The sequence below is a fragment of the Actinomycetospora atypica genome, from assembly GCF_042653685.1.
GTDB lineage: Bacteria > Actinomycetota > Actinomycetes > Mycobacteriales > Pseudonocardiaceae > Actinomycetospora > Actinomycetospora atypica.
Map to the genome: position 1 here is coordinate 1 of NZ_JBHSIV010000011.1, position 113259 is coordinate 113259.

The window sequence follows — 113259 nt, forward strand, 5'->3', positions numbered from 1 at the left end:
GGCGACGGCGGGACCGGGGGGCGGCCGGCCGGTGGCGGGCCGGCCGGGGGCGGGGAGGCCGGTGGCGGGCCGGCCGGGGGCGGGGAGGCCGGGGGAGGTCCGGCCGGGCGACCTCGCTCCGGGGCGGGACGCGGGGCGCCACCGTCGGGACGGGTGGCCCGACGGCGCGGCATGCGGAACTGCCCGGGGCGGTCGGGCTTCTCGGGATCGGCCATCACGCATTCCCTCCGCCGCGCAGCGCGGTCCGGAGCGAGAATCCGGGATTCGCGTCGCGGTGCCGCAGGAATCCGAGGAGAACGCACGCGACGAGCGCGACGAGCATCCACCAGAACAATTGTGCGAGGGGCGCGAAGACGCCGAGCGCGAACATCGTGGTGCTCGAGGCGTCGCCGGCGAGGATCGTGGCGACCACCAGGGCGAGGAACGCGAGGACCGGGGGCTGCAGGGCCGGCACGACGAGGCCGTCGGGCCGCGCCGCGCACACCGCGAGCACGCACACGACGAGGTAGCCGACCGGGAACAGCAGTCCGAGCAGGCCCGCGCGGTGCTGCAGGAACCACGCGAGCAGCACGACGACGACCAGCGCGACGGCCGAGAGCAGGGGCCACGGGTACCCCGGGCCCACCGCGAAGCGTCCCGACTGACGGGGCCGCGCGGGCTCCGCCGGGGGCCGCTCCGCCACGGCGCCACCGGACCGGCGGGCACCGCGGGAGAAGGACCCGCTCGACCACCGGGCGGGACCGGGCCGTCGTCCCGCGTCGTCGCCCGGGCGCGGGTCCCACCGATCGGCCACGGAGTCACCGTAGCCGAGGTCCGGCCGGTCCCCACGGGGGCGTCGTCGGAACTATTTCCCGGCCCATTCCCGCGGGCGCGTTCGCAATTTCCGACCGGCTCACACGAATCGCACGTCGAGGCGGGCGTCCCGGTCGTGCGACGGGGCGAAGGGGCGGCGCCGCACCACGGACGGGTGCGACCGCACGCCGACGGCCCGCCCCGACCTTAGTCTCGACAGCGTCACCAACTGGTCCGTGTGGCCTATCTGCGACACACCACCCGAAGGACCCGCGTGCCCGTCGAGAACACCCCTGCCCGCCTCGTCGGCGCGGTCCTGCTCGTGCTCGCCGCCCTCGTCGGAACGGCCGCCCCGGCCCTCGCCGACCCCGCCCCGCCGCCCCCCGCGCCCGGCTGGACCTACCGGGTCGATCGAGGTCACCCCGCGCGAGGGGCAGGACGCGAAGGAGCGGCTCGACGCCCGCAGCGACCGGGTGCCGGCGACCGTGACGGCCTGGTACGTCGACCCGGCGACGCGGCAGACGGTCGTGGCGGTCGTCGGGCCGGTCACCCCCGAGGCCACCGAGTTCGCGGCCGACGAGAACCCGGCCGCCGTCCGGCTCCGGCCGATGTCGGCCCCGGTCCGCCCGCTGCAGGTGGTCGCCCCGCCCCAGGCGCCGACGACCCTCGTCGGGGGCACCGCGATCACCGCCGAGTCCGTGCGCTGCTCGGTGGGCTGGTCGGTGCGCAGCGCCACCACGCTCTCCGTGCTCACGGCCGGCCACTGCACCGAGGACGCGATGACCTGGGACGGGCCCGACCGTCGACCCCTCGGCACCGTCACCCGCAGCCGCTATCCCACCGAGGACTACGGCCTGATCCAGGTCGGCGACCCCTCGGCGTGGCGACCGAGCGGCCAGGTGGCGGGCGGGCCGACGGTCACCGGGTCGACCCCGTCGGGGATCGGGGCGCCGGTCTGCCGGTCGGGCTCGACCTCGGGCTACCACTGCGGCGAGATCCAGGGGCTCGACGCCACCGTCAACTACGGCAGCGGCGTCGTCGTCTCGGGCCTCGTCCGGACCAGTGCGTGCGCGGAGCCCGGCGACTCCGGCGGCCCGTTCGTCGACCCCGGCACCGCGCAGGCGCAGGGCACGCTCTCGGGCGGCTCCGGCGACTGCACGAGCGGCGGGGAGAGCTACTTCGAACCCCTGGCGCCGCTCCTGGAGCGCTTCGGCCTGACGTTGGTCACCGGCAGCTGAGCACCATCCCGGCTTGGCGATTAGGCCGAACGGGTTAACGTCTGCGTCCGCCACTGCGATACCCCCGGGACACGACAGCTCACCGTCCGTGCTGACCGGAGGATTCTCGTGCCCCTGACCGACCCCGCCCGTCGTGCCGGCGCCGTGCTGGCGCTCGCCCTGGCCGCCGTCCTCGTCCTCGCCGTGCCGGCCCTCGCGCAGCCCTCCCCGACCCCGCCGCCCCTGCCGCCCGGTCCGGGCTCGACGAACCGGCCCACGCCGGTCGAGCCGGGCGCGGGCCAGGCGGCGAAGCGGCGCCTGGACGAGCGCCGCGGTCGTGTGCCCGCGAACGTCGCCGCCTGGTACGTCGACCCGGCCACCAACCAGACCGTCGTCGCCGTCGTCGGCCCCGCCACGAGGGACGCGACCGACTTCGCGGCCGACGAGAACCCCGCCGCGGTGCGGGTGCAGCCGATGTCGGCGCCGATCCGGCCGTTGGGCGACGGGGCGCAGCGGAGCTCGGCCCTCCGGCAGGCCGCGGCCGCACCCCTGGTCGGGGGCAGCGCGATCACCACGGTGACCAGCACGACGACCTCCGGCGGCACCACCACGCGCACCGGGCTCCGCTGCTCCGACGGCTGGTCGGTGCGTCGCGGCACGACGACCTACCTGCTCACCGCCGGCCACTGCACGCAGGGCACCACGAGCTGGTCCGGACCGAACGGGCAGACCATCGGCACCGTCGCCCGCACCGCCTGGCCGACCGCCGACTACGGGATCGTCCAGGTCACCGACACCGCGGCCTGGCGCGGCAGCGGTCAGGTCCGGGGTGGGCCGACGGTCACCGGCGCCACCGAGGCGCCGGTCGGCACGCAGGTCTGCCGGTCCGGCTCGACGTCGGGCTACCACTGCGGAGTGGTCCGGGCGAAGAACGTCACGGTCAACTACGGCAGCGGCGTCGTCGTGCAGGGGCTGACGCAGACCACCGCCTGCGCCGACTCCGGCGACTCCGGCGGGTCGGTCCTCGCCCCGGGGACCCGGCAGGCCCAGGGCCTGCTGTCGGGCGGTTCCGGCAGCTGCGCCGGCGGGGGCACCAGCTACTTCCAGCCGCTGCGCCCGATCCTCAACCAGTTCGGTCTGACGCTGGTCACCGGGAGCTGACGAGGACGTCGACGAGGCCGGCCCGGGCGTCGTGGGCGGTGGTCCAGCGCCGGTGGTCCCACGTCTCGCCGGCGAGCGAGTCGCCCGCGAAGAGGACCTGGGAGAAGGCGACCCCGCGGAAGCGGGCGACGGCGATGAGCGCGGCCGCCTCCATCTCCACGGTCACGCAGCCCTCCTCGCGGCGGCGGTCGGTGCGCGAGCGGGTCTCCCGGTAGACGGCGTCGGTGGTCCACGTCCGCCCGACCGTGTGCGCCACGTCGGCCGCGTGCAGGTCCGCGACCAGCGCCGACACCCCGTCGGGATCGGCGTCGACCACCCGGCCGGGCGGCAGGTAGTGGAACGACGTGCCCTCGTCGCGCAGGGCGGAGTCGACGACGACCGCGTGGCCGAGCACGAGGTCGCCCACCAGCACGCCCGCGCCACCGACCGCGGTGAAGCGGCGCCCGCCCAGCACGATCAGCTCCTCCAGGCTCGCGGCCGCCATCGGGGCACCGACCCCGGGGTGCGCGACGCCGACCGTGCGCCCGTCGGGCCGGGTGACCCCGAGGACGGGGGAGCGGCCGTTCTCCGAGTGCAGCGCGGCCACCTCGGGGTGCTCCCGGGCGAGCGCGGCGAGCACCTCCGGGAAGAAGCACAGGACGATGTCGGCGGGCACCTCGCCGCTGGTGCGCATGGCACCGGGCGCGATGATCCCGGGCTGGTCGAGGTCGTCCTCGGCGAGGGGGAGATCGGTCACCCGGCCACCCTGGCGTAGGCGGCGCGCAGGGAGCGGGCGGCCTCGCGGTCGGCGGCGGTGGCCTCGATCACCGACTCCCGCGGCACCCGCCACGCCGGCTCCTCGCCGTGCAGCGCCCACGCCGCCTGCCGGGCCGCCCCGAGCGCGACGTACTCGGCGGGCGCGAGCACCTCGACGTCGAGCCCGAACACCGCCGGGGCGATCGCGGCGACCGCCCGCGACCGGCTGCCGCCGCCGATCAGCAGGATCCGTTCGCCGGCCACCCCCACGTCGGCCAGCGCCCCGACCCCGGCCGCGAGGCCGCAGAGCATCCCCTCGACGGCGGCCCGGGCGAGGTTCTCCCGCGTGCCGTTGGCGCCGGTCAGCCCGGCGATCGTGCCGGTGGCGTCGGGCCGGTCGGGGGTCCGCTCGCCCTCGAGGTAGGGCACGAGCACCAGGCCGCCCGCCCCGGGTGCGGCGGCGAGGGCGAGGTCGTCGAACCCGTCGGGGTCGACGCCGAGCAGGGTCGCGCCCACCCCGAGCACGCGCGCGGCGTTGAGGGTGCAGACCAGCGGCAGGTAGCGCCCGCGGGCGTCGGCGAACCCGGCGACGAGCCCGCTCGGGTCGGCGGTCGGGTCGTCGGCGGAGGCGAACACCGTGCCCGAGGTCCCGATCGAGACGATCAGCTCCCCGGGCGCGCTCCCGATGGCCAGGGCGGCACCCATGTTGTCCCCGGTGCCGGGCGCGACGACGAGGCCCTTCGCCGGTCCGTGCTCGTGCCCCCGGCCGACGTCCTCACCCGGCGAGGCGACCCGCGGGACGTCGAGCTCCCGCCCGAAGGCGAGCTCGAGCAGGTCGGGGCGGTAGCGCTCCTGCGCCGGGGACCAGTAGCCGGTGCCGGACGCGTCGCCCCGGTCGGTGACCGCCTCGACCCCGGCCCGGGCGCCGCCGCGCAGCCGCCAGGTGAGCCAGTCGTGCGGGAGCATCACCGACCGCGCCCGCTCCGCGTTCGCCGGCTCCTCGCGGGCGGTCCAGCGCAGCTTCGAGGCGGTGATGCTGGCGACGGGCACGGTGCCGACCGCGTCGGCCCAGGCGTCCGCGCCCCCCAGCTCGGACACGAGGTCGTGCGCCGCGTCGGCCGAGCGCGTGTCGTTCCAGAGCAGGGCGTCGCGGATCGGCTCGCCGCGGCCGTCGCAGAGCACCATCCCGTGCTGCTGCCCGGCCACCGCGATCGCCGCGACGTCGTCGGTCCCGACCTCGCCGAGCGCGGCGGAGAGCGCGGTCCACCAGTGCCGCGGGTCGACCTCGGTGCCCTCGGGATGGGCCTGCCGGGCCTCCCGCACCACCGACCCGTCGGCGGGATCGACGACGACGACCTTGGTGGCCTGGGTGGACGAGTCGACTCCGGCGACGTAGGCGGGCATCCGCCCATGTCAGCATCCCGCGGGCTACGGCACCACCGGCGGCTCGCCGGGCACGCAGCCGCAGCTCTCCCGGACGACGAAGCTCGGCGCCAGCTGCTGGACCTCCACCGACGCGTCGGGCTGGGCGCGCCGGCGCAGCAGCAGCCGGACGGCCTCGGAGGCGATCCGGGTGAAGGGCTGCGCCATCACCGTCAGCCGGGGCGCGAACAGGTCGGCCCACGCGAAGTCGTCGAAGGCCACCACCGCCACGTCCTCGGGCACGCGGGCGCCGGCGTCGCGCAGGGCCGCGATCACGCCGATCGTCATGCTGTTGTTCCCGACGACGACCGCCGTGGGCGGTTCGGGCAGCGCCAGCAGGTCCGCCATCGCGGCCCGGGCGGGCTCGGTGGCCGACTCCCCGGAGACCTGCAGCGCCGGGTCCGGCACCACGCCGGTCTCGTCGAGCGCCTGCAGGAACCCCGCGCAGCGCTCCGAGGTCGTCGTCAGGCCGCTCAGCCCCGCCACGAGCGCGATCCGGGTGTGCCCGTGCCCGACGAGGTGGCGGGTGAGCGTCGCGGTCGCCTCCCGGTTCTCGCTGCCGACCTGGTCGAGCGAGCTCGCGATCCCGTCGCTGATGAGGCGGTCGAGCAGCACGGTGGGGACCTCGTGGCGGGCCAGGTACTCGAGCGCCGCCTCGGGCGCGGGCGACGGCGCGAGTACCACCCCGTCGACGCGGTGGTGGTGCAGGCGGGCCACGACGGTGCGCTCGTAGTCGGGGTCCTCGTGCGGGTCGACCAGCAGCAGTGTGTAGCCGGCGGCCGCGGCGGCCGACTCGGCGGAGGAGAGCAGCTCGCCGAAGTACGGGTTCGAGATCGCCGACAGGACGAGCCCGAGGGTGGTCGTGCGGCTGGTGGCCAGCGACCGGGCGACCGTGTTCGGCGTGTACGCGGTCTCCTCGACCGCGGCGAGGACGGCGGCCCGGGTGTCGGCGCTGACCGACCGGGTGTTGTTGAGGACGTGGGAGACGGTGGCCGTGGAGACCCCGGCCCGCCGCGCGACGTCGGCCATCGTGACCACCCGTCGGACCTCCGCTCACGACCCCGCCTGCTGACCGCGCTGATGATGCCCGCTCGGACGCGATCGGGGGAGGACGTGCCCGCCGCGCGAACAGGACGACCGGAATGGTCAAGCGTTTGCGTCGGCACGCGGGGGAGTCCTACGGTCGCTCGACGTGATACCGGCGTGGCCCACATCACGTGTGGATCGGAGCGGAGGCGGCGTGAGACGACGAGGTCTGCCGGCATTGCTGGGCGTGGCGCTTCTCGGGCTCGTGGCGGGCTGCTCGGGCGCGGGCGCGCTGGGGGCCGAGGAGGGCGTCGAGACGGTGACCGTCGCGATCGTCTCGAACCCGCAGATGGAGGACGCGATCTCGCTGTCCCCGCAGTTCGAGCAGGAGCACCCGGGTATCCGCCTGCGCTTCGTCTCGCTCTCGGAGAACGAGGCCCGCGCGAAGATCACCGCGAGTGTCGCCACCGGCGGCGGCGAGTTCGACGCCGTGATGATCTCGAACTACGAGACCCCGCAGTGGGCCCAGAACGGCTGGCTGACCGACCTGACGCCCCTCATGGACCGCACCCCGGGCTACGACCCCGGCGACTTCCTGCCCACGGTGCGCGACGCGCTGTCGTTCCAGGGGCGGATGTACTCGGTGCCGTTCTACGCCGAGTCGTCGTTCCTTATGTACCGCAAGGACCTCTTCGCGCAGGCCGGCCTGACGATGCCGGCGCAGCCGACCTGGCAGCAGGTCGCCGACGCCGCCGCCCGGCTCGACGACCGCTCGCGCGGCGGGAACACCGCCGGCATCTGCCTGCGCGGCAAGCCCGGCTGGGGCGAGATGATGGCGCCGTTCAACACGGTGGTGAACACCTTCGGCGGCCGCTGGTACGACCCGCAGTGGAACGCCCAGCTGACCAGCCCGCAGTTCGAGCAGGCGGCGCAGTTCTACGTCGACCTGGCGCGGGCCCACGGCATCGCCGGCGGCTCGCAGGCCGGCTTCTCCGAGTGCGGCACCGCGTTCAGCCAGGGCAACGTGGCCATGTGGTACGACTCGACCTCCGCGGCGGGGACCGTGATCGACCCCGAGGAGTCCCGGGTCGTCGACCAGGTCGGGTTCGCCGCCGCGCCTGTGGTCGCCACCCCGAGCTCCGGGTGGCTCTACTCCTGGTCGCTCGCCATCCCCAAGACCTCCCCGCGCGTCGACGCCGCGTGGGAGTTCATGAGCTGGATGACGGACAAGGCGTACGTCCAGCGGGTCGGCACCCAGCTCGGCTGGGAGTCCGCGCCCCCTGGCGCCCGGAACTCCACCTACGACTCGCCCCAGTACCAGCAGGCCGCCGGCGCCTTCGCCGACACGGTCCGCGACGCGATCCAGCGGGCCAACCCGAAGCAGCCGACCGTGCAGCCGGTGCCCTACGAGGGCGTGCAGTTCCTCCGGATCCCCGAGTTCCAGGACCTCGGCACGCGGGTGAGCCAACAGATGAGCGCCGCCATCGCCGGGCAGATCACGCCGGCCGAGGCGCTGGAGCAGTCGCAGGAGTACGCGACGACGGTGGGGGAGAGCTACCAGCCATGAATTCACGACGCATTCAGGGGAGCACGCCGGTAGGAGAGCTGGGGCAGTCATGACCAGCACTCTCGAGAGGCCGCCCGCCGAGGCCGGGCCGCCCCCCGCCCCGCGGACGCCCGGTCCCCGGTCGACGAGGAGCGAGGGCTGGGTGCGCCGCGCGCCCCTGCTCCCGGCGCTCGTCTTCACGATCATCATCACGCAGATCCCGTTCCTGCTGACGATCTTCTACTCGTTGCAGTCGTGGAACCTGGTGCGGCCGGGGTCGCAGCAGTTCGTGTGGTTCGAGAACTACGTCAGCGTCTTCGCCGACTCGCAGTTCCGCGGGGTCGCGCTCAACACCGTGGTCATGACGGTCGGGTCGGTGCTCGTCGCCGTCGTGCTCGGGATGGTGCTGGCGCTCCTGCTCAACCGCCACTTCGTCGGGCGGGGCGTGGTGCGCACCCTGCTGGTGACGCCCTTCCTCATCACGCCCGTCGCGGCGGCCCTGCTGTGGAAGACGACGCTGCTCGACCCGACCTACGGCCTCGTGAACTTCCTGCTCTCTCCGTTCGGGGTGGGCGACGTCGCGTGGACCTCGAGCTACCCGCTCGTGTCGGTGATGGTCGCGCTCATCTGGCAGTGGACGCCGTTCATGATGCTGCTGCTGCTCGCCGGCCTGCAGTCGATGCCGTCGGACCAGATCGAGGCCGCCCGCATGGACGGCGCGGGCGCGTGGGCGATCTTCCGGGAGCTGACGCTGCCGCACCTGCGGCGCTTCATCGAGCTGGGCACCGTCCTGGGCGCGATCTACCTGGTGAACACCTTCGACGCCGTCTACATGATCACGCAGGGCGGGCCCGGCACGGCGTCGGCGAACCTGCCGTACTACATCTACCAGCGGGCGTTCCTCGGCTTCGACATCGGCCAGTCGGCGGCCATGGGCGTCGTCGTCGTGGTCATGACGATCATCGTCGCCACCTTCGCGCTGCGCCTGGTCTTCACGAGCTTCGGCGCGGCGGAGGAGAACTGATGGCCACGAGCACCGAGGCCCGGCCGACCACCTCGTCGTCGGGACCCGAGCCCCAGGAGCCCCGGAGCGCGTCGCGCACCGGTCCGGTCCTGCTGACCGTCGTCACGTGGATCGTCGCCATCGGGTTCTTCTTCCCGGTGCTGTGGATGGTGCTGACGGCGTTCAAGACCGAGCAGGACGCCCAGACCGACCCGCCGACCCTGGCGTTCACGCCGACGCTCGAGCAGTTCCGGACCGTCTTCGACGCGGGCATCGGGCCGTACTTCGCGAACTCGCTCGGGGCGACGGTCATCTCGACCGTCCTCGTCCTGCTGCTCGCCACGCCCGCGGCGTTCGCGCTCTCGCTGCGCCCCGTGGAGAAGACGCAGGACGTCCTGTTCTTCTTCATCTCGACGAAGATGCTCCCGGTCGTCGCCGCGATCGTCCCGATCTACGTCGTCGTGAACGACCTGCGGCTGCTCGACAACATCTGGACGCTCGTCGTGCTCTACACCGCGATGAACCTCCCGATCGCGATCTGGATGATGCGCTCGTTCTTCCTGGAGGTGCCGTCCGAGCTGCTGGAGGCCGCGTCGATCGACGGGGCCAGCCTGGGGCGGACCCTGCGCGAGGTGGTGCTGCCGATCGTCTCGCCCGGCATCTTCGCCACCGCGCTGATCTGCACGATCTTCTCGTGGAACGAGTTCTTCTTCGCGGTCAACCTGACGTCGGCGAACGCGGGCACGATGCCCACGTTCCTGGTGCAGTTCGTGACCTCGCAGGGCCTCTACTTCGCCCAGCTCTCCGCGGCGGCCACCCTCGCGGCCCTGCCGGTGATCCTCGCGGGGTGGGTGGCCCAGAACAAGCTGGTGCAGGGTCTGTCGTTCGGCGCCGTCAAGTGAGGGGATTCTGATGGCCGAAGTGGTGTTCGAGCAGGCCTCGCGGATCTACACGCCCGGGGCGAAGCCCGCCGTCGACCGGCTCGACATGACCGTCGCCGACGGCGAGCTGGTGGTGCTCGTCGGGCCGTCGGGCTCGGGGAAGTCGACCGCGCTGCGGATGCTCGCCGGCCTCGAGCCGATCGACGCGGGCAGCGTGAAGATCGACGGGCGCAACGTCGTGGACGTCCCGTCGAAGGACCGGGACATCGCGATGGTGTTCCAGAGCTACGCGCTCTACCCGTCGAAGACGGTGCGCGACAACATGGCCTTCCCGCTCAAGATGCGCGGCATGGACAAGGCCGAGCAGGCCAAGCGCGTGAACGACGCCGCCGAGCTCCTCGGGCTCACCGAGTACCTCGACCGCAAGCCCAAGGCCCTCTCCGGCGGCCAGCGCCAGCGTGTCGCGATGGGCCGGGCGATCGTCCGCGAGCCCCAGGTCTTCCTCATGGACGAGCCGCTGTCGAACCTCGACGCCAAGATGCGCGTCCAGACCCGCTCACAGATCGCGGGGCTGCAGAACCGGCTCGCCGTCTCCACCGTCTACGTCACCCACGACCAGGTCGAGGCCATGACGATGGGCGACCGCGTCGCGGTGCTCCGCGACGGCCGGCTCCAGCAGTACGCCACGCCCAGCGACCTCTACGACCACCCCGACAACGCCTTCGTCGCCGGGTTCATCGGCTCGCCGGCGATGAACCTCATGGACCTGCGCCGCACCGGCGACGGGGTGTCCCTGGGCGGGTCGGAGATCCCGCTGGCGCGCACGATCCGCGACGCGGCCGGGTCGTCGGACACCCTGACCGTCGGCGTGCGCCCGGAGGACCTGTCCCTGGAGTCGGACGGCGGCGGGATCAAGGCGGTCGTCGACGTGGTGGAGGAGCTGGGCAGCGAGTCCTACCTCTACGCGCACATGGCCGAGCACCCCGACACCACGCTCGTCGTCCGCGGACCCGGCCGGACGAAGGTCCGCTACGGCGAGACGATCGCGGTCCGGGTCGACCCGGACGCCCTGCACGTGTTCGACGCGACCTCGGGGGAGCGGGTCGGCGGCTGACCCTCCCGACCGACGCGTTGCGCGACGCACACGGTCAGCCGGGTCGAGGTACGCCGGCGGCAGCGTTGCGTCACGCACACGGTCAGCGAGGTCGGCCCGGCAGCGCTACGGCAGTGCGCGGCGCACACGGTCAGCGAGGTCGAGGCCTGGCAGCGCTACGGCGTTGCGCGACGCACACGGTCAGAAGCGTCGAGGTACGCCAGCGGCAGCGTTGCGCGGCGCAACGGCGACGGCGGTTCGTCGTCGTGCCGAGCCGGCCGTGTGCGGGACGCAACGGTGACGACGGTTCGTCGTCGTGCCGAGCCGGCCGTGTGCGGGACGGAACGGGTGCGGCGTCGGGACCGACTACCCGTCGAGGACGGCGCGGAGTGACGCGCGGGCGCCCTCGGTGTGCAGGCGGTCGAGGTGGCGGCGGTAGGCGTCGGTGAAGCGGGAGTCGTCGACGAGGTCGCCGAAGAGCGAGCGGTCCTCGAGGAAGGCCAGGGGCTCGTCGGGGTAGCGGCGGGCGGCGGCGGTGCGCTCCTCGGCGCGGCCGGTGTCGACGACGTCGATCGGCTCGCCGGACTCGTCGACCCCCTCCGCGTAGCGGGCCCACGCGGCGACGATCAGCGCCGAGCGCTCGATCTGGCCGCCCTGGTCGAGGTTCTTCCGGATCACGGGCACCAGCCACGGCGGGATCCGGTCGGAGGACTCCGCGGCGAGGCGGGCGAGGGTGTCGCGGATCTCGGGGTTGGCGAAGCGGGAGACCAGCGTCGACTTGTACTCGTCGAGGTCGACCCCGGGGACCGGGAGCAGGGTCGGCGTGGCCTCGTCGTCCATGTAGCCGCGGACGAAGCGCACGAACTCGTCGTCGGCGCACACCTCGTGGGCGTACCGGAACCCGGCGAGGTAGCCGAGGTAGGCGATCGCCTGGTGGGAGGCGTTGAGCAGGCGGAGCTTCATCAGCTCGTAGGGCTCGACGTCGGCGACCACCTGCACGCCGGCCTCCTCGAAGGCGGGGCGGCCGGACACGAAGCGGTCCTCGAGCACCCACTGGGTGAACGGCTCGCAGACCACGGGCCAGCCGTCCTGCACCCCGAACTGCGACGCGAGCTCCTCGCGGTCGTCGTCGGTGGTGCGCGGCGTGATCCGGTCGACCATGGAGTTCGGGAACGGGACCTCGGCCTCGATCCAGGCGGCGAGGTCGTCGGCGGCCTGCTCGTCGCGCAGGCGGGCGAAGGCGGTGATCATGCGGTGGGCGACGTCGCCGTTGCCGGCGATGTTGTCGCAGCTCATCACGGTGAACGGCGCGGTCCCCGCGTGGCGGCGCCGGCGCAGCGCCTCGACGAGGTAGCCGAAGGCCGACTGGGGCAGGGTGTCGGCGTCGCGGGCGATGTCGTGCGCGACGCTCGCCTCCGAGCCGTCGAACTCGCCCGTGGCGGTGTTGACGTGGTAGCCGCCCTCGGTGACGGTGAGGCTGACGATCCGGGTGGCCGGGTCGGTCATGCGGTCGAGGACGGCCTCCGGGTCGTCGGGTGCCACGAGGTAGTCGACCATGGAGCCGATGACGCGGGGCTCGCGCGAGCCGTCGGCGTGCTTGAGCACGAGCGTGTAGAGGTCGTCCTGGCGGTGCATGACCTCGCCCATGGCCCGGTCGGCCTCCAGCACGCCGACCCCGCACAGCGCCCACTCGTGGTCGCGACCCTCGGTGAAGAGGCGGTCGAGGTACATCGCCTGGTGGGCGCGGTGGAAGCCGCCGACCCCGATGTGGACGATGCCGACGGCGAGGGCGTCGCGGTCGTAGGTCGGGACCGGGACCGACAGCTCCGGGAGGCTCGCGCGGCTCAGGGCGACTGCGTCGGCGCTCATCGCCCCAGCCTAGGAGCGCAAGCGGTTGCCGTCACCGTCCCCCGGCCACGTCGAGGATGCTCCCGGTGGCGTACGAGGCCTCGGCGGAGGACAGCCAGACGATCGCCGCGGCGATCTCGTCGGCCGTGCCCGCGCGGCCGACGGGCACGGCGGGGCCGATCCGGGCGACGCGGTCGGGCTGGCCGCCGGAGGCGTGCAGGTCGGTGTCGATGATCCCGGGCCGGACGACGTTCACCCGGATCCCCTCGCCCGCGACCTCCTTGGCCAGCCCCACCCCGAGGGTGTCGACGGCCGCCTTGGACGCGGCGTAGTCCACGTACTCCCCGGGCGAGCCGAGCCGGGCCGCGGCCGAGGACACCAGGACGATCGAGCCGCCGCCGTGCCCGTACGCGGTCGACATCCGCCGCACCGCCTCGCGGCAGGTGACGATCGTGCCGGTGACGTTGGTGGCGAGCATCCGCTCGACGCGCTCCACGGTCAGCTCGTCCACGCGCGTCTTCTCCCCGACGATGCCGGCGTTCGCGACGACGGCCCCGAGCGGGCCGAGGGTGGTGGTCGCCTCCACCGCGGCGACCACGTCGGCCTCGACGGCGACGTCGGCCTGCACGGCGGCCGCCCGCCCGCCGGCGCGCTCGATGGCGGCCACTACGGACGAGGCCGCGGCCTGGTCGGAGCGGTAGGTCAGGCAGACCGCCCAGCCCGCGGCGGCGGCGCGCAGCGCGGTGGCCGCGCCGATCCCCCGGGAGCCCCCGGTGACGAGCATGCTGGGCGTGGCGGCGAAGGGCACGCCGGAGATCGTGCCCGCTCCGGGCCGGGGTCGCCCGACCGGCCTCACCCCGCGCGCAGCGCCGTGGGCCGCACCCCGCGCTCGCGCAGGAACGCCGCCGAGAGCGCGAACGGGCTCGCGTAGCCCACCCGGTCGGCGATCGCGGCCAGGGTGAGGTCGGATCCGCGCAGCAGGTCGGCGGCCAGGGTGAGGCGCAGGTCGGTCAGCCAGGACATCGGCGGCTCCCCGACGAGCGTGGTGAACCGCCGCGCGAACGCCGCCCGCGAGAGCCCCGCGTGCCGGGCGAGGGCGTCGACCGTCCAGCCGCGGGCGGGCTCGGCCTCCACCGCCCGCAGCGCCGGCCCCACGGCGGGATCGCGCCGGGCGAGCGCCGCCGACGGTGCCGCCGGCCCGGCGAACCAGGCCCGCAGCACGGTCGCGAGCAGCAGGTCGAGGGCGCGGTCGAGCACGACCTCCTGGCCGGGGCCTTCGTGGTCGAGCTCGGCGTCGAGCAGCGCGGTGAGCGCCCCGAGGGCGAGCCCGGGCAGGTCGTCGGGACGCAGCACCGCGACGGGCGGCAGCGACCGCACGAGCCGCGCGCCCATCTCCCCGCCGACGGGATAGGTCCCGACGAGCATCGAGGTCGCCGCGTCGGGCGCGTGCCCCCAGGTGCGCACCCCGAGCTCGGTCGGCGGCCGCACCGCACCGGGCGGCGAGGAGCAGGCCTCGTCGGGACCGATGACGGCCTGGACCGCGACCCCCGGATCGGAGCACACCGTGTACGGCGCGGGGCCGCGCAGGACGACGACGTCGCCGGCCCGCGCCGCGACGACCTCCCCGTCGGCCTCGAGCGCCGTCTCCCCGCGGACCATCACGACGACCGTGAGCGGGGCCCCGTCCTCGATCCGCACCGCGAACGGCGGCTCGAGCACGCAGCGCAGCAGGAACGCCCCCCGCGCGCGCGGCCCGTCGAGAAGGCCCGCGATGTGGTCCACGGTGAGACGATCGCGCATGCGGACGCGGCGCGCAATCATGGAACGTCCGGTCCGACCGGGCTGGAATGGTCGCCATGAGCACCCTGATCGTCGTCACCGGCGCCTCCGGCAAGACCGGCCGCCGCGTCACCGCCCGCCTCGCCGCCGCGGAGGTCCCCGTGCGCGGGGTCGGCCGCACGAGCACCCCGCCGCTGGACTGGGCCGACCCCACCACGTGGCCGGCCGTCCTCGCCCCCGACGCCGACGGGCACCCGCCCGCCGCGGCCTACCTCGCCTACGCCCCCGACGCCGGCTTCCCCGGGGCCGACGCGGTCCTCGGCGCCTTCGCCCGCGCCGCCGCCGACGCCGGGATGGGCCGGCTCGTGCTGCTGACGGGCCGCGGGGAGGCGGGGGCGCTGCGCTCGGAGGAGGCGGTCGTCGCCGCCGGGCTCCCCACCGTGATCGTCCGCTCGGCCTTCTTCGCCCAGGGGTTCACCGAGGACCTGCTCGCCGAGGGCGTCGGCGCGGGCGTGCTGCGCCTCCCGGCGGGGGAGGTCCCCGAGCCGTTCGTCGACCTCGAGGACCTCGCGGACGTCGCCGTGGCGGGCCTCGTCGGGACCCTGGAACCGGGCGTCCACGAGCTGACCGGTCCGGACGCGCTGCGGTTCGACGAGGTCGCCGCGGTGCTGAGCCGCGAGACCGGCCGGGAGATCGTCTACGAGCCCGTGTCGGCGGACGAGTTCCGCGCCGACCTGCGGGGGATGGGCCTGCCCGACGACGACGCCGCCGGGCTCGCGGGCCTGTTCGCCGAGCTGTTCGACGGCCGCAACGTCCACCCCACCGACGGGGTGCGCCGGGCGCTGGGCCGCGAGCCGCGCGGGTTCGCCGACGTCATGGCCGGTGCCCTGTGAGCGGGGTGCCGGCCGTGACCGGGGTGCTGGGCGTGACCGCGGCGCTGGCCGGTGCGGTGCTCGGCGGGGTCTACCTCGCCTTCGACCTCGCGGTGCTCCCCGCGCTGCGCCGCGCCCCCGTCGGGGGACCCGACGACCCGGCCGCGACGATGCGGGCGATCAACGTCGTGATCGTCCGGCCCGCGTTCCTCGCGCTGCTGTTCGGGGCGCCCGCCCTCGCGGTGGCCGCGGCGGTCGTCGTCCCGACCCCCGCGACGGTGACCGCAGCGGTGCTGCAGACCGCCGGCCTCGTCGTGACGATGGCGGTGAACGTCCCGCTCAACACCGCGCTGGAACAGGGCGGGCCGTGGGAGCGCTTCGTCGGGCCGTGGACGCGGGCGCACCGCGTGCGGACGGCGGCGGCCCTGCTCGGCGCCGTCCTCGCGGTCGTGTGAGAGTCGGGCCCCAGCCGCGCGAGAGGAGCGACGATGTCCTTCGTCCCCGAGATCACCCTGCCCGAGGGCACGGAGGAGCTCCGCGCCGAGGTCCGCGCGTTCCTCGACGACGAGCGCTCCCGCGGCACCGTCCTCGGCCGGCCCGACTCGTGGTTCGCCGGGTGGGACCGGGACTTCAGCCGCCGGCTCGCCGAGCACGGCTGGGTCGGCATGACGCTGCCCGTCGCGTTCGGCGGGGGCGGGCGGTCGCCGCTGGAGCGCTACGTGGTGATCGAGGAACTGCTCGCGGCCGGCGCCCCCGTCGGCGCCCACTGGGTGTCCGACCGCCAGGCCGGCCCGTCGATCCTCGCCAACGGCACCGACGCCCAGCGCGAGCGCTACCTCCCCGCGATCACCCGGGGCGAGTGCTTCTTCTCGATCGGGATGAGCGAGGAGGGCGCGGGCTCCGACCTCGCCGCCGTGGCCACCCGCGCCGAGCGCGACGACGACGGCACCTGGCGGCTCACCGGCACGAAGATGTGGACCGGCGGCGCCCACGTCAACGACGCCGCGATCGTCCTGGCCCGCAGCGACCCCGACTCCTCGCGCCACGCCGGGCTCTCCCAGTACGTCGTCGACCTGCGAGCCCCCGAGGTCGAGGTGGAGCCGATCCACCTGCTCACCGGCGAGCACCGCTTCAACGCCACGCACCTGCACGGCGTGCCCGGCGAGCCGCTCGGGGCCGAGGGCGCGGGCTGGGCGCAGGTCACCGGCGAGCTGGGCCAGGAGCGCAGCGGCCCGGAGCGGTTCCTCTCGACGTTCCCGCTGCTCGCGGCGGTGCTCGACGCCCGGAAGGGGTTCGACGACGGCGAGCTCGTCCGGGTCGGCGGGCTCGTCGCGCGGCTCGCGGCGCTGCGCCGGCTCTCCCTCGGGGTGGCGAGCGCGCTGGCGCGGGGCGAGTCGCCCGACGTCGCAGCGGCGCTGGTGAAGGACCTCGGCACCCGCTTCGAGGGCGACGTGGTCCACGCGGCCCGCACCCTGTCCCCGGTGCCCGCCGACGCCGGCGCGCCGGAGGGCGCGGTCGCCGAGCTGCTCGCCCTCGGCATCACGCACCTGCCCGCCTACACGCTGCGCGGCGGCACCAACGAGATCCTCCGCGGCATCATCACCAAGGGCCTTCCGGACGAGGAGGTACGGGGCCTGGGACCGGTCCCCGCGGCCGACGCCCCGGTGGCCGAGCTCGTGGCGTACGCCCGGGCCGTGGGCGTCGACCCCGACTCCGGCCCGCCCGTGGAGGAGCTCGCGGCCCGGTCGGTGCTCGCCGGGGCGGGACTGGCGGTGCCCGACGGGCCGCTGACCCTCGTCGTCGCCGATGCCCTCGAGGTGCGCGATTCGGGGGAGGGGCGGGTCCGGCTCGACGGCACGCTTCCGCGCGTCCCGCGCGGTCGGGAGGCGACGGTCGTCGTCGTCACCGACGGGCCCGACGGGGCTCCCACCGATGGGGCCGTCGCCGCCGTGCTCGGGCCGGGGACGGGCCTCGTCGGGACGGGGGAGAACCTCGCGGGGGAGCAGCGCGACACCCTGACCCTCGACGGGGCCGAGGTGGCGGCCGTGCCCGTGGCCGGGGTCCGTGAGCGGCTCGCCCTGCTCCGCGCGGCGGCGATCGGCGGGGCGGCGCTGCGGGCGAGCGAGCTCGCGATCGCCCACGTGCGGACCCGCGAGCAGTTCGGGCGCCCGCTCGTGTCCTTCCAGGCGGTCAAGCAGGACGTGGCGCGCCTCGTCGAGGAGGTCGCGCTGGTGGAGGCGGCCGTGGCGGTGGGGGTCGAGCGCGGCGGGGAGCTCGGGGCGGCGGTGGCGAAGGCGCAGGCGTCGGAGTCGGTCGCCGAGATCACGCGTATCGCCCACCAGCTCCACGGCGCCGTCGGGTTCACCGAGCGCAGCCCGCTGCGCCTGTCGACGACGCGACTGTGGTCGTGGCGCGACGAGGACGGCGACGAGCGGACCTGGGCGGGCCGGCTCGGCGCGGCCGCGACCGGCACCGACGACCTGTGGGCTCTCCTGACCGGTTGACAGGTCGGATCGGCCGGCGCTGTGGTGAACAGTGCGCAGACGTTGCACGATCGCCGCCGCCGGACGGTGGAGGCGGGTCGCGCACGGGGTACTCGGCCCGGCGTGGCCAAGACCGACTCCTCCAAGCGCGGCAAACAGTCCGTGACCGCCTCGACCCTCGTCCTCGCCGCGCTCCGTGAGCGCGTCGCCGCCCTCCACGCCGCCGTCGAGCTCGACACCGACGAGCCGACCCCCTCCCTCGACGACACCGACCTCGCCACCGACACCGCCGACACCGACGGGGACGAGGCGGCGGACGACGGCGGCAGCTCCGTGACGGTCCCGGCCGCGCCCGACGAGGTGCCCGACGACGACGAGGACGAGTCCGTCGCCGCCGCGGGGATGGACGTCGAGGGTCTCGCGGAGGTGCTCGCCGACCTCGACGCCGTGGTCTCCGGGTTCGCGCCGCTGATCGAGGGCCCCGACGTCGCCGCCCTGCGCCCCGAGCTCGCCTGGGCCCGCGCGATCGTCGACGAGGCCCACGGCCTCGAGGGCACCGTCGACGTGCTCTCCGAGCTGCTCGACGACCTCGACCCCTCGCTGCGCCTCGGGCCGGTGGAGCAGCGGCTGCAGCTGGTGGTGAACGCGCGCAGCGCCGAGCGCCGCGCCGAGGTGGAGTCGATGCTGGCCCAGCCCGAGTGGGCGAGCCTGCTCGAGCACGCCGACCGCCTCGTGCTCTCCGCCCCGATCGCCGGGACGAAGACGAAGAACACCGAGAAGGTGCTCGCCCGCGCGCTGGCCGGGGCCGACTCGGCCGCCCGCGAGGCCGCCGACGCCGCGGTCGCCGAGGCCCACGGCGCCGACCGCTCCGGGACCCCGCAGCTCGCGCCCGTCATCACGGCCGCGACGACCGTGGCGGTCACCGCCCGCGTCACGCGGCCCGTGCTCGGCAAGCAGGCCCGCAAGCTCGCCGACGCGGCCGAGGCCATGGCGGCCGCGCTCGACGAGCGCCGCCGCAGCGAGTCGGCCGCGCACTGGCTGGTCGACCTCGCCGACATCGCCCACCGCGCGGGCGAGCCGAGCTTCACCTACGGCGTCCTGCACACCGAGGCCCGGGCCCGCCGGGAGAAGGCCGACGAGGCGCTCGCCGCGGCGGTCACCGCCTACACGAAGCCGAAGCTGCACAAGCTCTGACGTCGGCGCGGGCGTCCCCGTGTCCCGGGGACGCCCGTCCGTCAGCGCAACGGCGGGGCGTGCCGCGCGCCCGACTGCTCCCCGTGCTCGAAGAGCTCCGAGGCCGGCCCGACGACCGCCGGGTCGGCCGGGTGCGCGACCTCCGGGTCCTTCTCCGGATAGTCGAACCGCGCGAGAACGTGGCGCATCGCCTCGAGCCGGGCCCGCTTCTTGTCGTTGCTCTTCACCACCGTCCACGGGGCGTCCGCGGTGTCGGTGTAGAAGAACATCGCCTCCTTGGCCGCCGTGTAGTCGTCCCAGCGGTGGATCGAGGCGAGGTCGTTGGGGGAGAGCTTCCAGCGCCGGACGGGGTCGACCTGGCGGATCAGGAACCGGGTGCGCTGCTCGGACTGCGACACCGAGAACCAGAACTTCACGAGCTGGATCCCGCTGCGGACGAGCATGCGCTCCAGCTCGGGCGCCTCGCGCAGGAACTCCATGTACTCGCGGGCCTCGGCGTAGCCCATGACCCGCTCGACGCCGGCCCGGTTGTACCAGCTGCGGTCGAACAGGACGATCTCCCCGCCGGCGGGCAGGTGGACGAGGTATCGCTGGAAGTACCACTGGCTGCGCTCGCGGTCGGTGGGCTTCTCCAGCGCCACCGTCCGGGCACCGCGGGGGTTCAGGTGCTCGGTGAACCGCTTGATCGTCCCGCCCTTGCCGGCGGCGTCGCGGCCCTCGAAGAGCAGGACCACCTTCTGGTCGGTGTCCTTCACCCAGGCCTGCAGCTTGAGCAGCTCGATCTGCAGCAGGCGCTTCTGGTGCTCGTACTCGGCGCGGGAGAGGCGTTCGTCGTAGGGGTAGCCCTCGCGCCAGGTGTCGACGGGACGCCCGTCGGGGCCGAGCAGCGCCGGGTCGTCGTCCTCGGCGCCGTCGGTGTCGACGGAGAGCTGGTCGAGGGGGATGTCGCCGAGCGCGGCGACGGGGTCGTCTGGGGTCACGGGCCGCATGATCACCCGCCGAGTTGGCCGCGAGGTGAACACCGTCGCCGTCACCCGGCGCCCACCCGGGGTTCACCGTCCCGACGACGAGGCCGGTCACGCTGGCGGCCATGGCTCAGCTGCTCGTCGGGGACGCCCTGCTCGCCCGCGCCGAGGCCGCCCTCGCGGTCGCCCTGCCCGACGCCCTCGGGCTCGAGTTCGTCGACCCCGCCGACCCCCTCGCCGGGGTCGCCTTCGAGGTGGCGGGCATCGCGGTGACCCCCGCGGCCACCCTGCACGGCTCCGCCCTCGCGGCCGCCCTGGAGCTCGTCGGCTACCTGGCCGTGCTGCCGACCCTCACCGTCGGCGAGCACGCCGTGACCCACCAGCTCTCGGTGCAGTACCTCCGGGCGGTCACGGTGGGCCAGCGGGTCCGCGTGCGCGGCGAGCTCGCCCGCCGGACCCGCGCCCTGGCCTTCGTCGGGGTGGACGCGGTCCTCGAGTCGGACGGGACCTCCGTGGCGCAGGGCCAGCTCACGAAGTCGGTCGTCGCCTTCTGAGCTGCGGGGTTCCCGCCCCGACGAGGTCTTGCGGGACGCACACGGCCGGCGGGTCGAACGTCGGTAGCGCGCGGCGTTGCGGGACGCACACGGTCGGGCGAGGTCGAATTGGCGCCGCCAACGGCGTTGCGGGACGCACACGGCCAGGCGGGTTCGGTCCAGGCTGCTCGCGGGCGTTGCGGGACGCACACGGCCGGCGGGTCGACGGTCGGGGGGGGGGGGGGGGGGGGGGCGCGCGGCGTTGCGGGACGCATACGGCCGTCGGGCTTGGTCCAGGCCGCTCGCGGTGTTGCGGGACGCATCGGTCGCGGACGGCGACATGATCACGACTTCGGTCGCGAGTCGCGGCGCCCCTTGGGCGTGTCGCTCCCCAAGTCGCGATCATGCTCGAGCGGGATCGCCGCGCCGCGCCATGCAACCCGACGAGTCCGGGGTGCGCGCCGGGCTGGACGTGTGCGGCGCGCAACGCCCTCGGCCCGGCGATCGAGTCGCGCCCGCCGTGTGCGCGGCGCAACCCGACGACTCCGGGGATGGAGTCGGGCTGGCCGTGTGCGGCGCGCAACGCCCTTGGCCCGGCGATCGAGTCGCACCAGCCGTGTGCGCGGCGCAACCCGACGGGCCCGGGGAGCGAGCCGGGCTGGCCGTGTGCGCGGCGCAACGCGATGAGCTCGGCGATCGAGTCGCGCCAGCCGTGTGTGCGGCGCAACCCGACGGGCCCGGGGAGCGAGCCGGGCTGGCCGTGTGCGGCGCGCAACGCGTTCGGTTCGGGGATCGAGTCGCGCCAGCTGTGTGCGGCACGCAACGCAACGAGGCCGGGGTGCGGGCGGTGCCTGACTGTGTGCGGCCCGCAACGCCGTGGCTCAGCGCGCGGAGAACCGCCGGGCCCGGGCCACGGGGATCGCGCCCGACCAGCCGAACTGCTCGGTGTGCACCCGCTCCGCGGGGACCCCGAGCTGCTCGATCGCCGCGAGCGAGCCGGCGAGGAGCGAGGGAGAGCCGCAGACGAACCAGTCGTAGCGGCGTCGGCCGCGGGCGGGAAGGGCCTCGTCGAGCAGGGCAGCGTCGACGCGGCGGCCCTCGGTGCGGGTGACGTGCAGGTCGAGCCGCCGGGCCAGGGAGGCGAGCTCGGGCTCGAACAGGGGCTCGTCGGGTCGCTGGGCGACGACCAGGTGGTGCGGGCGGGCGTCGCCGGCGTCGGCGAGGGTCCGCAGCATCGACATCATCGGGGTGATCCCGACCCCGCCCGCGACGAGCACCAGGCCGGGCGCCTCGGGGGCCGCCGAGAAGGACCCGTGCGGGCCGTCGAGCCACAGCCGCGTCCCGGGCGGAAGGCTCGCGAGCGTCGTCGAGAAGTCGCCGCTGCCCCGGACCGTCAGCTCGAGGCGGCCGGTGACGCGGGCCGAGGAGGCGATGGTGAACGGGTGCTCCTCGGTGCCGAGCACGGAGCGGCGCAGCCGCAGCCAGACGAACTGGCCGGCGTGGAAGCGCAGCCCGCGGTGCAGGTGGACCGGAGCGAGCACCAGCGTCGCCGTCGACGGGCCCTCCTCGCGGATGCCGTAGACCACGTAGGCGCCGTCGCGGGAGAACAGTGGGCGCCACACCCAGCGCAGGAACAGGACGGCGAGGAACGCGAGGGTCAGCCCGGAGAGCACGACCCGCAGGACGGGGTCGGCGAGCAGGTCGCCCATCCAGATCACGTGGAGGCCCGCGAGGACGATCGCGGTGGCCGCGAGCAGGACGTGCACCCGCGCCCAGACCTCGTAGCGGCGCCCGGAGCGCCGGCCCCAGGCGGCGACGAGCCCGACCGCCACCAGCGCGGCCGTCGCCAGGTACCCCCACTGAATCGAGAGCGACGCCGCGAACGGGTTGATCAGCTGCGGCGACCGGACCAGGACGAGCACCAGGTGGGCCAGGGCGGCGCCGATCGCGACGACGCCCAGCCAGCGGTGCGAGGCGATGATGCGGTCGATCCCGAAGGCGCGGGTGAGGGTCCGGAGCCGGGCCGGGGCGACGATCGTCAGGGCCATCGCGATCAGGGCGACGAGGCCGACCGCGACGAGGGCCGTCGGCAGGGGCCGCGACTCGCTCCGCAGCGCCGTCAGCGCGACGGGGCCGACGAGCACCACCGCCGCCAGCACCGTCCAGATCGTCCGTCGTGTGGATGCTCGCACGGAGCGCGACGGTAGGGAGGCCGTCCGTGACGACCCGCGAACCTGAGAGCGTCGACGATCAACGGTGCGCCCGGCGCGGCGAGAGGCGGGTGCCGCTCAGAGAGTCGTCCGCAGCCGGTAGGTGCGGGTGATCTGCTGCGGGCTGTCGTTGTCGTCGCTGACGAGCAGCAGCTCGTACGCGCCGTCGGGGCCGCGGCCGGTGATCGTCATGCCCTCGACGTTGTCGAGCAGCGGGTTGCGCTGCGGCTGCTTCGCGGTGGCCCCGAGCGAGGGGCAGTCGCCGAGGTCGGCGAGCAGGGTGACGGCGGCGGGAGCGGTCTGCGGGTCGATCAGCACGAGGTGCACGGTGTTGCCGACGGCCTCGTCGTACCCGCGCTCGAGGGCGAGCAGCCGGCCGTCGCCGACGGCGGTGAGCTCGGCGACGCCGAGGCCGGCGGGCAGGGGCACGGGCACCTGCGGGCCGTCGGGGATCGTCACCAGCCGGGTGTCGGTCTCGCCGGTGAGCGGCTTCTCCAGCGACGCCACGAGCCGGCCGTCGGGCTGACGGGCGAGGCCCTCGAACGAGGCGTTGTCCTGGGTGCGCCCGACGAGGTCGGCCGGGATGCCGAGGGCGCCGAGCAGCCGGCCATCGGGGGAGTAGCGCAGCACCTGGGGGCCGGTCTCGTCGCCGATCACGAGGGTGCCGTCGGGGTCGAGGACCAGCGACTCGGAGTCGAGCGGGCGGCCCGCCGGGTCGGCGAGGGGGACCACGGCGAGGACGCGGGTCGCGGTGGCGTCGAGGGTGACCAGGGCGGAGCGGTCGGACAGGGCGTAGACGGTGCCGTCGGGTCGGGAGGCGAGGGCGGAGAGGTTCCCGACCTGTCCCTCGAGCGCGTCGGAGTACGACTCGATCGCCGTGCTCGGCGAGCACGGACCGGGCCCCGCGGCGGTCGGGGCGGACGCGGTCGTCGTCGCGCATCCCGCGAGGGCCGCGGTGACGAGGAGCGGGGCGAGGCGGCGCAGCACCCGGGCAGCGTGCCGGTCGCGCATGGCCGTCGGGTGAACGCCGCCCGATCCTCAGCGCCCCGGACCGATGACGGCGTCACGGTGCAGGTGGCGGTCGGCGACGAGCGTGAGGACCCGGCGCGCGGAGTGCGGCGACTCGACGACGCCGGGCGGCACCGCCCCGCGCGTCTGCCGGTACGCGCGGCCCGCGAGGTCCTCCAGGAGCTCGGTGACCGGGCCCTCGGCGTGCAGGCGCAAGCCGGTCGACCGGGACAGGTGCAGCGTCCCGGTCGACCCGTACGTGCGCTCCGCGAACTCCGGGAACACCCCGGCCAGGAACAGCGCGCCGTCCCCGATCCGCCGCCACACCCCGGGCCGCTCGGCCTCGGGCACGTCGGTCAGGCGGTCACCGAGGCGCGCGAGGTCGAGGTCGTCCCAGCGGCGCCGGTGCCACCCGCGCTCGTCGCGCCGCCACACCACGCCGGAGGAGAGCCGGGCGTAGGAGGCGAGCAGCTCGGCGAGGAAGAGCCGGTGGGCGGGCTCGATGGCGAAGGCGGCGATCACCGGGCCGTCGAGGATCGGGATGCGCGAGCGCGGGGCCGTGCGGTCGAGCACCGAGGCGTGGCCCACGAGCGCCCCGGAGGCCCGGTGGACGGCCGCGGCGAACAGCAGGAACGGCGAGACGTGCCGGAACCGACCGCCGAACGTTCCCCCGTCGCTCCGCTCGCCCTGGATGTCGTGCTGGGCCGACAACACCGAGTCGGCCACCGCCGGCCGGTCGAGCAGGTCGAGGACGAGCTCGGGCTGCCGGCGCAGGGCGGGGACCTGGTCGGGCCGGTCGCCGGTGAGGGCGAGCAGGTCGCGGTCGGTGAGGTGCTCGTCGTACCGGCGGGCCACCGCCTCGCGCGAGGAGTCCATCCCCTCATGCTGCCCCCGCGGCGGTCAGCTTGCCCGGGTTCACCTGCAGGCAGAGCCGCACGACCTCGCCGGTGTCCGCGTCGAACTCGGGCTGCATGACGACGACGAGCGCGCCGTCGACCACGACGAGCACGGCCACCGTCCCGTTGACCTCGGCGATCTCGAGGGTCGCCGCCGTCGCCTGCCGGGCCATCCCCGCGACGAACCGGGCCACGCGCTCCCGGCCCTCCACCGGCCGCCGGGCCGCGCTCGCCACCCCGCCGCCGTCGGAGACCGCCTCCACGTCGTGGGCGAGCAGCTGCTCGAGGGCCGCGACGTCGTTGCCGGCCGCGGCGTCGAGGAACCGGGCGAGCAGGCGGGTCGCGGCGTCCACGTCCACCTCGAAGCGCGCCCGTCCGGCCCCGACGCGCTCGCGCGCCCGGTGGAGGTGCTGGCGGACCGTGGCCTCGGACAGGTCGAGCAGCGTCGCGACCTCGGCGTGCCGGTGCCCGAACGCCTCGTGCAGCACGAACACGGCCCGCTCGGTGGGGGTGAGCGACTCCAGCAGCCGCAGCACCCCCAGCGAGAGGCTCTCCCTCTGCTCGACCGTCTCGCACGGCCCGAGGTCGGGGCCGCCGGAGCCGGTCACCACGGGCTCGGGCAGCCACGGCCCCACGTACTCGGTCCGCCGTACCCGCAGCGACGTCAGCCGGGTCCGGCAGAGGTTCACGACGACGCGCGTGAGCCAGGCCGGCGGGTCGAGCACGTCCGCCGATGACCCGGACCAGCGCACCCAGGCGTCCTGCACCACGTCCTGGGCCTCGTGCAGCTCGCCGAGCATCCGGTACGCGAGCCCCGTGAGTCGGCCGCGCTCGGCCTCGAAGACCTCGACCGTCGCGGTCATGCGCCGGTGGGGATCCGCGGGTGGCGCTGCACGCGCAGGGCGTTCACGACGATCGCCTCCTTCACCGCCGCCGCGAGGCGACCGGTCACGACGAGCTCGCGCGGCGAGTCGTCGGGCTGGACGAACTGCACCAGCCCGTCCCGACGACCCAGGCTGATGCACCGGATCGCGAAGCGGAAGCGCAGCGGGCGCGGGGCCGTGCCGGCGAGCAGCGCCGCGACGGTCCGGGCCGCCTGCTGGGCCGCCGGCAGGGCGGTGGCGCACGCCATCCGCAGGACCTGCCCGTCGGGCCGGGTCGCCGCGGCGGCGTCCCCGACCGCGAGGATCTCCGGGTGCGAGCGCGACCGCAGCGCGGCGTCCACGAGCACCCGCCCGTGTTCGTCGACGGCGAGCCCGGCCTCCCGCGCCAGGGACGGCACCGTGAACCCGGTGGTCCCGACGACGATGTCGGCGGCCACCGTCCGCCCGTCGGCCAGGGTCAGGCCGTCGTCGTGGGCGGCGACGGCCCGCGCGTGCTCGACGACCTCGATCCCGAGCCGGTCGCAGACCTCCCGTACGTGGCGGGCGCCTCGCGCGGACAGGTCGGCGCCGAGCGCGCCGTCCGTGACCAGCGTCGTCGGCCGCCCGGTCTCGCCGAGCTCGGTCGCGAGCTCCAGGCCCGTCAGGCCGCCGCCGACCACCGCGACCCGCCCGACGTCGTCCGCCGCGAGACGCTCGCGTAACCGCGCCGCGCCCTCGGCGCTCGAGACCTCGAACACGGGGCCGGGGAGCGCGTCGGGGTCGGGGCGGCTGCCGAGCGCGAGCACCAGCAGGTCGTAGTCGAGCGGGTCGCCGTCGCGCAGGCGCACCCGGCGGGCGGCCGGGTCGAGCCCCACCGCGCGGTCGTCGACGAACGCGACGCCCGTGCCGGCGAGGAGGTCGACGTAGCGGGGCGCGGCCGGCTCCTGGCCGACCGCGGCCTCGTGCAGGCGGATCCGCTGGGTGAAGCGGTCGCCGTCGTTGACCAGGGTGATCCGGGCGTCGGTGCGGACCGCCAGCGCCTGCGCCGCGAGGTGGCCCCCGTAGCCGCCGCCGAGCACCACCACGTGGGCCCGGTCCCGGCCGCCGTGCGGCGCCCTCACCGTGTTCGTCTCCGTCGTCGTCATCGCCGACCTCCCTGGTCGCTGCCGTGTCGTCGAGGAGGAGACCGACGGCGGGACCGGCCCGTGACAGGCGCGGACGTGCTCTGTGTCACAGGGTGCCGGTCGCCCTGGTCGTTCGGCCGGGTGGGGCAGCGCCACCGTTTCCAGATCAACCAGTGGCGGGAACCTGAGGTCCGTGTGAACCGGGGCGCGGTCGCCCGGGTTCGGGACGGAGGGCCGGGATGGACCACGTGCGCTGGCTGGAGACGTTGTCGTCGCAGGACGTCGACGCCGTCGGGGGGAAGAACTCCTCGCTCGGGGAGATGATCCAGAACCTGGACCGGGCCGGGGTCCGCGTCCCCGGCGGGTTCGCGACGACCGCCGACGCCTACCGGGCGTTCCTGTCGGCCAACGGGCTCGACGACCGCATCCGCGAGCTCCTCGACGGTCTCGCCGCGGACGACTCGAAGCTCGCCGAGGTCGGGGCCGCCATCCGCGACGAGTTCGCCCGCGCCGAGTTCCCCGAGGACACCGCCACGGCGATCCGCGAGGCCTACGCCGAGCTCGGGAAGCGCTACGAGACCGACGACGTCGACGTCGCCGTCCGGTCGAGCGCCACCGCCGAGGACCTGCCCGACGCGAGCTTCGCGGGCCAGCAGGACACCTACCTCAACATCACCGGCGTCGACGACCTGCTCCGCGCCTGCAAGGACTGCTACGCCTCGGTGTTCACCGACCGGGCGATCAGCTACCGCACCGAGCAGGGCTACGACCACCTCGACCTCGCGCTGTCCGTGGGCGTGCAGAAGATGGTGCGCTCCGACCGGGGCAGCGCCGGCGTCATGTTCACCATCGACTCCGACACCGGCTTCCCCGACACGATCGTCATCAACGCCGCGTGGGGCCTCGGCGAGAACGTCGTCGGCGGCGAGGTGACGCCCGACCAGTACACGGTCTTCAAGCCGTTCCTCGACGACGGCGACGTCGTCCCGATCATCGCGAAGACCGTCGGGGCGAAGGAGCTGAAGCTCCAGTACGCCGAGGACCCGGAGTCGGCCGGGGACACCACCGTGAACGTCGAGGTGCCCGCGGAGGAGCGCGCCCGCTTCGTCCTCGACGACGAGAGGATCCTCGAGCTCGCCCGCTGGGGCGTGACGATCGAGAAGCACTACGAGCGCCCGATGGACGTCGAGTGGGCGTGCGACGGTCGCACCGGCGAGCTGTTCATCGTCCAGGCCCGCCCGGAGACGGTGCAGTCGAACGCGGGCGCCGGCACGCTGCAGACCTACCGGCTCACCGAGACCGGCGACCTCGTCGTGCAGGGTCTCGCGATCGGCCAGGCCGTCGCCGCGGGCGCGGTGCAGCGGATCGCGTCGGCCGACGACATCGAGACGTTCGTCGAGGGCAGGGTCCTCGTCACGGAGATGACCGACCCCGACTGGGTCCCGATCATGCGCAAGGCCGCCGCCATCGTCACCGACCGCGGGGGGCGCACCTCCCACGCCGCCATCGTCTCGCGGGAGCTGGGCGTGCCGGCGATCGTCGGGACGGGGAACGCGACCGAGGTCCTCGCCGACGACCGCGAGGTGACGATCTCCTGCGTCGAGGGCGACGAGGGCTACGTCTACGACGGCATCCTCGACTACACCGTCGAGGACCTCGACCTCTCGGACGTCCCCGAGACCCGGACCCGCGTGATGATGAACATCGGGAGCCCGGCGGCGGCCATGCAGTGGTGGCGCCTGCCCGCCCACGGCATCGGGCTCGCGCGCGTCGAGTACCTGGTCAACAACGTGATCCAGGCCCACCCGCTCGCGCTGCTGCACCCCGAGAAGGTCTCCGACGACGCCCGGGCCCAGATCGAGGAGCTCACCGCCGGCTACGACTCGGGCGCCGAGTACTTCGTCGAGCAGATGGCCCGGGGGATCGGCGTGATCGCGGCGTCGCAGTACCCGGAGCCGGTGGTCGTCCGGCTCTCGGACTTCAAGACGAACGAGTACGCGGGGCTGATCGGCGGGTCGGTGTTCGAGCCCGACGAGGAGAACCCGATGCTCGGGTGGCGCGGGGCGTCGCGCTACTACAGCGAGGACTACAAGGAGGCGTTCGAGCTGGAGTGCCGGGCGCTCTCGCGGGTGCGCGTCGACATGGGCTTCACCAACGTCATCGTCATGATCCCGTTCTGCCGCACCCCCGAGGAGGCCGACCGCGTCCTGGAGACGATGGCGGAGTTCGGGCTCGAGCGGGGCCGCGACGGGCTGCAGGTGTACGTGATGGCGGAGATCCCGTCGAACGTCCTGCAGGCCGACGAGTTCTGCGAGCGCTTCGACGGCTTCTCGATCGGCTCGAACGACCTCACCCAGCTCACCCTGGGCATCGGCCGCGACGACGACCGCCTCTCCCACCTGTTCGACGAGCGCAGCCCCGCGGTCAAGAAGATGATCTCGATGCTCATCGAGACCGCGCACGCGCACGACCGCTACGTCGGCATCTGCGGGCAGGGGCCGAGCGACCACCCGGAGCTGGCGGAGTTCCTCGTCGAGCAGGGCATCGACTCGATGTCGCTGAACCCCGACAGCGTCCTCACCGTCATCGAGAAGGTGGCGGAGGCCGAGAAGCGGACCTGATCCTCCCGAGTGGGCGCTGACGGTTCCCGGGGGAGCCCTCAGCGCCCACCCGGCGGCGGATCTGCACGTCGCCGACGGATCTTGGTCGAGCGGGCCGCGCGGTGTGGGATTCCCGCATGGACATCTGGATCGCCGAGGTCGGCCCCGAGAACGCCGAGCTGCTGGCCACGCGCTCGCGCACCGCGGTGCTCGCCCGGGAGTACCGCCCCGAGGACCTCGGGGACGGCCGGATCCGCTACTCGAAGCGCGCCCTGGGGGCCTCCCGGGAGCTCTCCGAGGAGGAGGAGGGCGCGATCACCGACGACGCCGAGGGCCTGCGGGTGTGGGTGGGGGACGACGCCTACGACCTCGAGGAGGTCTGACCCGCCGCCACCGGGCCGTCGTCGGGAACGCCGTCGACGAAGGCCTCGCGCTCGGCGGCCGGACGCTCCCGCATCGCGAGGACCGCGGCGAGCGTGATCAGCGCGAGGACGGCGATGTAGGCCGACACCGACAGCGAGGTCCCGGTGACCTGCACGAGGTAGGCCGAGAGCAGCGGGGCGAAGGCGCCGCCGAGCACGGCCCCGAGGGCGTAGGCCAGCGAGGCCCCGCTGTAGCGCACGGGCGCGGGGAACATCTCGGCGTAGGTGGCGGACTGCTGGCCGTAGGTCAGTCCCAGCGGGATGCCGAAGACGACGACCGCGAGGACCATCAGCGCGACGTTGGCGGTGTCGAGCAGCAGGAACAGCGGGAAGGCCCAGACGAGCAGGGCGAGGGTCCCGACGAGGTAGACGCGCTTGCGCCCGACGCGGTCGGACCACCGGGCGGCGAAGAGGGTCGCGAACCCCCACGACACGGCGCCCGCGATGCCGATCAGCAGCATCGTCGCGGTGGAGAGCCCGAGGGTGCGGGTGCCGTAGGTGGTGATGAAGGCGATCAGCAGGTAGCCGGCCATGTTGTTGGCCATGAACAGGCCGATGCCGACGACGAGCTCCCGCGGGTGCTGCCAGAGCACCACGCCCAGGGGAGCGGAGCGGCGGGCTCGGCGCTGGCGCAGCTCCTCGAACACGGGGCTCTCGGCGACCCGGTAGCGGATCAGCAGGCCGACGCCGATGAGGACGACCGAGAACAGGAACGGGATGCGCCAGCCCCAGTCGAGGAACTGCTCGCGGGTGGTCAGCCCCGACACCGTGAAGAAGACGCCGTTGGCGACGAGCAGGCCGATCGGCACCCCGAGCTGCGGGAACGAGCCGTAGAAGCCGCGCTTGCCGTGCGGGGCGTGCTCCACCGACATCAGGGCCGCCCCGCCCCACTCACCGCCCGCCGAGACGCCCTGCAGCAGCCGGAGCACGACGAGCAGGACGGGCGCCGCCGTGCCGATGCTCGCGTAGGTGGGCAGGAGCCCCACACCGACGGTCGAGATCCCCATCAGCAGCAGCGTCGCCACGAGCACCCCGCGACGACCGAAGCGGTCGCCCAGGTGCCCGGCGAGGATCCCGCCGAAGGGCCGCACGACGAAGCTCACGCCGATCGTCGCGAAGGAGGCCAGCAGCCCGGCCGTGGGGCCGAGCGGGGAGAAGAACAGCTGACCGAAGACGAGCCCCGAGGCCGAGGCGTAGATGAAGAAGTCGTACCACTCGATGGTGGTGCCGACGAGGCTCGCTCCGAGCACACGGCGGACCTGGCGACGCTGGTCGGACACCGCGACACGGTAGGCCGACGGGGCGCCGCCGCACCAGATGTCCGGATCAGCCGGCGGGGTCGGCCGCGTCGTTGCGCCGGTCGGCGACGTCGACGTGCACGGCGCCGTCGGCGATGCGACAGGCGAACACGGGGATCGTCGGGACCTCCGGGACCCCGACCGACTCGCCGGTGCGCAGGTCGAACGTGGAGCTGTGCGCCGGGCAGATGATCGTGTCCTCCTCGGTGACCATGCCCTCGGCGAGCGACTGCTGCTGGTGCGAGCAGGTGTCGTGCACCGCGACGGCCTCGTCGTCGGAGAGCAGGACGACGCAGACGGGCACGCCGCCCAGCTCGACGCGGAGCGGCTCACCCTCCTCGAGCTGGTCGACGTCGGCGACCGCCTCCCAGGTCACCCGGTCACCAGAACTTGATCCCGACGGCCTTCAGCCGCCGCCGGTGGAGCTGGACGACCTTGTCGATGGCCTGCGGGGAGATCAGGTCGCCCCAGGCGTAGGCCGCCTTCTCGCCGTTGGTGAGGATCTGCTCCATGTCCCCGTCGACGACGTCGGCGCTCTGGATCACGCGCGACCCGAAGCCGATGTGCCAGCGCTCGTCGCGCAGCACCAGCTCCATGCCCTTGTGCACCCCGGGCATCTTCACCGAGAGCTGGGCGAGGGCCTCCAGCAGCGCGTGCTGGCCGGCCGTGAGGACGACCCCCTCGAGCACCATGTGGTAGAGCCCGACGGCCTCGGTGAGGCCCTCGTGGTCGTCGGCGAGGTCGCGCGCCATGGCCGGCAGCCGGACCTCGAAGAGCTCGACGAGGTCGCCGCTGACCCGCTCGCGCAGGACGTCGAGGCGCTCGGTGATGTTCTTCCCGGGGACCCCGATGACCTCGGTGGCCACCCGGTCGAAGAAGCGGGCGTGGCGGGCCTCGTCGCGGGCCTGGGAGGCGAAGCAGCCGGCCATCGACTCGTCGGTGGTGGCGGTCTGGAAGTTCTTCAGCTCGATCGACACGGCGGTCTCACCGACGCAGAAGCCGGCGATCAGCCCGAGGATCCGCTCGCTCTCGGCCTCCGTCAGCGACGGCCACGCCGCGATGTCGGCCGTCAGGTCGATCGCCTGCTCGTCCCACTGCAACGACTCGGCGAGTTGGACGAAGTGTCCGTATCCGGTGATCATCGTGCACCCTCACATCCCCGGAACGTTCTCGTCCGGTCCCAGCTCGCGGAAATCGGCCTTCTCGGCACCACAGATCGGGCACATCCAGTCGTCGGGGATGTCCTCGAACGGCGTCCCCGGCGGGATGCCGCTGTCGGGGTCGCCCTCCGCGGGGTCGTAGATCAATCCGCAGAGTTCGCACATCCATTTCCTGGCCTCGGGCTCGGCCACCGTCTGCCCGCTCACCCGTTCCTCCTCGACTGGAATTGCCTGGCCAGGTCCGACCGAAACACCGCGAAGGGGCGCCGGAGAAATCCGGCGCCCCTCGCGGCATTCAGTCGATCAGTCGTCCATCTGGGCGACGTACATCGTCACCTCGGGCGCGACCCCGATCTCTTCGAACTGCGGGGTTTCCCAGACGTGGAGCTCCACGATTTTCACCTCCTGTTGGGACGAGAATGTCGTGCACCGGAGGGGTTCCTCGGATCGCTCCTACCGAACCCCTCCGACGGTCATTCCGGCAGCGCGAAGACGAACAGCGCGTCACCGGAGGCGGCACCGAGCAGACCCGGGAGGAAGCCCTCCACCCAGCCGCCCCAGCCGGTCGGCACGGCGATGTACTGCCGGCCGTCGATGGCGTAGGTCGTGGGGCTGCTGTGGTGCCCGCTGCCGCACTGGAACTGCCAGAGCTTCTCGCCGGTGTCCGCGTCGAGCGCGACGAACTCACCGGTCGGGGTGCCCTGGAAGACGAGGCCGCCGGCGCTGGTTAGCGTCGAGGCGCACATCGGGTAGTCGTGGTTCCAGCGCCACTTCTCCTCGCCGGTGACCGGGTCGACCGCGGCGACGAAGCCGTAGTGGTCGTCGAGGTCGACGGCCACGCCGGCACCCCAGTAGGGGATGGATTCCTTGAACTCGCGACGGCGACGGGTCGCCGTGGCCCCGACCTCCTGGACCGGGATGTAGATCAGTCCGGTCTGGGGGTTGTAGGACATGTGCGTCCATTCCTTGCCCCCGGCCGGGCCCGGCCAGAAGTGCACCGGGACGCCCTCCTCGTCGGGGTACACCTTCGGCGTGACCTTGCCGTCGGGCGAGATCTCGCCCCACGTGATCCGGTCGACGAAGGGGAAGACGCGGACGAGCTCGCCGTTCGTGCGGTCGAGGACGAAGAAGTAGCCGTTCTTGTCCGCGTGCGCGAGCAGCTTGCGCCCGTCGGGCGCGTCGAACAGCAGGTTCTCCATCGTCGAGTCGTAGTCCCACAGGTCGTGGGGCGTGAACTGGTAGTGCCAGCGGATCTCGCCGGTGTTCACGTCGATCGCGACGCAGCTGTCGGTGTAGAGGTTGTCGCCCGGGCGGACACCGCCGTCGAAGTCCGGCGCCGGGTTGCCCGTCCCCTGGAACAGGAGCTCGAGCTCCGGGTCGTAGGTCGGGGTGATCCAGCAGTTCGCGCCGCCGCGCTGCCAGGCCTCGCCGTCGTCGGGCCACGTCTCCGAGCCGGGCTCGCCCGGCTTCGGGACCGTGTAGCAGCGCCAGCGGCGCTCACCGGTCTGCGCGTCGAAGGCGTCGAGGTGACCGCGGACGCCGAACTCGCCGCCGGCGCTGCCGACGACGACCATGTCCTTGACGATCAGGGGCGCGGCCGAGCCGCTCTCCCCGGCGCGCACGTCACCGTTGGTCGTGTCCCAGACCTTCTCGCCGGTCTGGGCGTCCAGCGCGATCATGTGCGCGTTCAGCGTGTACATGTAGACCTTGCCGTGGCCCACCGCGACACCGCGGTTGACGTTGCCGCAGCACAGCGAGGTGTCGAAGGGCGAGGCGTGCTTGTAGCGCCACAGCTCCTCGCCGCTCTTCGCGTCGATCGCCCAGACCTTGCCGTCGGGGCCGGAGACGTACATGACGCCCTCGACGATCAGCGGCGACGCCTCGAACGAGTACGTCGACGCGCCGGCGTGCATGCCCGCCGAGCCGGCCTGGAAGACCCAGGCGGGGGAGAGCTTCCTGACCGTGTCCTTGTTGATCTGGTCGAGGCCGCTGAAGCGCTGGCCGTCGTAGGTGCCGTAGTAGGTGAGCCAGTTCTCGGGCTCGTTCCTGGCAGCCTTGATGCGCTCGTAGTCGACGGTGCCGGTGGGCGGCGCCTCCTGCCGCACGGCACTGAGCTGGCGGTGTGCGACGGCTTCGCCGGCGTCCACGTAGTCGGTCATGGTCTGCTCCTCTCCGGGTTTCTTCGCGCGTCAGGGACGGGGCTGGGGCGGGCGGTCGAGCTTCGCCGAGTCGGGCACCTCGCCACCCATGACGAGCACCGCCGTGAGGCCGCGACCCTCGTCGTTGCCGGTGGTGGAGCCGTAGTAGTACGCGCCGGGACCGTCGAGGTTGAGCCTGGCCGTGCCCTTGGAGTGGTTGACCATCCAGATGATCTTGGGGTCACCGTTGTTGGGCAGGAGCGCGCAGTGGGTGTTCTTGTCGTCGTTGATGAGCGTCAGCTCGATCTCCCCGCCGTGCGGGAAGATGAGGATGCCCGGGTCGAACATCAGCTGGTCCTCGGGGATGGTGACCGTGGCGCGCATGACGCCGTCGTCGCCCTCCTCGGCGTAGCCGATGGAGCCGGTGCCGAGCATCCGCCCGAGCGTGTGCCTGTTCTGTCCGTCCAGGCCCGCCGCCGTGAGTTCGGCCTGTCGATCATCTGCCGTGGCCGTCACTGGCCACACCTCCTCGTGTCGGATGACAAACCTGTCGCCGGCGGCGTCGCCGGCTGTGCCCGGACCTGCTCGCCCGGGGCGATCTCGCCGGTCTCCCGGACGTGGACGCACGCGGGGGCACGGGGCCGGCGGTGGGGACCGCCGGACGACGGCGGAGGGCCGGGCGTGGACGTCACCGGGGCGCAGCGGAACCGCCGGGTCGTGCGTCCGCGGGCGGACCGACCACGTCGGGCCGTCACGTCCTCGGACGCGTACTCGGTGACTCGCATGCGCTCCTCCCGGCCGTGCGCGGCCGGGACCTGGTCCCGACGGGTGCGCACAGCGCCGCCACTGGCCTCTCGACCGTTGGGCCGATCGTGTCGACCTCTGGGCGGCAGGACACGCAGTTCACGACGATGATCGGAACTCATCGGACGGCGAACGGTGTGTGCTGAGCCACATCCGACCATAGGTATCCGACCCCGGGTCGGCAAGGGGCAACGCCGATCGGGCGGATCTCGATCATCGTCGGCCCCTCCGGACGGCCGTGTCGCGGGTCCCGCACCGGCGCTAGGGTCGCGAGCGGGCGGGGCCGTCGACGACGCGGAGGCCGGACGCCGCGGGGGAGGCCGGTCGGACGTGCACAGGTTCGGTTCGCCGGATGCGCTCGCCCTGCTCGGGGCCGCGGGGGAGCACGCCGACAGCGTCGAGCTCAAGGCGCTGCTCGAGCCCCCCGCCGACCAGGCCGCGGAGGCCCTCACCGGCCGACGCGCCCCGACCTGGAGCGTGCGCGAGACCTACCTGATCGACACCGCGGACGCCCGGTTCCTGCGGGCGGGTGTCGAGATCCGGCTGCGGCGCCGGACCCGGGGCCGCTACGACCTCGCGGTGTCCACCCGGCGCAGCGCCACCTCGGGCCCTCCCGATAGCACGCCGCGAGGGGTCCGGGTGGAGATCGACGTCGTCCCGGGGGCCGTGTGGCGCGACGTCGAGGTCCGGAGCGCCGTCGACGCGACCGTCGCCGAGCAGGTCGTGGCCGGGACGATCCCGGCGGCGAGGCTGCTGTCGCCCACCCAGCGCGTCTGGGCGTGCCAGGCCGGGCAGGAGGTGGTCGACCACGGCTGCCTCGCGGCCCTGACGGTCCACGGCCCCTTGGCGGTGCACCGCGTCAAGGTCGCCGCCGCCGCCCTGGGGCTGCGGCGCGCCGACCTCGAGCACGTCCGCTTCCCCAGCGGGGTGGAGCTCGTGGAGCTCTCGACCCACTGCCGGCTCCGCGACGTCCGCGACACGGCCGCGGCGTTCGAGCGCCTGCTCGACGAGCCGGAGGTCGCGGTCTCCCCGCGCTACCGCACGAAGACGTCGGTGTGGCGGGACGAGATCGCGGGCTGACCCCGCACGCCCGGGTCCGCCCACCCGGGCGCGGGGTCGCCCCGGGGGGCTAGCCTCCGGGGCACAGGTCCTCCTGTCCCACGTGTCCCGGTCCGGGGCGTCCGTCGGGGCGCTCGTGCGTCGGCCGGGCAGGGGAGGCGTGACCGAGGACGATCCTGTGACCCCCGGTCCCGCTGCCGCCGCGCGTCACCGCCGGCTCGCCGACCTCGTCGTCGGCGCCCCGCCGTCGCCCGCCGAGACGGCCGGCGCGCCGGGCGGCCCGCCGGGCAGCGGAGGGTCGCGGGCGCGCCTGACCCGGCTGTGCTCCCTCGCCGTCGCCGAGCTCGGCGTCGACGGGGCCGGGGTGACCGTGCTGGCCGGGTCGCCGGCCCGGGACGGGACCCGCACGCAGCTCGGCACCGTCGGGGACCTGACCGCGCGGCTCGACGAGCTCCAGCTGACCACCGGCGAGGGGCCGTGCCTCGAGGCCCACGAGACCGGGGTGCCGGTCCTCGTGCCCGACCTCGGCGCCGAACGGGGCCGGTGGCTGGGCTTCACGGCGGAGGCGCTCGCGATCGGCGCCTGCGCCCTGTTCTCGTTCCCGCTGCAGGTCGGAGCCGCCCGCCTCGGGACCCTCGACCTCAACCGGAGGGCCCCCGGGTCGCTGTCGGCGGACCGGCTGGCCGACGGCCTGGCCCTCGCCGCGCTCGCCACCGAGCTCCTGCTCGCCCTCGTCGAGACGGCGTCGGACCCGTCGGACGGCGGACCCGATGGGCAGCCGGGCGTGGGATGGTTGCCGGACGTGCACGCCGAGGTCCACGTGGCGTCCGGGATGGTCGCGGCGTACACGGGGACGGACGTCCGGGACGCCCTCCTGCAGCTCCGGTCCTACGCCTTCCGCACGGGGGTGCCCCTCCACGAGGTCGCCCGCCGCGTGATCGACCGCGACCTCGTGCTCGACCCGCCCGACCAGACCTCCCGACCCGAGAACGGTGCCCCATGAACGGCCGAGAGCCCCAGGTCATCGACACGTTCCTGTCGTTGACCGACACCCTGGTGAGCGATTTCGACGCGCTCGACATGCTCACGGTTCTCTCGGAGCGCTGTGTGGAGCTGCTGGACGTCTCCGCGGCCGGCGTGATCCTCTCGAACGGTCGCCACGGCCTGTCGGTGGCCGCCGCCTCCTCCGAGCGCAGCCGGCTGCTCGAACTGTTCGCCGTGGCGATCGACAGCGGCCCCTGCCTCGACTGCGTGCGCGACGGGGTGGCGGTCATCAGCGGGGACCTCGACTCGGCCGAGGCGCGCCGGACCTGGCCGCACTACACCCAGGGGGCACTCGAGGCCGGGTTCCACGCCACGCACGCCCTGCCGATGCGCCTGCGCGACGACGTCATCGGGGTGCTCACGCTGCTCTCGACGTCCCCGGACCCGCTCCCGGCCGACGACGCCCGGCTCGGTCAGGCCCTGGCCGATGCCGCCACCATCGGCCTGCTCAGCGAGCGGGCGGTCCGCCGGGCGGAGAACGTGCAGGAGCAGCTGCAGAGCGCCCTGAACAGCCGGGTGATCATCGAGCAGGCCAAGGGCGTCCTCGCCGCGACCGGCGACCTCACCCCCGAGGAGGCGTTCACCCTGCTGCGCTCGTACGCGCGCGGGAACAGCCTCCGACTCACCGACCTCGCCCGCGGCGTCGTCGAGCGCACCGTCGAGCCCCGGACCGTGCTCGGCGTCCAGGCCTGAGACCGGCGCCGGCCTCGGCGTCCGCTCCCGCACCGGGCCCCCGGTCGACGACGCGACCGGAAGGGCCTCGGCGCGGGAGCGCGGACGCCGTCGGGACTACGTGCCAGCAGGGCCCCAGATCGGGGCGCCGCTCTCGGCCATCTCCATGTCGGCGGTGGCCTGGACGAGCTCCATCAGCTCCGGGTCGAGCCCGGGGCCGAACTCCTCGGGGCGCTCCACGGCGATGCCGGGGAACGGGATGCCCTCGGGGGCCTGCTCGGTCGACAGCGTGGTGCCGTCCTTCGAGGGCGAGGTGCCCTGGAAGATCTTCCCGGCCTCGGAGAGCTGGTCGAGGGAGAAGGTGTACTGCTTGGACTGCAGACCCTGGTCGAGCAGCGTCTTGACCTCCGGGAACTTCTCCGCGTTGGTCTTCGGGATCGGCAGCAGCTTGTTCCACTCCACGCCGAGGGCCTCGAGGGCCTTGGCGTAGGCGTTCTCGTGGGCCTGGTCGCGGACGATCAGGTACGCGATCGTCGAGCGGGCCGTCTTGTTGGCCGTCATCTCGTACAGGCGGCACTTCTGCAGCCGGCCGGTCGACTCGAGCATGAGGTTGTAGAGCAGGTTCAGCGGCAGGTTGCCCGAGTCGTAGACGTACTTGCCCGTCCACGGGTCACCCTGGGCGTCGACCGGCAGCGCGCCCTGGGCGCCGACCAGCCAGTGGTGGATGTTCCCGCCCGACAGCGCCAGGTTCAGCGGCGTCGCGCCACCGGCACCGGGCTCGTCGATCGGGTCGGTGTTGCTGCCCTGGTAGCGGGGCGAGCCGTCGAGCAGCTGGGGATCGTCGAGGCGATGAGCTCGACGTGGCCGATCTCCTCGGTGCCCACGCCGTAGAGCAGGTCGCGGAACGGCTTGGCCGTCGGGCCGCGGAAATTGAAGCTCTGGAACAGGTACTGCATCATCGTGCGCATCTCGCCGAACTGACCGCCCAGGCCCTCCTGCAGCGCGTTCGCGGCTGCGGGGTCCGGCTCGTCGGCGGCGATCTCGTTCAGCATGCGCTGCACGTGGAGAAACATGGGTGTCCTTAGAACGATGGCGTGGTGCCGGGCCCGAGGTCTGGACCGGTCCCACGGCGACGCCCCGGGGATGGGGGCTCGGCCGTCGCTGCAAACGCCGAGATCGTCGGGGGCCGTTCGGGCTGGTCGGCTGGTCCCGGGCCCGGCGTCCGTAGCGTCGGCGACATGACACGTGGGGGATGGGTCCGACCCTGGCTGCAGCTCGTCGAGATCTCGGTGTCCACGCCGATCGTCATCGGCTACCGCGTGACCCGGCTCGTCGCCGGAGGGTGGCCGCCGGACGCGAAGGAGCGTCGCGAGCTGCGCCGCATGGTCTCGGAGAAGGCGAGCGCCTTCGGGCGGACGGGCTGGCTCGCGGTGACGACGCCGCCGAACGACACCGCCCGCTACCTGGGCACGGTCCTCGGGCCGGTGCACCGCGGGGTCTCCGCGAACCGCCGGCGACTGTCCGGGCACTGACCCGTCCCCGCTGCGCCGCGATGCGGTAGAACGGTCGCACCTTCACCGGCGAAGGCGACCCCGTCGCACAGCGCCCGAGGAGGAACGGACCGGTGGACTCGATCGCCGACATGGGCGGGACCCGCGGATGGGGCCCGGCCCCCGCCCCCGTCCCCGAGGAGCCCCCGTTCGCCGAGCCCTGGGAGGGCCGCGCGTTCGCGCTCACGGTCCTGACCATGGGCCGCATCTCGGGGCGCAACCTCGACGCCTTCCGGTACGCGCTCTCCCGGCTCCACCCCGTCGACTACCTCGTCGACGGCTACTACGGCCGATGGCGCAGTGCGGCCGAGCTGATGCTCACCGACAGCCGGATCCTCGCCCCGGGCGCGGTCGACGCCCGGGCCCGCCGGCTGCGCGGCGAGGACGTCGTCGAGCCCGACGCCCCCGACCCCGCGAGGCCCGACTACCGGCCGAGCGCCCCGGGCTCCCTCCGCGAGGTCGACCACGGGCCCGCGTTCGCGGTGGGCGACCCGGTGCGCACGCGCGACCTGCACCCGCGCGGCCCGACGAAGCTCCCGGGCTACCTGGGCCGGCGCCCGGGCAAGGTCATGGCCGTCCGCCCGCCCCACGTGCTGCCCGACACCCACGCCGTGTTCGAGGGCGAGAACCCGCAGCACGTCTACACCGTCGCGTTCGACTCCACGACGCTGTGGGGTCCCGACGCCGAGCCGTTCACCCTGCACGCCGACCTGTTCGAGAGCTACCTGGAGACCCGGCCGTGACCGCTCCCGACCGTCCCTCCCCGGCCCTGCGGACCGAGGCCCTCGAGCAGCTCCTCGTCGAGCGCGGGCTGGCCGACCCGGCCGTGATGGACACCTTCATCCGCACCTACGAGCAGGACGTGGGCCCGCTGAACGGCGCGAAGGTCGTCGCCCGGGCCTGGACCGACCCCGCCTACCGCGAGTGGCTGCTGCGCGACGGCACCGCCGCGATCGCGGACCTGGGCTTCGGTGGGCCCCAGGGGGAGCACATGGTGGTGCTCGAGCAGACCGACGAGGTGCACCACGTCGTCGTCTGCACGCTGTGCTCCTGCTACCCGTGGCCGGTCCTGGGGCTGCCGCCGAGCTGGTACAAGGACCCGGCCTACCGCGCGGGCATGGTGCGCACGCCGCGGAAGGTCCTCCGGGAGATGGGCCTCGAGGTGCCCGAGGGCCGCCGCATCGAGGTGTGGGACTCCAGCGCCGAGGTGCGCTACCTCGTGCTGCCGCGGCGCCCCGCCGGCACCGAGGGCCTCGACGCCGACGCGCTCGCGGGCCTCGTCGGGCGCGACGCCATGGTCGGCGTGGCCGAGGTGGCGGCCCCGTGACCGCCCCCGGCCCCGTGACCGCCCTCGGCCCCGTGACCGCCCTCGACACCGACGGCCCCGCGGCGCCGCCGCGGAGCAACGGCGAGCTCGTCTTCGCGGAGCCGTGGGAGAGCCGCGCCTTCGCGATGGCGGTGACGCTCTCCGAGGCCGGGGTGTTCACCTGGGACGAGTTCCGCGAGAGCCTGGTCGCGCGCATCGCGGCCGACCACGGCTCGTCCTACTACCGCTGCTGGCTCGCCGCCCTCGAGGACCGGGTGGTGGCCGCCGGGGCGCTCGACGGGTCGGCGCTGGCCGAGCGCACCGCCCGGCTCGCCGGGCGCACCCCGGGGCACGACCACGGTCACGGGCACGGGCACTGACGACGCCGGCCCCGCCCCCGGAGCAGGGGCGGGGCCGGCTGCGCGGGTCAGGGCGTGATGACGACCTTGAGGGCGAGGTTGGCCGCGGCGTTCTTGAAGACGTCGTAGGCCTCGTCGATCTGGTCGAACGTGAAGGTGTGCGTCCCCATCTTCTCGGCGGGGATCTTCCCGCCGGCCACCATCTTGAGCAGGGTCGGGATGGAGACCGTGTCGACAAGGCCCATGGTGAGGGTGACGTTGCTGATCCACATGTCCTGCATCGGCAGCTCCACGGGGGTGCCGTGGACGCCGACGTTGGCGATGGTGCCGCCGGGACGGACCAGGGACGCCGCGGTCAGCAGCGTCTCCGGGTAGCCGACGGCCTCGATGGCCACGTCGACGCCGAGGCCGTCGGTGAGGGCGATGACGTCGGCGACCGTGCCGGGGCCGACCTCGATCGCGTCGGTGGCCCCGAACTCGATCGCCTTCTCGAGGCGGAACTTGTTGGAGTCGACCGCGATGACCTTCGAGGCGCCCCACAGCCCGGTGGTGAGCACCGCGGACAGGCCGACCGCGCCGGCGCCGACCACGGCGACGGTGTTGCCCGGGCGGACCCCGCCGGCGAGCACCCCGACCTCGTATCCGGTGGGCAGCGAGTCGGCCAGGAAGATCGCCTGCTCGTTCGTGACCCCGTCGGGCACGGTGTAGAGCGAGGTGTCGGCGTAGGGCACGCGGACGTACTCGGCCTGCGTGCCGTCGATGAGGTGGCCGAAGATCCAGCCGATCCCGCCGACGGTCTGGCAGTGCGAGGGCATGCCGCGCTGGCAGTACTCGCAGCGGCCGCACTTGGTGATCGCCGGGACCAGCACGCGGTCGCCGACGGAGAAGCCACGGACGGCGTCGCCGATCTCGGTGACCGTGCCGACGGCCTCGTGCCCGAGGATGCGCCCGTCGGTCACCGCGGCGACGTCGCCCTGCAGGATGTGCAGGTCGGTCCCGCAGATGGTGGTGGTGTCGACCTTGACCACCACGTCGGTCGGTTCCTCGACCCGGGCGTCCGGGACGTCCTCCCAGGCCTTCTGGCCGGGACCGTGGTAGACGAGTGCCTTCATGCGGAGCCTCCGTTGGCGTCACCGACCGCGGGGTCTCCTGGGTGTCGGACCGCGGTCGTGCTCGACGCTAGTGGCGCCCGTCACAGCCGGGTGTCCGATGTTGAGACGCTCGCGGCGCCCGTCGTACGCCGGGGGCGGCCGGGTGTCCCGGGTCCGGGACACCCGGCTCAGGCGATGTAGCTGATGCCGAAGGCGTCGATCTTGCGGTAGAGCGACGACCGCGCGATCCCGAGCATCGACGCCGCCCGGTAGCGGTTGCCGCGGGCCTCGTAGAGCGCCTGGATGATGGCATCGCACTGGGCGGTCTCGAGCATCGAGAGCTTCGGGGCCCGGCTGGTGAAGCACGAGGCGGGCAGGTCGGGCGGCTGGATCACCCCGACCGGCTTGCGGGCGACGACGTAGCGCAGGACGTCCTCGAGCTCGCTGACGTTGCCGGGCCACGGGTAGCCCTCCAGCACCCGGACCACCTGGTGGGACAGGCGCAGCGAGCGTCCGGCGGCCATGGATCCGAGCACCGACCGGGCGATCTCGCCGAGCTCATCGATCCGGTGGCGCAGGGCCGGGACGCGCACCGTCTCGTGGAAGCGGCGCAGCAGCAGCCCGTAGGGCCGGGTCGGGTCGACCGACTCGACGTCGAGGCACCCGACGAGCACCACGGCCCCGGGGGTGTCGGCCACCCGGCGCAGGACCTCGTCGAGCCGGCGGACCGCGACCGGCGACACGGCCTGGAGCTGGCGCAGCACGACGAGCTGCGGGGCGCCGTCCCGCGCGGCCACCACCCGGGCGAGGGGGTCGCCCCGCCCGGCGTCGCCGATCGTCGAGCAGTCGAGCACCACCGGGGCCCGGCCGCGGTGGCGCCGGGCGAACTGCTCGACGGCCAGCGTCCGCTTGCCCGTGCCCGGTTCCCCGACGAGGAGCTGGTCGCGCCCCTGGGCGAGGTTCGCCGCGACCTCCTGGCGGGCCCGCAGGTGGGGGGTCAGGAGTTCCCGGTTCGCCCGGACCCGGGCGGCCGAGGGGGCCCGGCCGTCGCCCGGCCCGCGGAGGGCCGCGGCGAAGTCGCGGCGCCCGGTCGGGGCGACGTGCGACCCCTGGCGACGGCGGGCCTCGGCGTCGTCGCCCGCGTCGGCGTGCACCGCCGGCCCGGCCGTGAGCACGCACCCCAGGTACTCGCCGTCGCGGCGGACCTCCCGGACCTCGACCTCGGCGCACGTGCCGGAGGGGAGGTCGACGTGGCGGGGCGGCCGGTCGTCGTCGAGCACCACGCTCGCCACGGCGAGGTCGCCCAGCGCCTGCTGGTCGGCCGGGGGAGTGCGCCGCGCCCCGGTGCCGACCAGCACGACGTCCCCGTCGGTGGCCACCACCCACGCGCCGCCCTCGCCCTGCGCCGCGTCGAACGCCTCGTGCAGGGCCAGCAGCCCGCGGCGTCGTCGGGCCTGCGCGTGCCCGGTGACGTCGCGGGCCAGCGTGCGCGCGAGCGGCAGGAGCATCCCGGCCGCGGAGGCGTCCGAGCAGACCACGACGACCCCGTCGAGGTGGGGCACCGGGGCGGCCGCCGCGGCGAGGGAGCGCAGCTCCGGGTGGACGTGCTCCGGGCCCGAGAGCTCGACGGCGCGCCCCTCGTGCAGCGCCACCGACATCGCCGTGGTGCCCACCAGCCGCTCGGCGTGGCAGTACCCCGGGGCCAGCCGGACGGCGTCGAGCACCTCACCGAAGCCGGGGTCGGTGTCGCGGCGGGCCCGGACGACGCCGTCCGCGCCCACCAGCAGCACCGAGCACCCGCACTCCGGGTTCGCCGTGACGAAGTCGCCGAGCACCTCGCCCGCCTCGGCGATCGCTGACGAGCCGGCGTCGTGGCCGACGAACGGCGCGGGCCGCCCGCCGGGGTGGGCGCCGAGGTGCTGCGAGCGCTCCCACGAGGCCAGGACGGCGGGCCGGACGGCTCCGTCGACCGCCGCGGCCCCCCGGGCGGAGAACCGCACGCGGGCGAGCTCGACGTCCCGCGGCCCGGTCACGGCCCGACCGTAGGACCGCCGGGGCTCCCCCCGACACCCCTCGGCGCGGATCAGATCTCGAGGTGGTCCCGCGCGCACTGCAGCGCGAAGAAGGTGTCCTCGGGCTGGCCGGCCGCGTGGTAGGCGGCGGCCGTCCGGATCGCCGCGGCCGCCCGACCGCCCGTGCCGTCGCGGCCGGTCGCGGCGGCGCCCGCGGCCCGGTCCAGCGCGGCGGCGAGGGTCTCGCTGGGCCGGCGCGGGTCGCTCTCGTAGAGCGCCTCGGTGGCCGTGAGCACCGCCGCGAGCACGGCGCGCCGGGTGGCGCGGTCGGCGACGGGACTGGACGTGGGCAACAGACCGGTCACGGGATCTCCTCGGACGACGGACGTCGACGTCGGCTGAGGAGTCAACCGGCCGCCGGGGTCCCCACTGCCGCCGGTTCTCACACCGGGCCGGTCAGCCGCCCTGCTCGGTGGGGCGGACCAGCATCTCGTTCACGGCGGTCCGGCGGGGCCGGGTGACCATGTAGACCACCGCGTCGGCGATGTCCTCCGCCTCGAGCACCCCGAGCTCGGAGGCCGACGAGGCGTCCGGGGTGTTCTCCCGCCCCGAGTTCGTCAGCTCGGTGTCGACGAGGCCGGGCTCGACGAGCCCGACGCGCACGTGCTTCGGGCCGAGCTCCTGGCGCAGGGCCTCGGAGAAGGCGTTCACGGCGTGCTTCGTGGCCGCATAGACGTTGCTGCCCGGCCCGTTGACGACCCGGCCCGCCACCGAGCTGATGGTCACCACGTCGGCGACGCCGCGCGGGCCCTGCGCCGCCTCGGTCAGGTGCGAGACGGCCGCGTGCGTCGTCGCCAGCACCCCGGTGAGGTTGACGTCGACCATCTTCCGCCACTCCGCGAGGTCGGCCTCGAGCGCCGGGTCCATCGTCCCGTAGCCGGCGTTGTTGACGAGGACGTCGAGGCGCCCCCGGTCGCGGACCACGCCCTCGACGGCCTCGCGCACCGCGTCGGCGTCGGTCACGTCGACCTCGCGCACCTCGGCCCGCTCGCCCAGCTCGGCCGCGAGGTCCTCGAGCTTGTCCCGGCGCCGCGCGAGCAGCGCGACCGTCGCGCCCTCGGCGACGAGGGCCCGCGCGGTCGCGTTCCCGATGCCGCTCGACGCCCCGGTCACCACGGCGATCGTCCCGTCCAGCCGTCCCGTCACGTGCACGCTCCCTGTCCCTGCGGGGTCCGCCGTCCTGCGAGGTCCCCTGGCGGGCCGGGGGTCGCCCCTGCGGCCCGAGGCCAACCCCTGCTTACGCGGTTGACGGGCACGTCCGGAGGGGATCCCGGGGTGACCGGCACCACGCGACGAGGAGGTCCGTATGAGCGAGCAGCCCCAGGACAGGTCGAAGGACGAGGACGAGGGAGCCCGCCAGGAGGTCAACCCCGACCTCCACGGCCAGGCGGCCGAGGTCGCCGAGAAGCGGGCGAAGGGCGACCCCGAGGCCACCGGCGCCTGACGCGTCGTCGGGACCGGTCCGCGGGAGCGCCCCGGTCCCGGCAGTCCGGCCCACCGGGTGTGGAGCCCGGGCGCGCCGGGCAGTCCCCTGCTCGCGGCGGGCCGGGCGGTCCGGGACCGCGGTCGTCCGGAAGGAGCGTCGATGCTGCTGGCCGGCATCGCCGTCGCGGTCCTCGCCGCGACGAGCAACGCCGTCGGCTCGGTCCTGCAGCGCGCGGCGTCGCGCCACCACGCGCCCGGCGCGGGGCGGCGACGGTCGCTGGTCGCGCTGCTGCGCCGCCCGGCGTGGTCGGCCGGCATCGCCGCGCACGTCGTCGGCTTCGCGCTGCAGGCGGTCGCCCTGACGATGGCGGTCATCTCGGTGGTGCAGCCGGTCCTGATCGTCGAGCTGCCCATCACCCTCGTCCTCAGCGCGCTCCTGCTGCGCACGCCGATGGGGCGCCGCGCCTGGATCGCCATCGCCGCGATGGCGGGCGGTCTCGCGCTGGCGCTGTTCTGCCTGGTCCCCGGCGGGGGCGACCCTGCCGCCACCTCCGGACTCGCCTGGACCCTCGGCACGGCCGTCGTCCTGGTGATGCTCGCGGTGCTGACCGTCCTCGGCCGCGCGGCCCGGGGACGCCGGCGCGGCCTGTGCTTCGGGCTCGCCACCGGCGTCACCTACGGCTACAACGCGGCCCTCCTGGCCGGGCTCGCCCCCGCCTACGCGGAGGGGCTGCCCGGGGTGCTCACCGCCTGGCAGACCTACGGGGTGCTGATCGGCGGGACCGTCTCGTTCGTGTTCCTCCAGCAGGCGCTGCAGGCCGGCGACCTGCTCTGGGCCCAGCCCGCCATCACGCTCGCGAACCCGCTGCTCGCCGTCGTCTGGGGCTTCTGGGTGTTCGGCGAGCGGGTGAACCTCGACGGCTGGGTCGTCGGGGGCCTCGTCGGGGTGGCCGCGATCGTCGCGGGCACCGTGGTGCTGACGCGGGTGGAGCACGCCTCCGAGGCGGCGCCGCGTGGACGTCCGTGACGCCGGGTAGCCGCTCGTCGATGAGCACCGAGGAGGCCCGAGGCGAACGGATGCCCGCCGGGGACCGCGCGCACTGGCAGCGGATCCAGCAGTGGAAGGCCGACCGGCTGCCCGCGGAGGGCACGGCGGCCGGGTGGGGCCTCGTCCCGACGATCGTCGACGCCCTCGGCCGGGTGCCCGGCGCCGACGGCGTGGGCCGGGCCGTCGTCGACGGGCTCGCGCGGCTGATCGACCTCGGCGCGGGGACGTCCGCCGCGTCCGTGCGCACCGGCCCGATCCTCGAGCGCCACCGCGCCCGCGGCCACGCCGTCACCGAACTGGCCGACGTCCGGGCCCTCCCGATGGACGACATCCGCGACGCCCACCCCCGCCTCGACGTGCAGTACGCCGTCGGCGGGGCCGTGCAGGGCGTGGCCTCGGGCGTCGTCGTCTCCGGTGGGACGGTGCTGACCGTCGTCGGCGCGGTCGGCACGGCCGGGATCGTGGCGCTGCCGGGCGTCGGGGCCGTCGCCGCGACGATCGTCCTCGACGCGGCCGTCGGGGTGCTGGTCAGCACCCGGGCCGTCGCGCACGTCGCCGCGTACCACGGCTACGACGTCCGGGAGCCGCGCGAGCGCCTCTTCGCCCTCGGCGTCCTGTCGCTCGGGCTCGCCGACGACACCCGCCGGGCCGCCGCGTACCGCGAGATCACCGCCCTCGCGGGCGGGCTCGCCCGTCGGGAGGCGTGGCGGCTCACCGCGGCCGAGGCCGAGGCGGTGGTGCGGTCGGTGTCGACGTCGCTGGCGCTGCGGCTCACCCAGGACCGTTTCGCCCAGGTGGTGCCGCTGCTGGGGACCGCGCTCGCGGTGCGGCGCAGCGCGCGGTCGCTCGCCCGGGTGGTCGACGACGCCGAGCACCTCTACGCCGAGCGCGTCCTGCGCGAGCGGTACGACCTGGACGGGACCGACCCGGGGGAGCGCGGCGAGATCGCTTCGGCCGTCGACGCGGAGCTCGCCGCGCGGTAGCTCACGTCCCGGGCATCGTCGGGCCGGGGATGATGGAGGCTCCGCCCGACGACCGCGAGGAGCGACCCCCTGAGCAGCGCACCGCCCCGCACCCCGTCCCCGGCACGGGCAGGCCGCGTCGCAGCGGTCGTCGGCGTCGCGGTGCTCGGCTCGGTGCTCGGGCTCGGGGTCTTCGTGGCGGCGCTGCGCGCGGGCCTGCGTCCCTACCGCCACCCCGGGCTCTCCCCGGTGGTGCTCGTGACGTACGCCCTGGTGGGAACGCTGGTCGGGGCCGCGGTGTGGGCCGTCGTCCGGCGCCGGGCCCGGCGGCCCCGCGTGGTCCTGCGCCGCGGCGTGGCGGTGCTCGCCGTGGTGGTCCTCGCCGCGGACCTCGTCGTCGGGGCGACCTCGGGATGGGTCGGCGCGGCGCTCGTGCTCGCCCACCACCTCGTCGTGACCGTCCTCGCGGTCGTCGTGCTCCGCCGGGTCCTGCTCGTGGGCGAGGTGGGTACGGAGGTGCGCGAGGTCCCGTGGCGCGAGCGGCTCCCGCGGGTGGCCCGGTTCGGGCTCGCCGCCGGCCTCGCGGTGCTGGCGGGGATCTGGGTGCTGGTGAACAAGCCGGTGGAGGGCCCGACCCTGCTGGTGCTCAGCCCCTCGCACGGGGTGACGTTCGCCGACCTGCTGTCGCTGGTCGCCCTCGGCGTCGCGGTCGACCTGGTGTCGGTGCGCCGGTAGACGGGACCGCGGCCTCACGTCTTCGATCCCACGAACTCGTCCATCCGCGCGACGCCCTCCCGCCGGGCCACCGAGATGAGATTCGCCCGTGGCCGCCGATGGGCCACCCCGATCTCGTCGAGAGTGCGTGCGCAGATGTCGAGGATGTCCTGCGACTCGTTGGAGAACAAGTAGCGGGGGTATTCGTAGCGCTTGCCGCCGGGCTGTTTCCTCGCCCAGTTGAGGACCCGGCAGCCGTCGGAGTGGATCAGTCCGCGGAGGACACGACCCGGGAAGCTCGTCAGCACCTCGTCCTGCCAGGGCTCCAGGACGATCGGTCGCTCGTGTTTCATGCCCGCGCCGTGCTGGGGGAAGAGGCACGTCCAGTGGGTCGAGTAGGACTTGACCTCCCGGCACCCCCTCCGTTGCACCGAGGAGACGGAGGACGTCGGCATGACCGCACTCATGGCCTGCTCGACCTCGGCGCGGATGCCCGGATAGGCGTCGCCGCAGTACATCGAGAGCGCGGCCACGTCCCGTCGACCGACGGTGATGTGCCCGTCCCCGAGATAGGAGCCGAGGAGATAGGCGTACTCCCACTGATCGAGCGGGACCTGATGACACCGGGGGCACCGTTCCCGTCTGCCCGGGGTGGTCGGAGGGCGTCCGCGGTCGACGCACCAGTGCCGGACGGTGCTGACGGGCAGGCCGAGCCGCCGGGCGATGGCGCTCGGCCCCTCGCCCTCGTCGTAGAGCTTCCGGGCGGCGTCGACGGTGATCTGGGGGTGCATGAGCGGATGGTGCCTCCGCCCACCGACAACGTCGGGGACCGTCGAGGCGCACGCAACGTCGTTGCCCGGACCCACTAGACTCGGGCGTGGAGCCCCCGTAGCCCAATTGGCAGTAGGCAATGGTCTCAAACTCCATACAGTGTGGGTTCGAATCCCACCGGGGGCACCACGGGAGTCGCCTCCCGTCGGACTCCCGCGCGGAATGTCGCCTCGCCCACACCGTGGCCTTCGTCGTCGACGTCGCCCCGAGACGTCCCGGTATCGTCCGACTGAATCGAATCCGGTCACCCGGACTCGGGAGGGTCGGCCGTCGGGGGCGACGGGGCCGGCTGCAGCGACGCGCACAGGAGGACCGCCATGAGCCAGCAGGCCGCGGACATCGTCGCGGAGGTCGACACGGTCCCCGAGGCACCGGAGACCCCCCGGGAGGCCCTGCGCATCCTGGTCGCCGAGGACGAGGCCCTGATCCGCATGGATCTCGTGGAGATGCTCCGCGAGGAGGGCTACGACGTGGTCGGCGAGGCCGCCGACGGCGCCCAGGCCGTGGAGATGGCCCGCACCCTCACCCCCGGGCTCGTCATGATGGACATCAAGATGCCGGGCACCGACGGGCTCGAGGCCGCGCGCACCATCGCGGGGGAGCGGATCGCCCCGGTCGTCATGCTCACCGCCTTCGGCCAGCGCGACCTCGTCGAGGCCGCGCGCGACGCCGGCGCGATGGCCTACCTCGTCAAGCCGTTCACCAAGACCGACGTCGTCCCGGCCATCGAGGTCGCGGCGAGCCGCTTCGCCGAGATCTCGGCGCTCGAGGACGAGGTCGCGGGGCTCACCGACCGCCTCGAGACCCGCAAGGCCGTGGAGCGCGCGAAGGGCCTGCTCATGGCCAAGAAGAAGATGAGCGAGCCCGACGCCTTCCGCTGGATCCAGCGCACCGCCATGGATCGTCGTACCACCATGCGGACCGTGGCCGAGGCGGTCGTGGAGACCTTCGGCTGACCGGGGGACCTCCGGCCGGAGACGATCACGACGACGATGCGTCACTGCGGCGGACGGGTGAGTCGATCCGCTGACCTGCGGCGACGCCACGACCCCCCGGCGGTCGTCACCCGAACGTGACCTACGGTGGCCGCCATGAGGCGCAGCGCGGCACTCGCGGCGGTCATGATCACCGGGGCCCTCACGCTCGCGGCCTGCGGGACGTCCGGCGGGTCGCCGGGCGACTGCGACACCGACCGCGGCACCCTCACCGTCGGCCTCGTCGCCCCGCTCTCCGGGGAACTGGCGAACATCGGGGCCGGCATGCGCGACTCGGCCGACCTCGCCGTCACCCAGGCCAACCGGCGCTGCGCGATCCCCGGGTACCGCATCGCGCTCGACGCGAGGGACGACGAGGCCGACCCGGCGACGGCGGCGGCCCAGGCCCGCGCGCTCGCCGGGAATCCCGACCTGATCGGCGTGGTCGGCACGTACAACTCCTCGACGGCGCAGGCGGTCCAGCCGGTGCTCGGGGCGGCCGGGATCGTGCAGATCTCGCCGGGCAACACCAACGTCTCGCTGACCCGGGGAGCCAACCCCGTGATCGCGCCGCTGCGGCAGTACCAGACCTACTTCCGCGTGGTGGCCACCGACGCCGCGCAGGGCCCGGCGGCCGCGAACGCGCTCGCCGCGACGGGGCGGACGCGCGTCGCGGTCGTCAGCGACGGCCGGACCTACGGCGAGGGCATCGCGAACGAGTTCGCCAAGCAGCTCGCGACCCGCGGGGGCCAGGTGGTGCTCCGGACGACGCTGCCGGCCGGCACGCCGCCGGCCGCGACCGCCGCCGCGGTGCGGGCGGCCCGCCCGCAGGCGGTCTTCTACGGCGGGGAGTACCCCGACGGCGGGCCGCTGTCGCGGGCGCTGGCGGGTGCGGGCGGCCCGGTGATGGGCGGCGACGGCATGGTCAACCCGGCCTACGCGGCGCTGGGCGGGCGCGAGGGCGACCTCGGCGTCTCGGTCGGCGCGCCCCCGGAGACCCTCCCGTCGGCGCGGCCCTTCGTCGACGCGTACGCGAAGGCCGGCTACCGCGACCCCTACGGCTCCTACGGGGCCTTCAGCTTCGACGCGACGAACGTGCTCCTCGAGTCCGTGTCCGGGGTGGTGACCGGCCCTGGTGGCGGAGAGTGGTCGACCGCTCAACGATCCGTCGTCGACGCCGCGGTCCAGGCCTACGACGGCGAAGGTGTGACCGGCGCCATCTCGTTCGACCGCTTCGGCGACGTCTCGTCGGACGCGGTGACGATGTATCGCCTGGTCGGCGGCCGGTGGACCCCGGACCGTACCCAACCCTGACCGTTCTCGCAGGCGCCCCCGCAAGCCCTTGCGGGGCCGCCGGCGCGCCGCTCGGTCATCCGCCGGACGCCTGCTGTTCCTCAAGAAGGTTTAAGGCTATGTTTCCCACCCGACCGGCGGAGTGTGGAACTTCGAGGTCGCTCTGTGAGTACACCCCACATCGGAGGTTCTTCAGTGGTCCGACGTCGGTTCGCCGCCGCAGGCGCCCTGGTCGCTGCCGCGGCCCTGGTGCTCTCCGGCTGCGCCAACCAGGGCGGGGGCGGAGAGGCGGCCGGCCCCACGGCCGCCGCGCCCGCCCAGCCGAACAACGCGGTGCTCCCGGCCGGCAACGGCCAGGGCCGCTGCGCGCCCGGGACCTCGATCGCCTACGTCGGCACCCTCGCCGGCCAGAACGCCGCCCTCGGGCAGGCGATCGCCAACGCGACCGAGCTCGCCGTCAACCAGCACAACGGGGCCAACCCCGGGTGCCAGGTCAGCCTCGTCAAGGCCGACTCGGGCGGCACGCCCGACACGGCCGTCGGCCCCACCCAGGCCGTCCTCAACAACCAGGCCGTCCTCGGCGTCGTCGGGCTCCCGTTCTCCGGTGAGTCCAAGGCGGTGGGCCCGGCCATGAACGCCGCGGGCCTGGTCAACATCACCCCGTCGGCCACCAACCCGGGCCTGACCACGAACGGCTGGACCAACTTCTTCCGCGGCCTCGGCAACGACGCCGTGCAGGGCCCCGCGGCCGCGAAGTGGATGAAGCAGAAGTTCAACCCGCAGTCGATCTGCGTCATCAAGGACGACTCGGACTACGGCATCGGGCTCGCCCAGGCCGTCACCCAGTCGCTCGGCCCGCAGGTCGCGGCCTGCCAGGGCGACGTCAAGACGAACCAGAAGGAGTTCTCGGCGACGGTCGGCCAGGTCCAGCAGGCCAACCCGCAGGCGATCTTCTTCGCGGGCTACTACACGGAGGCCTCGCCGCTGATCCAGCAGCTGCGGGACGCCGGCGTGCAGACCCCCTTCGTCGCGCCCGACGGCACGAAGGACGAGCAGTTCGTCGTCAACGCCGGCGGTGCGGCCAACGGCGCGTTCCTGACCTGCCCCTGCGTCCCGCAGGACGGGTTCACGGCCTTCAACCAGGCCTACCAGCAGGCCTACGGCACCCCGCCGCAGACCTACTCGGCCGAGGCGTACGACGCGGCGACGATCCTGCTCACGGGGATCGACCAGGGCGCCAACTCGCGTCCCGCGCTGCTGAACTTCGTCCGCGGCTACAACGGCCAGGGCCTGACCAAGAAGTTCCAGTGGCAGCCCAACGGCGAGCTCTCCGACACCCCGGTGTACGTCTACCGGGTGGACGGGAACAAGATCGTCACGGACTCGCCCATCACGGGCTGATCCACCACGTCGGCGGCCGCGCCCGGGGCATCTCCCGGGCGCGGCCGTCGTACGTCCGCCCCGCGGCGCCCCATCGACGAGGCGCCGTGACAGTTGTCCGGCCGGGCGTCGTGCCCGGCCGCCGGCGCCCGCAGGGAGAGCGTCATCCACACCGTCACCGCCGTCACGGACCTGTTGGCACAGGAGACCGGGCCGTGGATCAACTTCGACGTCGGGTTGTTCTTCGACCGGTTCTGGGCCAACACCATCAACGGGCTCTCCTACGGGAGCATCTACGCCCTGGTCGCCCTCGGTTACACCCTGGTCTACGGGGTGCTCCAGCTCATCAACTTCGCCCACTCCGAGATCTTCGTGATCGGGGTGTTCGGCGTGTACTTCACCTTCCTCGCCCTGGGCTTCCAGCCCGGGCAGGTCCCGAACGTGCCGGTCGCGGGCATCATCGCGAACCTGGTCCTCGCGGGAGCGGTGGGCATGATCCTCGCCGGGATCGCGGCGGTGCTGCTCGAACGGATCGCCTACCGGCCGTTGCGGAAGCGCAACGCCCCCCGCCTGGCCTTCCTCATCACCGCCATCGGCGCCTCGTTCGTCATCCAGCAGATCTTCCGCATCACCCGGGGGTCGAACCCCGAGGGCACGATCCGGCTGCTCCCGCCGACCCCGGTGTTCCGCATCTTCGGTGCGCCGGTGACGAACCTGCAGATCATCATCATCGTGGCGGCGTTGGCGCTCTTCGTGGTCGCCGACTCCTTCGTCAACCGCACCCGCCTCGGCCGCGGCGTGCGGGCCGTCGCCCAGGACCCGGCCACGGCGACGCTCATGGGCGTCAACCGCGAGCGCGTCATCATGATCACGTTCCTGCTCGGCGGGCTCCTCGCCGGCGCGGCGGCGCTGTTCTACCTCATGACGATCCCGCAGGGCGCGGTCTTCAACGGCGGCTTCCTGCTCGGGATCAAGGCGTTCGCGGCCGCGGTCCTCGGCGGCATCGGCAACCTGCGCGGGGCGCTGCTCGGCGGCCTGATCCTCGGGATCGCGGAGAACTACGGGCAGTCGCTGTTCGGTGGCGACTGGCGCGACGTCGTCGCGTTCGTCCTGCTCGTCGGCGTGCTGATGTTCCGGCCGACCGGGATCCTCGGCGAGTCGTTGGGGAAGGCGAGGGTATGACGACCACGGAGAGGCGACCGGAGGCCTCGTCGGGCCAGGGTGGGAACGGGGGGCCCGGTCTGCGCGAGCGCTGGGCCGAGGGCTCGCGCTGGTGGAACGCCCGCAGCCGGCCCCAGCAGTGGGGCCTGCTGGTCCCGGTCGTCGTGCTCATCTACTTCCTGCCGATCCTCAACCCGCCGATCATCACCACCGAGCCGGCGACGGACTTCTCGATCGCCCTGTTCAACGCGGCGGTCTTCGCGCTGATCGCGATCGGGCTGAACGTCGTCATCGGCCAGGCCGGCCTGCTCGACCTGGGCTACGTCGGCTTCTTCGCGATCGGCGCCTACACCGCGGCGCTGCTGTCCTCGCCCGACTCCGAGCTGGGCGTGCGGTTCCCGTGGCTGGTGATCGTCCCGATCGCCATGGTGGTCACGATGATCTCCGGGGTCATCCTCGGGACGCCGACGCTGCGGCTGCGGGGGGACTACCTCGCGATCGTCACGCTCGGCTTCGGGGAGATCGTCCGCCTGCTGGCCGACAACATCGACCCGCTGCGCGGCAACCGGGGCTTCCAGGACATCGCGCGGCCGAGCGGGAGCTACTCCGACGGCTCGCCGATCTTCACGTCGAACGACGCCCAGGGCTTCTACTGGCTCGCGGTCACCATCGTGATCATCATCCTGCTGTTCATGGGGAACCTGGAGCGCTCCCGGGTGGGGCGCGCCTGGATCGCGGTGCGCGAGGACGAGGACGCCGCGGAGCTGACGGGCGTCCCGACCTACAAGTTCAAGATCTGGGCGTTCGCCATCGGCGCCGCGGTCGGTGGCCTGTCGGGCACGCTGTTCGCCGCGCAGGTCGGGTTCGTCAACAACCAGCGCTTCGACGTCACCACCTCGATCCTCTACCTCGCCGCGGTGGTCCTCGGCGGGCAGGGCAACAAGGTCGGCGTCGTGGTCGGGGCGTTCCTGGTGTCCTACATCCCCGACCGGTTCCAGTTCGAGCCCGAGTACCGCTTCCTCGTGTTCGGGCTCGCGCTGATCATCCTGATGATCTTCCGGCCGCAGGGCATCCTCGGCATGCGCCAGCACCTGCTGACCTACGGGCGGCAGGCCTACCAGAAACTGTTCGGGGCCGGCACCGGCGTCGCCCCGACGTCGCTGACACCGTCGTCGAAGCCGTCGGGCGATCCACCCGAGGCCGTTCCCGACGATCATCCCGGCTCGTCCCCCCGGGGAGGTGGCGAATGAGTACCCCCGTCCCGGAGGAGGGCCTCCTCGAGGCCCTCGACCAGATGGACCCGGCCACGCGGGCCGCCCACGAGGAGGAGGTCGCGGCGAAGGTCGCGGCCGACCGCGAGATCGCCGTGTCGGCGGGGGAGACCCTGCTCGCCGTCGACGGGCTCACCGTGCGCTTCGGCGGCCTCACCGCGCTCGACGACGTGTCCTTCGACGTCAAGCGGGGTGAGATCCTCGGGCTGATCGGACCCAACGGCGCCGGCAAGACGACGTGCTTCAACATCGTCACCGGCGTCTACCGGCCCACGGTCGGCGACATCCGGCTCGAGGGGCAGTCCCTCGCGAAGATGCAGCGCTACAGGATCATCCAGGCCGGGGTGGCGCGCACGTTCCAGAACATCCGGCTCTTCGGCGCGATGACCGCGCTGGAGAACGTGGTGGTCGGGACCGACGCGCGGCACCGCACCTCGGTGCCCGGCGCCCTGCTGCGGCTCCCGCGGCATCGTCGGGAGGAGCGGGACGCCGTCGAGAAGGCCATGGCGCTGCTGGAGTTCGTCGGGATCGCCGACCGCGCCGCGGACAAGGCGACGTCGCTGCCCTACGGCGACCAGCGCCGCCTCGAGATCGCCCGGGCCCTCGCGACGGAGCCGAAGCTGCTCTGTCTCGACGAGCCCGCCGCCGGCTTCTCCGCGGTGGAGAAGGACGGGCTCTCCGAGCTCATCCTCAAGATCCGGGACGACGGCTTCACGGTCGTCCTCGTCGAGCACGACATGCGCGTGGTGCTCGGCGTGACCGACCGGCTCGTCGTGCTCGACTTCGGCCGCAAGATCGCCGACGGCGAGCCCGACGTGGTCCGGCGCGACCCGGCCGTGGTCTCGGCCTACCTCGGTACCGCGGTGGAGGACTCGTGAGCCTGCTCGAGCTCGAGGACGTCAACGTCGCCTACGGGCGGATCCAGGCGCTGCGCGGGATCACGCTGGCGGTGGAGGAGGGCCAGATCGTCTCGCTGATCGGCGCCAACGGGGCCGGGAAGACGACGACGATGAAGACCATCTCCGGGCTGCTCGGCCTGCAGTCCGGGCGGATGAGCTTCGACGGCCAGGACCTGACGAAGGTCCGCGCCGACCTGCGCGTGCGGCTGGGGATCTGCCAGGTGCCCGAGGGTCGGGGGATCTTCCCCGGCATGACGGTGCTGGAGAACCTCGACATGGGCGGCTTCGTCCGGTCGGACCGCAAGTCCAAGGAGTTCTCCTCGGACCAGGAGCGGGCGTTCACCTACTTCCCGCGCCTGGCCGAGCGGCGCAACCAGGTGGGCGGCACGCTCTCCGGCGGCGAGCAGCAGATGCTCGCGATCGGCCGCGCGCTCATGGCGCGGCCGCGGCTGCTCCTGCTCGACGAGCCCTCGATGGGGCTCGCGCCCCAGTTCATCGCCCAGATCTTCCGGGTGATCGAGGACATCAACGCCGAGGGCACGACCGTCCTGCTGGTCGAGCAGAACGCCACCCAGGCGCTCGGGCTCGCCCACCAGGCCTACGTGCTCGAGACCGGGGAGGTCACCCGCTCGGGCCCGGGCCCGGAGCTCCTCGCGGACCCGTCGATCCGGGACGCGTACCTGGGCGTGTCGTAGGGCGGCCACCTCCGGTGTCAGCACTGGCACGGTGCTGACGTCGGATGTGCGAACGGCGCCACTCACCCACGCGCGGCCGACCGCCGCGTGATGTGCGAGTGGCGCCGTTCTGACGTCAGGTGTCAGCGTTGAGCCATTGCCGGCCCACCCGGTGCGCCCGCAGCTCAGGCCTGCGGGGTCGCGTCGCGGTAGATGCAGGTGAGCTTCGCGGTGCACACCCGGCGGCCCTCGTCGTCGGAGATCACGATCTCGAACGTCCCGACCGTCTTCCCGACCGACGCCGGCGTGCACACCGCGGTCACGAGCCCGGAGAGCGCGGAGCGGTGGTGGGTGCAGGAGAGCTCGAGCCCGACGGGCCGGCGCTCGCCGACCCGGTTGAGGTAGGCCGCGGTGGAGCCGACCGTCTCGGCGAGCACCGCGCTGGCGCCGCCGTGCAGCAGGCCGAACGGCTGCCGGTTGCCGGCCACGGGCATCGTCGCCACCACGCGGTCCGGGTCCCACCGCGTGATGTCGATGCCCATCTTCACGCCGAGCTGCTCGTCGGGGTAGGCCACCTCGATGTCGGGGACGGCCTTCTGCTCGGGGGACTGCGCGGGGTCTGCGGACACACCGATCATGGTAGGGCGACCGGGTGAGCGGGCCCGGGGAGACTGTCGGACCCCCCTGGCAGACTCGGGCACGTGGCTGGGACGAAGACGGCGGAGAAGGCGAAGACCACTCCGGGGGACGCGGCGGGCGGGGCGCGGCTCCTGCTGCTCGACGGGCACTCCCTGGCCTACCGCGCGTTCTTCGCGCTGCCCGTGGAGAACTTCACGACGACGTCCGGGCAGAAGACCAACGCGGTCTACGGCTTCACGTCGATGCTGATCAACCTCCTGCGCGACGAGGCGCCGACGCACGTCTGCGTCGCGTTCGACGTCTCGCGCCAGAGCTTCCGCACCGAGACGTTCGCGGCCTACAAGGCCAACCGCAGCGCCACGCCCGACGAGTTCCGGGGCCAGGTGGAGCTGATCAAGGAGATCCTCGCGGTCCTCAACATCACGGTCGTCGCGCGCGAGGGCTACGAGGCCGACGACGTGATCGCCACGCTCACCACGCAGGCCACTGCCGAGGGCATGCAGGTCGCCATCTGCACCGGCGACCGGGACGCGTTCCAGCTGGTCACCGACCAGGTGACGGTGCTCTACCCCCGCAAGGGCGTGTCCGACCTCGCGCGCTACACCCCCGAGGCGGTGCTCGAGCGGTACACGCTGACCCCGGAGCAGTACCCCGACTTCGCGGCGCTGCGGGGCGACCCGAGCGACAACCTGCCGAACATCCCGGGCGTGGGGGAGAAGACGGCCCAGAAGTGGGTGCGGGAGTTCGGCAGCCTCGACGCGCTGGTCGAGCGGGTCGACGAGGTCCGCGGCAAGGCGGGGGACGCGCTGCGCGAGAACCTGTCGTCGGTGGTGCTCAACCGGCAGCTCACCGAGCTGGTGCGCGACGTCGAGCTCGACGTGCGGCCCGCCGACCTCGACGTGCGCTCCTGGGACCGCGACGCCGTGCACCGCCTGTTCGACGAGCTGGAGTTCCGGGTGCTGCGCGAGCGCCTGTTCTCCACGCTGAAGGCCGCCGAGCCCGAGGCCGACGAGGGCTTCGAGGTGCGCGGGGCCGCGCTCGAGCCCGGCGCGGTGGCGGCCTGGCTCGACGCGCACGCCCGCGACGGGCGACGGAGCGGACTGGGCTTCCGGGGGACGTGGAGCCACGGCACGGGCGACCTCGAGGGGGTCGCGATCGCGGCGGCCGACGGCGAGACCACCTACGTCGACGTCCGGGCCGTGACCCCGGAGGACGAGACCGCACTGGCCGACTGGCTCGCCGACCCCGAGCTGCCCAAGGCCGGCCACGAGATCAAGGGCCCGTCGCACGCCGTCCGGGCCCGCGGCTGGCGCCTCGGCGGCGTCACCAGCGACACGGCGCTCGCCGCCTACCTCGCCCGCCCCGGTGAGCGGAGCTTCGACCTGGCCGACCTCGCGCTGCGCTACCTGCACCGGGAGCTGCGGGTGGAGGAGCCGGGGACCGAGAGCGCCGGTGGCGACCAGCTGACCCTCGACGGCGGCGAGGAGGAGGCCGACGCGACGCTCGCGCAGACCGAGATGCTGCGGGCCCGCGCGGTGGCCGACCTCGCCGTGAAGCTCGACGACGACCTCGCCGAGCTCGGGGGCACGGCGCTGCTCACCGACCTCGAGCTGCCCCTGCTCGCCGTCCTGGCCGACCTCGAGGCCGCCGGGGTGGCGGTCGACGTGTCGGCGCTGCAGGACCTGGAGTCGCAGTTCGGGGCCCGGGTGCAGGCCGCGGCGCAGTCGGCGTACGACGTCATCGGCAAGGAGATCAACCTCGGGTCGCCGAAGCAGCTGCAGGTGGTGCTGTTCGACGAGCTGCAGATGCCGAAGACCAAGCGCACCAAGACCGGCTACACCACCGACGCCGACGCGCTGCAGACGCTGAACGAGTCCACGCCGCACCCGTTCCTCGAGCACCTGCTCGAGCACCGCGACGCCACCCGGCTGCGGGTCACGGTCAAGGGGCTGCTCGAGTCCCTGTCCGACGACGGCCGCATCCACACCACGTTCAACCAGACCATCGCGCGCACCGGGCGGCTGAGCTCCACCGAGCCCAACCTGCAGAACATCCCGGTGCGCACCGAGGCGGGCCGGCGCATCCGCGACACCTTCGTGGTGGGCGCCGACTCCGTCGACGGGCCCTACGCCGAGCTGATGACGGCCGACTACGCGCAGATCGAGATGCGGATCATGGCGCACCTCTCGGTCGACGCCGAGCTGATCGAGTCGTTCAAGTCGGGCGAGGACTTCCACTCGGTCACCGCGGCGAAGGTCTTCGGGGTGTCCGAGGACGCGGTGAGCACCGCCCAGCGCGCCAAGATCAAGGCGATGAACTACGGGCTGGCCTACGGGCTGTCGGCCTACGGGCTCTCCGCGCAGCTGCGCACCTCCACCGAGGAGGCCAAGGAGCTGATGGAGGACTACTTCGCCCGGTTCGGCGGCGTGCGCGACTACCTGTTCCAGGTGGTCGACCAGGCGCGCAAGGACGGCTACACCAGCTCGATCCTCGGGCGCCGCCGCTACCTGCCCGATCTCACCAGCGACAACCGCCAGCGGCGCGAGATGGCCGAGCGGATGGCCCTCAACGCCCCGATCCAGGGCAGCGCCGCCGACATCGTCAAGGTCGCGATGCTCGGGGTGCACGCGGCGCTGCGCGAGGAGGGCCTGCGGAGCCGGATGCTGCTCCAGGTCCACGACGAGCTGGTGCTCGAGCTGGCGCCGGGGGAGCGCGAGCAGGTGACCGAGCTGGTGCGCCGCGAGATGGGGGCGGCGTTCGAGCTCGACGTGCCCCTCGAGGTGTCGGTGGGTTACGGCCGCTCGTGGGACCAGGCCGCCCACTGAGAATCGGCTGCCGGGGAGCGGCCAGCGCTGGTACGCATCGGTACCGGCAGGTACGGTGGTACGCATGAGTACCGGGTTGGAGAGCACCACCGAGCACCTCGACGTCGTCATCGTCGGGGCGGGTCTGTCGGGCATCGGCACGGCCTGCCACCTGACCACCGAGCACCCGCAGCGCTCGTACGCGCTGCTCGAGGCCCGCGACGACCTCGGGGGCACCTGGAGCCTCTTCCAGTACCCGGGCATCCGGTCCGACTCCGACATGCACACGTTGGGCTTCCGCTTCCGCCCGTGGCCCGACTCGGTGGCCCTCGCCGACGGCGGGTCGATCCTGCAGTACGTCCGCGACACCGCGCAGGAGTACGGCGTCGACCGGCACATCCGCTACGGCAAGCGCGTCACCGCCTCGGAGTGGTCGAGCGCCGAGCAGCGCTGGACGCTGACGATCACCACGAGCGAGGGCGCCACCGAGACGCTGACCTGCTCGTTCCTGCTCTGGTGCTCGGGCTACTACCGCTACGACCAGGGCTACACGCCCGACCTGCCGGGCCTCGCCGACTTCGGCGGCAGCGTGGTCCACCCGCAGCACTGGGACCCCGACCTCGACTACGCGGGCAAGCGGGTGGTCGTGATCGGCTCCGGCGCCACCGCGGTCACCCTGGTCCCGGCCCTCACGCAGGGGGAGGGGCGCGCCGCGCACGTCACCCAGCTGCAGCGGACCCCGAGCTACGTCCTCTCGATCGGGCGCACCGACCCGGTCGCCGAGACGCTGAGCCGCTGGCTGCCCGCGGCGATCGCCGACCCGATCGTGCGGGCCAAGAACATCGCCCAGATCATCGCGCTCTACCAGATCTCCCAGCGCTTCCCGGCGTTCATGAAGAACGTGCTGCGCAAGCAGACCACCGCGCAGCTGCCCGAGGGCTACGAGGTCGACACCCACTTCAACCCGCCGTACGCCCCCTGGGACCAGCGGATGTGCATGGTCCCCAACGGCGACCTGTTCAAGGCGATCCGCCGGGGCGACGCCGAGATCGTCACCGACCACATCGAGACGTTCACCGAGACCGGGATCCGGTTGACGTCGGGCCGCGAGCTCGAGGCCGACATCGTGGTCACGGCCACCGGGCTGAACCTGCAGATGTTCGGCGGGGCCGAGCTCACCGTCGACGGCGAGCCGGTCAAGCTGCCCGACACGATGGCCTACAAGGGCATGATGCTCTCCGGCGTGCCGAACCTCGTGTTCATGATCGGGTACACGAACGCCTCGTGGACGCTCAAGGTCGACCTCGTCGGCGAGTACCTCTGCCGGCTGCTGCGCTGGATGGACCGCCACGGCAAGGCCGTCGCCGTCCCCGAGCGCGACCCGGCGGTCGAGGAGCGCCCGCTGCTCGACTTCGACGCCGGCTACGTCCAGCGCTCCATCCACGAGCTGCCCCGCGGCGGCGACCGCAAGCCGTGGTCCCTCGCGATGAACTACGCGATCGACGCCGTCACGTTCCGCCGCGGCAGCGTGGAGGAGGGCATGCGCTTCGAGGACGAGAGGGCCACCGTGGGGGTGTGAGTGTCATCGGTGTCCACGCCCCGGGGGCGATGGGTGTGGCGCTGGCCCGGTGCCTGCGCGCGGGCGGCCACGACGTCCTGACGACGGCTGCGGGCCGCAGCGCCGCCACCGCCCGGCGGCTCGCCGACGCCGGGCTCGACGACGCCGGGTCGCTCGACGCGGTCGTGCGCCGGTCCGAGGTGCTGATCAGCGTGGTCCCGCCCGGCCGGGCGCGGGAGGCGGCCGGCGGGATCGCGGCCGCCTGCACGCGCACCGACGCCCGGCCGCTCGTGGTCGAGGCGAACGCGGTGGCGCCCGCGGCCGTCGTCGGGATCGCCGCGGAGCTGCCCACCGACCTGGTCGACGCGGCGATCTCCGGCCCGCCGCCCACGCCCGGGGCCGAGAGGCCGACGCGCGTGTTCGTGTCGGGCGAGCGGGCCGGCGAGGTCGCGGCGCTGGTGGTGCCCGGGGTGCGGTGGGTGCCGATCGAGGGCGGGACCGGCGCGGCGAGCGCCGCGAAGATGTGCACCGCCTCGGTCCGCAAGGGCCACCAGGCGCTGCTCGCCCACGCCCTGCTCACGGCCGAGCACCACGGCGTCCTCGACACCGTGCTCGCCGACCTCGCCCTCGACCTCCCGGGCGACACGATCCGCAGCGCGGCGACGGCGGCCGCCAAGGCCTGGCGCTTCGCCGACGAGATGGACGAGATCGCCGCCACCCAGGAGGGCGCCGGGCTGGGTCCCGACCTGTTCACCGCGATCGCCGGGGTCTACCGCCGGCTCGCGACGTCGGAGTGGGGCGCGCTGCGGCCCGAGGACCTGCCCGCCCACCCGTCGTCCCCGGCCGGTCTGCGGCCCCGCGACGGGAACACCTGAGGCGCGATCGAAAAGATGCTCCGTGTGGGTATCGATCGTGCCCGGACGGACCATCGCGGAGACCGGGACACGGCCGTCCGTCGCAGTGCCCGTGGCATTCGCCCCGGTAGGCCCTGCACCGTTCCGACGCATTCTGCGGCCGTTCCGACGACTGCCGGAGGGCGAATACGGAATGCGCCGACCCGTCCCTCCCGAGGGTGACCACAGGGACGTAGCCGCCCATAAAGCCGGGTGTACGGTCACCCGCGGTCACCCCCGGCGCGTCCATTCCCGTCGGCCCGGCCGCATCGCCCGGTCCATTCCCGGGCGCGTCGGACAATGCAGAAGGACGGTGTGATCCGCGGATGGTCCGGGTGCTCGATTACCTGCCGCACGGCGACCTCGTCGACGACGAGCAGTGGGGACGGCGCCACCGGTTCCTCCTCGTGGTGCTCGCGTCGCTGTGCCCCGCCCTCGCGGTCTTCGGCGTCGCCACCGGCAACGCGTGGCCGCTCACCGTGGTCATCGCGCTGATCCCGGCGGTCACGGCGGCCGGGGCCTGGCTGACGCGGGGCCACCGGACCGCGGGGTCCCTGTTCGTCACCGCCGGCCTCTCGGCGTGCTGCGCGGGGCTCGTGGCCCTCTCCGGCGGCTACATCGAGGCGCACTTCTCGTTCTTCGTGATCATCGGCTTCCTGGCGCTGTACCAGAACTGGGTGCCGTTCGTGTTCAACATCCTGTTCACGGTGCTGAGCCACGGACTCGGGTCCCTGCTGGTGCCCGGCATCATGTTCAACCACCACATGGGACAGATGGACCCGTGGCTGTGGTCGCTCGTGCACGGCGTGGCGGTCCTCCTCGCGTGCATCGGCGTGTCGATCTTCTGTCGCATCACCGAGGACGAGCAGCGCAAACGCGCCGCACTCGCGAAGGAACTGGCCGACGCCGAGATCAAGCAGCAGGAATTCACCTCGGAACTGCTGCTGAACCTGGCCCGCCGCAACCAGAGCATGTTCCACCGCCAGCTCGACATCATCAACGACCTCGAGGAGCGGGAGCGCGACCCCGACGCGCTCGCCGAGCTCTTCCGGCTCGACCACCTCGCGACCCGGGTGCGGCGCAACGCCGAGAGCCTGCTGGTGCTCTCCGGCGAGCAGCCGGCCCGCGTGTGGTCGGCTCCGGTGGCCCTGCGCGACGTCGTCCGCGCCGGGATCGCCGAGACCGAGGACCTCGACCGCGTCGCCTTCACCGTCGACGAGCGCCCTCGCCTGATCGGCGTCGCGGTGGCCGACCTGACGCACATGGTCGCGGAGCTGACCGAGAACGCCGCCCGCTTCTCGCCGCCCTCCACCACGGTGAACATCAAGAGCCGCGCGTACCACCGCGCCCCCGGGGCGCACCTGCTGATCATCGAGGACACCGGCGTCGGGATGCCCTACGACCAGCTCGGCGCCGCCAACGTCCTGCTCTCCGGCCCGCAGGAGGTCGACGTCTCGGCGTCGCGGCGCCTGGGCTTCCACGTGGTGTCCCGGCTCGCGGCCCGCCACGGCATCGAGGTCTCGCTGACCCCGACCCCGGGCTGCGGCCTCACCGCGGTGCTCGTGCTGCCGGCCGCGCTGTTCGCGGAGCCCGCCCCGGGCCCCTCGGTCCCGTCGACGACGCCGACCGCCCCCACCGTCGTGCCCTCGCCCTCCGGGTCCTTCCGGGCGCTCCTGCCCGACCCGCCCGAGGGCGCCGTCCCGAGCCCCCGGGGCGCCGCGGAGCCCGTCGGCGCGGCGTCGGGCGCCAACGGCCGGCACTCCTGGCCGGGCGGCCGGTCCGACGAGGCGGCGACCCCGCCGGCCGGGCGCCGCTCGGGACTCATCCACCCGATCGTCGTGCCGCCCCCCGTGGCCGACCCCGCCCCCGAGCCCGCGCCGCCGGCCGAGGACGGGTCCGCGCTGCCGGTGCTCAAGCGCCGCACCCCGCAGACCCACCTCGCCCCCGAGCTCATCCGCCACCGGACCCCGAGCCCGTCCCCGGTGCCCGCCCACCACCCCGGTCCCGCCGGCCACGACGGCGCCCGCACCGGGGGCGTGCCGGCGGGCGCCCTGAGCGCGCTCTCGCAGTACCAGGCGAGCCGGAGTGCGGCGCACGACGCGCTGTCCGGCAGCGACACCCACGTCGACGGGAGATTCTCGTGACCGCCCCGGCCGGAGACGTCGACTGGCTGCTCTCCGACTTCTCCTCGGGCACCCCGGGGGTGCGCCACGTCCTCGTGGTGTCCGCCGACGGCCTGCGCCTCGCGGTCAGCCGCGGCGTCGGGCCGGAGCTGGCCGACCAGCTGTGCGCGGCGACGTCCGGGCTGGTCAGCCTGGCCCGGGGCACGGCGGCGCTGCTCGAGGCCGCGCCCGTCACCCAGACCATCGTCGAGATGGCGGGGGGCTACCTGTTCGCCACCTCGATCAGCCTGGGCTCCACGCTCGCGGTGTTCACCGACCGGTCGGCCGACATGGGCCTGGTCGGCTACGAGATGACGATGCTGGCCGCCCGCGTGGGCCACGCCCTCACCCCGAGCGCCCGGGTGCGGGTCGAGGGGTGACCGTGGACCGACGTCCCGGTCCGCCCCCGCAGGAGGGCGGGCGGGTGGTGCCCAACTACGCCCTCACCGCCGGCCGCACCCGGTCGCTGCGCATGGACATGCCGATCGAGGCGCTGGTGACCACCACCGAGCTGGGGCTCGCCACGCTCGCCGGGCTGTCGCCGGAGCACCGGACGATCCTCGAGGCGGCGGCCGAGCCGATGTCCCTGGCCGAGATCGGCAGCCGCCTCGGCGTGCCGGTCGGCGTGGCCCGGGTGCTGGTCAGCGACCTCGCCGCCGACGACTACCTCGCCGTGCACCTCCCGCTCGTCGGGGCGGACGGCCGGCCCCGACGAGAACTCCTGGAGAGGTTGCTCGATGGACTACGCGCCCGCTGAGAGCGCGCCCTCGCCGGCCGCCGCCCGCGAGGGGCTGCTCCCGCTCAAGATCCTGATCGCCGGCGGGTTCGGCGTCGGCAAGACGACGCTCGTGCGCTCCCTGTCCGAGGTCCCGCCCCTGTCGACCGAGCAGGAGATGACGAGCCTGTCCCAGGGCGTCGACGACGCGAGCGTGGTGCCCGACAAGACGACGACCACGGTCGCGATGGACTTCGGGCGGCTCACCGTCGACGAGAAGCTGGTGCTCTACCTGTTCGGGACCCCGGGCCAGTCGCGGTTCTGGTTCATGTGGGACGAGCTGGCGCGCGGCGCGGTCGGGGCGGTGGTGCTGGTCGACCTGCGCCGCGTCGACGACTGCTTCGCCGCCATCGACTACTTCGAGAACCGGGGGGTGCCGTTCGTCGTCGCCCTCAACGGCTTCCCGGGCACCGCGGGCTTCGACGACGAGACGGTGCGCGACGCCCTGGCGCTGCCCCCGGGCGCCCCGCTCGTGCGGATGGACGCCCGTGACGACGGCTCGTGCGAGGCGACGCTGGTGACCCTCGTCGAGCACGCCCTCGCCCGGAGCGCCTAGGGAGCTCAACGCAGTGCCCGGGCCGGGCGGACCTCCCACAGCGTCCAGAGCGGGGCGTAGCCGGCGCGCGGCCAGAACACCGACGACAGCGGGTTCGGCGGGTTGTAGTAGAGGTACGTGCCGCGCACGGCGAGGTCCTGCCGTCCCCGGAACCCCGCCTCGAGCTCGGGCAGGGCGGCGGCCACGAGTCGCTGCCCCACCCCGCTGCCGCGCTCGGCGGAGGTCACGGAGGCGCAGTTGACGTAGCCCCAGCCGCCCGGGGGGACGAGGCTCGCGAGCCACGAGCCGGGGGCCGACTCGGCCTGCCCGCACTCGACCATCCCCACCAGCCGGCCGCCCCGCTCGGCCACCCACGTCGGCTCGCCGCGGCCGAGCCGGTCGCGGATCGTCGCGCGCTTGAGCGCCTCGGCGTCCGGGCGCAGCAGCGACCCGCCGACCTGGCTGGAGTAGGCGAGCTCCTCGAGCGCGAGGCGGACGCAGCCCTCGAGGTCGTCGGGGCCGGCGCGGCGGACCACCAGGTCGGGGTCGGGGGGCGGCACGGGGTAGGGCCCGGGCGGGCGCACCGCGAGGACGGCGAGCGGGACGAGGCCGTGGTCGAGGAACACGCGGGTGGCGACGACGTCGCGGCTCGGCCAGGTGATCGTCGCGGCGGAGTCGGGCTCGGCGAGCACCACCGGCAGCATCCGGCCCCGCCAGGCCTCCACGAGCGCGTGCAGCGGCGCGTGCCCGGCGGCACCGATCACGGGGTGCAGCTCCGAGACCTGGGTCGCCGACCACAGCAGGGGCCCGCTCCCGGCGGGCCAGGTGTGGTGGGTGACCACGCCCGCGACCCGGTGCGGCGGCTTCCCGACGACGACGATGTCGCCCGGCGGGGGAGCGGCGGCCTCGGGCAGGCGGGGGTCGAGCGCGGCGAGGCGGCGGCGCTGCACCGCGAGCAGGTCGGTGAGGACGTCCACCGGGGACTCCGGGGCGGCGTGCCGGCCGATCACGGGAGCCGGCACCGGAAGATCGCCGTGCCCGGGAAGAGCGCGCCGCGCAGGGGCGACCACTGGCCCCACACCTCGGCCAGGTCGCCCGGCCACTCCGGCTCGACGATGCCCTCGAGGACGAGGCCCGCCGCGACGATCTCGGCGACGCGGTCGCCGAGCGTGCGGTGGTGCTCGACGTAGACGGCCACGCCGTCGGCGCCGAACTCGGCGTACCCGGAGCGGTCGAAGTAGGACTGGGTGACCGTGAGGCCGTCCTCGCCCGGGTCGTCGGGGAAGATCCAGCGCATGGGGTGGTTCACCGCGAACACCCAGCGCCCGCCCGGCCGGAGCACCCGGGCCACCTCGGCCATGAGCCCGGCGGAGTCGGCCACGAAGGGGACGGCCCCGAAGGCGGAGCAGGCGAGGTCGAAGGCATCGTCGGGAAAGGGCAGGTGCGTGGCGTCGGCCTGCACCAGCGGGACGTCGGTGCCCGTCCGGACCGACGCGAGCCGGGCCTCGGCGAGCATGCCCGCGGACAGGTCGAGGCCCACGGCGTCGGCGCCGCGGTCGACGAGCCAGCGCGCGCACGACGCCGCGCCGCACCCGACCTCGAGCACCCGGCGCCCGACCAGGCCGGCCGCGGGCCCGAGGAGCTCCGCGTCGGCCTCGCGCAGGCGCTCGGGGCACCAGACGAAGTCGGCGTCGCCGAGGAACCGACCGTGCTCGGCCTGGTAGGCCGGGGCGTCCGCGTCCCACCAGGAGCGCGACGCGGCCACGGACTCGGCGTCGCCGACCCACGCGCCCCCGACGGTCATGCGCGGCATCCTGACACGCCGGACGCGCGGGCCCGCGACCCGTTTGCCGCTCCGCCGACGGAGTGGATACGATGGAGGTCCACGTCCGTGGTCTCGCCCTGTCCGGTCGGCTCTCTGCCGACTCCTGCCGGCTGGGGAGCGATCCTCTCGGTCCCCCCGGGTGCCGATCCGATCAGCGCGTCAGGACGACGTCCGCCCACGTGGGAGACACCGCCAGGAACCCATCCGATCTCGTCCTGCCCATCCCCGGAGCCATCCACCGTATGTCCATCGACACCTTCACCGCCCCGAGCACGAGCAGCCCTCAGGTGGCTGTCAACGACATCGGGTCGGAAGCGGACTTCCTCGCCGCCATCGACGAGACCATCAAGTACTTCAACGATGGCGACATCGTCGAGGGAACCATCGTCAAGGTCGACCGGGACGAAGTCCTCCTCGACATCGGCTACAAGACCGAGGGCGTCATCCCCTCGCGCGAGTTGTCGATCAAGCACGACGTCGACCCCAACGAGGTCGTCGCCGTCGGCGACGAGGTCGAAGCCCTCGTCCTCCAGAAGGAGGACAAGGAGGGCCGGCTGATCCTGTCCAAGAAGCGCGCTCAGTACGAGCGCGCCTGGGGCACGATCGAGCAGCTCAAGGACAACGACGAGCCCGTCAAGGGCACCGTCATCGAGGTCGTCAAGGGTGGGCTCATCCTCGACATCGGCCTCCGCGGCTTCCTCCCCGCCTCCCTGGTGGAGATGCGCCGCGTCCGCGACCTCCAGCCCTACGTGGGCAAGGAGATCGAGGCCAAGATCATCGAGCTGGACAAGAACCGCAACAACGTGGTCCTGTCCCGCCGCGCGTGGCTCGAGCAGACCCAGTCCGCGGTCCGCAGCGAGTTCCTCAACCAGCTCGCCAAGGGCCAGATCCGGTCCGGTCAGGTCTCGTCGATCGTCAACTTCGGTGCGTTCGTCGACCTCGGCGGCGTCGACGGTCTCGTCCACGTCTCCGAGCTGTCCTGGAAGCACATCGACCACCCCTCCGAGGTGGTCGAGGTCGGCCAGGAGGTCAAGGTCGAGGTCCTCGACGTCGACCTCGACCGCGAGCGGGTCTCGCTGTCGCTCAAGGCGACGCAGGAGGACCCCTGGCGCCAGTTCGCCCGGACCCACCAGATCGGCCAGATCGTGCCCGGCAAGGTCACGAAGCTGGTGCCGTTCGGTGCGTTCGTGCGCGTCGACGAGGGCATCGAGGGCCTGGTCCACATCTCCGAGCTGGCCGAGCGCCACGTCGAGGTGCCGGAGCAGGTCGTCCAGGTCGGCAACGACGTCATGGTCAAGGTCATCGACATCGACCTCGACCGTCGCCGCATCTCGCTCTCGCTGAAGCAGGCGAACGAGGGCATGACGACCGAGACCGAGTTCGACCCGGCCCTGTACGGCATGGGCGCCGAGTACGACGACGCCGGCAACTACATCTACCCGGAGGGCTTCGACCCCGACACGGGCGACTGGCGCGAGGGCTTCGAGAAGCAGCGCGAGGAGTGGGAGCGCCAGTACCAGGCGGCGTACGCCCGCTACCAGCAGCACATCGCGCAGCTGCAGCGCACCGCGGAGCAGGAGGCGGAGGCCGCCGAGGCGGCCCCGGCCAACTACTCCTCGGCCTCGGGCAGCGCCCCGGAGGGTGAGGACGGCGACGAGGCCGTGCTGACCACCACCGACGACGACGACCCGGGCCAGGGCCCGCCGTCGGCCTCCGGTGGCGGTTCGCTCGCCAGCGACGCCCAGCTCGCCGCCCTGCGGGAGAAGCTCTCGGGCAACTAGTCCGCGGCAGCCACGACGATCGGGCCCTCACCCTCCGGGGTGGGGGCCCGTTCTTGTGTCGGGGTAGGCGATCACTCGTCACTCCGGTACCTTCCGTCCCATCAGTCACACGGACGAGGGAGTGGCATGGCCTGGGGACGTCGTCGCACCGCCCGTCACCGTCGCGGGACCTCGGGCCTGACGTGGTGCCGCGAGTACGTCGCCGTGGCCGCCGCGCTCACGGGACCGGCCGTCTCCCGGCGTGGCCTGTTCGAGACGCTGTTCGCCACGGCGCGGCACTCCGTGGCGGCGATGGCCTGATCCCGGGAACCGCCGTCCCGGGCTGCACGCTGATCGACGGCTGAGGCAGACTCGGCGCCGTGCTGCGCGTGGGGCTGACCGGTGGGATCGGGGCGGGCAAGTCGACCGTGGCGGCGGAGCTCTCCGCGCAGGGCGCGGTGGTCGTCGACTCCGACCGGATCGCCCGCGAGGTCGTCGAACCGGGGACCGACGGTCTGGCGGCCGTGGTCGACGCGTTCGGGTCCGACGTCCTCGACGACGACGGGCGACTCGACCGGCCGGCGCTCGGGAGGATCGTCTTCGGCGACGACGAGGCCCGCGCGACCCTCAACGGCATCCTGCACCCGCGGATCGGGGCGCGGACCGCCGAGCTGGTCGCGGACGCGCCCGACGACGCGGTGGTCGTCCACGACGTCCCCCTGCTGGTGGAGAACGGCATGGGCGCCGCGTTCGCCCTCGTCGTGGTCGTCGACGCGCCGGAGGACGTCCGGATCGAGCGCCTGGGGGAGACCCGCGGCATGTCCGCCGACGACGCCCGGTCCCGCATCCGCGCGCAGGCCACCACCGCCTCCCGGCGCGCCGCGGCCGACGTGTGGATCGACAACGTCGGCTCCGAGGACGACGTCCGCGCCGCGGTGCGGGAGCTCTGGGAGCAGCGGCTCGTGCCCTACGAGGCGGCCGTGCGCTCGGGCACGCCCACCCCCTGGCCCGACGAGGTCGTCGACCCCGATCCCACGTGGCCCGAGCAGGCCCGTCGCCTCGCGGCCCGGGTCGCCCTCGCGGGGCAGCAGCACGTCGACCGGGTGGAGCACGTGGGCCCGACGTCGGTGCCGGACCTGCCCGCGCCCGACCTCGTCGACCTCCTCGTCGTACCGACCCCCGACGCCGACACCGCCGAGCTCACCCGTCTCCTCGAGTACGCGGGGTTCCCGACGATGGCCGGCGCCGACCCGGCGCGCCCGGTGCGGCTCGTCGTGGGCGCCGAGGACTCCGACCTGCTCGCCGCGCGCGACGCGGCGAGGGCGGATCCCGACCGGGTGGCCCGCGACCCCGACGCCGTCCGCGCCGAGGTCACCCCGGCCTGAGTGTCCGCACTGCGGCCATGCTGACGCTCGACGTCACAACCGCGGCAGGTACGGGCGTCAGCGCCAGGGCCAGTCGAGCACGACCCCGCGGGTCGCGAGCCACGCGTCGAGGTCGTGGCCGTGCTCGGCGATGCCGGAGTGCGTCGTCGACGCCGTGGTCAGCGCCCGCTCCGCGGCGTCCGGGGCCAGGAGCCCCGCCGCGACGGCCTCCACGTACTCGTCGACGTCGAGCAGCTCGGTGCGCTGCCCGGTGTGCACGACCAGGTCGAGGTAGTGGTCCGTCGTCGTCCAGACCGTTCCGTGGCGGGCCACGTCGGCGATGTCGACGTAGTAGTCCTGCATCCGGTCGAAGCCCGGCCGGAAGGTGAAGTCGGTGACCCGGATCCCGAGGCCGGGCAGCAGCCAGGACCGCATGTGCTCCAGCGTCGGGTGGTCGGGCATCGGACGGCTGAGGTAGAGCCCGAACGGCTCCTCGCGGTAGAGGTCGACGGCCCGGACGAAGCCCTTCGGGTCGGTGTTCGTGCCCTCGTCGACGGTGAACGTCTCGACCTTCGGGGGGTGCAGCGCCACGGGCGGGACCCTAACGACCATCGCCGCCCCGGAGGTCGGTCGCGGGGCGGCGGCGCGCGGACTCTCAGCCCCCGACGGCGGCGGGGTCCATCCAGACGACCTCCCAGACGTGGCCGTCCGGGTCGGCGAAGCTCGCGCCGTACATGAAGCCGTGGTCCTGGTTCGGCTTCCACTCCGAGCCGCCGTGGGCGAGGGCGGTGGCCCGCATCCGGTCGACGTCCTCGCGGCTGTCCGCGGAGAGGGCGAGCAGCACCTCGGTGGACTTGCGGGCGTCGGCGATCTCGCCCTCGACGAAGTCCGCGAAGCGCGTCGGGGTCATGACCATCGCGTAGATGTTCTCCTCGACCACCACGCAGGCGGTGTTCTCGTCGGAGAACTGCTCGTTGATCGTGAAGCCCAGGGCGGTGAAGAACGAGCGCGAGACGGTGACGTCCTCGACGGGCAGGTTGATGAAGATGCTGCGCACGGGGTGCTCCTTCGGGTGGCGGGGGATCGGGACGGGTCAGCGCCGGAACGCCGGGACGAGGAGGCCGACGGCCGTGTGGACCGCGACGAGGGCGATGCGGGTGCCGGTGGTGGCCTCGACGAGGAACACCGGGACGTAGGACGCGACGAGCACGACGACCGCGAGGACCGTCCAGATCGCCGTGCCGCGGCGCGTGAGGCGCTCGAGCAGCGCGAGGACCACCCAGCCGACGAGGGCGACGACGAGGGTGAACCCGGCCGTGACGACGAGGTCGATGCGGGCGCTGCCCGTGGGGTCGGTGATGACGTAGTCCGCGCCGGCGAGGTGACCGACGGCCCACACCGCGAGGGTGACCAGCAGCGTGGCGACGATCCCGGCCGGGCGGCGCAGGCGCGACCCCGTCGGGCGGGTGACCGCGGTGGACGAGGGACGGTTCTCGGTGAGCGACATGGCGGTCTCCTCTGCGGCCGGAACTGCGTCCGACAGAAACTGTGTCCGCCGGATACTGTGTACGGTAGACACAGAACGGTGTGACGGGCAAGACACCCGTCCGGAGGGAGCCCTATGAGCACGGGAGCAGCACCCGGCGGGAGCCGGTTGCTCTGGGACGTCGAGCAGCCGGCGGCCCGGGGACCCCGGCGGGCGCTCTCGCGCGACGAGGTCGCGGCGGCCGCGGTCGCCGTCGCCGACCGCGACGGGCTCGAGGGCCTGTCCATGCAGCGGGTGGCGGCCGAGGTCGGCCTGACGAAGATGGGCCTCTACCGCTACGTCGCCTCGAAGGAGGAGCTCGAGGCGGTGATGGTCGACGCGGCCGTCGAGGAGCCGCCGGCCCCGGGGGAGCTGGCGGGGACCTGGCGCGAGCAGGCCGAGGAGTTCGCCCGGCGGGTCGACCGGGTGTGGACCCGGCATCCGTGGGTGCCGCGGGTGACGATCGGCGAGCGTCTGATGGGTCCGCGGGAGGTCGGGTGGGTCGAGGCGGCCGTGCGCGTCTTCGAGCCGCTGGCCCTCACCCCCCACGAGCGGATGGACGCGGTCTCGATGCTGTTCGGGCACCTGCGGGTGGTCCACGCGGCCGCGTCCGCCGGCACGCGCCCCTGGACCGCCGACCCCGAGGGCGGCACGACGATGCGTGACCTCGTCACCGCGCACACCGACCGCTTCCCGGCCCTCGCCGCCGTGATGGCCGCCGGCCGCCCGCCGGAGGACGCGCGGTACGTCTTCGGCCTGCGCTGTCTGCTCGACGGGCTCGAGGTCGCCGCCGGTCGCGGGTCGGGTGCCGCATGAGCCGCCCCGCGGTCCTCGACCGCTACCTCGCGGCGCTCGACGCCGGCTCGGTCGAGGACGTCCTCGGCTGCTTCACCGCCGGCGGCGAGGTCGACTCCCCGCTCTACGGCCGCCTGCCGGCCGACCGCTTCTACCCCGCCCTGTTCGCCGACTCGTCCCCGTCCCGCACCACGCTGCGGCGCGTGTACGCCGATCCCGATGAGCCCCGCGAGGTCGCCCTCGCGTTCCACTACGACTGGACCCTCGCCGACGGCACGCCGGCGCCGTTCGACGTCGTCGACCTCGTGCGGCTCACCGACGACCGGGGCCGGATCGAGCAGCTCACCATCTGCTACGACACGGCGCCCCTGCGCGAGGCGTGGCGGAGGACGACGCGCTCCGACTGACCCGGACGGACGCTGGCGACGACACACCGCCACCGCGATCATGGCACCCGTGTTCGGCTTCCTGCGTCCGTGCCGCCACCACCTGACCCCCGCGCTGCACGCCCGCTGGTCCGAGCACCTGTGCGGGCTCTGCCTCACCCTGCGCGACGAGGCCGGTCAGCTCGCCCGGGCCACGACGCACGTCGACGCGCTCGTCGTGTCCGTCCTCGCCGAGGCCCAGGGCGTCGGCGGTCGTCGTCGGGCCGGCCCCTGCCCGCTGCGCGGCATGCGCGCCGCGGCGGTGGTGACCGGTGACGGGGCCCGGCTCGCCGCCTCCACCGCCCTCCTGCTCGCGGCCGACGCCGTGGACGACCACGTCGACGACGGCGACGGTCCGTTCGCCCGACGACCGGTGGCGCTGGCCGGTGCGCGGGTGGCGGGCACGTGGGCGCGCGCGGGGTCGAGGACCGCGACCGGCGTCGGGTTCGACCCGGCGGACCTCCTCGCGGTACCCGCCCGCCAGCGGGAGGCCGAGGGGTCGCCGCTCGCGACCCTCGCGACCGCCACGGTGCCGACCGAGGCGGCCGTCGGGTCGGCCCTCGCCCACACCGCCGTCCTCGCGGGACGGCCCGGCAACGTGGTGCCGCTCGACGAGGCCGGGCGGTTGCTGGGGCGGCTCGCGCACCTGCTCGACGCCGTCGCCGACCTCGACGACGACGCCGCGGCGGGGCGCTGGAACCCCCTCGCCGCCATGGGGACGAGCCGCGGGGACGCGCTGGCGCGCTGCCGGGACGCCGTCTCGGGCATCCGGTCGGCCCTGGGCCGGGTGTCGTTCGCGCCCGACGCGGACGTCGCCCGGCAGCTCGCCCATCGGCTCCTGGTGCACGAGGCCGGGCGGGCCGTGGACCGGGCCGCAGGACCGCCCGAGCCGCCCCTGGCGCCGTGGGACCCGTCGGCGCCGGTCGACGACCCGCCGGACGAGGCCTCTCCCGACGAGGAGCCGCCCGAACCCGCGCCGCCCTCCCGTCCGCCGCGGGGCCTGCTCGGCGGGTGTGCTGCCGCGGCCGGGCTGTGCTGCACCGGGCAGCTCTGCTGCGCCGACGAGTTCGTCGGGCCGTGGTCGGGGCGGCCGCGGCAGGGCTGGTGCTCGCAGTGCACCGACGGCTGCAGCTGCGGGTGCGACTGCTGTGACTGCTGCTCGGACTGTGACGGGTGTTGCAGCTGCGACTGCTCGTAGACGGCCGGATCCGCGGAGCGGGGGAGACTGTCGGGGGGTCGGGTTAGCCTCGGTGACATGGCGTTCGCTACCGAGGTCCCCGGTGCTGCCCGTGATGCGCACGGGGAGGAGAAGGGCACTCTTCTCGACAATCCCGAGGGCCTTCCCGAGGATGCGCTGGCCGAGTCCGAGTTCCGGCCGATCGGCGAGATCGAGCGCACCGGTGTGCCCTTCGAGGTGATCAGCCCGTACCAGCCGGCGGGTGACCAGCCCGCGGCCATCGACGAGCTGGAGAAGCGCGTGCGGGCGGGGGAGCACGACATCGTGCTGCTCGGCGCCACCGGCACCGGCAAGTCGGCCACCACGGCGTGGCTCATCGAGCGGGTGCAGCGCCCCACGCTGGTGATGGCGCCGAACAAGACGCTGGCCGCCCAGCTGGCGAACGAGCTGCGCGAGCTGCTGCCGAACAACTCGGTCGAGTACTTCGTCTCGTACTACGACTACTACCAGCCCGAGGCCTACATCGCGCAGACCGACACCTACATCGAGAAGGACTCCTCGGTCAACGAGGACGTCGAGCGGCTGCGCCACTCCGCCACCTCGAACCTGCTGCTGCGCCGCGACGTCGTCGTGGTCGCGTCGGTGTCCTGTATCTACGGCCTCGGCACCCCGCAGTCCTACCTCGACCGGTCGGTGAAGCTCGAGGTCGGCGAGGAGATCGACCGCGACACGCTGCTCCGCGCGCTGGTCGACGTGCAGTACACGCGCAACGACATGGCGTTCGCCCGCGGCACGTTCCGGGTGCGCGGCGACACGGTGGAGATCATCCCCGCGTACGAGGAGCTCGCGATCCGCATCGAGTTCTTCGGCGACGAGGTCGAGTCGCTCTACTACCTCAACCCGCTTACGGGCGACGTCGTGAACCAGGTGCAGGACGTCCGCATCTTCCCGGCGACGCACTACGTCGCGGGGCCCGAGCGGATGGAGCGGGCCATCAAGGCGATCGAGGCCGAGCTCGAGCAGCGCCTCGGCGAGCTGGAGAACCAGGGCAAGCTGCTGGAGGCCCAGCGGCTGCGCATGCGCACCAGCTACGACATCGAGATGATGCGCCAGGTCGGCTTCTGCTCCGGCATCGAGAACTACTCGCGCCACATCGACGGCCGCGGCCCGGGGACGGCGCCGGCCACGCTGATCGACTACTTCCCGAACGACTTCCTGCTGGTCATCGACGAGTCCCACGTGACCGTGCCGCAGATCGGCGGCATGTACGAGGGCGACATGTCCCGCAAGCGCAACCTCGTCGAGTACGGCTTCCGGCTCCCGTCGGCCACCGACAACCGGCCGCTCACCTGGGAGGAGTTCGCCGACCGCATCGGGCAGACGGTGTACCTCTCGGCCACGCCGGGCGACTTCGAGATGCGCCAGGCCGGCGGCGAGTTCGTCGAGCAGGTCATTCGCCCCACCGGGCTGATCGACCCCGAGGTGATCGTCAAGCCGACGAAGGGCCAGATCGACGACCTCGTGGCCGAGATCCGCACGCGGGTCGAGAAGGACGAGCGGGTCCTGGTCACCACGCTGACCAAGAAGATGTCGGAGGACCTCACCGACTACCTGCTCGAGCTCGGCATCAAGGTCCGCTACCTGCACTCCGAGGTCGACACGCTGCGCCGCGTCGAGCTCCTGCGCCAGCTGCGGTCGGGGGAGTACGACGTCCTGGTCGGCATCAACCTGCTCCGCGAGGGTCTCGACCTGCCCGAGGTGTCGCTGGTCGCGATCCTCGACGCCGACAAGGAGGGCTTCCTGCGCAGCGAGCGGTCGCTCATCCAGACGATCGGCCGCGCGGCCCGCAACGTGTCCGGCCAGGTGCACATGTACGCCGACCGGATCACCGACTCGATGCAGTACGCGATCGACGAGACCGCGCGGCGCCGCGAGAAGCAGATCGCCTACAACACCGAGCGCGGGGTCGACCCGCAGCCGCTGCGCAAGAACATCGCCGACATCCTCGACCGCGTCTACCGCGAGGCCGAGGACACCGAGGTCGAGATCGGCGGGTCGGGCCGCAACGCCTCCCGCGGTCGCCGTGCCGCGGGTGAGGCCGGCGGTACCCGGGGCCACTCGGGCGTCGTGGAGCACCGCGACACCAAGGGTATGGCGCGCGCCGAGCTCGCCGACCTCATCCAGCAGCTGACCGACCAGATGATGTCCGCGGCGCGCGACCTGCAGTTCGAGCTCGCCGGGCGGCTCCGCGACGAGATCGCCGACCTCAAGAAGGAGATGCGGGGGATGGACGCGGCCGGGGTCAGCTGAGCGGAGGCCCGGGTCAGCCGAGGAGCTCGGCGGCCTTCCGCAGGTCGGCGACGAAGCCCGCGCGCATCTCGGCGCCGTCCTGCCCGCGGGCGGGGTCTGCGCGCAGGATCGCCGACGGGTGGATCGTCGGCAGCAGCGTGGTGCCCTCCCACGGCCGGGGCTCGCCGCGCTCGCCGGTGATGCGGAACGACGAGCCGAGCAGCGCCTTGCCCGCGGTCGCGCCGAGGGTGACCAGGACGTGGGGCCGGACGAGGGCGAGCTCGCCGTCGAGCCAGGGCCGGCAGGCACGGACGTGCCCGACCTTCGGGGTCTGGTGGATGCGCCGGCTGCCCTGCTGCCGGAAGGAGAAGTGCTTGACCGCGTTGGTGACGTAGGCGTCCTCGCGGGCGATCCCGGCCTCGACGAGCGCCTCGTCGAACAGCTTCCCGGCCGGACCGACGAACGGGGACAGCGCCCGGTCCTCCTGGTCGCCCGGCTGCTCGCCGACGAACATCATCCGCGCGGTCACCGGCCCCGTGCCGAACACGGTGCCGGTGGTGCCCTCGTAGAGCTCGCACGCGGTGCAGCCGGCGGCGCGCTCGCGCAGCGTCTCGAGGTCGGGGGTGTCGGACACGGCGACGGCGGGCTCGGGGGCCTCCGGAGCGGGGGCCTTCGGGGCGGTCGGCTGCAGGTCGTCGGCGTCGAAGAGCGGCTCGGTCACCGGCCGGGGGTGCCCGCCGGGTCCCCGTCGAACCGCTCAGTCGGTGCGGCGGGCCATGATCAGCGAGGAGCGCAGGGTGCCGTCGGCGCGGCGGTAGTGCCGGTCGCGCAGGCCCTCGACGACGAAACCGGCACCTGCGTAGAGCGCGATGGCCCGCCCGTTGTCGGGCCAGACCTCCAGGTCGACCTTGTGCGCCCCGGTGGCGCCCGCGTGCTCCAGGACGGTGTCGACCAGGGCCCGGCCGCCACCGCGGCCCCGTCCGGCGCGGGCGATCGCCATCGACAGCCCGAGCACCCCCGGCACCCGGGTCCGCACCGTCGCGTGGCCCACCACCCGGCCGTCGTCGACGAGCACCCAGGCCGCGGCACCGTCGGTGTCGAGGAGGTCGCGGAACCCCGCGGCGCGGGCGGCGACGTCGACCGGCGGCTGGACGCCGAGGGTCCCCTCCGGCGCCACCGCCGCGATCACCTCGGCCATCGCGGCCGTGTCCGACTCCTGCGCGCGCCGCACGTCCACGGTCGTCCAGCCTGCCCGAGGGGCGCCCGCGCTCGCTGCCGACACCGCCCCGGGCGCGGTTATGCTGCCCGTCACAGGGGTGGCGGAGGTGCACGTGGTGGACGACGGGGTCTGCGCGGTGACGCGGAGCACCGACCTGCGCCGCCACGCGCGGCTGCTCCACGAGGCGCACGACGCCCGCCTCTCGGGCAGTCGCCCCGGGGTCCGCCGGGTGGTCGCCCGCTCCTGGGACCGCGTCCTGTCCTACGGGGTGGCGCCCGACGGCCGGACCCTCGACGACCCGGCCGCCCCCGACGTCGTCGAGCGCCGCCGCGCCGAGTCGCCGATCTCGGCGGTGCTCCCGGAGCTGCGGGCGAGCCTCACGGCGGTGGCCGAGGACGCCGAGCACATCATGGTGATCACCGCGGCCGACGGCTTCGTGCTGTGGCGGGAGGGCGCCGCGCGGGTCAACCGGCTGGCCGATGGCCTCGGCTTCTCGCCCGGGGCCGACTGGACCGAGGCCTCCGTCGGGACCAACGCCATCGGCACCGCGCTCGCCGAGCACGCGTCGGTGCAGCTGTTCTCCGCCGAGCACTTCGTGCGCGCCCAGCACCCGTGGACGTGCACGGCGAGCCCGATCCACGACCCGCGCACCGGCGAGATGCTCGGGGTCGTCGACCTCTCCGGGCCCGCCCCGACGGTGCACCCCACCACGGTGGCGCTCGTCCACACCGCGGTGCGGCTGGCGGAGTCCGGCCTGTGGTCCCGGCACGAGGCGCGGCTCGACGGGCTGCGGTCGGTGGCGGCGCCCCTGCTGGCCCGCGAGTCGGGCCCGGCGCTGGTCGTGGACGAGCACGGCTGGGTCGCGGGCGCCACCGGGCTGGCGCCGCGCGACCGCGTCGGGACTCCGCGGGCGGGGGAGGCCCTGTTCGTCCACGGGCTCGGGGCGTGCCTGCCCGACCGGGTGCCCGGCGGCTGGCTGATGCGCCCCGTCGCGGCCGACGCGACCGCCACCCGCCTGCGCCTCGACCTCGACACCGACCCGGCCGGGGCCGTCGTCGAGGGCCGCGAGCAGTGGCGCCACGCGCTCTCGCGCCGCCACCTGCAGATCCTCGCCCTCCTCATGGGCGCGGGGCCGGCCGGGCTCGACGCCGCCGCGATCAGCCGGGCCCTCTACGACGACGCCGACCACCTCGTCACGGTCCGGGCCGAGCTGTCCCGGCTGCGCCGCGTGCTCGGGGGCCTCATCGCGGCCCGGCCCTACCGGATCGCCCCGGGGGTGGAGGTCGACGTGCCCGCGCCGGCCGTCGTCGCCGGCCTGCTCGGACGGCCTGCAACACCTGTGCAACCCTGGCCGTGACCCGGGTCACTCCCGTGGGATGGAGACATCCCGACCGAGGAGGACCTATGCCCCTGACCCCGTCGCTCCGCCCGCCCCGATGAAGGCCGCCCGCTTCCACGGACGCGGCGACGTCCGCGTCGAGGACATCGCCGAACCCCACCCCGGCCCGGGGCAGGTCCAGATCGCCGTCGAGTGGTGCGGCATCTGCGGCACCGACCTGCACGAGTTCCTCGACGGCCCGATCTTCACCCCCACCCCGGCCGCCCCGCACCCGCTGACCGGCGGCGCCGTCCCGGTCACCCTCGGGCACGAGTTCGCCGGGGTCGTGGCCGAGGTCGGCAGCGGTGTCACCGGGCTCTCCGAGGGGCAGCGGGTGGTCGTCGAGCCCTACGACGTGTGCGGCACGTGCAGCGCGTGCCGGGACGGCCGCTACAACGTCTGTCGCCAGCTCGGGTTCATCGGCCTCGACGGCGACCAGGGCGGGTTCGCCGAGCGCATGGTCGTCGACCAGCGGTGGGTGCACCCGATCGACGGGCTGACCACCGAGCAGGGCGCCCTCGTCGAGCCGCTCGCGGTCGGCTACCACGCGACGAAGCTGGCGGGCCTGCCCCGCGGCGGCACGGCCGCGGTGTTCGGCTCCGGCCCGATCGGGCTCGTCACCGCGGCGGCGCTGCGCGCCACCGGGGCGGGCCAGGTGATCGTCGTCGAGCCGGCCGAGGCCCGGAAGGCGAAGGCGCCGGGCGCGGGGGCCGACCACGTGCTCGACCCGACCGAGGTCGACGTGCCCGAGGCGATCCGCGAGCTCACCGACGGCCGGGGCGCCGACGTGACCTTCGAGTGCGCCGGCATCGACCAGGTGCTCGCGAGCGCCGTCGCGTCCACCCGACCCGGCGGGACGTGCGTCAACGTCGCGATCTGGGGCCACCCCGCGACCTTCGACGTCAACTCCCTCGTCTTCTCCGAGGTCACCCTCATCGGCTCGCTCGCCTACGCGAACCGGCACGAGGAGGTGATCGAGCTGATCCGCAGCGGCACCGTCGACGTCGAGCAGTTCATCACCGGGCGGATCGCCCTCGAGGACATCGTCGAGAAGGGCTTCCGCGAGCTCATCGACCACAAGGAGTCCAACGTGAAGATCCTGGTGCACCCGTGAGCGCGCCGCAGGAGAGGGTCGCCGTCGTCACCGGGGCCGGCCGGGGGATCGGGGAGGGCATCGCCCGGCGCCTCGCCGCCGACGGCCTCGCGGTGATGGTGTCCGACATCGACGCCGACACGGCCGCCCGCACGGCCGAGGCGATCACCGCCGACGGCGGGCGGGCCGCGGCGCACGCCGCCGACGTGTCCGACCGCGACGCCTGCTTCGCCCTCGTGGCCGCCACGCGCGAGCAGCTCGGCGGGATCGACGTCATGGTCGCCAACGCCGGGATCGCGCAGGTCAAGACACTGCTCGAGGTCACGCCCGACGACCTGCAGCGGATGCTCGCGGTCAACCTCGGCGGCGTCCTGTGGTGCCTGCAGGCGGCCGCGGAGGCGATGATCGAGCAGGGGCGCGGCGGGAAGATCATCTCGGCGTCGTCCATCGCCGGGCACCAGGGCTTCGACCACCTCGGGCACTACTCGGCGTCGAAGTTCGGCGTCCGGGCCCTGACCCAGGCCGGCGCGAAGGAGCTCGCGCAGCACGGGATCACGGTGAACGCCTACTGCCCGGGCATCGTCGACACGACGATGTGGGAGGAGATCGACGCCGGGCTCGGCGGCTACCTGGGCACCGGCAAGGGCGAGGCGTTCACGCAGTACTCCCAGCTGATCGCGCTCGGCCGCCCGCAGACCGCGCAGGACGTGGCCTCCTACGTCTCCTACCTGGCGAGTCCCGACGCCGACTACATGACGGGGCAGGCCGGGATCGTCGACGGCGGCATCGTCATGATCTGACCCCTCCGGGACGGAGCGAACGGCCCTCTCGCGCGCGTAGAAGCAGCGGAAGTGCCGTTCGCTCCAGCCGGGACAGGTGGGCACCAGACGAGTGCGCGCCCTCCGGTTGCGGGCCGGGGTGGCGCGAGTAACATCGCCGTCATGATCGCGCGGGCAGCGGTAGTACCCCAGCGCGTCGGGTGAGCCAGGCTCCCGGCGCGCAACACCACGGCGCGCCGCCGTGAGCCCCGAAGTACGACTCCCGAGACCTGGCTCGGATTCCAGCAGCGGATCCAGCATCAGGAGACAGTCGTGACCACCTTCGCCCCCATCCCCGCCGCCGAGCTCGAGCTGGCCGTCAACGGCCCCGGCCGTCGCCCCTCGCGGCTGCCCCGCCCGTTCACGATGGTCACCACCGGCGGGATGCCCGGCGTCATGACCCTGGCCTCGAAGCTCTGCGAGCTCGGCTACCGGGTCCCCGACTTCGCGGTCGACGTCCACGAGGGCGTCTCCTGCTCGAGCATCTCCTGCACGGTCGCGCTCACCACCGACGAGTGCGCCGCCTTCGCGGAGGTCGTCCGCGCGCTGCCGGGCGTCGAGTCGGTCGAGCCCTACTGACCGACGGGAATCCGGTCGCGGGCGCAAGCCGCCCCGCCTAGCGTCTCCCGACGTGGCACCGCTCCCCGACAGTTGACTCCGCCGCCCCCACCCGAAACCGGCCCTGCACCTCGCCGACCCGCCCACGGCGACGGGTCTGCTGCTGGCCGTCCTGCGGGCCCGGCCCCACCTCGCGCTCGCCTCGATGGTGATGGGCGCCCTGTGGCTGGTGCCCGGGGCGCTGATCCCGCTCGTGGCCGGGCGGGCCGTCGACGCCGGGGTCGCCCGCGGTGACACCGCGGCCCTCGTCGGCGACGTCGGCCTGATCGTCGCGCTCGGGCTCGCGCAGATGGTGTTCGGCGGCACGCTGGACTTCCTCTCGCACGGCATGTGGCTGCACGCCGCCTCGGCCGTCCAACGTCATCTCGGCGCCCATGTGCTGCGCCTCGGGGCGTCGCTCGCCCCGCAGGCCGACAGCGGCGAGGTCACCGCCGTGACCACCGGCGACCTCGACAAGATCGGCAACCTGTTCGAGACCCTCGGACGCCTGGCCGGGGCGGTCGTGGCGTTCGGCGTCGTCGGGGTCGGGCTGCTCGACCGCTCGCCGCTGCTCGGCGTGATCGCCCTGGTGGGCGTCCCGCTCGCGGTCGTCGGGATCGGTCCGCTGCTCGCGCCCCTGCAACGGCGGCGCGACGCCCAGCGCACCGAGCTCACCGCCGTGAACGCACTGGCCGCCGACATCGTCGCCGGCCTGCGCATCCTGCGCGGGGTCGGCGGCGAGGCGCGCTTCGCCGCCCGGTTCGCCGAGGCGACCGCCCGCGTGCGGTCGGCCGGCCTCGACGTCGCCCGCAGCACCGCCTCGCTCGCCGCGGCGGAGGTGCTCCTGCCCGGCCTCGTGCTGGTGGTCATCACCTGGCTCGGGGCACGGCTGGCGGCCGCGGGCACGATCACCCCCGGCGAGCTGGTGGCGGTGTACGGGGCGTCGGCGTTCCTCGTCGTCCCGGTGACCACCGCGACCGAGGCCGCGGACACCTTCGCCTCCGCCCGCGCCGGCGCGAAGAAGGTGGCCCGCCTGCTCGGGCTGCGCCCGCTGCTGCCCGACCCCGGCCCGGCCGCCCCGCCGCTGCCGCCCGGTGCCCTCGCGCTGCGCGACCCGGCGACGGGACTGCACGCCCCGGCGGGGGAGCTGACCGTGGTCGACGCCGCGGCCCGCGCGTCCGCCGTCGCGGCGCGGCTCGCGCGGTTCGCCGAGGGCGCCGCGGTGCAGGACCGGCCGACCGACGAGGTCGCCGTGGCCGACCTGCGGCACCGGGTGGTGCACGCCGGGCCCGAGGACCTCTGGTTCTCCGGGCGGCTGCGCGACGAGCTCGTCGAACGGGGTGGCCTGACAGCTCCCGACCCCCTGGCGGCCGCCGCCGCGACCGAGATCCTCGACGGCTTCCCCGCCGGGCTCGACGAGGTCCTCGGCGAGCGCGGGCGGGAGGTGTCGGGCGGGCAGCGCCAGCGGCTGGCCCTGGCCCGGGCGCTACTCACCGATGCCGACGTCCTCGTCCTGGAGGAGCCCACCTCGGCGGTCGACGCCCACACCGAGGCCTGGATCGCCGCGCGGGTGGCCGCGCTGCGGCGCGGGCGCACCACGGTGGTGCTCACCCAGGGCGCGCCCTGGCGCCACGTCGCCGACCGCGTCGTCGACCTGGGACACGAGCTGGAAGGGAGCGCGCGATGACCGTGCTCGGCTACGCCACCCCGCGCGAGGCGTGGCGCTGGGCGGCGGGCGTCCTGCGGGCCCGCCGCGGCCGGTTCCTGACGACGGCCGGGCTCTTCCTGGCGGCCTCGGCCGCGGGCCTCGTCGGGCCGCAGCTGCTCGGCGCGATCGTCGACGAGGTCGCCGCCGGGCCGGGCCGGATCCCCCGGATCGACCTGCTCGCCGGGCTGTTCCTCGTAGCCCTGCTCGTGGCTGCGGCCCTGCGCCGCGCCGCGCGCTGGCGGGCCGGGGTGCTCGGCGAGGAGCTGCTCGCGGCGAACCGGACGCAGCTGGTCGACCGGGCGCTCGCCCTGCCCCTCGCGAGCGTCGAGTCGGTGGGGACCGGGGCGCTGCTCTCCCGCGCGACCACCGACCTCGGCCGCGTCGACTCCGCGCTGCGCCAGGGCCTGCCCGAGGTGGTCACGGCCGCCGTGACGGTGGTCCTCACCGTCGTCGCGATGGTGGTGACCTCCCCGCTGCTCGCCCTCGCCCTGCTGGTCGCGGTGCCGACCGTCGTCCTGCCGACCCGGTGGCTCTGGCGGCGGCTGCCGCGGGCGATGGAACGGATGCTCGACGCGTGGGCGGCGGTGGCGTCGCGGGCGCACGAGTCCAGCGCGGGCGCCCGCACCCTCGACGCCCTCGGCCGGATCGAGGCCCGCCGGGGCGCCGACGACCGCGTCCTCGTCGACGGCGTGGACCGCGAGCGGGACCTGCGCGCGCTGCACGTGCGCTGGACGCCGTGGCTGGAGCTCTCCCACGTGACCCCGGTGGCCGCGACGCTGCTGCTCGGCGCGTGGGCGCACGGGGAGGGCCTCGTCTCGCTCGGCACGGTCACGACGATGGTGCTCTACACCCAGGCGCTCGCGACGCCGCTCGACACGGCGCTGTGGTGGATCGAGGACCTCATGGTCGCGGCGGTGGCCCTGCGCCGGGTGCTCGGTGTGCGGGTGCCGGAGGCTCCGGACCGGGTGACCCCGGCGATCGTCGGGAAGGACCTCGGGCTGCGCGTGGAGGGCGTGCGCTTCGCCTACCGCGCGGGGCGGGACGTGCTGCGCGGGGTGGACCTGCACGTCCCGGCCGGGCAGCGGTGGGCGCTCGTGGGCGGGTCGGGCGCCGGGAAGTCGACGCTCGCGCGCCTCGTCGCCGGGATCGCCGCTCCCGACGAGGGGTCGGTGCGGGTGAACGGGCGCGAGGTCACCTCCCTCGACGACGACACCCTGCGCTCGGAGGTCCTGCTGCTCACCCAGGAGCACCACGTGTTCGCCGGCACGGTCCGCGACAACCTCGTGCTCCCGGCGGGCACGTTCACCGACGACGACCTGCGGCGCGCGCTGGCCGTCGTCGGGCTGCTCGACTGGGCCGACCGCCTCGACCACCCGGTCGGCGCGGGCGGGCTCGTCGTACCCGCGCCCGTCGCCCAGCAGCTCGCGCTCGCCCGGGTGGTGCTGGCCGACCCGACGACGGTGGTGCTCGACGAGGCGACCTCCCTGCTCGACTCGGCGTCCGCGCGGCGGGCGGAGGGCGCCCTGGAACGGGTGCTGGCCGGACGGACCGTCGTCGCGATCGCGCACCGCCTGCACACCGCGGCGGCGGCCGACGTGGTCGTCGTGATGGCCGACGGCCGGATCGTCGAGCAGGGCCCGCCCGGCGAGCTGGCCGCGGCGGGCGGCGAGTACGCCCGGCTGGTGGCCGCGGCGGGGTGAATGCGCCGACGTCGTCCCGGGACCGGGCGAGGCCGGGTGCAGCGCAGGGAGAGAACAGGGCGTCGCGCGTGGTCGGGTCACGGTCCCGGTCGGTGGGAGAGCGGTGTGATCGACGACGCGGCGTACCTCGTCCAGCTGTGATCCCCGACCGTGTGGTGGGGCGTCGGATCGCAGCGTCGAATCCCGGCGGGTGCTCCCACATCCAGTCACACCAGCACCTTTGCGTTGCACCGTTCTGGTGAAGATGGCGGCGCCAGCTACCTCGGATGGTGACATTGAGCGACCACTCGTCGTAGGAATGAGCCCGGCGCGCTCCTGGAGCTCGAACACGACCCCGACGCTGCGCTCGAGTCGACCGGACTCGCTTGGCGGGACCAGATGGAGGGCGAGATGGTGCTGACGGCCTCGCGGCGCCGATCCGTGCCGCCGGTGCGGGGAGGACGGCTGCTCATCGCCGCGGTCGTGGTGGTGTTGCTGGGGGTGGCGGGAACGGTCCTCGCCGCGACCCAGCGGGCCCACGCCACACTCGAGCCGGTGAACACGGTCGGCGACTACGCCTTCTTCACCGACACCGGTGCGGACGTCCGGAACGTCGGGCGACCGACGCCGGCCGACGACCTCAGCGGCAACACCCCGGGCCTGTACGCCACTGCGCCGCCCGGCAGCTGCCGCGTCGACCGGATGAACGAACAGCTCGCCCGCGACGCGCCCCGTCTGGCGACCTGGGCGGAGGCTTCCGATGTCGCGACCACCGATGTGGGGTCCTACCTCTCGTCCCTCACCGCCCTGGCCCTCATGGCGGACATACAGGTCACCGAACACGGTTACCGGGAAGGCGGCGTGGTCAGCTACACCTCTGTCCTGCAGGCTGGCACCGCCGTGCTCGTCGACGACGCCGGGGTTCCCGCGGTCAAGTGCGTGAACGGCAACCCGCTCTCGGGCGCTCCATGGTGGACACCGACCCGCTACGACGGGCCCCCGTGGGCCGGCTTCGACGCCACCGCCGTCGCCGACGTCGCTCCGGCCGCGCAGTCCGTCGGGACGTTCGTGGTCGCCGACCCGATCTCCGGCGGGCGTGCTGAGGTCGCCGACGTGGGACCCGATCGAGGGAAGAGCACGGTCGTGTCGACCGCGGGAGCCCCATGGGTTCTCGACCCGATCGAGGCCCACAATCGGTTCCAGGTGACGGGAGACGCCGTCGACGGCTACGTGAAGGACAAGTGCGCGAACCCGCCGCACCAGTGTCTCGACGTGCGCTACGAGACCGGGGACGGCGAGACGTGGAGCGCTCCGTCGCCGTCGCTCCCGGCCGGTGCCGCGGCGTGCGACATCACGGTCGGCAACTGCTGGTACCTCCACTCCCTGACCTACGTCCCCGCCCCGACGAAGGTCGTCGACGGCCAGCGCGTGCCCTGCGATCCGGAGGCCGAGACCGACGTCGCCACCTGCCGACTCAAGGCCGGGACGAAGGTCATCGTCAAGCTCTCCTCGCTGTCCTACCAGCAGGCGTCCGAGCGGCAGACGGCCGCGGAGCAGGAGGTGGAGGCCAAGCGGGCCGCGAACCCGAGCAACCAGAACCAGGCTCTCCCTCCTGCGCCCCCCGGCACGAGCACCGTCCCGACCCCCACGACCACACCGAGGACCACCAGCACCACGGCGCCGACCACGACCACGACCACGTCGCCGACCACGACGTCCTCGTCGACCGCATCGAGCGGGAGCCCCTCCTCCAAGAACGCCGCGACCCAGTCGAACGGATGACCCGCTCCGAAGTCAGGGCGTCATGACGAAGCGACTGAGCGGCGCCCCCCGGCCGAGCCGGTCGGTGGCGGGTGCGCGACGGCCCGTCCCCGCGAACGAGAGCGCCGCACCCGTGGCGTTGCGCCTCGTCGCGTCGGTCATCGCGCCGACGACCGTCCTCACCGCCCTGCTGTTCTACTACGGCAGGCTCCACGCCCAGTCGCTCACCAGGCAGCTGCGGGTGCAGTTCACCGTCCTGGACTTCTCATTCCAGGACTACGTGGTGCGCAGCGCCGACGGGCTGTTCACCCCGCTGGTGGCCGTCGCCGTCGTCGGTCTGGTCTGCCTGTGGGTCGCCCGCTCGATCACCGCGCGGTGGACACCGACCCAACGTAGGACCGTCCTGCGCGTCTGGGCTCCGACAGCGTCGGTGCTCGGCCTGGCCCTGCTCGCGGCCGCCTGGATCGCCGGCTCCAGTCGCGACCTCTTCCGGGACAGGCCGGAGTTTGGCGGGCTCTGTCTGGCCCTGGGCGTGCTCTGCCTGAGCACCGCCGGGTCCGCCGCCCGTAGAGGCTTCGGCCGCCCGCGGGAACGGACGGGAGAGGCCGGCCCTGCCGTCGGTGCCATCGCGAAGTGGACCCTGGCCTTCCTGCTCGTCAGCGCGGGTCTGTTCTGGGCTGTCAACGACTACGCGGCACGCGTCGGGACGGCGCGGGGCATGGAGGTCGCCGCGCGACTCCCCACCGAACCCGACGTCGTCCTCTACAGCGACAAGAACCTGAACCTGCAGGTCCCGGGCGCTCGCTCCACGTTCTGTGCCGCGGTGCCCGACCCCGCAGGCTTCCGTTACCGGTACGAGGGACTGAAGCTGGTGCTGCAGTCCGGCGGGCAGTACCTGCTCCTCCCCGCGACGTGGAACCAGATCGACGGCGTGTCGCTCGTCGTACCGCGCGGGTCCGGGATGCGGCTCGAGTTCAGCGCCCCCGGGCGGCCCCCGCTGCCATCGTGCTGATCCACGGCGCGTCACCCGACACAGGTCCGAGAGCGTCATCGCCGACAGCCCGCACGCTGTGGTTCGCGGCAGCAACCTGTCCACGTATCGGCGACGCCCGTCCGCTGCGAACCCGCGCGCAGCACCACCATCGTGCCGCGGCGCACGAGGGGATCGAGCCGGCGGGGCGGTCGTCGCCGTCCCGGCGCCGGACCCGGCGACCGGGACGGCCGTGTCCAAGGAGGAGTCCCTGGCCGATGCCCGCGACCACGCTGCTGCTGAGCGGGTGGGAGGCCGTGGTGCGTCCGGACGACCTAGCCCGGCTGCTGGAGACCGCAGAGGCGCGCGAGAACCAACTGCGCCTGACCGCCCGCCGCCCGGCCGCCTCCGGCCCACCACGGCTCGCGGGTCGCCGCCGTCCGGGCCAGGCCGCGCGAGGACGCGCGGCGCGCGTCAGGGTTCATCCGGCGCCGAGGGCGGTGCCTCCGTCGCGGAGTACGTCGTCTGTCGGGACGACGGCGTGGGGGAGGGGGCGCCACTCCTCCCCCGGAGCGCATCGAGCAGGACGGTGAGCGCCGCGGCGTCCGACGGCCCGGTCACTGTCGGAGGACGCGGCCGATGGGTCCGGCGATGTCGGGATCGGAGAGGTAGTCCGCGATCGAGTGCGGATCGGTCGCGTTGCGTGTCCGTTGGTCGTCGACCTGCAGGGCGACGGCGGGCGCGAAGACCGGCGCGAGTGGGTGGATCAGGGCGACCACGTCCCGGACGTCGTACGCGTTGACCCAGCTGCCGGGCTGCACCGGCACCGCGGCCGGGACCTCAGGCGGGTGCCCCGGAACCTTGCCGCGCAGGTTCGCCGCGACGACCGGGAGCCCGAGTGGGCTGCCCGCGGTGACGAATAGGCGGACCTGCCATCGACTGTCCAGCCCGGCGAGTAGGTCGTAGGCGACGACGCTGCCCAGGCTGTGGCCCACCACGACGACGGGCCCGCCGTCAGGAGCCGCCCTCTCCAGGTCTGCCTCGACGATCTCGAGCACGCCGTCGCGCATCGCGGGGAGCTCCAGGTAGTACGCGACGTCGGTGAGGAACTCCTCGATCACCTCCGCGGCGATTCCGGTCTTGCGGGCCAGGAACCCGAGACCGGCCCGCAGGACAGGGACCCGGAGGAAATCTTCCCAGCCGAGCTCCTCGGCCGTAGTGACCCCTCGCTCGGCGGCGTGCGCGGCGAGGGCGGGCTCGGAGTAGACGAGCTCGCGCGCCGGGTCGAAGTCGAGTCGTCGGAGCAGCCCGTCGAGCGCGGCGGACTTGGTCGCGAGCAGCGCGCGCTCCTCCTTCTCGCGTTCGTCATCGACCGCCGTCCCGAGCTCGAGCTCCGGACGACGGCCGCCCTGGTCCTCGTACTCCCGGATGCGCTGAGCGAACGCGTTGCCGTAGAACGGGAGCACTGCGTCGCCGATCGGGGGCAGACCAGCCGCGATTAGACCGCGAGACAGCCCGCCCAGCCAGTCGCGCTTCTTGGCGTCGATGAAGGCGGCCAACCGCTGAGGATCGGCGGCGACTTCAGGCGGGCTCTGCTGTCGGCGTCCATGGACGAAGAGGAGCGTGGTCACCGGTTCACCTTTCTGCGATGGCGGCATCGACGAGCGCGCGCGTTCCTACGTCGAGGTCGCGTTCCCGGAGGTCGGCGACGATCCGGGACACGCGGATTCCGGCGTTCGCGACCCACTGGCGCAAGTAGTCAGGGGTCGAGGGGGTCACTAGTTGTCCGTTGACGTCGATTTCGTCGCCGCCCGCGTTCCTCGCCGATTCGCTGGCGTGATGCAGGGCCACCACCTGCCACCGGTCGTTGAGGACCGGCGAACCGGAGGAGCCGCGCTCGGTGTCGGTTTCGTACACCAACCGGCGCTCCTCGACCGCCAGCAACCTGTTGTTCCTGAAGGCCACTCGTCGGCTCTGTCCGCCGGGGTGCTGGACGATGTTGAGCGGTTGCCCCACGATGGCTTTGCCGACCGAGCTGATCAAGGGGATGGTGCCGAACCGGGCGCCGGGCGAGTCACTTCCGTCCCGACCTCCGATCCCCACCAAGGTGTAGTCGAGCTCGTCCACCGGGCTGGTGATGAAGCACCGGGCGGGGTCGAAGGACAGCTTCTCCGGAGCGATCCCGCCGACCGCGTCCTCGGCGTAGCGGAAGAGCACCTCCGCGCCCTCGGCGGTCTCGGGGGTGTCGAGGACGTGGTGGTTCGTCAGCAGCAGCCAGTCCGAGACCAGGAAGCCAGTGGCCGGTTCCGGCTGACGGATGAGGGCGACGGCGTCGGCGACCCGGGCGCCCGCTCCGAACCAATGGGTCGGGACCGAATCGTCTTGCAGCATCATCCGTTCGAGGTGCGCATCCACCTCGCGGTCTGACGTCGTGGTCGTCAACGGGACACCCCGTTGCCGGAGGTGAGCGATCTTTCGTGAGCGCGGTTGTCCGCGCCACGCGTTGTGCGGGTCGGCACGGACGGCGGCGATCACGTCTCGGTTCTCGTCGGTCAGGACCGCGTCCATCGGAGCCGGCCGGATCGTGTTTCCGATTCTCATGTTCCCCCCCGATCGCGCACCATCGTCCAGCTACGCTTCGCACGAGGTCATCCGCCGGTCGAGCGGTTACCTCCCGCCTCGGCGCCGCCCGTCCAGCGGCTTGCTGTCGAATCCTGCTAGGTCAGCTGTGTCGTTCGGGTGGCGTTCGGATCGGGAGATGCCCGGAGTGGGCCAGCGTCGGCGGCAGAGCTGAGAGGCCGGCGTCGAGCCGAGCCGGCAGCGGCTACGGGACGATGGGCAGTCGAGGGGCCCGGCCGACGACCTGTCGACCGGGCCCCCCGTCTCATCGGCGGCTCCTGGCGGTGGAGCGTGGAGACGTGGGGACTGCCCTCGTCAGGATGCGGACTCCTCCGTCCGGGTCGTCGTTCCGGTCAGACCCGTGTCGAAGATCGTCTCGGCGACCTCGAGCCCGAGGGGGACGCCTCCGATCCTGTCGGCTGGATCGCGAGGCAGGCCGTCGAAGCGCCAGTGCACGCCGAGGTAGACCCGGCTCAGTGCGTTCTCGCGAAGCGGGGTAACGAGGTCGGTGAATCGGCGGACGTGGCGGGTCCGGAGGTGGCCCCGCGAGTCGGTGGTCGTCCCGTTGAGCTCGTCCGAGATCAGGTCGGCCACATAACCCTCGTCCGGCGTGGCCTCGTGCTCGGCAGCGAGTACCTCATCGATGGTGATGGCCTCGCCACCATAGAAGAGGCGGATGATCTGGAACAGCGCAGCTCCGAACGTGGCGTGCCCGGACGGATAGGCCGGGAACGGGGGAGTGAAGTCGGGCTTCACGGTCTGATTGGTCGCGGGCGCGCCGAGCGGAACCCAGAAGGGGTCGCAATCGGCATCGTTGTTGGGCCCAGCGATACCCGAGGGGCCGTTGCTGCTGCAGGCCTCGCGAATGCCGATGACCGGGCGCCAGAGGTTGTAATAGTACTTCCAGTGCCACGCGTCGATTCCGGCGTCTGCCATCGCCACGTTCGCCAGGGCGAAGAGCTCGGCATTGTCCTCGGGAGTGTTGAGCTCGCCAGTCCTCGGGTTCACATGACTCGTGGCGATGTGGCGCAGGATCTGATTGTAGAAGCGGGGCGGAGTGCCCAGGAGATCGACGCCGTCGTACGCCCAGAAGATCCCGATCAGGGTCTGCTCCGGGGTGCGGGAGGTGCTGGCGAGCGCACCCAGGTGGCGTACCTCGTCGTGGTCGGCCCGGTAGTGGTCGTCGGTGAGGTAGTCGGCCTGGTGGTACCCCGGAGGCGGGTCCAGCTGGACCCTCGTCCCGAGCGCGAAGTGAGCGACCTGGCCCCACAGGGGCCCGAGGTACGGCTGCGTCGGATTGACCGGGTCGACCCGGTGACGTCCGTAGGCCGAGGAGGCCGCGTACGGCATCGGATTGTCGGCGCCATCGCTGGCTCGACGTGCGAGCATGGCGGTCGCGATCCCGACCCCGAGACGGTGACCGTCGTCGAGACCGGGTCCCGCCGGCATCGGTTGAGCGGTGGCGTGCGCGACGATGAAGTCTTCGTGCTCGGGCCAGAGTGCGGAGAGCACACTCTGTGCTGCGGCGGCCACGGCGGCGTCGCGGGCGGTGTCCGTGCCCGGGCCCGTGTAGGTCATGCCGGTGTAGGTGGGCTCGTTGCCCTTGACCGCGACGACGGCGTCTCTCATGGCGAGAGAGACCATGGCGAACGCTCGAGATGAACCCGTCGGGCCTCGGGTGGGCACGGTCTTGGCCACCTCGGGGCCGGTGTGGTCGCGGGCGTTGACCTCGAGTAGCGCTTCGTTCCAGTACAGGATCGGGTCCACGGTGGGACACCTCCGAGCTCGTTGATTGCGCCGCGCTGAATACGCTGCGTTCGTACGAACCGGAAGTCTTCGCGACGAGAACACACGGCGTGAGCCGGGAATCCACCATCATCTCGGGGGGTACCGCCCCAGGTTCCGTGGGTGGAAACCCTCCCCGGGCGGGTGGAACGTCAGTCGCCCGCAGCCCGCAACCAGGTCACGACAGCGAGAACCCGTCGGTTGTGCTGTTCCTCCCCGGGGATGTCGAGCTTCTCGAAGACCGCGGTGACCTGCTTCTCCACGGTCTTCTTGCTCACGTTCGCGGCGGCGGCGATGCCGGCGTTGGAATGGCCCTCCGCCATCAGGATGAGGACGCGACGCTCGCTGTCGCTGAGGCGCTCGAGGGCCCGGACGTGGCGCTGACGGGCGAGGAGCGTGGTGATCACGTGCGGGTCGACAGCGCATCCGCCGCCGGCGACGCGACGCAGGGCCGCCCCCAGCGCCTCGGCGTCGTCGACCTCGTCCTTGAGGAGATAGCCGATCCCACGATCACCGAGGCCCAGCACGCGCTCCGCGAAGTGCCCGTCGTTGAACGTCGACAGGACGAGGATGCCGACCGTGGGGTAGTCCTTGCGGATCTGCTCGGCGGCGCGCAGTCCCTCGTCCGTGCGAGTCGGGGGCATCCGGATGTCGAGCAGCACGACGTCGACCGGGGTGCCGCGGAGGCGGGAGAGCAGGTCGTCGGCTTGGCCAGCGGCGATGACGACGTCGAGGCCGATCTCACCCAGCATCGCCACCAACGCATTGCGGAACAATCGGGAGTCGTCGGCGAGGGCTACGCGCACGGGATCGTGACCTGCACTCGGGTGCCGCCGCCGTCCGACAGGATCCTCATGCTTCCGCCCACCGCCATCACCCGGTCCCGTAGCCCTGCGAGCCCACCGCCGGCCTTCTCCTCGGCACCGCCGGATCCGTCGTCACGGATCGACACGTGCAGCACCGTCCCGTGCCGTTCGACGTCCACGGCGGCCCGCCGGGCCCCCGAGTGCTTGACGATGTTGGCGAGCGCCTCGCAGCACACGAAGTAGGCCGTCGCATCGACGATCGGGTCGAGCCGTTCCTTGTCGACCCGGATGTCCACCTCGAGCGGCAGGCGCTCGACGACGCTGTGGACCGCGGGGCCCAGGCCGGCCTCGGTGAGGATGGCGGGATGAAGACCGCGGGCCAGACCGCGCAGCTCGTCGAGGGTCTCCTGGAGCTCGGCGCGGACCATGTCGATCATGGCGCGGTCGTCGGGGCTCGTGGCCCGGGGCCGGGCGATCGCGAGCGCGACCTTGAGGGCCAGCAGGCGTTGCTGGACACCGTCGTGCAGGTCGCGCTCCAGCCGTCGGCGGGCCTCGTCCCCGGCCCCGACGATCCTCGCCCGGGACTCCCGGACCTCCGTGAGGCTCGCCTTCGTCGTCGCCTGCAACCAGCTGTTCTCGAGCGCGAGCCGGGCCGCCGAGAAGGCGGCGTCGACGAGGTTCGGGTGTCCCGCGAGACTCGGGTGCATGTCCAGCGTCGCGAGGGGCGTCCCGTCCGGCGTCGCGACCGTCCGTGTGCAGCGGTCGGCGTACACGGGAGCGAGATCGACCGTCATGCCGCCGGGATCGACGTGACCTTCGCCGTCCGGGTGGTGGTAGATCACGCGGAGGGTCGGGTCACTGAGGCTCTCCGCCAGCACCCGACGGACGTGGTCGGGCGTGACCGGGCGGGCGAGAGCCACGACGAGCTGGGACATCGCGGCGTGGGCGAGCCGCCGCCGCACTGCGGACACCCCGAAGGCCGCGGGGATCGTCAGCAAGGCGAGCGCCTCCACGCCGAAGACGATGTCGGCCGCGGTCGGGCTCAGCGTCGCGGTCCCGCTCGTCACCTCCGCACCGACGACCACGGCCGCCGCCAGAGCCGCCGTGGCCACCGGGTGCAGGAGGCGGCGGTCGATCCCCTCCGTGCGGTAGAGGCGACGGGCCGCGATCACCGCGAACAGGAGCGCAGCCCCCGTCCCGACGACGGTCACGCCGACGTCGCAGATGACCGCGACAGTCGGCGAACGGGTCACCGTCGGCCACCATGCTCGCGGGTTGAACCCGTGCCAGGCGGGCTCCGACACGAGCGCTGAGGTCGCACGAAGCACGACCAGCAGCCCGGCGAGGCCGACGACGAGGACGCGGTTGGGGAGGCCCAGGGGCTGCGATCGGGGATAGCGCAGCAGCACGGCCATGAGGGCGGGGAAGACCAGCGGCCCGAGCACCCACTGGATCACCGCCCAGGGGCCGCTCGGGGCGAGGGCGCTCGTGTATCCCGCGGTCCAGCAGGCCGCGGCGACGACGAACGCGCGGACGTTCGAGCCTTGGTGAGGCTCGCCGGCCAGCACGAGCGCCGTGCCACCGAACCCGAGGGTGACGGCGAGGTTCACGAGGGCCAGGAGAGGGTTGATCGACCAGGCAGGAAGGAGGGCGAGCACCGCGAACGCAAATATCCCGCCGGTCACACCGAGCGTAGGCGCATCGGGACATCGCGACCCGTTCGTTGCACCGTTGTTCTCAGGATTCACGTCGGCACTCCCGGGTTGCCACGCCGAGTATCGACGAGGGGCGGGTCGTCACACAACCGAGAGGGCGTTGCCCCTCGATCCTGTCCGGGCCAGGGTGGTCCCGATGAATCCGCGGATCGCCCTGCGGTCCCCTCACAGAGCAGGACGCATTGTGCCCGGAGCCGACGATCCCGATCCCGATCTGCTGCTCGCCCTGGTTCGTGCCGATCCGGACACGCGCGGCCTCCTGCCCTGGGCGGAGGCGGCCTGGCAGCTCGCGGCCGACGAGGTCCTCACGTTCCCGCTCGAGCGCCTCGAGGACGTGGAGCCCCTCTTCGCCGAGGCGATCGCCAACGGTCTCGACGACGCTGAGGTGGAGTTCATCAGCGGCTGCATCCCGGCGTCGGTGTTCCCGATCCGCGACTTCCGCCAGTTCCTCGACCGGGCCCTGCTCGTCGTCGAGATCGTGCACCGGCTGCAGGACCCGCAGGAGCCACCCAAGAAGTGGTGACCCGCGCCGTCAGCGCGCATCGGGGTCGACGAGCTCGAGGGCGAAGGCGATCCCCTCACCCCGCAGGAGTCCCGCCCTCGGCCGGCGCCGGACACCGTTCCCGGTCCCGAACCGGTCGTCGGGGAGGAGGAGGGTGCGGAAGGCGGGCTGCACTCCCGACCCGACCCGGTCCTCCAGAGCTCGGGCTGCCGCGACGACCAGCGCGGCGATCGAGCCCGACGACCCGTCCGCTCGGGGGGCGGTCGTCGCGAGCGCGAGCAGGTCGTCCAGATCGTCGGCGCCGTCGGGGCCGACCCAGAGCGCCAGGTCGAGGAAACGGCCCACCGCGCCCTCGTCGAGGAGCAGTCCACCCTCCGGCAAGCCACCTCCCGCCGGAAGCCGCACGGTGCGTGCGCGGACGACCTCGCCGGCGGGCGCGACCAGCAGGTCGAGCCGGACCGGCCGGTCAGCGAGCCCGGGGACGTCCAGGTCGGTCAGGCGCAGGTCCAGATGCCGGACCGGTGCCTCGTGGTCGCTCGGGGCAGGCGTCACCAGACGTACCGAGTCGTCGGGGCGCTCGTCGACCGCGAAGTTCGGTTCCGTCGGGCTGTCGGGCGGGCGTGGCCGTGGGTGGAGCACGAAGTCGAACGGCACGATCCGGTAGCGGACCGGGTCGCCGCTGACCTGCGCGGGAGCGCGGCGTCCGACGACCAGGTCCTCCAGCAGCTGCCCGAGCCGGGTGGTGAGGGTGCCGGACCGGGTGACGACGCCCGTCTGGGCCAGCTGCCCGAGGCCGTCGATCTTCGCATTCGCCACGATCGTCACCATGGTCTCGCTACGGGGAGTGTCGTCGGGTAGCCCGGTCGGCCAGCGCAGGGGGAGGCCGCTGGCGCCGGGGGCCGACCGTCCCACCTCGTAGGCGCGGCTCGGGGTTACGGAGATGCCGTCGGGCTCGGACGACGTCAGGATCGCCACCCGTCCGGCGAGCCCCACGTCGACGACGGAGACGTACCGGGTGCGTGTGGCACGGTTCGCGGCGCGGACGACCAGGCGGTCGCCGACGAACAGGTGCGCGCCCTGGGTGAGTGGCTCGTCCCCACCCGGGTCACCGACCCGCAGCCAGCTGATCTCGACGTCGTCGCCGAGCTCCTCGCGCCCCGTGCCGGACGCGAGCCCGCGGACCCACGCAGCCCGTGCGAGCGTGCGTACGTCCTCCGCGACTTCCGTCGGCGTCGGGGTGGTGGTGCCGCGGTAGAGGGGAGCGTCGTCGGCGTCGAGGAGCTGGGTGCCGTCCTCGCCGAGACGGACCGTGGCCAGGGTGCCGACCGTGTCGTCGACGACACGGACGTGGGCCGTCCTCACCAGCTCGGCGATGAGCGCGGGGCGTGCCGGGGAGGTGGGCGGCTCGATCGCCACCGGCCGGGCACCGAGGGCCACCTCGCGTGGCCAGGCCGCGGTGCCGGCCGCCAGGTCGGCGACCGTCCCGCCCGTCAGGGCCAGCACCGCACGGCCGTCGACGATCCCGGTGACCGCTGCCGTGATCTCCGGTGCCCCGGCGACGCGACGCGGTGGGACGAGCAGGTAGGTGTCGCCCGCAGCCGCCCCGAACAGCGCGCCGCCGTCCATCAGCGCGACCCCGTCGACCACCCGTACCGGACGCACGCCGGTCTGGGCTCGCGTGTCGAGGGAGAACAGCAGCCGGTCGGTGGGGCCCTCGACCTCGGGGCGTTGCCGGACCACCTCGATCACGGCGCCGCGCACGAGATCGCGCACCTCGCGCCACGTCAGGTCGGTGCTGGCCCGGTCGGCCAGCACCCCGACGAGCGCCGCGGTGAGGACACCGTGCGGCCGGCCGCCGAGTGCTGCGCTCGGCCGTTCGTAGGCGAGCTCGGCGGGGGAGCATGCGACCACGCGGACCGCGTCGGGGTTGCTGTCGGTCGTCACCGAGGCGAGGGCCGGGTCTGCCCGCAGCTCCGCCCACCGTCGCAGGAGGTCGGCCCTCGGCAGGTCGACCTCGAGCGCGCGCGGGAGCGCGTCGGGGGTGCGCGACATGCGGGCGGAGTGGCAGCAGTCGAGGATCGTCGTGACGTTCTTCGTCCTGTTCGTCAGTTCGAGCTGGAGCATGCTGAGCTCCTCGGCGAGAACACAGCGGGCGCGATCACCGGAGACGTCCTCGATGTCGGTCGGCACGATGTACTGGAGCCAGGTCGGCACCTCCGGGTCGTCGCGTGGCCCGCGTCCGCGCTCGCGCGCCCCGTGTCCCGTGTAGTACACGACCGTCGCGTCGTCGGCAGCCGTGTCCGCGATGAGCTCGCGATAGGCGGCGACGATGCCGGCTGCGCTCGACGCGGACCCGGTCCGGCGGTCGGTGGTGAAGCCGAGGTCCTCGAGGACGTCGCCCATCACGGCCACGTCGCCCTCGACGCCCTGCAGCGCCCCGACCTGACTGCCGATCAGCAGCGCGCGTCGTCGTGACATGACCATCTTCTCAGGACGTGCCGATGTGGACGAACGGGGCCCACGCGAAGGGGTGGGCCGGGTCCGGGGCCGCATCCGGCGGCGGGGCCTCCGGGTCTGCGTCGCGCACCGATCGGCGGGCCCGTCGCGGGGTGGGGTCGGTCTCGGGCGTCGTCGGGCGCTCCAGGTCCCGGTACCAGGTACCCGCCTCCTCACGGGTGAGCGTGCGGAGCCGCGTACGGGCTCTCTCGAGCGCCGCGCCGACCGAGGACGTCGCCTGGAGTTCCTCGTGCAGGGCGACCATCGTCAGACAGGCCAGCTGGTCGTCGACCGGCCACAGGGAGACCACCAGCTCGTCGGCGCCGGCGGCGATGAGGGCCCGGGTCAGCCCGACGAGGTCGCCCGCGGCGGTCGCGCGCCCGCGACCGCTGTCGCAGGCGCTGAGCACGGCGAGTTCCACGCCGGAGTCGGCTCCGACGAGGTCGGGCAGCGTGAGGCTGCTGGTGCCGGCGAGGGCCAGCTCGGCGCTGTACGGGGACGCCTCGCGCAGGACGCCGTGAGTCGCGAGGTGCAGGACCCGGGCGCCTGGGAGTCGGTCGAGGACCGCGTCGCGGGTCGCCTGGTCCGCGAGGAGGGGAGCGGCCTGCCGGAGGCGCCCCACGGCGAGGGCCTCGGTGCGGGTACCGGGCAGCTGCTCCAAGCGGCGCTCCGTCGCGAACGACGGGTTGCCCACGAGCAGGACGTCGTCGCCGGTCGCCGGGACCGCCGCACCGAGCCGCGGTACCTCCGGCACGAGCGAGGCTGCCGGCAACACCGACGTCGTCCACTGGGCCCCGAGGGTGTCCCCGGCCCAGGGCACGGCGTGGAACGGGAGGACCGCGAGCGGCCCGTGGGGGACGATCACCACGCGACGGTGCTCGGCGAGCTCATCGGTCCACGGGCGCAGCAACAGATCCGCGAGCCACCCCGCGGAGGCCTCCCGGTCCGCGGCGGTCGAGTCCGGCTGCGCGAGCGCGCGATGCCATCCCCGCGCCTCGGCGGTCAGCTCCGCGGTGGCGACGTCCTGATGGACCACCCGGGCGGACTCCGAGGTCACCGCCCACGCGACGAGTTCGTCGTCGAAGGCGTGGAACTGGAGGAGCAGGGTGCCCGGGGCCAGGCGTGACCGGATCGACGCGAGAGACGGGGTCGTGGGCAGGCGGCGCCGCGTGGCGACCTCGTCGGGCGACTGCATCACGAGGATCTCCTCGGCCTCGTCGAGCGCCCGCTCCGCGTCGCGCACCGTCCGCTGGACCCGCTCAGCGGCACCGGGCTCCCCGATCTCGTCCCCGGCCTGCTCGACGGCCCGTGCGAGCAGCGCCCCGGTCTGCTGCCACCGCCGCACCGCCGGTGGGACCCTGGTGCGCACCGACCGGCCGAACAGATCGGTCAGGGAGCCGGCCCGGCAGCGGTCGGAGAGCTCGAACGCCCCGGCGAGATCGACGGCGCGGTCGGTGGGCCCGGCGGCGGGATCCGTGGCAAGTCGGGTGTGGGCGCGGATCGCGGTCGTGTAGAGCCCGGCGACGGCGAAGTCGTCGGTGGCCATCGTCCGGAAGACGTCGAGACCGAGACCGGCCAGGTGTTCCTCGAACCGCGCCACGGCCACGGCCGCGGTGACCGCGGCACCCGCGGTGTCGCCGAGCCCGAGCTGGATCTCCGCGAGCAGACCTGGCGCCTCCCAGGGGCGCTCGCCGCCGGCCGGTAGCTCGCCCTCGGGCAAGCCGACGAGGACGGCGTGCGCACGATCGAACCGCTTGAGCCGCGTCCACAGCGCGGCGCTAGCGTCCGCGGGCAGGCTCGCGTCGATCTGCTCGAGCACGGTCACGGCCTCGTCGAACCGGCGCATCTGGCCCAGCACGACGAGCGTCGGGAAGGGGCCGGTCTGCCGGGCGGCCTCGAGCGCCTCGTCGAAGAACGACACCGCCCGCTCGGGGTCACCGGCGCTGCGCAGGGTGAGGGCGCGGTAGAGGGGGCCGAAGATCGACCCCTCGGCGCGAATGCCGTCGAGCGTGTCGGACATCGCGCTGTGCACGGCCTCGGCCATCGGCCCCTGTGGGGGCGTACCGGCGAGCCAGTTCGCGTGCTCCCCGACCCGTTCCACGGCCGCACCGTCCCGCAGCCCCTGCGCGTCGCGGCTCGCCGCGGCCACGCGGGTGACGAGTCGGCCCCACGCCAACCCGTCGCGGTCGTCGCCGGACCACCGGGAGGCCTCGACCTCGGCGTCGGCGAGCACGAAGGCGGCCCGCCGGTAGTTCGCCGCGACGTACCGGTCCGCCTGGTCCTCACGCAGGGCGGCCGCCTCGGGAGTGCCACCGAGCGCCGTGGTGATCGACTCGGCGAGGCGGTGGGCGAGGCGGGCGCCCCGGACGTCGTCGTCGCGCCAGCGTGCCGCCCGTGCGACGCAGAGACGGGCGAGTCCCCGGGCGAAGCTGCGGCTTCCGTTCCCGAGCGCCCAGGCCGCGACGGCGGCCCCGATCGCGGACACGTCCGGCCGCTCGCCCGCTTGTACGAGGGCCAGGGCGCGGTGCACCGCGATCAGTGCCGAGAGCGCCCCGTCCCCGGTGCCCTCGGCGAGGGTGGTGGCATCGTCCAGTGCGGCGACGGCCCCGACGGGGTCGTCCTGCGTGACGAGCGCACCGGCGCGGCGCAGGGCGACCGCGGCCAGCCCGCGGGGAGCGCCCGCCGTCCGGTACCCGAGTTCGGCCTCGGCCCAGTGTCGCTCCGCGGTCTGCGGGTCGGGGACGGTCCCGGTTCCGGAGGGCTGCCCCGGCGCGAGTCTCTCCCCGAGGAGCTCGGGGTGCGATCCCGGTGCGGCGGCGCGGTCGCCCGCGGCCAGGTCACAGGCGGCGACCCCGCTACGGTCGCCGAGGAGTTCGTAGGTACTGCGGGCAATCTCCAGTGCGGCGTCGCCCATCGGGCCCTGTCCAGCGCGGCCGGCGACGTCGGCGAGGGCGAGCGCCGCGGCTGCGGTCGCGGTCGGCTCGTCCAGCGTGGAGAGCTGCTCCAGGACGAGCTGCGCCTGACCGATCGCGACGTCGGCCGCCTCCGGCCCGCCCGTGGCGATGTCCCGCCACAGGGGGAGCGCCGCGAGCAGGTGTCCGGCGACGGTCACCAGCACCCGGGTCCGGCTCTCGGTCGACGCGATGTCCGGGGCGACGACGACCTCGTCGTCGTGGCCGGGCTCGCGGGTGGCGGGCCCGCCGCCGGGGAACCACGCCGTCCCGAGGACGCCGGCGAGGGCCCGCAGCGCCGTGAGCACCTCGGCGAGGTCGGCATCGTCCCCCGGGGCCAGCGCGTCGAGGATTCGGGCGGCACGGCGCGGCTCCCCGGCCCCGAGCGCGGCCGCTGCGGCGGTGAGCGACCCGGCCGTGGCGGGCGCCGGACCGCCGGGACGCCATTGGTCGCGCAGCAGTGCCCGGAGCACCTCGTCGAACGACTCGAGGCCCATGAACCCCCCTGGCACACGGCTGCGGTCGCGATCATCGTCCTGCTACGGGGAGGCACGAGCAGCCGCCGGTCGAGCGAACCTGCCCGTCCTCGTCGCCCGATCGCTCACTCCACCGTCACCGATTTCGCGAGGTTCCGCGGTCGGTCGACCTCGTGGCCGAGCCGCACCGTCATCTCACGGGCGAAGAGTTGCAGGGCGATCGCCGCCTCCAACGGTCCCCATGGGGGCTCCTCCGACGGCGCGCAGGTCGGGAGGGTGGCGTCCTCCGGCGGCCCCACCACGACGGCCCGGGCCCCGCGGGCGGTCATCTCGGCGATCCCGACGGCGAGGCGGCCGCGCGGCTTGGCGGCGACCACGACGGCCGGGGTGCCCGGACCGAGCAGGGCGATCGGGCCGTGCTTGAGCTCGCCGGCGGGCACCGCCTCCACCCATCGGTAGGTGAGCTCCTCGAGCTTCAACGCCCCCTCTCGGGCGTAGGGCACCCCGGCGCCGCGGGACACGAAGACGACGCCGGGTTCGCCCGCCAACTCCTCGGCGAGATCGGCGGCCGGTCCGGCGGCCCGCGCAGCGGTCGTGGCCAACCGCATGGGGAGGCCGTCGAGCACCTCCTCGAGGTGCGCCAGCCGGGCAGCAGACAACCGGCCCGTCCCCGAGGCGACCGCCAGCGCGAGCGCGACCCCGGCCACGACCTGGGCAGTGAAGGTCTTCGTCGCCGCGACGCCGACCTCGGGCCCGCAGCCGAGCCCCAGGACGGCGTCGGCGCGGCGGGCGAGGCTGGAGCGCGGGGCGTTGGTGATCGCGAGCACCGGATCGCCCCACCGGTCGAGGGCCGCGAGGACGTCGGCCGTCTCGCCGCTCTGCGACACGGCGACGGTCAACGTGCCCGGCTCGGGGACCGCGAGGTCCGGCTCGCTGGCCGTGACCACGCGCGTCGGGATAGCACCCTCCACGGCGAGGACCCGGGCGGTGACCTCCGCGGCGTGCCCCGACGTGCCGCACGCGACCAGGCGTATCCGCGCCGGCGCGCCCAGCCCGAGGTCCTCGAGCAACTGCCCTCCCTGCAGCCGACCGAGGAGCCCATCCAGCAGCCGCCGGGCCGCGGCGGGCTGCTCGTCGATCTCCTTGGCGGTGAAGTCCGGGGCGCTCCCGCGGTCGACCGAGGCCGATCGGGCACCGAGCGACCACGACGAGGGTGCGGGCACCGGCCGGGCCTGCCCGTCGAACCAGAGGACGTCACCTGCGAGGGCCACCAGGTGGCCGTCGGGGACCTCACGGGCCTCCGTGATCTCGGGGCCCAGGCCCAGCTCGTCGCTCGCCGCCATGAGCCTGCCGCCACCCGCGCCGACCAGCAGTGGTGAGCTGCGGCGCGCGAGCACCACGCCGTCCACGCCGCCCACGAGGACCGCCAGCGCCCAGGTGCCGCGCAGACCGTCGACGGCGAGGGCCACGGCCCGGACGACGGCGTGGAGATCGGGGACCGCGGGCAGGGCGTCCTCGATGCGGTGTGCGATCAGCTCGCTGTCCACCTCGGTGGCGATCCGGTGCCCCCGTACCGCCAGCTCCGCGCGCACTCGCGAGGCGTCCTCGATCGTGCCGTTGTGGACCAGGGCGACATGCCCCGAGCAGTCCCGGTGGGGATGGGCGTTGGCCGCGACCGGTGCCCCGTGCGAGGCCCAGCGGGTGTGGCCGATACCGGACGTCGCGCCGTGCGCCTCGCCGGGCAGGGCGGCGACCAGGGCGGGGAGCCGCCCCACGGTGCGATGGACCGACGGCAGTCCGCCGTCGCCGGGATCGAGGGCGACCCCAACTGAGTCGTAGCCGCGGTACTCGAGGCGTTCGAGCCCGTCGAGCAGCGCAGGCAGAGCAGGGACGAGCCCGTGGTGGGCGACGATTCCGCACATGGTGGTCCTCCGGAAGAGATGGGTGAACGAGAGGGGGCTGCGTCAGGGAAGGGGGCGGTCGATGGCCTGCAGGAGCCCGGTGAAGGCGGACCGGTCCTGCTCGACGCCGCTGCAGTCGGGGCGCGCCCGGGGTTCGCCGGGACAGGAACCGGCGTCGCGCGACACCGACCACAGGCCGACCGCGCCGAGGCCGCGGTGGCGGGCGTGTCCGACCACCGCGGCGGCGTCGTCGGCAGTCGTGACCATGCCCTGGTCGTTGCGCCCGATCATCACGGTCACCGCGAGACGTCGACGCAGCTCGCCCGGATCGGCGTCCGGCCAGACCTCCCCGAGCTGGCGCGTCGCGGCGTCGGTCGCGCCGGTCATCGCGTCCCGCCATTTCCCACCGTCCGGGAAGTTCATGGCCATGATGTTCGTGCGCACCGCGACGCCCCGATCCGCCGCGGCTCGCAGCATCGCCATGCCGGCGGCGGTCAGCGCGTGGTCCCGGGACTGGACCGGGAGCGTCAGCGTCACCGCGGTGCCGCGCTCGCGCTGCAGGCGCTCGAGGGCGTCGGCCACGATCTCGACGTCGACCGGTGCCTCGAGGTCGACGTCGAGCTGGTTGGAGCCGACGGCGTCGAGGGCCGTCCGGTAGGCCTGTGCGAGCGCGTCGGCGTCCTCGCAGGCCGTCTCGAGGTAGGGCGCCATCGCCCCTCCGGTCGCGACGGTGACCTCGCCGCCCACGCCGCGAAGCTCCGACAGCCGGTCGACGACGGCGCGGTCGGCGACGGGGACGTGGCCGCCCCAGCTCGGGTCCGCGCACCCGCCCGGTCCGGCCAGCACGAACGCCAGGACGACGTGCCGCTGTCCGGTCTCCCGGGAGTACGCCGCCAGGTCGGGGGGCGTCGCGGTGCTCATGTCGGCGTAGGGCAGCACCCGCGCGGTCGGCAGGGGTCCCTCGGCGAGTACCGGGGGGCCCGGGGCGACGGTGCAACCGGCTAGGAGGGCGACCAGGACGAGGACGGCGGACCGGACGGCGATCACGTCGACCTCCCGGCCAGGGCCGGTACGTCCGCGGCGTCCAGAAGCTCGTGGAGTCCGCCGACGCGCCGCAACTTCTGCCACCGCAGCCGGATGCCGGCAGCCGCGGTGACCGTCGAGCGCACGAGGACGGCGTACATCAGCTGCCGGTAGACGATCTGCTGGAGCGGGAGCAGCCACAGCACCCGCAGCCGCTCCCGCTCGAGGTGGAAGGCGTACACGGCGCCCAGGAGCTGGAGCCCCAGCATGGCGCTCCAGGCCCCTGCAGTGAGGAGCGGGTCGAGGAACAGCAGCCCGTACACCAGGAACACGTCCACCAGCGGCGCGAGCAGCGGCAGCAGGATCTGGAAGAGGGCGAGCTGGACGAGCCCGAGACGGCCGAATCGTCCGGACGCGCCTCGGGAGAGCACCGCGCGGCGGTGCTTCCACATGGACTGCATCGTCCCGTAGCTCCACCGGTACCGCTGGCGCCACAGCTGCCCGAGGGTCGCCGGCGCCTCGGTCCAGGCCCGCGCACTCTCCTCGTAGACCACCCGCCACCCGGCGCGACAGACGGCCATCGTCAGATCGGTGTCCTCGGCGAGCGTGTCGTCACTGACACCGCCCACAGCGAGCAGGGCGTCGCGGCGGAAGGCGCCGACGGCGCCGGGGATCGTCGGCATGCAGCGGAACAGGTCGTAGACCCGGCGGTCGACGTTGAAGCCGATGACGTACTCGATGTGCTGCCATGAGGCGATGAGGCCCCGGCGGCCGGATCCCGTCGTCGCGACCTTCGCGTTGCCGGAGACCGCGCCGACGGCAGGGTCGGCGAACGGCTGGACCAGGCGACGGACGGTGTCGCGCTCGAACACCGTGTCCCCGTCGATCATGACGATCAGGCGGTGCCGGGCGTGCGCGATCCCGTTGTTCAGCGCGGCCGGCTTCCCGCCGTTCGGCTGGCGGACCACCCGTACCTCGGGAAGTCCGAGCCCTGCGGCGATCTCGGCGGTGTCGTCGGACGAACCGTCGTCCACGACGACGACCTCGACGGGGTGGTCGCTCGCGACGAGCGACCGGACGGTCGCGGCAATGTTCTCCTTCTCGTTGTAGGCGGGCACGACAACGGAGACAGGCTCCGTCACGGGCGCGCCCCAGGCCCACCGGTGCGCGGCCCGCTGCGCGCGGTGGCGGCCGGCCACGACCATCATGACCAGCAGGCGGAGCAGGACGAGCCCGCCCACGACCAGCAGCATCCAGGTCAGGGAGGACACGAGGACCCCGGCGATCCCGACGGCGACCATCAGGCCACGGCCCATCAGGTACGGACCGGTACTCACCGGTTGGTCGGGCGCGGGCAGGCCGACCGCCTCGGTGGGGGTGGTGAATCGGTAGCCCCGGTCCTTGAGGAGCGGGATCAGCCGGTCCAGCGCCGCGACCGTCTCGGAGCGGTCACCTCCGGCGTCGTGCATGAGCACGGTCCCGCCCCGGCCGTTGGGCGGGGTGCTGTGGGCGACGATCGCCTCGACGCCGGGGTGGCGCCAGTCCTCGCTGTCGTAGTCGGTGAGGACCGTGGTGTAGCCGACCTCGGTGGTCTCGAGCAGCGAGCCATAGTGCGGGTCGTCGATCGCCCGCGGGGATGAGGAGTAGGGCGGCCGCAACAGTGCCGTGGACTCGCCCACGGCGCCGTTGATGATGAGCTGGGTGTCGCCGAGCTCGATCGCAGCACGCAGGGGTGTCACGGTGGTGAGGTCGGGGTGGGTGAAGGTGTGCACACCGAGCGCCGAGCCCTGCTCGCGGATGGCGATCAGCAGTTCGGGGTGCCGCGCGGCCGCGCTACCGACGACGAAGAACGTGCCGGGGACGCCGTGCTTGCGCAGGACCGCGAGCACCTCGGGGGTCCAGCGCGGGTCGGGTCCGTCGTCGAAGGTGAGGGCGATGGTCCGGTCGGGCAGACGCCGGGACACGAGACCGTCGGGCCCGTCGGAGAGGATCGGGCCGCCCTGTAGCACGGACTCCGGCACGGTGGCGACGCCCTCCGGCTCGGCGGCCAACTGGTCGGCGGCAACGCTCGCGTTGGTCAGCCCGTTGAGCACCAGGACGCTGGCGAGCATCAGGGCGGTGACGGCCGCCAGCCACGCCGCGGGGCCGGGGAGACGCCGGCGGCAGGCGTCCGGCGCCTCCACCGCAGGTTCGACCGGACGTGGCACCAGGACGCGGTGGCTCACGGGAGACTCCTCACGGACGTGACGGGCACGGCGATCCCGATGGCCGGGCCCGTGATCCCGCTGGTGTGAGGCGCGGACGGCGCCGGCGACCCGGCCAGTGCGCCGCAGCCCACGAGGACGACGTAGAAGAGCGACGTGGCGGCGGCCAAGACACCCAGCCCACGCACGAAGCGGTGCCGCCGTCCGCTCCCGTCCACGAACACGGGGTCGCTCACGATGACGCGAGCGGGGAGGGCGGAACCCGGGGAGCGCATCATGGGCGCGAGCGCGACCGGGCAGACGCTGTTCGCGTCGGCGCCCGACGGTGCGACCGTCACCAGTTCCGGGCCGCCCCACCCGATGTGGCGGTAGGCCGGGCGGTGGGGCCCCGCCCGGTGGCGGGCGCGCGGCGATCGAGGCGGACGAGCGTCGCGGAGGCTCCGGACCGCAGCTGCGCCGGGGTGGAGGTTGTTTGTCACGTGCTCCAGCCTCGGGAGTGCTCTCGGTCGAAACGACCCCTTGCACCCTCGATCTCGATGCGGGTTTACCCCCACCGGCTGCAGCGCGGCTGTCGGGAAGTGCGATCTCGATCCACGGCCGGGACGGGAACCCCAATGCGTGTCCCCACGGCGTCCGCGGTTCGCGACCGCGGTACCGAGGCGTCGACACTCGAAGGCGCGGACTCCGGCAGCGACTCGGCCACGCTGCCGCCGTCAGAGAGAATTCACGACTCGGGACGAGCAGAGGCAGCCGTGTCCGGACGCTCCGGGCCGCCCGCGGCGGGGAAGGGCATGCTGGAGGTCCGAGGAGAAGGAGGCCCCGTGGCCGATCAGGACCGCCGGCAGGACCCGCCCGGCCCCGGCTCGCTGTTCGACGAGCTGGTGGGCCGGCTGGTCGACCTCGACCTCGGGCTGCTCTTCGGGCAGACCGACGACGATGACGACCGGCGCCGCGACCCGGGACCCACGCCCTCGTCGTCGGGACAGGGGAACGCGGGCGGCCCGCCCCGGGCCGGCCAGCGCCGCACCCCGACGCTCGACCGCCACGGCCACGACCTCACCGCCGACGCGCACGCGGGGCGGCTCGACCCGGTGATCGGGCGCGACCGCGAGATCGACCAGGTGCTCGAGATCCTGGCGCGGCGCTCGAAGAACAACCCGGTGCTGCTCGGGGAGCCCGGCGTCGGCAAGACCGCGATCGTCGAGGGGATCGCCTCGCGGATCGTCGCCGGACAGGTGCCGACGGCGCTGCGCGGCGTGCGGCTGGTCGCGGTCGACCTCGCCGGGATGGTGGCGGGCACGAAGTACCGCGGAGAGTTCGAGCAGCGGCTGACGGCGCTGGTCGAGGAGGCCTCGCACCCCGACGTCATCCTGTTCGTCGACGAGCTGCACTCCATCGTCGGGGCCGGGTCGGCGCAGGAGTCGCCGATGGACGCCGCCGGCATCCTCAAGCCCGGGCTCGCCCGGGGCGCGCTGCGCCTCGTCGGCGCGACCACCACCGCGGAGTACCGCCGTCACGTGGAGCCCGACGCCGCGCTGGCCCGCCGCTTCGCGACCGTCGACGTGCCCGAGCCGAGCATCGAGCAGACCGTGACGATCCTCGACGGGCTCGCCCCCGGCTACGAGACCCACCACGGCGTCACCCTGCCCCCCGCCACCCGGCGCGCCGCGGTGGAGCTGACCGCCCGCCACGTCCGCGAGCGCTTCCTGCCCGACAAGGCGATCGACGCGATCGACCGGGCCGCCGCCCGGGTGCGCACCCGGACCCCCGAGGGGACGCCGATCGTCACGGTGGACGACGTCGCCCAGGTCGTCTCCGACACCACCGGCCTGCCCGTCGCCGACCTCACCGCCGACGACCGCACCCGCCTGCTCGGCCTCGAGGACACACTGCGGGCGCGGGTGGTGGGCCAGGACGGCGCGGTCGACGCGGTCGTCGACACCGTGCTCGCGGGCCGCGCGGGCCTCTCCGACCCCGATCGCCCGCACGGCTCGCTGCTCTTCGTGGGCCCCACCGGGGTCGGCAAGACCGAGCTCGCCCGGGGGCTGGCCGACGCGCTCGGCAGCGAGCTGGTGCGCCTCGACATGGCCGAGTTCGGCGAGGCCCACACGGTGTCGCGCCTGACCGGCGCCCCTCCCGGCTACGTCGGGCACGACCGCCCGGGCGAGCTGGTCGAGGCCGTCCGGCGGCACCCGGCGAGCGTGGTGCTCTTCGACGAGATCGAGAAGGCGCACGCCGACGTCGTCGCCGTGCTCCTCGGCATCCTCGACGCGGGGCGGCTGACCGACACCCACGGGCGCACGGTGTCGTTCGCCGACACCGTCGTGATCATGACGTCGAACCTTGCCGCGGCCGAGCTGCGCGTCGCGAAGGACGACCCGGAGACCGCCCGCGAGCCCGTGATGCGGGTGCTACGGCGCTCGCTGCGCCCCGAGCTGCTGGGCCGCATCGACGACGTCGTCCTGTTCCGCCCGCTCGGCCCGGCGCACCTGCAGCAGGTCGTGGCGCTGGCCCTGGCCGCCAGCGCCGACCGGCTGCGGGCCAAGGGCATCACGCTGACCACCGGCGAGGGCGTGCTCGCGGCGCTGGCCTCACGTGCGGACCCGCAGTCGGGGGCCCGCGGGCTCCGGCAGATCGTCACGCGTGAGGTCGACCGGCCGCTGTCGCGGCGGATCGTCGCCGGGGCCGTGCGCGACGGGTCGGAGGTGCTCCTGGAGAGCACGGACGGCCAGGTGACGCTCCGCGTCCTGTGAGCAGTAATCCGTGTCCCGGCACGGATCACTGCTCACGAGCGCGCAGCGCACCTACTCCACGGTCACCGACTTCGCCAGGTTGCGGGGCTTGTCGATGTCGCGCCCGAGCGCGGCCGCACAGTGGTAGGCGAAGAGCTGCAGGGGGACGCCGAGCAGGATCGGGTCGAGCTCGGGCTCCACGCGCGGGACCCGGATGACGGCGTCGGCCAGCCCCTCGGGCAGGTCGGCGTTGGTCACCGCGATGACGGGGCCGCCGCGCGCCTTGACCTGCTCGATCGTCGAGACGTTCTTCGCGACGAGCTCGTCGTCGGGCACCACGACCACGCACGGCATCGAGGCGTCGACCAGGGCGAGCGGGCCGTGCTTGAGCTCGGAGGCCGCGTAGGCCTCGGCGTGCACGTAGGAGATCTCCTTGAGCTTCTGCGCGCCCTCCCGGGCCACCGCCGAGCCCCGGACGCGGCCGAGGAAGAACATCGAGCGGGCGTCGGCGTAGCGCTTGGCGATCTCGGCGATCTCCGCCTCGGTGGTCAGCGCCTGGTCGACGGCGTCGGGCAGGCGCCGCAGGCCCTCCACCAGGCGGGTGCCGTGCGCCGCGGACAGGTCGCGGACCCGGCCGAGCAGCAGCGCGAGCAGCGCGAACGACGTCGTCATCGAGCTGAACGCCTTCGTCGAGGCCACCGAGACCTCGGGGCCCGCGTGGATGAACATGCCCGCCCCGCACTGGCGCGCGATGGCCGAGCCGATGACGTTGACGCAGCCCACCACCCGGCCGCCCTTGCGCTGGAGCTCCTCGACGGCGGCGAGGGTGTCGATGGTCTCGCCGGACTGGCTGACCGCGACGTAGAGGGTGTCGGGGTCGACCAGCGGGTTGCGGTAGCGGAACTCGCTGGCCTGCTCGGCGTCGGCAGGCACGCGGGCGAGCTCCTCGACGAGCGCCGCACCCATCTGCCCGGCGTAGTGCGCCGACCCGCAGCCCAGGAACGTCACCCGGCGGATGCCGCGCAGCTCGCGGGGGTCGAGGCGCAGGCCGTCGAGCCGGGAGGTGGCGAAGCGGGAGTCGAGCCGGCCCGCGAGCACGCGGCGCAGCGCCGCCGGCTGCTCGTGGATCTCCTTGGACAGGAAGTCGGGGTGGCCGTCGAGGTCGTAGGCGTCGTCGTCCACGTCGACCGTGGTGGGCGGGCCGAGCCGGCTGCCCTCGTAGCCGGTGGCGGTGATCGTCGCGAGCTCGCCGTCCGCGAGGAACACGACCTGGCGGGTGTGGCGGACCAGCGCGGCCACGTCGCTCGCGACGAACATCTCGCCGTCGCCGAGCCCGAGCACGATCGGGCTGCCGTTGCGGGCGACCACGAGCTCGTCGGGCCGCTTCGCGTCGAGCACGACGAGGCCGTAGGTGCCCTCGACGACGCGCAGCGCCTCGCGGACGGCCTCCTCGAGGGTCCGGGAGTCGTCGCAGGCCCGGGCGATGAGGTGGGGGAGGACCTCGGTGTCGGTGTCGCTCGCCAGGACCACGCCGTCGGCCGAGAGCTTGGCGCGGAGCTCGTCGGCGTTCTCGACGATGCCGTTGTGCACCACCGCGATCCGCCCGGTGGCGTCGGTGTGCGGGTGGGCGTTGCGCTCGCTGGGCTCGCCGTGGGTGGCCCAGCGGGTGTGGGCGATGCCGGTCCTCCCGGACACCGGGTCGTCCCCGATGGCCGCGCGGAGGTCGTCGACGCGGCCCACGGCCTTCGTCAGGCGGAGCGCCTTGCGGTGGGCGACGGCGATGCCGGCGCTGTCGTAGCCGCGGTACTCGAGCCGGGCGAGGCCCTCGACGAGGATCCTCGTCGCCGGTCGGGTACCGACGTACCCCACGATGCCGCACATATCTGCTCCCCACTCCAAGACAACTCAGCGGTAGACGATTCAGCCGTAGACGATCCGGCGCAGCTGCCGCTCGCTGACCTCGCCGCAGCGGACGGGGCGCGCCGCGAGCTCGGACGCGATCACCGTCCAGATCTCGGCGTTGCGTCTCTCGCGGGCCTGCAGCTCCCGGTGTCGACGGCGGACGTACTCCTCGGTGGTCTCGGAGAAGTACGCGACGACGTCGGCCACCACTCGCGCGGCGACCGGACCGGACAGACCCGTCGAGGTGGCCACGTGGCGCACCAGCTCGGGGTCCATGGGTCCGAGACTGTACGCCTGGGTCGATTCAGTCCATGTTCCTGCCCGCAGACGGGCAGGCTCGTGAGCAGTTTCCGGGGTCATGGCCCCGGAAAGTGCTCACGAGGCCGCGGCCACATACGTGGCCGACGGCCGGATGATCGTCGACGACGCCGCCTGCTCGAGCACGTGCGCACACCAGCCGACGACCCGGCTGACCGCGAACGTCGGGGTGAACATCTCCCGCGGGATCCCCGCCTCCGCCATCACCACGCCGGCCCAGAACTCCACGTTGACCCGCAGCCCCCGGCCGGGCCGGTGCTCGGCGAGCAGCGCCTCGGTGCGGTCCTGCACCGCGGCGGCCAGCTCGACCCGCTCGCCGCCGAAGCCCTCCGCGACCTCGCGGAGCATCACCGCCCGCGGGTCGGCGGTCCGGTACACGGCATGTCCGAAGCCCATCACCCGGTCGCCCGCCGCCAGCTTCGCCCGCACGTAGGGCTCGATCCGCTCGGCCGAGCCGATCTCGTCGAGCGCCTCGAGCGCCCGGTCGGGCGCCCCGCCGTGCAGCGGCCCGACGAAGGTCCCGATCGCCGAGACCACCGCGGACGCCACGTCGGTCCCGGCCGACGCCGCGACGCGGGCCGTGAAGGTCGAGGCGTTGAAGCCGTGGTCGATCGTCGCCACGAGGTAGCGGTCGACCGCCGCGGCGGCCCGCGTCGAGGGCTCGACCCCGTGCAGCGACCACAGCCACGCCGCGCCGCCGTGCAGGTCGTCCCGCGGCGCCACGGGCTCGAGGCCCTGCCGGCGTCGCCAGAGGGCGGCGAGGACCGTCGGGGTCACCGCGCACACCCGCAGGGCGTCGTCCCGACGACCGCCCGGGGTGGCTCCCCAGACCGGCTGCAGTCCCTCGTCGGCGGCCAGGACGCACAGGGCGGCGCGCAGCCCGGCGAGGGCGTCGAACTCCCGGTCCGCCGCGGCCGCGGTCGGCAGCAGCGCGGCCACCGACGCCGGGAGGTCGCGACGGGCGGCGAGCTCGGCGCGGAAGGCGCGACCCGCATCGTCGGGAAGGGATCCGTCGAGGACGAGCGCGGCGGCGTCCTCGAACCCGACGGTGCGCGCCAGCTCGACCGCCGAGCGCCCGCGGTAGTGGAAGTAGCCCTCGTCGCCGCGGACGTCGCCGATGGCGGTGTCGGCGACGGAGACCCCGCGGAGGCCGGCGGGGACGGTCGTGGTCGTCATGGCGGGGACGCTCCGCCTCGTCGTCAATCCAGTCAATCTTGATACG

The 113259-nt window shown here is 73.8% G+C and carries 104 protein-coding genes and 1 tRNA gene; 56 read left to right on the forward strand and 49 right to left on the reverse strand.

The annotated features are described in order from the left end of the window. Together ACFPBZ_RS12390 and ACFPBZ_RS12395 are read right to left on the reverse strand one after the other, a co-directional pair. The coding region (locus tag ACFPBZ_RS12390; protein ID WP_378036360.1) for a hypothetical protein at window positions 1-215 on the reverse strand (215 nt) is incomplete at its 3' end. Further along, complete coding sequence (locus ACFPBZ_RS12395; RefSeq protein WP_378036361.1) at window positions 215-793, reverse strand: DUF6542 domain-containing protein; 579 nt, start codon at window positions 791-793, stop codon at window positions 215-217. The genes ACFPBZ_RS12390 and ACFPBZ_RS12395, both read right to left, overlap by 1 nt. 235 nt (window positions 794-1028) lie before the next feature. Between ACFPBZ_RS12395 and ACFPBZ_RS12400 the strand changes: the two genes are divergently transcribed. Next, window positions 1029-2030 carry a S1 family peptidase gene (locus ACFPBZ_RS12400; RefSeq protein WP_378036362.1) on the forward strand — a complete coding sequence of 334 codons (1002 nt, stop codon included), beginning with the start codon at window positions 1029-1031 and terminating at the stop codon, window positions 2028-2030. Window positions 2031-2138: 108 nt separating this feature from the next. Beyond that, on the forward strand, window positions 2139-3170 hold the full coding sequence (locus tag ACFPBZ_RS12405; protein WP_378036363.1) for a S1 family peptidase: 1032 nt from the start codon (window positions 2139-2141) through the stop codon (window positions 3168-3170). Here the strand turns inward: ACFPBZ_RS12405 and ACFPBZ_RS12410 are convergent. From ACFPBZ_RS12410 to ACFPBZ_RS12420, 3 genes are read right to left on the reverse strand one after another with little or no spacing between them, the layout of a single operon-like run. Further along, window positions 3157-3906, reverse strand: a complete 750-nt coding sequence (locus ACFPBZ_RS12410; protein ID WP_378036364.1) for a nucleoside phosphorylase — start codon at window positions 3904-3906, stop codon at window positions 3157-3159. The genes ACFPBZ_RS12405 and ACFPBZ_RS12410 overlap by 14 nt on opposite strands. Continuing rightward, a complete protein-coding gene (xylB, locus tag ACFPBZ_RS12415; protein ID WP_378036365.1) occupies window positions 3903-5309 on the reverse strand; it encodes a xylulokinase in 1407 nt (468 codons plus the stop codon). Before xylB ends, ACFPBZ_RS12410 begins: the two co-directional genes overlap by 4 nt. A gap of 24 nt (window positions 5310-5333) precedes the next feature. After that, window positions 5334-6356 carry a LacI family DNA-binding transcriptional regulator gene (locus ACFPBZ_RS12420; RefSeq protein ID WP_378036366.1) on the reverse strand — a complete coding sequence of 341 codons (1023 nt, stop codon included), beginning with the start codon at window positions 6354-6356 and terminating at the stop codon, window positions 5334-5336. A 190-nt stretch (window positions 6357-6546) separates the two neighbouring features. Between ACFPBZ_RS12420 and ACFPBZ_RS12425 the strand changes: the two genes are divergently transcribed. Genes ACFPBZ_RS12425 through ACFPBZ_RS12440 form a run of 4 tightly spaced genes read left to right on the forward strand, consistent with a single transcriptional unit; the run spans window position 6547 to window position 10897 of the window. Then, window positions 6547-7920 (forward strand): ABC transporter substrate-binding protein, encoded by a 1374-nt coding sequence (locus ACFPBZ_RS12425; protein ID WP_378036367.1) that lies wholly within the window; start codon window positions 6547-6549, stop codon window positions 7918-7920. 49 nt (window positions 7921-7969) lie between these two features. Next, a complete protein-coding gene (locus ACFPBZ_RS12430) occupies window positions 7970-8923 on the forward strand; it encodes a carbohydrate ABC transporter permease (protein ID WP_378036368.1) in 954 nt (317 codons plus the stop codon). Next, window positions 8923-9804: a carbohydrate ABC transporter permease gene (locus ACFPBZ_RS12435; RefSeq protein ID WP_378036369.1), complete on the forward strand. Its 882-nt coding sequence runs from the start codon at window positions 8923-8925 to the stop codon at window positions 9802-9804. Before ACFPBZ_RS12430 ends, ACFPBZ_RS12435 begins: the two co-directional genes overlap by 1 nt. 10 nt (window positions 9805-9814) lie before the next feature. Then, the gene (locus ACFPBZ_RS12440) at window positions 9815-10897 is read left to right on the forward strand and encodes an ABC transporter ATP-binding protein (protein ID WP_378036370.1); all 1083 of its coding nucleotides are present in this window, start codon (window positions 9815-9817) and stop codon (window positions 10895-10897) included. 345 nt (window positions 10898-11242) lie between these two features. Here ACFPBZ_RS12440 and ACFPBZ_RS12445 read toward each other — a convergent pair whose 3' ends face one another. The 3 genes from ACFPBZ_RS12445 to ACFPBZ_RS12455 all read right to left on the reverse strand — a co-directional run bounded on the left by ACFPBZ_RS12445 (window position 11243) and on the right by ACFPBZ_RS12455 (window position 14506). Beyond that, complete coding sequence (locus ACFPBZ_RS12445; protein ID WP_378036371.1) at window positions 11243-12745, reverse strand: mannitol dehydrogenase family protein; 1503 nt, start codon at window positions 12743-12745, stop codon at window positions 11243-11245. A gap of 31 nt (window positions 12746-12776) precedes the next feature. Continuing rightward, window positions 12777-13508, reverse strand: coding sequence for an SDR family oxidoreductase (locus ACFPBZ_RS12450; protein ID WP_378036515.1), 732 nt, complete (start codon window positions 13506-13508; stop codon window positions 12777-12779). A gap of 68 nt (window positions 13509-13576) precedes the next feature. Next, entirely contained in the window at window positions 13577-14506 is a 930-nt protein-coding gene (locus tag ACFPBZ_RS12455) for an AraC family transcriptional regulator (RefSeq protein WP_378036372.1), read from the reverse strand. A gap of 74 nt (window positions 14507-14580) precedes the next feature. Between ACFPBZ_RS12455 and ACFPBZ_RS12460 the strand changes: the two genes are divergently transcribed. The 4 genes from ACFPBZ_RS12460 to ACFPBZ_RS12475 all read left to right on the forward strand — a co-directional run bounded on the left by ACFPBZ_RS12460 (window position 14581) and on the right by ACFPBZ_RS12475 (window position 19052). After that, on the forward strand, window positions 14581-15396 hold the full coding sequence (locus ACFPBZ_RS12460) for a Rossmann-fold NAD(P)-binding domain-containing protein (protein WP_378036373.1): 816 nt from the start codon (window positions 14581-14583) through the stop codon (window positions 15394-15396). A gap of 14 nt (window positions 15397-15410) precedes the next feature. Continuing rightward, window positions 15411-15830 (forward strand): anthrone oxygenase family protein, encoded by a 420-nt coding sequence (locus ACFPBZ_RS12465; RefSeq protein ID WP_378036374.1) that lies wholly within the window; start codon window positions 15411-15413, stop codon window positions 15828-15830. A gap of 33 nt (window positions 15831-15863) precedes the next feature. Next, window positions 15864-17879 carry an acyl-CoA dehydrogenase family protein gene (locus ACFPBZ_RS12470; protein WP_378036375.1) on the forward strand — a complete coding sequence of 672 codons (2016 nt, stop codon included), beginning with the start codon at window positions 15864-15866 and terminating at the stop codon, window positions 17877-17879. 102 nt (window positions 17880-17981) lie between these two features. Then, complete coding sequence (locus ACFPBZ_RS12475; RefSeq protein WP_378036376.1) at window positions 17982-19052, forward strand: CHAD domain-containing protein; 1071 nt, start codon at window positions 17982-17984, stop codon at window positions 19050-19052. Window positions 19053-19093: 41 nt separating this feature from the next. Here ACFPBZ_RS12475 and ppk2 read toward each other — a convergent pair whose 3' ends face one another. After that, window positions 19094-20041, reverse strand: coding sequence for a polyphosphate kinase 2 (gene ppk2 / locus ACFPBZ_RS12480; protein ID WP_378036516.1), 948 nt, complete (start codon window positions 20039-20041; stop codon window positions 19094-19096). Window positions 20042-20142: 101 nt separating this feature from the next. Between ppk2 and ACFPBZ_RS12485 the strand changes: the two genes are divergently transcribed. Next, a complete protein-coding gene (locus ACFPBZ_RS12485; protein WP_378036377.1) occupies window positions 20143-20571 on the forward strand; it encodes a PaaI family thioesterase in 429 nt (142 codons plus the stop codon). Between the two features lie 860 nt (window positions 20572-21431). Here the strand turns inward: ACFPBZ_RS12485 and ACFPBZ_RS12490 are convergent. The 5 genes from ACFPBZ_RS12490 to ACFPBZ_RS12510 all read right to left on the reverse strand — a co-directional run bounded on the left by ACFPBZ_RS12490 (window position 21432) and on the right by ACFPBZ_RS12510 (window position 26672). Continuing rightward, window positions 21432-22742 carry a ferredoxin reductase family protein gene (locus ACFPBZ_RS12490; protein ID WP_378036378.1) on the reverse strand — a complete coding sequence of 437 codons (1311 nt, stop codon included), beginning with the start codon at window positions 22740-22742 and terminating at the stop codon, window positions 21432-21434. A 96-nt stretch (window positions 22743-22838) separates the two neighbouring features. After that, on the reverse strand, window positions 22839-23771 hold the full coding sequence (locus ACFPBZ_RS12495; protein WP_378036379.1) for an esterase-like activity of phytase family protein: 933 nt from the start codon (window positions 23769-23771) through the stop codon (window positions 22839-22841). Window positions 23772-23798: 27 nt separating this feature from the next. Then, complete coding sequence (locus ACFPBZ_RS12500) at window positions 23799-24644, reverse strand: hypothetical protein (RefSeq protein ID WP_378036380.1); 846 nt, start codon at window positions 24642-24644, stop codon at window positions 23799-23801. 4 nt (window positions 24645-24648) lie between these two features. Then, window positions 24649-25527, reverse strand: coding sequence for a sigma-70 family RNA polymerase sigma factor (locus ACFPBZ_RS12505; RefSeq protein ID WP_378036381.1), 879 nt, complete (start codon window positions 25525-25527; stop codon window positions 24649-24651). Beyond that, window positions 25524-26672 (reverse strand): NAD(P)/FAD-dependent oxidoreductase, encoded by a 1149-nt coding sequence (locus ACFPBZ_RS12510; protein ID WP_378036382.1) that lies wholly within the window; start codon window positions 26670-26672, stop codon window positions 25524-25526. The genes ACFPBZ_RS12505 and ACFPBZ_RS12510 overlap by 4 nt, the downstream gene beginning before the upstream one ends. A 218-nt stretch (window positions 26673-26890) precedes the next feature. Between ACFPBZ_RS12510 and ppsA the strand changes: the two genes are divergently transcribed. Both ppsA and ACFPBZ_RS12520 read left to right on the forward strand, forming a co-directional pair. Then, window positions 26891-29272, forward strand: a complete 2382-nt coding sequence (ppsA, locus tag ACFPBZ_RS12515; RefSeq protein WP_378036383.1) for a phosphoenolpyruvate synthase — start codon at window positions 26891-26893, stop codon at window positions 29270-29272. A 116-nt stretch (window positions 29273-29388) separates the two neighbouring features. Continuing rightward, complete coding sequence (locus ACFPBZ_RS12520) at window positions 29389-29634, forward strand: hypothetical protein (protein WP_378036384.1); 246 nt, start codon at window positions 29389-29391, stop codon at window positions 29632-29634. Here the strand turns inward: ACFPBZ_RS12520 and ACFPBZ_RS12525 are convergent. The 7 genes from ACFPBZ_RS12525 to ACFPBZ_RS12555 form a co-directional block, all read right to left on the reverse strand. Beyond that, a complete protein-coding gene (locus ACFPBZ_RS12525) occupies window positions 29613-30953 on the reverse strand; it encodes an MFS transporter (RefSeq protein ID WP_378036385.1) in 1341 nt (446 codons plus the stop codon). The genes ACFPBZ_RS12520 and ACFPBZ_RS12525 overlap by 22 nt on opposite strands. Before the next feature lie 46 nt (window positions 30954-30999). Beyond that, window positions 31000-31347, reverse strand: coding sequence for a Rieske (2Fe-2S) protein (locus ACFPBZ_RS12530; protein WP_378036386.1), 348 nt, complete (start codon window positions 31345-31347; stop codon window positions 31000-31002). A gap of 4 nt (window positions 31348-31351) precedes the next feature. Further along, entirely contained in the window at window positions 31352-32113 is a 762-nt protein-coding gene (locus ACFPBZ_RS12535; RefSeq protein ID WP_378036387.1) for a ribonucleotide-diphosphate reductase subunit beta, read from the reverse strand. A gap of 9 nt (window positions 32114-32122) precedes the next feature. After that, window positions 32123-32338, reverse strand: coding sequence for a rubredoxin (gene rd / locus ACFPBZ_RS12540; protein ID WP_378036388.1), 216 nt, complete (start codon window positions 32336-32338; stop codon window positions 32123-32125). Between the two features lie 96 nt (window positions 32339-32434). Further along, complete coding sequence (gene pqqA, locus ACFPBZ_RS12545; RefSeq protein WP_274198780.1) at window positions 32435-32524, reverse strand: pyrroloquinoline quinone precursor peptide PqqA; 90 nt, start codon at window positions 32522-32524, stop codon at window positions 32435-32437. A gap of 80 nt (window positions 32525-32604) precedes the next feature. Then, window positions 32605-34290 (reverse strand): PQQ-dependent dehydrogenase, methanol/ethanol family, encoded by a 1686-nt coding sequence (locus ACFPBZ_RS12550; RefSeq protein WP_378036389.1) that lies wholly within the window; start codon window positions 34288-34290, stop codon window positions 32605-32607. Window positions 34291-34320: 30 nt separating this feature from the next. Further along, a complete protein-coding gene (locus tag ACFPBZ_RS12555; protein WP_378036390.1) occupies window positions 34321-34785 on the reverse strand; it encodes an MSMEG_3727 family PQQ-associated protein in 465 nt (154 codons plus the stop codon). A gap of 618 nt (window positions 34786-35403) precedes the next feature. On the opposite strand from ACFPBZ_RS12555, the gene ACFPBZ_RS12560 reads away from it, so the two are divergent. From ACFPBZ_RS12560 to ACFPBZ_RS12570, 3 genes are all read left to right on the forward strand, one after another. Next, on the forward strand, window positions 35404-36153 hold the full coding sequence (locus tag ACFPBZ_RS12560; RefSeq protein WP_378036391.1) for a hypothetical protein: 750 nt from the start codon (window positions 35404-35406) through the stop codon (window positions 36151-36153). Window positions 36154-36310: 157 nt separating this feature from the next. Then, on the forward strand, window positions 36311-37135 hold the full coding sequence (locus ACFPBZ_RS12565; RefSeq protein ID WP_378036392.1) for a GAF and ANTAR domain-containing protein: 825 nt from the start codon (window positions 36311-36313) through the stop codon (window positions 37133-37135). After that, window positions 37132-37869, forward strand: coding sequence for a GAF and ANTAR domain-containing protein (locus ACFPBZ_RS12570; RefSeq protein WP_378036393.1), 738 nt, complete (start codon window positions 37132-37134; stop codon window positions 37867-37869). Before ACFPBZ_RS12565 ends, ACFPBZ_RS12570 begins: the two co-directional genes overlap by 4 nt. A 96-nt stretch (window positions 37870-37965) precedes the next feature. Here ACFPBZ_RS12570 and ACFPBZ_RS12575 read toward each other — a convergent pair whose 3' ends face one another. Together ACFPBZ_RS12575 and ACFPBZ_RS12580 are read right to left on the reverse strand one after the other, a co-directional pair. Further along, on the reverse strand, window positions 37966-38679 hold the full coding sequence (locus ACFPBZ_RS12575) for a manganese catalase family protein (RefSeq protein ID WP_378036517.1): 714 nt from the start codon (window positions 38677-38679) through the stop codon (window positions 37966-37968). Next, window positions 38598-38921 (reverse strand): manganese catalase family protein, encoded by a 324-nt coding sequence (locus ACFPBZ_RS12580; protein WP_378036518.1) that lies wholly within the window; start codon window positions 38919-38921, stop codon window positions 38598-38600. The genes ACFPBZ_RS12575 and ACFPBZ_RS12580 overlap by 82 nt, the downstream gene beginning before the upstream one ends. 165 nt (window positions 38922-39086) lie before the next feature. On the opposite strand from ACFPBZ_RS12580, the gene ACFPBZ_RS12585 reads away from it, so the two are divergent. The 4 genes from ACFPBZ_RS12585 to ACFPBZ_RS12600 all read left to right on the forward strand — a co-directional run bounded on the left by ACFPBZ_RS12585 (window position 39087) and on the right by ACFPBZ_RS12600 (window position 41084). Then, complete coding sequence (locus ACFPBZ_RS12585; RefSeq protein WP_378036528.1) at window positions 39087-39380, forward strand: hypothetical protein; 294 nt, start codon at window positions 39087-39089, stop codon at window positions 39378-39380. Window positions 39381-39472: 92 nt separating this feature from the next. Then, window positions 39473-40141 (forward strand): SH3-like domain-containing protein, encoded by a 669-nt coding sequence (locus ACFPBZ_RS12590; protein ID WP_378036394.1) that lies wholly within the window; start codon window positions 39473-39475, stop codon window positions 40139-40141. Then, window positions 40138-40725: a nitrile hydratase subunit alpha gene (gene nthA, locus ACFPBZ_RS12595; protein ID WP_378036395.1), complete on the forward strand. Its 588-nt coding sequence runs from the start codon at window positions 40138-40140 to the stop codon at window positions 40723-40725. The genes ACFPBZ_RS12590 and nthA overlap by 4 nt, the downstream gene beginning before the upstream one ends. Continuing rightward, window positions 40722-41084, forward strand: a complete 363-nt coding sequence (locus tag ACFPBZ_RS12600; RefSeq protein WP_378036396.1) for a nitrile hydratase accessory protein — start codon at window positions 40722-40724, stop codon at window positions 41082-41084. Before nthA ends, ACFPBZ_RS12600 begins: the two co-directional genes overlap by 4 nt. A gap of 47 nt (window positions 41085-41131) precedes the next feature. Here ACFPBZ_RS12600 and ACFPBZ_RS12605 read toward each other — a convergent pair whose 3' ends face one another. The 4 genes from ACFPBZ_RS12605 to ACFPBZ_RS12620 all read right to left on the reverse strand — a co-directional run bounded on the left by ACFPBZ_RS12605 (window position 41132) and on the right by ACFPBZ_RS12620 (window position 45372). Then, entirely contained in the window at window positions 41132-42175 is a 1044-nt protein-coding gene (locus ACFPBZ_RS12605) for an alcohol dehydrogenase catalytic domain-containing protein (RefSeq protein ID WP_378036397.1), read from the reverse strand. A 167-nt stretch (window positions 42176-42342) separates the two neighbouring features. Beyond that, window positions 42343-44187, reverse strand: coding sequence for an AAA-type ATPase lid domain-containing protein (locus ACFPBZ_RS12610; RefSeq protein ID WP_378036398.1), 1845 nt, complete (start codon window positions 44185-44187; stop codon window positions 42343-42345). A 50-nt stretch (window positions 44188-44237) separates the two neighbouring features. Continuing rightward, window positions 44238-44531, reverse strand: a complete 294-nt coding sequence (locus tag ACFPBZ_RS12615; RefSeq protein ID WP_378036399.1) for a hypothetical protein — start codon at window positions 44529-44531, stop codon at window positions 44238-44240. 91 nt (window positions 44532-44622) lie between these two features. Then, a complete protein-coding gene (locus tag ACFPBZ_RS12620; protein ID WP_378036400.1) occupies window positions 44623-45372 on the reverse strand; it encodes an SDR family oxidoreductase in 750 nt (249 codons plus the stop codon). Window positions 45373-45532: 160 nt separating this feature from the next. Here ACFPBZ_RS12620 and ACFPBZ_RS12625 point away from each other — a divergent pair, with 160 nt between their 5' ends. The 4 genes from ACFPBZ_RS12625 (at window position 45533) to ACFPBZ_RS12640 (ending at window position 48396) form a co-directional block, all read left to right on the forward strand. Then, window positions 45533-45670, forward strand: a complete 138-nt coding sequence (locus tag ACFPBZ_RS12625; protein ID WP_378036401.1) for a hypothetical protein — start codon at window positions 45533-45535, stop codon at window positions 45668-45670. Window positions 45671-45811: 141 nt separating this feature from the next. Then, a complete protein-coding gene (locus tag ACFPBZ_RS12630) occupies window positions 45812-46678 on the forward strand; it encodes a DMT family transporter (protein ID WP_378036402.1) in 867 nt (288 codons plus the stop codon). Window positions 46679-46698: 20 nt separating this feature from the next. After that, the gene (locus ACFPBZ_RS12635) at window positions 46699-47682 is read left to right on the forward strand and encodes an EcsC family protein (RefSeq protein WP_378036403.1); all 984 of its coding nucleotides are present in this window, start codon (window positions 46699-46701) and stop codon (window positions 47680-47682) included. A 141-nt stretch (window positions 47683-47823) separates the two neighbouring features. After that, window positions 47824-48396, forward strand: coding sequence for a hypothetical protein (locus ACFPBZ_RS12640; RefSeq protein ID WP_378036404.1), 573 nt, complete (start codon window positions 47824-47826; stop codon window positions 48394-48396). 14 nt (window positions 48397-48410) lie between these two features. Here ACFPBZ_RS12640 and ACFPBZ_RS12645 read toward each other — a convergent pair whose 3' ends face one another. Then, window positions 48411-49166, reverse strand: a complete 756-nt coding sequence (locus tag ACFPBZ_RS12645) for a hypothetical protein (protein ID WP_378036405.1) — start codon at window positions 49164-49166, stop codon at window positions 48411-48413. Between the two features lie 91 nt (window positions 49167-49257). Between ACFPBZ_RS12645 and ACFPBZ_RS12650 the strand changes: the two genes are divergently transcribed. The 8 genes from ACFPBZ_RS12650 to ACFPBZ_RS12685 all read left to right on the forward strand — a co-directional run bounded on the left by ACFPBZ_RS12650 (window position 49258) and on the right by ACFPBZ_RS12685 (window position 56879). Then, window positions 49258-49335 (forward strand) — tRNA-Leu (locus ACFPBZ_RS12650). A 188-nt stretch (window positions 49336-49523) separates the two neighbouring features. After that, window positions 49524-50162: an ANTAR domain-containing response regulator gene (locus tag ACFPBZ_RS12655; RefSeq protein ID WP_378036406.1), complete on the forward strand. Its 639-nt coding sequence runs from the start codon at window positions 49524-49526 to the stop codon at window positions 50160-50162. 135 nt (window positions 50163-50297) lie between these two features. Further along, window positions 50298-51494, forward strand: coding sequence for a branched-chain amino acid ABC transporter substrate-binding protein (locus tag ACFPBZ_RS12660; RefSeq protein ID WP_378036407.1), 1197 nt, complete (start codon window positions 50298-50300; stop codon window positions 51492-51494). Between the two features lie 174 nt (window positions 51495-51668). After that, complete coding sequence (locus ACFPBZ_RS12665) at window positions 51669-52874, forward strand: branched-chain amino acid ABC transporter substrate-binding protein (RefSeq protein WP_378036408.1); 1206 nt, start codon at window positions 51669-51671, stop codon at window positions 52872-52874. Window positions 52875-53048: 174 nt separating this feature from the next. Then, window positions 53049-54035, forward strand: coding sequence for a branched-chain amino acid ABC transporter permease (locus ACFPBZ_RS12670; RefSeq protein WP_378036409.1), 987 nt, complete (start codon window positions 53049-53051; stop codon window positions 54033-54035). Further along, entirely contained in the window at window positions 54032-55264 is a 1233-nt protein-coding gene (locus ACFPBZ_RS12675) for a branched-chain amino acid ABC transporter permease (protein WP_378036410.1), read from the forward strand. Before ACFPBZ_RS12670 ends, ACFPBZ_RS12675 begins: the two co-directional genes overlap by 4 nt. Continuing rightward, on the forward strand, window positions 55261-56163 hold the full coding sequence (locus tag ACFPBZ_RS12680) for an ABC transporter ATP-binding protein (RefSeq protein WP_378036411.1): 903 nt from the start codon (window positions 55261-55263) through the stop codon (window positions 56161-56163). The genes ACFPBZ_RS12675 and ACFPBZ_RS12680 overlap by 4 nt, the downstream gene beginning before the upstream one ends. Further along, entirely contained in the window at window positions 56160-56879 is a 720-nt protein-coding gene (locus ACFPBZ_RS12685) for an ABC transporter ATP-binding protein (RefSeq protein ID WP_465251515.1), read from the forward strand. The genes ACFPBZ_RS12680 and ACFPBZ_RS12685 overlap by 4 nt, the downstream gene beginning before the upstream one ends. A gap of 164 nt (window positions 56880-57043) precedes the next feature. Here ACFPBZ_RS12685 and ACFPBZ_RS12690 read toward each other — a convergent pair whose 3' ends face one another. Beyond that, window positions 57044-57487 (reverse strand): hotdog fold thioesterase, encoded by a 444-nt coding sequence (locus tag ACFPBZ_RS12690; RefSeq protein ID WP_378036412.1) that lies wholly within the window; start codon window positions 57485-57487, stop codon window positions 57044-57046. 72 nt (window positions 57488-57559) lie between these two features. Here ACFPBZ_RS12690 and polA point away from each other — a divergent pair, with 72 nt between their 5' ends. From polA to ACFPBZ_RS12725, 7 genes are all read left to right on the forward strand, one after another. Next, complete coding sequence (polA, locus tag ACFPBZ_RS12695; RefSeq protein WP_378036413.1) at window positions 57560-60322, forward strand: DNA polymerase I; 2763 nt, start codon at window positions 57560-57562, stop codon at window positions 60320-60322. Between the two features lie 64 nt (window positions 60323-60386). Continuing rightward, window positions 60387-61880: a flavin-containing monooxygenase gene (locus ACFPBZ_RS12700; protein WP_378036414.1), complete on the forward strand. Its 1494-nt coding sequence runs from the start codon at window positions 60387-60389 to the stop codon at window positions 61878-61880. Beyond that, window positions 61877-62734 carry an NAD(P)-dependent oxidoreductase gene (locus ACFPBZ_RS12705; RefSeq protein WP_378036415.1) on the forward strand — a complete coding sequence of 286 codons (858 nt, stop codon included), beginning with the start codon at window positions 61877-61879 and terminating at the stop codon, window positions 62732-62734. Before ACFPBZ_RS12700 ends, ACFPBZ_RS12705 begins: the two co-directional genes overlap by 4 nt. A 353-nt stretch (window positions 62735-63087) precedes the next feature. Next, on the forward strand, window positions 63088-64896 hold the full coding sequence (locus ACFPBZ_RS12710; protein ID WP_378036416.1) for an ATP-binding protein: 1809 nt from the start codon (window positions 63088-63090) through the stop codon (window positions 64894-64896). After that, window positions 64893-65294, forward strand: a complete 402-nt coding sequence (locus tag ACFPBZ_RS12715; protein WP_378036417.1) for a roadblock/LC7 domain-containing protein — start codon at window positions 64893-64895, stop codon at window positions 65292-65294. Before ACFPBZ_RS12710 ends, ACFPBZ_RS12715 begins: the two co-directional genes overlap by 4 nt. A gap of 2 nt (window positions 65295-65296) precedes the next feature. Next, window positions 65297-65671 (forward strand): DUF742 domain-containing protein, encoded by a 375-nt coding sequence (locus ACFPBZ_RS12720; protein ID WP_378036418.1) that lies wholly within the window; start codon window positions 65297-65299, stop codon window positions 65669-65671. After that, window positions 65652-66245 (forward strand): GTP-binding protein, encoded by a 594-nt coding sequence (locus ACFPBZ_RS12725; protein ID WP_465251516.1) that lies wholly within the window; start codon window positions 65652-65654, stop codon window positions 66243-66245. The genes ACFPBZ_RS12720 and ACFPBZ_RS12725 overlap by 20 nt, the downstream gene beginning before the upstream one ends. Window positions 66246-66250: 5 nt before the next feature. Here ACFPBZ_RS12725 and ACFPBZ_RS12730 read toward each other — a convergent pair whose 3' ends face one another. Continuing rightward, entirely contained in the window at window positions 66251-67246 is a 996-nt protein-coding gene (locus ACFPBZ_RS12730; RefSeq protein WP_378036419.1) for a GNAT family N-acetyltransferase, read from the reverse strand. After that, on the reverse strand, window positions 67231-68028 hold the full coding sequence (locus tag ACFPBZ_RS12735; protein ID WP_378036420.1) for a class I SAM-dependent methyltransferase: 798 nt from the start codon (window positions 68026-68028) through the stop codon (window positions 67231-67233). Before ACFPBZ_RS12735 ends, ACFPBZ_RS12730 begins: the two co-directional genes overlap by 16 nt. Window positions 68029-68291: 263 nt before the next feature. Here ACFPBZ_RS12735 and rpsA point away from each other — a divergent pair, with 263 nt between their 5' ends. The 3 genes from rpsA (at window position 68292) to coaE (ending at window position 71194) form a co-directional block, all read left to right on the forward strand. Beyond that, on the forward strand, window positions 68292-69830 hold the full coding sequence (rpsA, locus tag ACFPBZ_RS12740; RefSeq protein ID WP_378036421.1) for a 30S ribosomal protein S1: 1539 nt from the start codon (window positions 68292-68294) through the stop codon (window positions 69828-69830). A gap of 126 nt (window positions 69831-69956) precedes the next feature. Beyond that, window positions 69957-70130 carry a hypothetical protein gene (locus tag ACFPBZ_RS12745; RefSeq protein WP_378036422.1) on the forward strand — a complete coding sequence of 58 codons (174 nt, stop codon included), beginning with the start codon at window positions 69957-69959 and terminating at the stop codon, window positions 70128-70130. 59 nt (window positions 70131-70189) lie between these two features. Continuing rightward, window positions 70190-71194: a dephospho-CoA kinase gene (gene coaE, locus ACFPBZ_RS12750; RefSeq protein ID WP_378036423.1), complete on the forward strand. Its 1005-nt coding sequence runs from the start codon at window positions 70190-70192 to the stop codon at window positions 71192-71194. Window positions 71195-71251: 57 nt separating this feature from the next. Here the strand turns inward: coaE and ACFPBZ_RS12755 are convergent, their stop codons facing one another. The 3 genes from ACFPBZ_RS12755 to ACFPBZ_RS12765 all read right to left on the reverse strand — a co-directional run bounded on the left by ACFPBZ_RS12755 (window position 71252) and on the right by ACFPBZ_RS12765 (window position 72680). Beyond that, window positions 71252-71764, reverse strand: a complete 513-nt coding sequence (locus tag ACFPBZ_RS12755; RefSeq protein WP_378036424.1) for a ribonuclease FAU-1 family protein — start codon at window positions 71762-71764, stop codon at window positions 71252-71254. 64 nt (window positions 71765-71828) lie between these two features. Beyond that, window positions 71829-72230, reverse strand: a complete 402-nt coding sequence (locus tag ACFPBZ_RS12760; RefSeq protein WP_378036425.1) for a VOC family protein — start codon at window positions 72228-72230, stop codon at window positions 71829-71831. A gap of 36 nt (window positions 72231-72266) precedes the next feature. Then, window positions 72267-72680: a DUF6069 family protein gene (locus ACFPBZ_RS12765; protein ID WP_378036426.1), complete on the reverse strand. Its 414-nt coding sequence runs from the start codon at window positions 72678-72680 to the stop codon at window positions 72267-72269. A 114-nt stretch (window positions 72681-72794) separates the two neighbouring features. On the opposite strand from ACFPBZ_RS12765, the gene ACFPBZ_RS12770 reads away from it, so the two are divergent. The 4 genes from ACFPBZ_RS12770 to uvrB are packed head-to-tail and all read left to right on the forward strand — an operon-like array spanning window position 72795 to window position 77405. After that, entirely contained in the window at window positions 72795-73514 is a 720-nt protein-coding gene (locus ACFPBZ_RS12770) for a TetR/AcrR family transcriptional regulator (RefSeq protein WP_378036427.1), read from the forward strand. After that, window positions 73511-73900: a nuclear transport factor 2 family protein gene (locus ACFPBZ_RS12775; RefSeq protein WP_378036428.1), complete on the forward strand. Its 390-nt coding sequence runs from the start codon at window positions 73511-73513 to the stop codon at window positions 73898-73900. The genes ACFPBZ_RS12770 and ACFPBZ_RS12775 overlap by 4 nt, the downstream gene beginning before the upstream one ends. A gap of 40 nt (window positions 73901-73940) precedes the next feature. After that, window positions 73941-75116: a DUF5685 family protein gene (locus tag ACFPBZ_RS12780; RefSeq protein WP_378036429.1), complete on the forward strand. Its 1176-nt coding sequence runs from the start codon at window positions 73941-73943 to the stop codon at window positions 75114-75116. Between the two features lie 57 nt (window positions 75117-75173). Beyond that, window positions 75174-77405 carry an excinuclease ABC subunit UvrB gene (gene uvrB, locus ACFPBZ_RS12785; RefSeq protein ID WP_378036430.1) on the forward strand — a complete coding sequence of 744 codons (2232 nt, stop codon included), beginning with the start codon at window positions 75174-75176 and terminating at the stop codon, window positions 77403-77405. A gap of 13 nt (window positions 77406-77418) precedes the next feature. Here the strand turns inward: uvrB and ACFPBZ_RS12790 are convergent, their stop codons facing one another. After that, window positions 77419-78105 carry a UdgX family uracil-DNA binding protein gene (locus ACFPBZ_RS12790; RefSeq protein ID WP_378036431.1) on the reverse strand — a complete coding sequence of 229 codons (687 nt, stop codon included), beginning with the start codon at window positions 78103-78105 and terminating at the stop codon, window positions 77419-77421. A gap of 36 nt (window positions 78106-78141) precedes the next feature. Beyond that, window positions 78142-78621, reverse strand: coding sequence for a GNAT family N-acetyltransferase (locus ACFPBZ_RS12795; protein WP_378036432.1), 480 nt, complete (start codon window positions 78619-78621; stop codon window positions 78142-78144). Window positions 78622-78682: 61 nt separating this feature from the next. Between ACFPBZ_RS12795 and ACFPBZ_RS12800 the strand changes: the two genes are divergently transcribed. From ACFPBZ_RS12800 to ACFPBZ_RS12835, 8 genes are all read left to right on the forward strand, one after another. Next, window positions 78683-79960 carry a GAF domain-containing protein gene (locus tag ACFPBZ_RS12800; RefSeq protein ID WP_378036433.1) on the forward strand — a complete coding sequence of 426 codons (1278 nt, stop codon included), beginning with the start codon at window positions 78683-78685 and terminating at the stop codon, window positions 79958-79960. A 79-nt stretch (window positions 79961-80039) separates the two neighbouring features. Next, window positions 80040-81095 (forward strand): 2,3-butanediol dehydrogenase, encoded by a 1056-nt coding sequence (locus tag ACFPBZ_RS12805; RefSeq protein ID WP_378036434.1) that lies wholly within the window; start codon window positions 80040-80042, stop codon window positions 81093-81095. Further along, entirely contained in the window at window positions 81092-81874 is a 783-nt protein-coding gene (locus ACFPBZ_RS12810; protein WP_378036435.1) for an acetoin reductase, read from the forward strand. The genes ACFPBZ_RS12805 and ACFPBZ_RS12810 overlap by 4 nt, the downstream gene beginning before the upstream one ends. Before the next feature lie 291 nt (window positions 81875-82165). Continuing rightward, window positions 82166-82471, forward strand: a complete 306-nt coding sequence (locus ACFPBZ_RS12815; RefSeq protein ID WP_378036436.1) for a hypothetical protein — start codon at window positions 82166-82168, stop codon at window positions 82469-82471. Between the two features lie 184 nt (window positions 82472-82655). Next, the gene (locus tag ACFPBZ_RS12820) at window positions 82656-84176 is read left to right on the forward strand and encodes an ABC transporter transmembrane domain-containing protein (protein WP_378036437.1); all 1521 of its coding nucleotides are present in this window, start codon (window positions 82656-82658) and stop codon (window positions 84174-84176) included. Next, a complete protein-coding gene (locus ACFPBZ_RS12825) occupies window positions 84173-85897 on the forward strand; it encodes an ABC transporter ATP-binding protein (RefSeq protein WP_378036438.1) in 1725 nt (574 codons plus the stop codon). Before ACFPBZ_RS12820 ends, ACFPBZ_RS12825 begins: the two co-directional genes overlap by 4 nt. 390 nt (window positions 85898-86287) lie before the next feature. Beyond that, window positions 86288-87658, forward strand: a complete 1371-nt coding sequence (locus ACFPBZ_RS12830) for a DUF6777 domain-containing protein (protein ID WP_378036439.1) — start codon at window positions 86288-86290, stop codon at window positions 87656-87658. A gap of 22 nt (window positions 87659-87680) precedes the next feature. Beyond that, on the forward strand, window positions 87681-88649 hold the full coding sequence (locus ACFPBZ_RS12835; protein ID WP_378036440.1) for a hypothetical protein: 969 nt from the start codon (window positions 87681-87683) through the stop codon (window positions 88647-88649). Between the two features lie 575 nt (window positions 88650-89224). Here the strand turns inward: ACFPBZ_RS12835 and ACFPBZ_RS12840 are convergent. The 5 genes from ACFPBZ_RS12840 to ACFPBZ_RS12860 all read right to left on the reverse strand — a co-directional run bounded on the left by ACFPBZ_RS12840 (window position 89225) and on the right by ACFPBZ_RS12860 (window position 95502). Further along, entirely contained in the window at window positions 89225-90166 is a 942-nt protein-coding gene (locus ACFPBZ_RS12840; protein ID WP_378036441.1) for a lipase family protein, read from the reverse strand. A gap of 76 nt (window positions 90167-90242) precedes the next feature. Continuing rightward, a complete protein-coding gene (locus tag ACFPBZ_RS12845; protein WP_378036442.1) occupies window positions 90243-91175 on the reverse strand; it encodes a trypsin-like serine peptidase in 933 nt (310 codons plus the stop codon). 366 nt (window positions 91176-91541) lie between these two features. Continuing rightward, window positions 91542-92993, reverse strand: coding sequence for a vanadium-dependent haloperoxidase (locus ACFPBZ_RS12850; RefSeq protein WP_378036443.1), 1452 nt, complete (start codon window positions 92991-92993; stop codon window positions 91542-91544). Window positions 92994-93163: 170 nt separating this feature from the next. Beyond that, the gene (locus ACFPBZ_RS12855) at window positions 93164-93763 is read right to left on the reverse strand and encodes a response regulator transcription factor (RefSeq protein WP_378036521.1); all 600 of its coding nucleotides are present in this window, start codon (window positions 93761-93763) and stop codon (window positions 93164-93166) included. 44 nt (window positions 93764-93807) lie between these two features. Then, window positions 93808-95502, reverse strand: a complete 1695-nt coding sequence (locus ACFPBZ_RS12860) for a sensor histidine kinase (protein WP_378036444.1) — start codon at window positions 95500-95502, stop codon at window positions 93808-93810. Between the two features lie 214 nt (window positions 95503-95716). Here ACFPBZ_RS12860 and ACFPBZ_RS12865 point away from each other — a divergent pair, with 214 nt between their 5' ends. Then, window positions 95717-96055, forward strand: a complete 339-nt coding sequence (locus ACFPBZ_RS12865; protein ID WP_378036445.1) for a hypothetical protein — start codon at window positions 95717-95719, stop codon at window positions 96053-96055. 9 nt (window positions 96056-96064) lie between these two features. Here ACFPBZ_RS12865 and ACFPBZ_RS12870 read toward each other — a convergent pair whose 3' ends face one another. The 5 genes from ACFPBZ_RS12870 to ACFPBZ_RS12890 all read right to left on the reverse strand — a co-directional run bounded on the left by ACFPBZ_RS12870 (window position 96065) and on the right by ACFPBZ_RS12890 (window position 107106). Beyond that, on the reverse strand, window positions 96065-98512 hold the full coding sequence (locus tag ACFPBZ_RS12870) for a caspase family protein (protein WP_378036446.1): 2448 nt from the start codon (window positions 98510-98512) through the stop codon (window positions 96065-96067). A gap of 10 nt (window positions 98513-98522) precedes the next feature. Continuing rightward, window positions 98523-101978: a CHAT domain-containing protein gene (locus tag ACFPBZ_RS12875; protein ID WP_378036447.1), complete on the reverse strand. Its 3456-nt coding sequence runs from the start codon at window positions 101976-101978 to the stop codon at window positions 98523-98525. 104 nt (window positions 101979-102082) lie between these two features. Beyond that, entirely contained in the window at window positions 102083-103879 is a 1797-nt protein-coding gene (gene glmS, locus ACFPBZ_RS12880) for a glutamine--fructose-6-phosphate transaminase (isomerizing) (RefSeq protein WP_378036448.1), read from the reverse strand. A 42-nt stretch (window positions 103880-103921) separates the two neighbouring features. Beyond that, the gene (locus ACFPBZ_RS12885) at window positions 103922-104905 is read right to left on the reverse strand and encodes a glycoside hydrolase family 18 protein (protein WP_378036449.1); all 984 of its coding nucleotides are present in this window, start codon (window positions 104903-104905) and stop codon (window positions 103922-103924) included. Next, entirely contained in the window at window positions 104902-107106 is a 2205-nt protein-coding gene (locus ACFPBZ_RS12890) for a bifunctional polysaccharide deacetylase/glycosyltransferase family 2 protein (protein WP_378036450.1), read from the reverse strand. The genes ACFPBZ_RS12885 and ACFPBZ_RS12890 overlap by 4 nt, the downstream gene beginning before the upstream one ends. A gap of 800 nt (window positions 107107-107906) precedes the next feature. Here ACFPBZ_RS12890 and ACFPBZ_RS12895 point away from each other — a divergent pair. Then, a complete protein-coding gene (locus ACFPBZ_RS12895) occupies window positions 107907-109838 on the forward strand; it encodes an AAA family ATPase (protein WP_378036451.1) in 1932 nt (643 codons plus the stop codon). Window positions 109839-109889: 51 nt separating this feature from the next. Here the strand turns inward: ACFPBZ_RS12895 and glmS (ACFPBZ_RS12900) are convergent, their stop codons facing one another. From glmS (ACFPBZ_RS12900) to ACFPBZ_RS12910, 3 genes are all read right to left on the reverse strand, one after another. Next, window positions 109890-111698 (reverse strand): glutamine--fructose-6-phosphate transaminase (isomerizing), encoded by a 1809-nt coding sequence (gene glmS, locus ACFPBZ_RS12900; RefSeq protein ID WP_378036452.1) that lies wholly within the window; start codon window positions 111696-111698, stop codon window positions 109890-109892. A gap of 39 nt (window positions 111699-111737) precedes the next feature. Then, a complete protein-coding gene (locus tag ACFPBZ_RS12905; RefSeq protein ID WP_378036453.1) occupies window positions 111738-111995 on the reverse strand; it encodes a hypothetical protein in 258 nt (85 codons plus the stop codon). A gap of 99 nt (window positions 111996-112094) precedes the next feature. Further along, window positions 112095-113213 carry a citrate/2-methylcitrate synthase gene (locus ACFPBZ_RS12910; RefSeq protein ID WP_378036454.1) on the reverse strand — a complete coding sequence of 373 codons (1119 nt, stop codon included), beginning with the start codon at window positions 113211-113213 and terminating at the stop codon, window positions 112095-112097. Window positions 113214-113259: the final 46 nt, after the last annotated feature.

Bases quoted from the DNA above. Each gene is read 5' to 3' on its own strand.
- xylB (WP_378036365.1), bottom strand. From the start codon at position 5,309: ATGCCCGCCTACGTCGCCGGAGTCGACTCGTCCACCCAGGCCACCAAG.
- ACFPBZ_RS12420 (WP_378036366.1), bottom strand. From the start codon at position 6,356: ATGGCCGACGTCGCGCGGCGGGCCGGGGTCTCCACGGCCACCGTCTCC.
- ACFPBZ_RS12430 (WP_378036368.1), top strand. From the start codon at position 7,970: ATGACCAGCACTCTCGAGAGGCCGCCCGCCGAGGCCGGGCCGCCCCCC.
- ACFPBZ_RS12435 (WP_378036369.1), top strand. From the start codon at position 8,923: ATGGCCACGAGCACCGAGGCCCGGCCGACCACCTCGTCGTCGGGACCC.
- ACFPBZ_RS12440 (WP_378036370.1), top strand. From the start codon at position 9,815: ATGGCCGAAGTGGTGTTCGAGCAGGCCTCGCGGATCTACACGCCCGGG.
- ACFPBZ_RS12445 (WP_378036371.1), bottom strand. From the start codon at position 12,745: ATGAGCGCCGACGCAGTCGCCCTGAGCCGCGCGAGCCTCCCGGAGCTG.
- ACFPBZ_RS12450 (WP_378036515.1), bottom strand. From the start codon at position 13,508: ATGCTCGTCACCGGGGGCTCCCGGGGGATCGGCGCGGCCACCGCGCTG.
- ACFPBZ_RS12460 (WP_378036373.1), top strand. From the start codon at position 14,581: ATGAGCACCCTGATCGTCGTCACCGGCGCCTCCGGCAAGACCGGCCGC.
- ACFPBZ_RS12470 (WP_378036375.1), top strand. From the start codon at position 15,864: ATGTCCTTCGTCCCCGAGATCACCCTGCCCGAGGGCACGGAGGAGCTC.
- ppk2 (WP_378036516.1), bottom strand. From the start codon at position 20,041: ATGCGGCCCGTGACCCCAGACGACCCCGTCGCCGCGCTCGGCGACATC.
- ACFPBZ_RS12485 (WP_378036377.1), top strand. From the start codon at position 20,143: ATGGCTCAGCTGCTCGTCGGGGACGCCCTGCTCGCCCGCGCCGAGGCC.
- ACFPBZ_RS12495 (WP_378036379.1), bottom strand. From the start codon at position 23,771: ATGCGCGACCGGCACGCTGCCCGGGTGCTGCGCCGCCTCGCCCCGCTC.
- ACFPBZ_RS12500 (WP_378036380.1), bottom strand. From the start codon at position 24,644: ATGGACTCCTCGCGCGAGGCGGTGGCCCGCCGGTACGACGAGCACCTC.
- ACFPBZ_RS12505 (WP_378036381.1), bottom strand. From the start codon at position 25,527: ATGACCGCGACGGTCGAGGTCTTCGAGGCCGAGCGCGGCCGACTCACG.
- ACFPBZ_RS12510 (WP_378036382.1), bottom strand. From the start codon at position 26,672: ATGACGACGACGGAGACGAACACGGTGAGGGCGCCGCACGGCGGCCGG.
- ppsA (WP_378036383.1), top strand. From the start codon at position 26,891: ATGGACCACGTGCGCTGGCTGGAGACGTTGTCGTCGCAGGACGTCGAC.
- ACFPBZ_RS12520 (WP_378036384.1), top strand. From the start codon at position 29,389: ATGGACATCTGGATCGCCGAGGTCGGCCCCGAGAACGCCGAGCTGCTG.
- ACFPBZ_RS12535 (WP_378036387.1), bottom strand. From the start codon at position 32,113: ATGATCACCGGATACGGACACTTCGTCCAACTCGCCGAGTCGTTGCAG.
- ACFPBZ_RS12550 (WP_378036389.1), bottom strand. From the start codon at position 34,290: ATGACCGACTACGTGGACGCCGGCGAAGCCGTCGCACACCGCCAGCTC.
- ACFPBZ_RS12570 (WP_378036393.1), top strand. From the start codon at position 37,132: ATGAACGGCCGAGAGCCCCAGGTCATCGACACGTTCCTGTCGTTGACC.
- ACFPBZ_RS12580 (WP_378036518.1), bottom strand. From the start codon at position 38,921: ATGTTTCTCCACGTGCAGCGCATGCTGAACGAGATCGCCGCCGACGAG.
- ACFPBZ_RS12585 (WP_378036528.1), top strand. From the start codon at position 39,087: ATGACACGTGGGGGATGGGTCCGACCCTGGCTGCAGCTCGTCGAGATC.
- ACFPBZ_RS12605 (WP_378036397.1), bottom strand. From the start codon at position 42,175: ATGAAGGCACTCGTCTACCACGGTCCCGGCCAGAAGGCCTGGGAGGAC.
- ACFPBZ_RS12625 (WP_378036401.1), top strand. From the start codon at position 45,533: ATGAGCGAGCAGCCCCAGGACAGGTCGAAGGACGAGGACGAGGGAGCC.
- ACFPBZ_RS12630 (WP_378036402.1), top strand. From the start codon at position 45,812: ATGCTGCTGGCCGGCATCGCCGTCGCGGTCCTCGCCGCGACGAGCAAC.
- ACFPBZ_RS12635 (WP_378036403.1), top strand. From the start codon at position 46,699: ATGAGCACCGAGGAGGCCCGAGGCGAACGGATGCCCGCCGGGGACCGC.
- ACFPBZ_RS12645 (WP_378036405.1), bottom strand. From the start codon at position 49,166: ATGCACCCCCAGATCACCGTCGACGCCGCCCGGAAGCTCTACGACGAG.
- ACFPBZ_RS12655 (WP_378036406.1), top strand. From the start codon at position 49,524: ATGAGCCAGCAGGCCGCGGACATCGTCGCGGAGGTCGACACGGTCCCC.
- ACFPBZ_RS12660 (WP_378036407.1), top strand. From the start codon at position 50,298: ATGAGGCGCAGCGCGGCACTCGCGGCGGTCATGATCACCGGGGCCCTC.
- ACFPBZ_RS12675 (WP_378036410.1), top strand. From the start codon at position 54,032: ATGACGACCACGGAGAGGCGACCGGAGGCCTCGTCGGGCCAGGGTGGG.
- ACFPBZ_RS12680 (WP_378036411.1), top strand. From the start codon at position 55,261: ATGAGTACCCCCGTCCCGGAGGAGGGCCTCCTCGAGGCCCTCGACCAG.
- ACFPBZ_RS12700 (WP_378036414.1), top strand. From the start codon at position 60,387: ATGAGTACCGGGTTGGAGAGCACCACCGAGCACCTCGACGTCGTCATC.
- ACFPBZ_RS12725 (WP_465251516.1), top strand. From the start codon at position 65,652: ATGGACTACGCGCCCGCTGAGAGCGCGCCCTCGCCGGCCGCCGCCCGC.
- ACFPBZ_RS12735 (WP_378036420.1), bottom strand. From the start codon at position 68,028: ATGACCGTCGGGGGCGCGTGGGTCGGCGACGCCGAGTCCGTGGCCGCG.
- rpsA (WP_378036421.1), top strand. From the start codon at position 68,292: ATGTCCATCGACACCTTCACCGCCCCGAGCACGAGCAGCCCTCAGGTG.
- ACFPBZ_RS12745 (WP_378036422.1), top strand. From the start codon at position 69,957: ATGGCCTGGGGACGTCGTCGCACCGCCCGTCACCGTCGCGGGACCTCG.
- ACFPBZ_RS12765 (WP_378036426.1), bottom strand. From the start codon at position 72,680: ATGTCGCTCACCGAGAACCGTCCCTCGTCCACCGCGGTCACCCGCCCG.
- ACFPBZ_RS12770 (WP_378036427.1), top strand. From the start codon at position 72,795: ATGAGCACGGGAGCAGCACCCGGCGGGAGCCGGTTGCTCTGGGACGTC.
- ACFPBZ_RS12775 (WP_378036428.1), top strand. From the start codon at position 73,511: ATGAGCCGCCCCGCGGTCCTCGACCGCTACCTCGCGGCGCTCGACGCC.
- ACFPBZ_RS12780 (WP_378036429.1), top strand. From the start codon at position 73,941: ATGGCACCCGTGTTCGGCTTCCTGCGTCCGTGCCGCCACCACCTGACC.
- uvrB (WP_378036430.1), top strand. From the start codon at position 75,174: ATGGCGTTCGCTACCGAGGTCCCCGGTGCTGCCCGTGATGCGCACGGG.
- ACFPBZ_RS12800 (WP_378036433.1), top strand. From the start codon at position 78,683: ATGCTGCCCGTCACAGGGGTGGCGGAGGTGCACGTGGTGGACGACGGG.
- ACFPBZ_RS12805 (WP_378036434.1), top strand. From the start codon at position 80,040: ATGAAGGCCGCCCGCTTCCACGGACGCGGCGACGTCCGCGTCGAGGAC.
- ACFPBZ_RS12820 (WP_378036437.1), top strand. From the start codon at position 82,656: ATGGTGATGGGCGCCCTGTGGCTGGTGCCCGGGGCGCTGATCCCGCTC.
- ACFPBZ_RS12825 (WP_378036438.1), top strand. From the start codon at position 84,173: ATGACCGTGCTCGGCTACGCCACCCCGCGCGAGGCGTGGCGCTGGGCG.
- ACFPBZ_RS12830 (WP_378036439.1), top strand. From the start codon at position 86,288: ATGGTGCTGACGGCCTCGCGGCGCCGATCCGTGCCGCCGGTGCGGGGA.
- ACFPBZ_RS12835 (WP_378036440.1), top strand. From the start codon at position 87,681: ATGACGAAGCGACTGAGCGGCGCCCCCCGGCCGAGCCGGTCGGTGGCG.
- ACFPBZ_RS12845 (WP_378036442.1), bottom strand. From the start codon at position 91,175: ATGGACGCGGTCCTGACCGACGAGAACCGAGACGTGATCGCCGCCGTC.
- ACFPBZ_RS12855 (WP_378036521.1), bottom strand. From the start codon at position 93,763: ATGCTGGGTGAGATCGGCCTCGACGTCGTCATCGCCGCTGGCCAAGCC.
- ACFPBZ_RS12870 (WP_378036446.1), bottom strand. From the start codon at position 98,512: ATGTCACGACGACGCGCGCTGCTGATCGGCAGTCAGGTCGGGGCGCTG.
- ACFPBZ_RS12875 (WP_378036447.1), bottom strand. From the start codon at position 101,978: ATGGGCCTCGAGTCGTTCGACGAGGTGCTCCGGGCACTGCTGCGCGAC.
- glmS (WP_378036448.1), bottom strand. From the start codon at position 103,879: ATGTGCGGAATCGTCGCCCACCACGGGCTCGTCCCTGCTCTGCCTGCG.
- glmS (WP_378036452.1), bottom strand. From the start codon at position 111,698: ATGTGCGGCATCGTGGGGTACGTCGGTACCCGACCGGCGACGAGGATC.
- ACFPBZ_RS12905 (WP_378036453.1), bottom strand. From the start codon at position 111,995: ATGGACCCCGAGCTGGTGCGCCACGTGGCCACCTCGACGGGTCTGTCC.
- ACFPBZ_RS12910 (WP_378036454.1), bottom strand. From the start codon at position 113,213: ATGACGACCACGACCGTCCCCGCCGGCCTCCGCGGGGTCTCCGTCGCC.